This window comes from Pseudomonas sp. IAC-BECa141, assembly GCF_020544405.1.
Lineage (GTDB): Bacteria > Pseudomonadota > Gammaproteobacteria > Pseudomonadales > Pseudomonadaceae > Aquipseudomonas.
Window position 1 is genome coordinate 5,547,501 of sequence record NZ_CP065410.1, and the last position, 115,343, is coordinate 5,662,843.

Sequence of the window (115,343 nt, forward strand, 5' to 3'; positions counted from 1 at the left end):
ATAGACATCTAAAATTCGCCGTCAACCCCTTATTTCAACTTTACTCAGATTTCAGCGTAATCCGTGCAAAAGCTTTCTTGCCCGCCTGACAAACGTGCGTCGCACCCAGTACGTATATAAAGGAACGATCAACCACCTCGCCATCTACACGCACACCACCGGAAGCCAGCAGATCACGAGCAGCCGCCGAGTTCTTCACCAGACCCGCCTTATTAAGAACAGCAGCAATCGGCATATCCTCAACCGCAGTCAACTCGACCTCTGGCAGATCATCCGGCAGCTCGCCATCCTTCATACGGTTACCCGCACCACGGTGAGCATTGGCTGCAGCCTCTTCACCATGGAAGCGCGCAACAATCTCTTCAGCCAGCTTGATCTTGATATCACGCGGATTAGCACCCGCTTCAACATCGGCGCGGAAAGCGTTTATCTCATCCATCGAACGGAAGCTGAGCAATTCGAAGTAGCGCCACATCAACGCATCGGGAATCGAAACCAGCTTGCTGTACATGACACCCGGTGCTTCCTGGATACCGACGTAGTTGCCCAGCGACTTGGACATCTTCTTCACGCCATCCAGACCTTCAAGCAATGGCATCGTCAGAATGCACTGCGCTTCCTGCCCATAACCACGCTGCAGCTCACGCCCCATCAGCAGGTTGAACTTCTGATCGGTACCACCCAGCTCAACGTCAGCGCGCAATGCTACAGAGTCATAACCCTGAACCAGCGGATAGAGGAATTCATGAATGGCGATCGGCTGGTTGGTGGTGTAGCGCTTGTCAAAGTCATCACGCTCGAGCATACGAGCGACGGTGTATTGCGAAGTCAGACGAATAAAGTCCGCAGGCCCCATCTGATCCATCCAGGTGGAGTTGAACGCGACTTCGGTTTTCGCCGGATCAAGAATCTTGAACACCTGAGTCTTGTAGGTCTCGGCGTTTTCCAGAACCTGCTCACGGGTCAACGGAGGACGCGTGGCGCTCTTGCCGCTCGGGTCACCAATCATCCCGGTGAAATCACCAATAAGGAAGATCACCTGATGCCCCAATTCCTGGAACTGGCGCAGCTTATTAATAAGCACAGTGTGACCAAGGTGCAGATCAGGCGCAGTTGGATCGAAGCCGGCCTTGATTCGCAGCGGCTGGCCACGCTTGAGCTTTTCGATAAGCTCGGACTCGACCAACAGTTCTTCCGCACCACGTTTAATCAGCGCTAGCTGCTCTTCAACCGACTTCATAACAGACCCGCAAGGCTCAGATTCAAAGGGAACCAACCATACAAGATCGCGCACCAAATACAAGTTTTGCCCGGCGCACGGACGTCAATCCACAGACAGGGCGTCCGTAGACTTGCTTCAGAGATGATTTGGTTATATTTTATACAGTTATTTCATCTTCATCATGTCATTCATCTTTTCCAATTCATCTTTTTCAAAGTCAAATTACTTATGACCACTGAACCGTCTAAAGCGCCACCGCTTTACCCGAAGACCCACCTGCTCGCCGCAAGTGGGATCGCCGCCCTTCTCAGTCTGGCGCTCCTGGTGTTTCCATCCAGTGATGTCGAAGCCAAAAAGACAACGCTGAGCCTTGAACTGGAAAGTCCTGCTGAACAACTGACACAAGATCAAGACGCTGCCGACGCAGTCCAAGCCACAAATGAGTCCGTAGCTTCCCCTTTCGCTCAGATCGAAAACAGCGCCGAAGAGACGCAGGAAACGGCTCAGGCCGCACCTGCGCCTACGCCGGCCGTCGAAGAAAAGAAGGCTCCAAATCACAGGGAAGTGCTCGTTTCCAAGGGCGATACGCTTTCTACACTGTTCGAGAAAGTCGGCCTTCCGGCCGCGACCGTTCATGAAGTGCTGGCCAGCGATAAACAAGCCAAGCAATTCAGTCAGCTCAAACATGGCCAGAAACTCGAATTCGAATTGAATCCACAGGGCCAACTGACCAACCTGCACACCAAGGTCAGCGACGTTGAAACCATCACCCTGACCAAGAACGACAAGGGTTATGTATTCAACCGCGTTACTGCCAAACCGACTGTCCGCACTGCTTATGTACACGGCGTGATCAACAGCTCGCTGTCGCAGTCCGCCGCCCGCGCAGGTCTGTCCCACAGCCTGACCATGGACATGGCCAGTGTCTTTGGCTACGACGTCGATTTCGCCCAGGATATCCGCCAGGGCGATGAGTTCGATGTGATCTATGAACAGAAAGTGGTCAACGGCAAAGCTGTTGGCAACGGTCCGATCCTGTCCGCCCGCTTCACCAACCGCGGCAAGACTTACACTGCGGTGCGTTACACCAACAAACAGGGCAACAGCAGCTACTACACGGCCGACGGCAACAGCATGCGCAAGGCGTTCATCCGCACACCGGTAGATTTCGCCCGCATCAGCTCGAAATTTTCCATGGGTCGCAAACACCCGATCCTCAACAAGATCCGCGCTCACAAAGGCGTTGACTACGCCGCGCCGCGCGGTACACCAATCAAGGCTGCCGGTGACGGCAAAGTGCTGCTGGCCGGCCGTCGCGGCGGTTACGGCAACACCGTGATCATCCAGCATGGAAACACGTACCGTACGCTGTATGGCCACATGCAGGGTTTCGCCAAGGGCGTGAAGACCGGCGGGACTGTCAAACAAGGCCAGGTGATCGGTTACATCGGCACCACTGGCCTGTCCACCGGTCCGCATCTGCACTATGAGTTCCAGGTCAACGGTGTTCACGTCGATCCATTGGGCCAGAAGCTGCCGATGGCCGACCCGATCGCCAAATCCGAACGCGCTCGCTTCCTGGCGCAGAGCCAGCCATTGATGGCTCGCATGGACCAGGAAAAGGCCACCATGCTGGCTTCGAGCAAACGTTAAGTCATGGCTCTGTATATCGGCGTGATGTCCGGCACCAGTCTCGACGGGCTGGACATCGCCCTGATCGAGCAATCCTCGGCGATCAACCTGGTCGCCACACACTACATACCCATGCCTGACACCCTGCGCGCCGAGCTGCTTGGCTTGTGCGCCAGCGGCCCTGACGAAATTGCCCGCTCGGCAATTGCCCAGCAAAACTGGGTGAAGCTCGCCGCGCAAGGGATCCATACTCTCCTTGAAAAGCAACAGCTCAAGCCTGAAGCCATTCGCGCGATCGGCAGCCACGGCCAGACCATTCGCCACGAACCTGCACGCGGCTTCACTGTGCAGATCGGCAACCCTGCCCTGCTGACCGAGCTGACCGGCATCACCGTCGTCAGCGACTTCCGTAGCCGCGATGTAGCCGCCGGCGGCCAAGGCGCTCCGCTGGTTCCTGCCTTTCATGAAGCGTTGTTCGAAGAGCGTACCGGTAACCGCGCAGTCCTGAATGTCGGCGGTTTCAGCAATCTCAGTCTGATCGAGCCGAACAAGCCTGTAGCCGGTTTCGACTGCGGGCCGGGGAATGTGCTGATGGATGCCTGGATTCATCAGCAACGGGGCGAGAACTACGACTGTAACGGGCAGTGGGCAGCCAGCGGCAAGGTCGAACCGACCCTGCTGAAAGCCCTGCTCAGCGATCCGTTTTTCGTGACCCAAGGCCCGAAGAGCACCGGCCGCGAAGTTTTCAACCTGCCATGGCTGGAGCAGCAACTGTCGCGCCTGCCAGGTTTCGCAGCCGAAAACGTACAGGCAACACTGCTCGAACTGACGGCGCTGACCATCGTCGAATCGCTGCAAAGCGCTCAATCGAATACCGAAGAGCTCCTGGTTTGTGGGGGCGGCGCCCACAACGCCACACTGATGAATCGCCTGGCCGGGCTGCTACCGAACGCCAAAGTCGCCAGCACATCGACCCACGGCGTCGATCCGGACTGGGTCGAGGCCATGGCCTTCGCCTGGCTGGCCCACTGCTGTCTGGAAGGGATCGCCGGCAATCGCCCGAGCGTTACCGGTGCCAAAGGCCTTCGCGTACTCGGCGCCATCTACCCCAACTGACAAAACCCAGACAACAAAACGCCGCAGAACCGTGAGGCTCTGCGGCGTTTTATTGTGTAGGGTGAAACGCTATCAGATCGAGAACGAGGAGCCGCAACCACAAGTAGTGGTGGCATTCGGGTTCTTGATCACGAAACGCGAACCTTCCAGACCTTCCTGGTAATCCACCTCGGCACCCGCCAGGTACTGGAAGCTCATCGGATCGACTACCAGACTGACGCCTTCGCGCTCGACAATGGTATCGTCCTCGGCCACATCTTCATCGAAGGTGAAGCCGTACTGAAACCCTGAACAACCGCCGCCCGTAACGAATACGCGCAGCTTCAAGCGATCATTCCCCTCTTCATCGACCAGGCTCTTCACCTTGTGCGCGGCACCTTGAGTGAATTGCAAAGCCGTGGGGGTGAAGGATTCGACGCTCATGCTGACTATCTCCCGGCGTTACGCCGCCATAATGCGTGATGACGCGCATTATCCGCTTGTCCTAGAAAATCGGTCAACTATTGTTACGGTATATCAATAAACCTGATCAACCGATCAGAATGCAAAAAGGCCCGTCAAACGGGCCTTTTTACCGAGCAAGATCAGCTGTTACGGCAGCATGCCCGCGTGGGACAGACCCAGACGCTCATCCAGCCCGAACAGGATGTTCATGTTCTGCACTGCCTGACCCGACGCACCCTTGACCAGATTGTCGATCACGGAAAGCACCACCACCAGATCGCCATCCTGCGGACGATGAACCGCAATTCGGCAGACATTGGCGCCACGCACGCTGCGGGTTTCCGGGTGGCTACCAGCCGGCATCACGTCGACGAACGGCTCATTGGCATAACGCTTTTCGAACAACGCCTGCAGATCCACCGAACGATCCACCACGGTCGCGTAGAGCGTGGAGTGAATGCCACGGATCATCGGAGTCAGGTGCGGCACAAAGGTCAGACCGACATCCTTGCCTGCGGCACGACGCAGTCCCTGGCGAATTTCCGGCAGGTGGCGGTGACCTTTCACCGCATAAGCCTTCATGCTTTCCGACGTCTCGGAGTACAGCGAGCCTACGGCAGCACCGCGACCGGCACCGCTGACGCCAGACTTGCAGTCGGCGATCAGGTGCGAAGCGTCGGCAATGCCCGCCTCAAGCAACGGCAGGAAACCCAGCTGCGTCGCGGTCGGATAGCAACCCGGCACGGCAATCAGACGCGCCTTCCTGATTTGCTCGCGATTGACTTCCGGCAAGCCGTAAACCGCCTCGTCCAGCAACTCCGGCGCGCCGTGCGGCTGGCCGTACCACTTGGCCCACTCATCGGCGTCCTGCAGACGGAAGTCTGCCGACAGGTCGATGACCTTGGTGCCGGCCGCCAGCAACTCGCCGGCCAGTGCATGGGCAACGCCGTGCGGAGTGGCGAAGAACACCACGTCGCAAGCGCCCAGGGTCTTGATGTCCGGCACGCTGAATGCCAGACCGTCATAGTGACCGCGCAGGTTCGGGTACATATCAGCCACGGCCAGACCGGCCTCGGATCGGGAAGTGATTACCACCACTTCTGCCTGCGGATGCTGTGCCAACAGACGCAGCAATTCGACACCGGTGTAACCCGTGCCGCCGACGATACCGACCTTGACCATAAACCTGCCCTCAACGAACCCACTGGAAAGCCGTCGATAATAGGGGCCGCGCGCCCCTGCGACAACCGCCAAGGTGACGTGCGGACGCTCAAGCCTCTACTATCCGGCCTACCGTGAATTGGGGAATAACCAAAAATGCTCTATCTATGGATCAAAGCGCTTCATATCGTCAGCATCGTGTGCTGGTTTGCCGGCCTCTTCTATCTTCCGCGACTGTTCGTTTATCACGCGCAAAGTGAAGACACGATCAGCAAGGAACGCTTCAGCATCATGGAGCGCAAGCTGTATCGCGGCATCATGGGCCCGGCAATGATCGCCGCGCTGATCTTCGGCGGCTGGCTGATCTACCTGAACCCGGGCATCTTCAGCAGCGGTGGCTGGATCCACGCCAAACTGACCCTGGTCGTGCTGTTGATTGGTTACCACCACATGTGCGGCGCGCAGGTAAAACGTTTTGCCCGTGGCGAGAACACCCGCAGCCATGTCTTTTATCGCTGGTTCAATGAAGTGCCGGTTCTGATATTGCTGGCTATCGTAATTCTGGTCGTGGTCAAGCCGTTCTAACTTCAACAAATACAACTTTCCGGGGTACTTCCGATGTCGCTGCCCACTCTGCTCGAACAACGTCTGCGTCTGCCTGTGGTGGCAGCGCCGATGTTCCTGATCTCCAATCCTGAACTGGTGCTGGCTTGTTGCCGCAACGGCGTGGTTGGCAGCTTCCCGGCGCTGAACCAACGCGAAAGCAGCGGGTTCAAGGCCTGGCTGGAGCAGATCGAAGCGGGACTGGCGACACTCGAGAACCCGGCGCCTTATGCCGTGAATCTGATTGTTCACAAGAGCAATCCACGCCTGGAGGCGGATCTGAACATCTGCGTCGAGCACAAGGTACCTATCGTCATCACCAGCCTCGGCGCGGTGAAGGAAGTGGTAGACGCCGTGCACAGTTACGGCGGCCTGGTCTTCCATGACGTGACGACCCGCCGCCACGCAGAAAAAGCCGCCGAGGCCGGTGTGGATGGTTTGATCGCCGTCGCAGCCGGCGCCGGTGGGCACGCCGGCACCTGGAGCCCGTTCTCGCTGATCGCCGAGATCCGCGAGTTCTTCGACAAGACTCTGTTGCTTGCAGGATGTTTGAACCATGGGCATGAGATTCTCGCCGCACAACTGCTCGGCGCGGATCTGGCCTACCTCGGCACGCGATTTATCGGCACCACTGAAAGTCATGCGCCTGACGCCTACAAGAAGATGCTGCTGACTGCCAAAGCAGCCGACATCATTCATACTCCTGCCGTGTCCGGTGTTCCGGCCAGTTTCATGCGCCAAAGCCTGGAGGCCGCCGGTTTCGACATGGCAGCCCTGCAAGGCAAGGGTGAAGTTAATTTCGGCGACAAGCTCAAGCCGATCAACGACGAAGCCAAGGCCTGGAAAACCGTGTGGTCAGCGGGCCAGGGCGTAGGGCAGATCGATGATCTGCCAGGCGTGGATCAACTGGTGACGCGTCTCGATGCTGAATACCGCCAGGCCCTGGAGCACGCAGCGCAACTGCCGAAACGCTGGCCGCGCTGAATGAAACCCGGCCGGTCGCTGCCTGACCGGCCTCACACTGACTGCCCCCCTTCAATTTATCTCGCGACAAGGATGCCTCGGCCATGAGCGAACCCCGTTACAAGATCGTTTTCGACGGCGCGCTCCAGCCTGGCGTCGACATCACCACGGCCAAGCTCAACCTGGCCAATCTGTTCAAAAGCGATGTCGCCGCCATCGAGCGCCTGTTCAATGGCCGCACCGTCGCGCTCAAGCGTGATCTTTCGCATAGCGATGCGCAGACTTATCTGCAAGCGCTGAGCAAGACCGGGATCGATGCCCGGATCGAAGCGGAAACGCCCATCGAACTGAATCTGTCGGATGTCCACGAGCAAAGCGCTGCCGTCGCGGAGCCTGATTCGCCTTATGCGCCCCCTCGCGCCGCCGTCGGCGAAAACCTGCCGGCATTTGCGCCGCTGAAGCCGTTCGGTGCTGAAGGCAGGATCGGCCGCTTGCGTTATCTGGCATGGTCGATGGTGTTGAGCCTGGTAACCCTGCCAATCGTCAGCGTGTTCGCGCTGATCGGCCTGGGCCTGGTCAGCGCCGACTCGACGACCGGCCTGATCATCGGCGGTCTCCTCGCCTTCTTCCTGTTTCTGGCCTTCGCGATCATTGGCATCCTGTTCAGCATTCAGCGCTTGCACGATATCGGCTGGTCGGGATGGCTGTGGCTGCTGACCCTGGTTCCATTCGTGGGCAGTTTCTTCCCGCTGGTGATCATGGTCGTGCCGGGCAATACCGGCGCCAACCGCTATGGCCCGCCGCCGCCGCCGAACAGCACGGCAGTCAAAGTGCTGTGTTCGCTGTGGATCGTGTTTATCGGGTTGTTCTTTGTGGGTGGCATGCTGGGCGGGATCACTGCCATCCAGCAGGAATATGAAAGCAGCCTTGAAAGCAGCTACGAGAGCGGTTCGGTGAACACCGATGAAATCGATGTCGAAGTCGAGCCCGCCGCGAATTCGGCAGACGATGCAGCCGAAGCCGCCCTCGCCCCTGTAGACTCTGCGAAAGAATGAACAACGCTCCCCGCCGTGACACCTGCGTCCACGGCGCGGCGCTGTTGCGATGGAGATTTGCATGACCCGTTACGCTCTGATCACCGGCGCCTCCAGCGGCATCGGCCTGGCCATGGCCGAAGCCCTGGCGCGCCGTGGCCGCAGCCTGATTCTGGTGGCCCGACAGCGTGATCAGCTGGAAAGCATCGCGATTGAACTGACTCAACGCTTCGGCGTGGAAGTGCTGTTCCGCGCCTGTGATCTCGGTGAGCCGCTGCGCCTGTCCGGTTTTCTGCTGGAGCTCGAAGAAGGCGACCGGCAGATCGATCTATTGGTCAACTGTGCCGGCATCGGTACTTGCGGCCCGTTCCTTGCCCAGGACTGGATGACCGAACAGGACCTGATCGAAGTGAACATCCTCGCCCTTACCCGCCTCTGCCATGCCATCGGCAACAGCATGGCGTTGCAGGGCGGCGGGCAGATTCTCAATGTCGCGTCGGTGGCGGCTTTCAACCCCGGGCCGTGGATGAGCACCTACTACGCCAGCAAGGCGTATGTCCTGCACTTCTCGGAAGCACTTCGAGTGGAACTGAAGAAATGCGCGGTCAAGGTGTCGGTTCTCTGCCCCGGCCCGACTCGCACCGCGTTCTTCAGCACGGCACAACTGAACAACGACAAGCTCAACGCCAGCAAATTGCTGATGAGTCCCGAGGAAGTCGCGCTGTATACCGTGCGCGCCCTGGAGAAAAACCGCGCGATCATCATTCCCGGACGCCGAAACCGCTGGTTCGCCTTTCTGCCCCGGCTCGGTTCGCGCTGGCTCAATCGCACAATTGTCGGCATGGTCAACAAGGCTTACTGCCCGCGCTGAAGGGCCGGCAGGCAAATGACTGGGCGCGGTGTGCCCTCGTGGGTACACTCAGTCCAGCTCAAACAACGGAGAAAACAGCTGTGGATACTCTGTTCACCAAGATCATCAACCGGGAAATCCCGGCGAAGATCATCTACGAGGACGACCAGGTTCTGGCGTTCCACGACATCGCCCCACAGGCACCGGTGCATTTTCTGGTGATCCCGAAGAAACCGGTGCGCACCCTCAACGACCTGACCGAAGACGACAAGGCACTGGCCGGGCACATCCTGTTTACCGCTCAGCGTCTGGCGCTGGAGCTGGGTTGCGAGGAAGGCTTCCGGGTGGTGATGAACTGCAATGAAATGGGCGGGCAGACTGTCTACCACATTCACATGCACGTACTCGGTCAACGCCAGATGAACTGGCCTCCGGGCTGATTGAACCCAAAGATCGGTGGGAGCGCCCTGCTCCCACGTGACCCAGCGCAAACCTTCCCCGGCCGATTCAGTTAAACTGGCCGCCGAGATTCCTCCCGGAGGTCAGCATGACTACCCAACGTCACTACTCGCCCATTGATCGTCTTCTGCTGCAAGCCGATGCCGCGATGCGTACCTTGCTGCCATTCAGCGGCCAGCCGTACCGTCCGTCGCCGGCAATCGTGCAGCCCGATGTGCAGATGAGCGATGAAGACACCCGCCACGTCGCCGGCCTGATGCGCATCAACCACACCGGTGAAGTCTGCGCCCAGGCGCTGTATCAGGGCCAGGCCCTGACCGCCAAGTTGCCGCAGGTGCGCGAGGCCATGGAGCATGCGGCTGAAGAAGAGATCGATCATCTGGTCTGGTGCGAACAGCGCATTCACCAGTTGGGCAGCCACACCAGCGTGCTCAATCCGCTGTTCTATGGCATGTCGTTCGGCATCGGCGCAGTCGCCGGGTTGATCAGCGACAAGGTCAGCCTCGGATTTGTCGCCGCCACCGAGCATCAAGTCTGCAAACATCTGAACGAGCATCTTGAGCAACTGCCGGCCGAGGACGAAAAATCCCGGGCGATTCTGGAGCAGATGCGTATAGATGAAGAACATCATGCGGAGAGTGCACTGGAGGCCGGTGGTTTCCGTTTCCCGGCGCCGGTGAAGTTCGGCATGAGCCTGCTGGCCAAAGTGATGACCAAGAGCACTTACCGGATCTGAAAAACGCCCACAAAAAAGGCGACTGCCGCAAAGCAGTCGCCTTTTTTTGTGCCCGGATTTCTTAGCTCGGCATATTGCGCGCGTAGAAGATTTCCAGCATTTCGTGTTTCACACGCTCGGTCACCTGAGCGCGTTGCTCGGAAGACAGGTTGCTGGTGGCATCACCGAACAGGTAGTTATCCAGTTCGAAGTTCTTCAGCAGCATTTTGGTGTGGAACAGGTTTTCCTGATACACGTTCACGTCGGTCATCTGGTACGCGTCGCGGGTGTCTTCGGAGAGGTAGTTCTGGATCGAGTTGATCTCGTGGTCGATGAAATGCTTGTTGCCTTCAACGTCACGGGTGAAGCCGCGCACACGGTAATCCACGGTCACGATGTCCGAATCGAACTGGTGAATGAGGAAATTGAGTGCTTTGAGCGGTGAAATGACACCACAGGTCGACACGTCGATGTCCACACGGAAAGTCGCGATACCGGCGTCCGGATGGATTTCAGGGTAGGTGTGCACCGTGATGTGGCTCTTGTCGAGGTGGGCCAGGATGATTTCGGGCAACGGGCCCGGGGACTCTTCGATCTGGCTTTCGGTCGGGGTCACCGGCTCTTCCGAGATCAGAATCGTGACGCTGGCACCCTGAGGCTCATAGTTCTGACTCGCAATGTTCAGAATGTTGGCACCAATGATTTCGACAACTTCCGTGAGGATCTGCGTCAGGCGTTCGGCGTTGTACTCTTGATTGATGTACTCGACGTAAGCCTGCTGGTCTTGCGGGGTTTCCGCGTAGCAGATGTCATAGATGTTGAAGCTCAAGGTCTTTGTCAGGTTATTGAACCCGTGGAGCTTGAGTTTGCTTTTCACCGTTAAAAACTCTCTATGTATGCGGCACGGCCGCGTGATCAAGCATGCCCGTCAAGTGCGAACAACGCACCTGCGTAGGACGGTTAACACCTCTTCGCGATGGCGATTTTGGTTATCTGTTCAGGCGGATGACCCGTCGGTTGACTGATCACTGCCCTGAAAAAAGTGGCGCATTATGCAGACGTCAGCGGGGGATCGCCAGAGTCTGCACTGCTTTTATGATAGTTGAGTGTCGGCTCAGCCGAGTTCGACGATTTCGTAGTCGTGGGTGATCGCTACACCGGCCGCGCCGAGCATGATCGAGGCCGAGCAATACTTCTCGGCAGACAGTTCGATAGCGCGCTTGACCTGGGCTTCTTTCAGACCACGCCCCTTGACCACAAAGTGCATGTGGATCTTGGTGAACACTTTCGGATCTTCGGTCGCGCGCTCGGCTTCCAGAAAGGCCTCGCAGCTTTCAACGGCCTGACGGGACTTCTTCAGAATGCTGACCACGTCGAAATTACTGCAACCGCCGACACCCAGCAGGAGCATTTCCATCGGGCGGACACCCAGGTTACGACCACCGGCGTCCGGCGGACCGTCCATGACCACGACATGACCGCTGCCGGATTCGCCGAGGAACATGGCTTCGCCAGCCCATTGGATGCGTGCCTTCATCGCCAAGACTCCACTGTAGAAAAAAGGGTCGCCAGCTTAGCACAGGGCCCTGCCCGGACAGCGAGCAGGTTCCTAGGACAAATGCACCTTTGACGTAGGTGATTTCTCGAAATTTCGACGAAGTGTCTGGTAAGCTGGCGCCAATTCGCTGGCGCCCTAGCCAGACTGTGGAGCGACCGCCTCAGCGCCTCATATAAAAACCAAATATAACCGTGCAGTCTTTTCGGGATACAACCATGGTTGGTATTACCCCCACACCCAAAATCAAGAACCTCGACAAGTTGCTGATGCATTGCCAGCGCCGACGTCATGCGGCCAAGAGCAACATCATCTGCGCCGGGGATCGCTCCGACACGCTGTACTTCATCATCCGCGGCTCGGTCACGATCCTGATCGAGGATGACGACGGCCGCGAGATGATCATCGCGTACCTGAACGCCGGGGACTTCTTCGGTGAGCTGGGCCTGTTCGAAGAAGCCGGCCAGGAACAACAGCGCAGCGCCTGGGTGCGGGCCAAGGTTGAATGCGAAGTCGCGGAAATCAGCTACGCCAAGTTCCGCGAACTGTCGCAACAGGATCCAGACATTCTTTACGTCCTCAGCGGACAAATCGCACAACGCCTGCGTAATACCACGCGCAAGGTCGGCGACCTGGCGTTCTTCGACGTCACCGGCCGTGTCGCTCGCTGTTTGCTCGAGCTGTGCAAACAACCGGACGCCATGACCCACCCCGACGGCATGCAGATCAAGGTGACCCGTCAGGAAATCGGCCGGATTGTCGGTTGCTCGCGAGAGATGGTCGGTCGCGTGCTCAAGGATCTTGAGGAGCGCAACCTGGTGGATGTGAAAGGCAAGACCATGGTGGTCTTCGGCACTCGCTGAGTTCCAAAGCTCAGCCGGCGTAGATCTGCGCCAGCATCAAACGAAAGAGTTCATCGAGACGTGCCAAGGCATGGGGCGCGGGGAATTTTTCATGCAGAGCGATGTGGCTGGCGGCACGTACCCGATGCTCCAGACCACACGCTTCGTTGAAGCGGTTGACCGCCGCGACCATCGACTCACGCTCGTCATCCACCAGCATCGCACCGTGAACCAACCCCACCGGACGCTGACCGCCCTGACTCTGACGCCAGCGCTGGGCGGTGCCGACCATCTTGCGACCGTCGAGATTGACGTTGAAGCGCCCATCGCAGAACGCCCCGTCGATTTCACCCAACGACGAAGTGCCACCCAACTCATCCAGCAACTCGCAGATCGGGTCGCACAACCGCCGATAACCGGTTTCGATGCGGTTCAGATCGCCTTCGCTGCGAGGCGGCGCATAGACCAGTGCAATGTTGATGGTGGAAGCCGATTGCGGAACAGGTTCGCCGCCGGTTTCACGCAACAGCACCGGCCAACCGGCAGCAGCGGAGACTTCGCAGGCGTGATCGAATCCGGGCAAGCGATTCAAACGGCGCGGCATGACCAAAGCACGGTCGCTGGGTTGCCAAAAAAGCAGACCAGATTCGGCATCACCAGCGCAGACCGAGGCCAGAAGATCCTGTTCGGCTTGCAGGCCGGCTTCGATGGTCAGGGAGGTGGGGATCATAAGGTTTCCATAGGACGCTGAGTCTGAGGTGAATCTTATGCCGCCTTCGCGGGCAAGCCCGCTCCATCAAGGGCCGGGCGCCTGCGAAGACTCGATCAGTCGAGGGTCGAACCGCTCACCGGGACGCCGCGTTCCGGGAAGAACAGACGCTGCAGTTCGATGCCCGGGCTTTCGGCGCGCATGAACGCTTCGCCGACCAGGAACGCGTAAACATCGCTGATTTCCATCAGTTCGACATCGGCACGATTGAGGATCCCGCTCTCGGTGACCACCAGCCGATCGCGCGGAATGCGTGGCAGCAGGTCGAGGGTGGTTTCCAGACTGACATCAAAGGTGTGCAGATTGCGGTTGTTGACCCCGACCAGTGGCGTGTCGAGGGTTTTCAACGCGCGCTCCAGCTCGTCGCCGTCGTGCACTTCCACCAACACGTCGAGGCCGACGTCTTTGGCGACTGACGCCAGTTCAGCCATTTTCACGTCATCCAGCGCAGCGACGATCAACAGCACGCAATCGGCGCCAAGGGCACGGGCTTCGACGATCTGATACGGATCGATCATGAAGTCCTTGCGGATCACCGGCAGCGAGCACGCGGCGCGGGCCTGTTGCAGGTAAACATCGGCGCCCTGGAAGTAGTCGATATCGGTCAGCACCGACAGGCAGGTCGCCCCGCCCTTCTCGTAACTTTTGGCGATGTCGGCGGGAACGAAGTCCTCGCGGATCACGCCCTTGCTCGGCGATGCCTTCTTGATTTCGGCAATCACTGCCGGTTGTTTCTTCTTGGCCTGCGCCAGCAATGCCTGGGCAAAACCACGGGGTGCATCGGCCGCCTTGGCCAGACTTTCCAGCTCGCTCAGGCTCACACGGGCGCTACGCTCGGCGACTTCCTGAACCTTGCGGGCCAGAATGTTTTCCAGAACCGTCGGTACACTCATCCCTCATTCTCCACTTTGAATACCGCGGTAAAGGCACCCAACTCCTCGAGTTTTTCCCGAGCAAGACCGGTGTGCAGAGCGTCGTGGGCCAGAGCCACGCCCTCTTTCAGACTTGTCGCCAGATCGGCTGCATACAGCGCCGCACCGGCATTGAGCACGATCATTTCGGCAGCCTTCTGACCGTTCTCGGTCTTGCGCTTGCCCAGTGCATCGCGGATCAGCGCCAGCGAGGCTTCCGGGCCTTCGACCGACAGACCGTGCAGGCTCTGGCTCTTCATGCCCAGATCTTCCGGTTCGACCCAATATTCGGTGATTTGATCGTCCTTCAACTCGGCAACAAAGGTGGGTGCCGCCAGACTGAATTCGTCCAGACCATCCTTCGAATGCACCACCAGCACGTGTTTACTGCCAAGACGCTGCAAGACTTCAGCCAACGGCCGGCACAGCGCAGGCGTGAACACGCCCACCACCTGATGTTTCACACCGGCCGGATTCGTAAGCGGGCCGAGCATGTTGAACAAGGTACGCAGGCCGAGATCGCGACGCGGGCCGGCAGCGTACTTCATGGCTTTGTGGTGAGTCTGGGCAAACATGAAACCGATGCCGACGTTGTCGATACAGCGCGCCACCTGAACCGGGGTCAGGTTGAGGTAGATGCCGGCGGCCTCCAGCAGATCGGCGCTGCCGCTCTTGCCCGACACTGCACGGTTACCGTGTTTGGCCACGGTGCAACCCGCCGCGGCGACCACAAAGGACGATGCGGTCGACACGTTGAAAATGTTCGCGCCGTCACCGCCGGTGCCGACCACGTCGACCACGCGGTCGAGAGTCTGGAGTTCGACCTTGTCCGCCAGCTCGCGCATCACCGACACAGCGCCGACGATTTCGTCGATGCTTTCGCTCTTCATGCGCATGGCCATCATGAACGCGCCGATCTGCGCGTCCGTGCATTGGCCGGTCATGATTTCGCGCATCACGTCGCGCATTTCCTCGGTGCTGAGGTCGAGGTGATCGACGATACGGCTCAGGGCTGTCTTGATATTCATGGAAAGTCCTTAGCGCGTGCCGCCAGTTTGTTTGAGGAAGTTGGCGAACAGTTCATGGCCCTGTTCGGTGAGGATCGATTCCGGGTGGAACTGTACGCCCTCGATGTTCAGGGTTTTGTGACGCAGGCCCATGATTTCGTCGACCGAGCCGTCATCGTGCTGAGTCCACGCGGTCAGCTCCAGGCAATCGGGCAACGTTTCGTGTTTGACGATCAGGGAATGATAGCGGGTGACGGTCAGCGGGCGGTTCAGACCGGCAAACACGCCCTTGTCCTCGTGAAATACCGGGCTAGTCTTACCGTGCATCACCTGTCGGGCGCGGACGACATCCCCGCCAAAGGCCTGGCCGATGGACTGGTGGCCGAGGCAGACGCCCAGGATCGGCAGTTTGCCGGCAAAGTGCTTGATGGCTTCGATGGAAATGCCGGCTTCGGTCGGCGTACACGGGCCTGGGGACACAACGATCCGCTCAGGGTTGAGCGCTTCGATTTCGGCGATGGTCAATTCGTCGTTGCGCACCACTTTGACCTCGGCTCCCAGCTCGCCGAGGTATTGCACAACGTTGTAAGTAAAGGAGTCGTAGTTGTCGATCATCAGCAACATGGCGTTTCGAACCTCTTGAATTCTGACTTGAAAACAGCCTTCGGATGACTTGCCAGAGCGCTGCACACTGGCGGACGCGCAGGTCGCATCGGCACAGCGGCATTTCAAAGGGGCAAGGAAGGCAAAGCGATACAGATCCGGCGGGGCCGGCAGAAAAGATTCAGGCGCGCCAACGCCAGCGGGCGTGTGCCTTGATGACTTGATCCAGAAGTTTGCTGGTGATCAACACGGGGAAGGTCTCGTTCATACGTTTCGGCACAGTAACTTAGCTGGGCGGAGCGTGCAATATGGCCGGGGCCGCGGGGATAAAACAATGGGAGGGTTGACGACCGATGGCAAAACGCCGGAAGTTTTTGGTACTGTCGTTTCGTTCACTACAACAATAAATAAACGGACTGCTCATGATCAAACAGACATTGTTTGTACCGCTCGCCGGATGCCTGCTCGCGATGGCTTGCGCCCAGGCAAACGCCTCACCCAATCCTTATTCGAATTTCGTGGTTTTCGGCGACAGCCTCAGCGACGCGGGAACCTTCACCGACAGCGGCGGCCCGGCCGGATCGGGCAAACGCTTCACCAACCGCACGGGGCCGAACTATCAGGACGGCAGCGGTGAGTTCTATTCGCTCAACGCCACCCAATTGCTCGGCGGCCGCCTCGGCTTCACACCGGACCAGACCGCCGCCTCGTCGTCTACCGTACGTCCCGACCAAGGCTTGCCGGATGGCAATAACTGGGCCGTGGGCGGCTACCGCACCGACCAGATTCTCGACTCGATCACCAGCCAGTCCGCCACTGGCGAACGCACCCGCGCCGGTTACCTGCCGTCGAACGGCTTCCGTGCCGACCCGAATGCCCTGTATTACCTGACCGGGGGCGGCAACGACTTCCTTCAGGGCCGCGTCACCAGTCTTCCTCAGGCGAATGCCGCCGCCGATCGACTGGTCGACAGCGTACGCACACTGCAAGGTGCCGGCGCCCGTTACATCATGGTCTGGCTGTTGCCGGACATCGGCCTGACACCAGCCATCAACGGCTCGCCGCTGCAAGCCTTCACCTCGCAACTCAGCGCCCAGTTCAATACCGAACTGGTCAGCCAGTTGCAGAGCGTCAACGCCAACGTCATTCCGCTGAACGTTCCGGTTCTGCTCAAAGAGGCATTCGCCAATCCGGCGCAGTTCGGCCTGGCCACTGACCAGAACCTGGTCGGCACCTGCTTCAGCGGCAGCGGCTGTACCGAGAACGCCCGATACGGGATCAACAGCGCCACCCCGGACCCGACCAAGCTGATCTACAACGACGCCGTCCACCCGACCGAGGCCGGGCAGCGCCTGATTGCCGATTACGCTTATTCGCTGCTGGCCGCGCCATGGGAAGCAACCCTGTTACCGCAAATGGCTCAAGGCACCTTGCGTTCGCATCAGGACGAATTGCGTAACCAGTGGCTGGCGGATTGGGAAAACTGGCAGGCCGTTGGCCAATGGCGGGCGATTGTCGCCGGTGGCGGCCAGCATCAGGATTTCGATAGCCAGCGCAGCGGCGCCAGCGCCGACGGCAACGGTTACAACCTGAACATCGGCGGCAGCTACCGTCTCAACGACGCGTGGCGCGTGGGCGTGGCGGCGGGTTTCTACAACCAGAAACTGGAGGCCGGCGACAATGATTCGGACTACAAGCTGAACACTTATCTGGGTACCGCGTTCGCCCAGTATCAGCAGAACCGCTGGTGGGGTGATGCCGCAGTGACCGCCGGGCATCTGGATTACGACAGCCTCAAACGCAAATTCCAGCTGGGGGTCAACGAGCGCGGTGAGAAAGGCGATACCGACGGTTATGTTCTGGCCTTCAGCGGACGCGTGGGTTACGACATTGCGCCGCAAGCGAGCAGCCCATGGCATCTGTCGCCGTTCGTCAGTGCCGACTTTGCCAAGGTTGAAGTCGATGGATATTCGGAAAACGGCGCCGACTCCACCGCACTGACGTTCGATGACCAGTCGCGCATTTCCCGGCGTCTCGGCCTCGGGATCCAGGGCAAGTATCAGATCACCTCGCAGACCCAGGTGTTCGGCGAATTCGCCCATGAGCGCGAGTACAACGACGACACCCAGAATGTGACGATGAACCTCAACAGCCTGCCGAACAACCGCTACACCCTGGCCGGCTACGCCCCTCAAACCAACCTGAACCGCCTGAACCTGGGCGTGAGCCACAACCTCACCAAGGACCTGGCATTGCGCGCCAGCTACGACATCCGCAAGGATGACGACTTCACCCAGCAAGGGATCAACGTCGGCGTAGCGCTCGACTTCTGATTCGCAGGCCACAAAAAAACGCGGCGCCCTCACAGGCGCCGCGTTTTTTTGTGGCTGAATCATCAATCACTCAGTCCGGGGTTTGCTCGGCCAGCGCAACAGCGCGGAACATTGCCCGGCGCTTGTTGATGGTTTCTTCCCATTCCAGCGCCGGCACCGAGTCGGCGACGATACCGCCACCGGCCTGCACGTGCAGTTCGCCGTTCTTGATCACGGCGGTGCGGATCGCAATCGCAGTGTCCATGTTGCCGTTCCAGGCGAAGTAGCCGACCGCACCGCCATACACACCACGCTTGACCGGCTCCAGCTCGTCGATGATTTCCATCGCGCGGATCTTCGGTGCGCCGGACAAGGTACCCGCCGGCAGGATCGCCCGCAGCGCGTCCATCGCCGTCAGCCCGGTTTTCAACTGACCGGTCACGTTGGACACGATGTGCATCACGTTGGAATAACGCTCGATGACCATCTTCTCGGTGAGCTTCACCGAACCGATTTCCGAAACGCGACCGGTGTCGTTGCGTCCGAGATCGATCAGCATCAGGTGCTCGGCGATCTCCTTGTCGTCCGACAGCAGGTCTTCTTCCAGCGCCACGTCCGCCTCTTCGGTAGCCCCGCGAGGACGGGTGCCGGCAATCGGGCGTACGGTGATCAGGTTGTCTTCGACCCGCACCAGCACTTCCGGCGAACTGCCGACGACATGGAAATCGCCGAAGTTGAAGAAGTACATGTAGGGGGTCGGGTTGAAGCAACGCAGCGCGCGGTACAGATCGATGGGTGCCGCCTTGAAGTCGATCGACATGCGCTGGGACGGCACGACCTGCATGCAGTCACCGGCGAGGATGTATTCCTTGATGGTGTCGACGGCTTTTTCGTAGTCGTCCTGAGTGAAACTGGAGCGGAACACCGGCTCGGCGGCCTGCTGCTTGCTGAAGTCCAGGCCACGGCGCGGGGTGATCGGCTGACGCAGTTTTTCCAGCAGTTGCTGCAATTGCGCCTGGCCCTGCTCGTAGGCATCGGCCTGCGCCGGATCGGCCAGCACGATCGCGTGCATCTTGCCGGCGAGGTTGTCGAACACCACCACCGCATCGGAAACCATCAGCAGGATGTCCGGCACGCCCAGCGGATCCGGGTTCGGGCATTTGCCGAGGCGCTTCTCTACATAGCGCACGCAGTCGTAACCGAAGTAACCCACAAGGCCACCGTTGAAACGCGGCAGACCGGCGATGGTCGGCACGTTGTAGCGGGCCTTGAAGGTTTCAACGAAAGCCAACGGGTCTTCGACGTCGTGGCTTTCGGTCTCGACGCCATCGACGGTGATGCTGACGTGATGATCGTGAACCCGCAGCACGGTGCGGCACGGCAGGCCGATGATCGAGTAACGGCCCCATTTCTCGCCGCCCTGCACCGATTCGAGCAGGTAGGAGTTGGGCTGGTCGGCCAGTTTCAGGTAGATCGACAGCGGCGTGTCGAAGTCGGCCAGGGTTTCACAGGCCAGCGGGATGCGGTTGTAGCCATCAGCGGCCAGACGCAGGAATTCTTCGCGAATCATAGGGTGCCTCGTGGTGTGAGGTGCAAATCAGTCAGGTGTGCAAACGCGCCGGCAGGCCGGCCAGGAACAAGTCAGGCGCGCCAACGCCAGCGGGCCAGGGCCTTGATGACTTTCATCCAGAGTTTGCGGGTGACCACCACGATGGCGTTTCCAGAAGGGGATTGAGAAGCGTCGGGCAACGTTATCTCAGCGGCCGTATCCAGGCAACCGGGAATTAGCTTGCGCAGATCGTCGATGACCAGCGCCGGGGATTCCTCGGCGATCGGCCGGCCATGGTTGTAGCCGTAACTCAGCGCAACACATTTGACCCCCGCCGCTTTCGCCGCCAGCACGTCGCTGCGCGAATCGCCGACGAACAGCGATTGCGAGGCCGGAATGCCGGACATCTTCATGACAAAGAACAGCGCTGCCGGGTCAGGCTTTTTCTGCGGCAGCGTATCGCCGCCGATGATCCACTTGAAGTAGCGGCCGATCTTCATCTGATCCAGCAGCGGCGCGACGAAGCGCTCCGGCTTGTTGGTGATCAGCGCCATGGCCACGCCCTGCTTGTGCAGCCATTTCAGGGTGTCACGCACGCCGGGATAGACCACGGTCAGTTCATGGCTGGCGCCGTAGGCTTCCATGAATACCTCCAGCGCATGCTCGGCTTCGACGTCATCCACGGCGGAATGATCGATGCCGCCGGCCAAGGCGCGGCGCACCAGCACCGGCGCGCCGTTGCCGACCCACTCGCGCACCGACTCGATACCGGCAGGCTTGCGCCCGAGGGAGAGCAGCATGTTATCCACCGCCGCCGCCAGGTCGGGTACCGAATCGATCAGCGTGCCATCCAGATCGAACATCACCAACCGCGGCAGTTGCCCCGGGAACAGCTGCTCAAAACCGCTCATGGGCGAGCCAGCGCCAGTTCGGAACGCATCTTGTCGATGACTTCCTGATAGTTCGGCGCATTGAAGATCGCCGAGCCGGCCACAAAGGTGTCGGCGCCAGCGGCAGCGATTTCACGGATATTGTTGACGTTGACGCCGCCGTCGATTTCCAGGCGGATGTCACGGCCCGAGGCATCGATGATCGCGCGCGCTTCGCGCAGCTTGTCGAGGGTGCCCGGAATGAATTTCTGCCCGCCGAAGCCCGGGTTGACGCTCATCAACAGGACCATGTCGACTTTGTCGATCACGTACTTGAGCACGTCCAGCGGGGTCGCCGGGTTGAACACCAGGCCGGACTTGCAGCCGCCTTCACGAATCAGTTGCAGCGAACGATCGACGTGCAGCGTGGCTTCCGGGTGGAAGGTGATGTAAGTGGCGCCGGCCTCGATGAAGTCGCCGACGATGCGATCCACCGGGCTGACCATCAGGTGCGCGTCGATCGGCGCGGTAATGCCGTACTTGCGCAGCGCGGCGCAGACCATCGGGCCGATGGTCAGGTTCGGCACATAATGGTTGTCCATGACATCGAAGTGAACGAAGTCGGCACCGGCGGCCAGAACGTTGTCCACTTCCTCGCCGAGGCGGGCGAAGTCGGCGGAGAGAATCGACGGAGCAATAACGAAGGGCTGCATGACGCACCTTTTCTGAGCTAAATCACGATGGCGCGCATTGTATACCTCAAGTTTCCGCGCGCGCACCGTGACCGCGATGATTGGGTTGTGCCATGACCGGCGGCCGGGCGGTTCTCAGTACGCCGCCCGGTAGATCTTCTCGATGTCGGCGGCGCTGAGCTTGCGCGGGTTGTTGCGCATCAGGCGCTCGATCCCCGCGGCCTCTACGGCCATGGCCGGGATCGCCTCTTCGGGCACGCCGAAACTGCGCAGACCCAGCGGAATTTCTACCGCCGCGCACAGTTCGGTCATCGCCGCGACGGCGCTGTCGGCCGCTTCATTGAAACTCAGATGAGCGGTCTTTACCCCCATGGCTTCGGCAATATCCTGCATCCGTTCGACGCAGGCCATCTTGTTCCAGGTCATCACATACGGCAGCAACAGCGCATTACTGACGCCGTGGGCAATGTTGAAGCGCCCGCCCAGCGGATACGCCAGCGCATGCACCGCGCCGACCCCGGCGTTGCCGAACGCCATGCCGGCCATCAGGCTGGCGGTGGCCATGTCTTCCCGGGCCTGCAGGTTGGACGGATTGGCGTAGGCCTTGGGTAAGGAGCGGGCGATCAACCTGATGGCGCCGATGGCCAGCGAATCGGTAATCGGCGAGGCATTCAGCGACAGATAGGACTCGATGGCATGCACCAGCGCATCGACGCCACTGGCGGCGGTGACACTGCGCGGGCAGGTCAGGGTCATCTGCGGGCTGACCAGCGCCACGTCCGGCAACAGGTAGTCGCTGACAATGCCCTTCTTCAACTGAGCGACCTTGTCCGAAAGAATCGCTACGTTGGTCACCTCAGAACCTGTGCCGGCCGTGGTCGGGATGGCGATCAGCGGCGGGCCCTTGCGCGGCACCTGATCGACGCCGAACAGATCCTCCAGCGCACCGTGATAACCGGCATACGCCGCGACACTCTTGGCGATGTCGATGGCACTGCCGCCGCCCAGACCGATCAGCCCGTCATGCCCGCCTTCGCGATAGACGCGCATGCAATCCTCGACGATGGCGATTTCCGGATCCGGCAGCACCCGGTCGAAGATTTCGTACTCGCGCTCGCCGATCTGCGCCAGCGCCAGCTCCACCGTGCCGGACTTGACCAACGCGGCATCGGTGACGATCAGCGGGTTATCGATGTCCAGCCGCGTGAGCTCGGCCGCCAGCTGCTCGATGGCTCCGGCGCCGGTGATCAGTTTGTGAGCGATCTTGAACGAGGAAAGACTCATCGTGCGCAGCCTCTTATAGATGTGGGAGCTGAGCACAAGCGTAGCTGGGGAATCGGGGTTGTCTGTCATTCAGCGCATGAATGACCAGAGCAGCACTTGTGGGAGCGAGCTTGCTCGCGAAGGCGGCGCCACATGCGCAATCTGTATCGCCTGACACATCGCTTTCGCGAGCAAGCTCGCTCCCACAGGTTTTGGTAGCGGACTCTTAGACTTGAGCAGTACGCAATTTCTCACTCCGCCCACGCAACCACTCCAGCGTCAGCAGCAGAATCACCGAGAAGGCGATCAGCAACGTAGCAGCGGCGGCGATGGTCGGGCTCAGGTTCTCGCGAATCCCGCTGAACATCTGCCGAGGCAACGTCGCCTGCTCGGGACCTGCGAGGAACAACGTCACCACCACTTCATCGAACGAAGTCGCAAAGGCAAACAGCGCCCCGGAAATCACCCCCGGCGCAATCAGCGGCAAGGTCACCCGACGGAATGTCACCAGCGGCGAGGCACCGAGACTGGCCGCCGCCCGCACCAGATTGTGGTTGAAGCCCTGCAAGGTCGCCGACACCGTGATGATCACGAACGGCACACCGAGCACCGCGTGCACTACGATCAGCGAGAAGAAACTGTTGCCCAGCCCCAGCGGCGCGAAGAACAGGTAACTGGCCACACCGATGATCACCACCGGCACCACCATCGGCGAAATCACCAGCGCCATCACCAACGGCTTGCCGGGGAAGTCGCCACGGGTCAGGCCGATCGCCGCCAGCGTGCCGAACACCATTGCCAGCACGGTCGCGGCCGGGGCCACGATGATGCTGTTCTTCAGCGAACGCATCCATTCCGCCGAAGCGAAGAAGTCCTGATACCACTGCAGCGAAAAGCCCTGCAGCGGATACACCAGAAAACTGCCCGAGTTGAACGACAGCGGCACGATCACCAGCACCGGCAGGATCAGGAACAACAGGATCAAGCCGCAGAGGATCCGCAAGCTGTAGAACCACACCCGCTCGACGGGCGACATATAAGGACTCAGCATTTCAAATTCCCCTTAGCTCAGGCGCAGGCGACTGGCGCCCACCAGCCAGCTGTAGATCAGATAAAGCACCACGGTCGCCAGCAGCAACAGCCCGCCGAGCGCAGTGGCCATGCCCCAGTTGATGCTGGTGTTGGTGTAGAACGCGACGAAGTAGCTGACCATCTGATCGTTCGGGCTGCCCAGCAGCGCCGGGGTGATGTAGTAGCCGATGGCGAGGATGAACACCAGCAGGCAACCGGCGCCGACACCGGCGTAGGTCTGCGGGAAGTAGACCCGCCAGAAGCTGGCGAACGGATGACAGCCGAGGGAAATCGCGGCACGCATGTAGGTTGGCGAGATGCCTTTCATCACGCTGTAGATCGGCAAGATCATGAACGGCAGCAGGATGTGCACCATCGAGATGTAGACCCCGGTGCGGTTGAACACCAGTTCCAGCGGTTTATCGATGATGCCCATTGCCATCAGCGCGCTGTTGATCAAACCGCCGGATTGCAGCAACACGATCCACGCGGCGACCCGCACCAGAATCGAAGTCCAGAACGGCAGCAGCACCAGAATCATCAGCAGGTTGCTCTGACGCGACGGCAGGTTGGCCAGCAAGTAGGCCAGCGGATAGGCCAGCACCAGGCAGATCACGGTGATAATCAGGCCCATCCAGAACGTCCGGGCGAAGATATCGAGGTAGATCGCCTGATCCGGGGTCGCCGGGGCAATTTCACCGAGGTCGTCGATGCGGTGGTCCACCGCTGCCAACAGATAGAACGGGGTGATGCTGCTGGTGTTGCGCTTCACCGCTTGCCAATAGGCCGGATCGCCCCAACGCTCGTCGAGGCCTTCCAGCGCTTCTTTATAAGAGGCCGGTTCGCTGGCAAATGGCAGCGAGCGGGCAGTTTTGGTCAGCAGGCTGCGATAGCCGGCCAACTCCATGTTCAGGCGCTTGGACAGATCGCCCAGGGTCTGGTTTTTGCGCGCTTCGGCGAGGTCCTCGCTGGCGGCTTTGTAGACCGGTTCTGCGGGCAGGCCTCGGCCGTCCCAGGCAGCAATCGCGGTCACGGTGCGCGGCATGCCGCCGACCACTTCCGGGTTGCCGACGCTTTTATAGAGCAGCGCCACGATCGGCACCAGGAACACCAGCAACAGAAACAGCACCAGCGGCGCGATCAGCGCCTGGGCCTTCCAGCGGTTGACCCGCTCGGCGTGCTTGAGCCGCTGCTTCAAGGTGGGGCTGTTGCCCTCGTTCAGGGGAACGGCGATGGCCATGACGTACTCCGCAAATCTTTGATCGTTACAGAGGCGGTAAACCGTCTCTGTTGTGTTGGAACACCGCAACCTGACTGATCGTTCCCACGCTCTGCGTGGGAATGCCGCCCGGGACGCTCCGCGTCCCTGTGACGCAGAGCGTCACTGGATGCGTTCCCACGCAGAGCGTGGGAACGATCACAGGAGGGCGAGCCCTCTGGTTACTTCGCAGCCCAGGAATTGAAGCGCTGCTCCAGTTGCTCGCCGTTGTCAGCCCAGAAGCTGACGTCGATCTGCACCTGGTTCGCGATGTTTTCCGGGGTGGTCGGCATGTCTTTCAGGATCGCCTTGTCCAGCAACGGCACGGCCTGGGAGTTGGCCGGTCCGTAGGCGATGTTTTCCGAGTAGGTCTTCTGCTGTTGCGGCTGCACCGAGAACGCGATGAATTTCTTCGCCGCTTCGGCGCGCTTGGCGTCCAGACCTTTCGGGATGGCCCAGGCGTCGAAGTCGTAAATGCCGCCGTTCCACACCACTTTCAGGTTGGATTCTTTCTGCACGGCGGCGATACGACCGTTGTAGGCCGAGCTCATGACCACGTCACCGGAGGCGAGGTACTGCGGCGGCTGGGCGCCGGCTTCCCACCACTGAATGTTCGGTTTCAGCTCGTCGAGCTTCTTGAACGCGCGATCCTGACCGCCCTTGCTGGCCAGTTCCTTGTACACGTCTTTAGGCGCAACGCCGTCGGCCATCAGTGCAAATTCGAGGGTGTATTTGGCGCCTTTGCGCAGGCCGCGCTTGCCCGGGAATTTTTTGGTGTCCCAGAAATCCGCCCAGCTGGTCGGTGCGGTTTTCAGCTTGTCGGCGTTGTAGGCCAGCACGGTCGACCACACGAAGAAGCCCACGCCGCATGGCTGGATCGCGCCTTTGACGTAATCTTCGGACTTGCCGAACAGCGCAGGATCCAGTTGCTCGAACATGTCTTCGTCGCAGCCACGGGACAGCTCCGGCGATTCAACCTCTACCAGATCCCAGGACACGCTTTTGGTGTCGACCATGGCTTTGACCTTGGCCATCTCACCGTTGTACTCGCCGGCGACGATCTTGCCGTTGCCCGCCGCTTCCCACGGTGCGTAGAAGGCTTTGACTTGCGCCGCCTTGTTCGCCCCGCCAAACGACACCACGGTCAGATCCGGCCCAGCGGCCATTGCGCTTGCCGCACCCATCAGGCCCAGGGTCAGGGCTGTGAACTTCAGGGATCTCAACATTTATTGTTCTCTCCACGTGCAGGGTTGGTGTTGGTATTGCCGGGGCGCTTAATGCGCCTCTAGAAGAGGATCTAGCGCGCGAACGTGCTCGACCTGCCAGCCAAGCGGAACCACGTCACCGACCGCAAGCGCAGGATCGAGCTCGGCAATCGGTTGTTTCACGAAGAAGTCGGTCTTGCCGCAGACTTCCAGGCGCACCCGGACGTGGTCGCCCAGATAGATGAATTCGGCCACCCGCCCGGAGAAGCGGTTGACGCATTGGTCGCTCGAACCGTTGAGGCTGACGCGCTCCGGACGAATCGACAGGGTGACCGGTTCGCCGGTCTGGCCGATGTTGACCGCCAGTGCCTCGACCTTTTCCCCACGCCCCAGCTCGACCACGCAGCGCTCGCCGTTCTGGCTGAGCAGGCGACCGTTGAGGCGGTTGTTCTCGCCGATGAAGTTGGCGACGAAAGTGTTTTTCGGTTCTTCGTAGAGGGTACGCGGCGGGGCGATCTGCTGGATTTCGCCCTGATGGAATACGGCAACGCGATCGGACATGGTCAGGGCTTCGCCCTGGTCGTGGGTCACGTAGACCACGGTCACGCCGAGGCGCTGGTGCAGGTGTTTGATTTCCATCTGCATGTGTTCGCGCAGTTGTTTATCGAGAGCGCCAAGCGGTTCGTCCATCAGCACCAATTGTGGTTCGAACACCAGCGCGCGGGCCAATGCCACACGCTGTTGCTGACCGCCGGACAGTTGCGCCGGGTAACGCGATGCGAAGGCATCGAGCTGGACCATGCTCAGGACTTTCTTGACCTTGTCGCTGACGTCGCTCTTGTTCAGGCCACGCACGGTCAGCGGGAACGCCAGGTTCTCGGCGACGGTCATGTGCGGAAACAGCGCGTAGTTCTGGAACACCATGCCGATGTCGCGCTTGTGCGGCGGCACGTTGTTGATCGCGCGACCGGCCAGGAGAATTTCACCGGCGGTCGGTGTTTCGAAACCGGCGAGCATCATCAGGCTGGTAGTCTTGCCGGAGCCGGACGGCCCGAGCAGGGTGAGGAATTCGCCCTTGCGGATGTCCAGGTTGAGGTCTTTGACGATCAGGTTCTCGCCGTCGTAGCTCTTCTGCACTCCACGAAAGCTGACCAGCACATCGCTGGCCCCTGCGTTTGATTCGACCTGGCTCATACCCACACCTTTGTTATTGATGACTGCTGTGGGATTAAGCCTAGTGGCTGCTCACAGTCACGCAAATCGGGGCGCAGGAGAGAATCGCCTCAGCCGGATGGAAGGCCGGGGGTAGGGATTGCCCTACAAGGATGGCGTTAATGGATAAAGCAGGGACGAGCGCGGAGCTGCAAGCTTCAATAACAAGCAAAAGCGCGTGTCGCTAACAGATATGCCCAATATCGCAGGATCGATGAAGAAACCTGTGGGAGCACACTCGCTCCCACAGTGGATAGAGGTGTGGTTCAGAGCAGCTTGTGTTCCATCGCGTACTTCACCAGCTCGGCGAGGGAGGTGATATTGAGTTTCTGCATCAGCCGCGCCTTGTGGGTGCTGATGGTCTTGCTGCTCAGGGCCAGTTGCTGGGCGATGTCGTTGACGTTGGCGCCTTGCGCCAGACGTTCGAACACCGAGAACTCGCGCTCGGACAGCAATGAGTGCAGTGGTCGCGCATCGGTCAGGCCGACTTCAAACACCATTCGGTCGGCCAGTTCGGGATCAATGTAGCGCCCACCCGCCGCGACCTTGCGGATCGCCGTCAGCAGCAGCGCCGGATCGCTGTCCTTGGTCGCATACCCGGCGGCACCGACCTTCAGCGCCCGGGCGGCCATCTGCGCTTCGTCGTGCATCGACAGCACCAGAATCGCCGGCGGACTGCTCAGTGCGCGGATCCGTGGAATCGCTTCGAGCCCGTTGACGCCGGGCATCGAGATATCCAGCAACACCACTTCGCAGGGCACATTGCGCAGGGTTTCCAGCAACTGCTCGCCATTGCTCGCCTCCCCCACCACTTGCAGATCCCTGGCCAGGCCGATCAATTGCTTGATGCCTTCGCGAACGATGGTGTGGTCTTCGGCTACCAGTACACGGATCACTTACTTCTCCTCATCCAGTGGCACCCGCACGCTCAGTGTGGTGCCCTCGCCCGGCTCGCTGTCGAGTGACAGCTGCCCGCCCATGATCAACACCCGCTCGCGCATGCCCACCAGTCCAAAGGACGTCGGCCTGCCGGCAGCGGCGACAAATCCTACGCCATCATCGCTGACCGTCAGACACAATTCGTCGCCTTCCTGGGTCAGCGTCAGCTCCACAGTATGCGCCTGGGCATGGCGCATGACGTTGGTTAGCGCCTCCTGAAGAATGCGGAACAGACCGATGGCCTTGGCGTCGCTGAGCGGCGGCAGATTGTCCGGCACCTGCACCAGACAGGGAATGTGCGTGCGCGCCTCGAACCGCCGCGCCTGCCACTCGATCGCCGAGGCGATCCCGGCATCGAGGATCGGTGGGCGCAACGCCGTCGCCACATCGCGCACCAGCTGGAACAACTGGGCGATCAGGCGCTTCATGCTGTTCAGCCGTTCGTTCAGACCCGGGTCGAGTTGCGCGTAGGCCAGTTCGCACATCGACGTCTCCAGTTTCAGCACCGTCAGCATCTGTCCCAGCTCATCGTGAACCTCGCGGGCAATCCGCGCCTTTTCTTCTTCCCGCACGCTTTCCAGATGCGCCGACAACTCGCGCAGTTGCTCGCGGGAGGCCGCCAGCTCCAGTTCGATGCGTTTGCTTTCGGTGATGTCCCAGACGATGCCGTCCCAGACATAGGACCCGCCTTCCAGTTGACGGGTAATCGCCTTGATCTCGGCCCAGCGCTGCTCGCCCTGGCGCGTAAGGATCCGGCCCTGCCACGACCAGTCGCTGTCGGTGTCCAGCGCCTGGTCCTGGGTCTGGTGATAACCGGCCCGGTCATCCGGATGCACCAGACTGCGCAGGCCCATGTCGCGATGGGCGATGGCGGCCGGCGCATAACCGACCAGACTTTCGCTGCCCTCGCTGATGTAGGCAAAGTCGATCTGCCCGGTCACCGGTGCTCGCTCGAGACGAAATACCAGCCCCGGCACGTTGGCCGCGATACCTTGCAGCCGCGCCTCGCTTTCCTGCAACGCAGCCAGGGCACGACGACGCTCGGTGACATCGGTGAGGTAAACCACCAGGTACTCGCCATCGCGAAAACGCAGGAAGCTCAGCGACACGTCGGCCGGCAGCACACTGCCATCGGCCCGAACACAATTGGTTTCAAAACTCAGCGGCCCCTCTTCGCTGGCCCGGGCGCGCTTCCACAGGTTGAGCCAGCGATCCATGTGCAGGCCCGGTTCGAAGTCGATCAACGGCCGGTCGATGATGGCGCCCTGTGGATAACCGAGCATGTTTTCTGCCGCTCGATTGGCGTAACGCACATGGCTGTCCCAGTTGACCCAGAGAATGCCGACGGTGCTCTGATCGATGGAAAACTGGGTCAGGCGCAGGGCTTCTTCGCTTGCGGCGCGCAGGGCGATGTCTTCCCGCGCATCGAGCAGGCGTTGCTCAAGACTGCGTTGCTGGCGGCGTTGCCAGAACACGATGGCCATGCAACTGAGCAGCAGCACCGCGAACAACAGACTCAGGTTCTGCCAAAAGCCCGGCGACTCGGAAAGCCTTGGATACTTGGGTTGCAGCCATTGCGCATGCAGGCGCTCCAGATCCTTGGCCGGGATGGCTCGCAGGGCGCTTTCGACGATTCCGGCCAGCTCTGGCCAGTCGCGGCGGGTGCCGATGCGCAGCAACTGCGGCAAACCGATGTCTCCGACTACCACCAGCCCGGCAAACTCCGGTTCCGCCGACAGCCGCCCGAGTTGCGCCTCATCGACCACCGCGTAGGACGCCTGCTGAGTCAGCAGCAGTTGCAGCGCCTGGCGCTCCATCGGTACGCCTTGCAGATTCAGGTGCGGATAATTGCCGCGCAGGTAATCGGCGGTGACGCCGGGCATGCGCACGGCGACGCGGGTCTGGCTGTCGAGTTTTTCCAGCTCCACGGTCGCGCTGCCCTTCTGGTCGCTGACCACCAATTGCGGCACACGCATGTACGGGTCGGAAAACTGCCACAGACGCAGCCCGCCCGGGGTCTGGGTCAGGCCCGGGGCGATGTCGATTTCGCCATCCCGGGCAGCGGCCTCCAGTTGTGCCAGATCCTGAAAATTGCGCCAGCTCAGCTCGACATTCAGCGCCCTGGCCAATGCCTTCATCACTTCAACGTTGGCCCCCGACAGCCGCTGCAAGCGTCGGTCGTATTGCGCGTATGGCGCCTGCAACACCAGGCCGACGCGCAATTCGTTGTGCTGTGCGAGCCACTGTTGCTCACTCGCCGACAACCGCGCGAGGTGACTCGGTGGCGCAGGCGCCGCCCAACCCATCAAGGGAAACGCCAGACAGCCGATAACCCACAGGCAGCAAAAACGCATCATTGAAGTCTCATACACTGACAAATTCTGACCAACCCATTAGGCTGCCGGGATAACTTCTGGCCTGGAATAACCGATGCCCCCTGTCTATCGCCTGGCAATGCCAGCATTGTGCCTGTCGCTGATCCTGCCTTGCGCATTTTCCGTCGAAGCTGCAGATCCGACGCCCACTCCCGCCGCAGAAAAAGCCGCCGAAGAAAAACCGGTCGAACGCCAGCCACTGCTTGAGCGTAGTCAGGAAGAAGCCGCGGCACTCGAGCGCATGGTTCCGGCCCAGGAACAACAGCAACTGCAAGCCGGCAGCGACACCTTCCTCGCCCTGTGGAAACCGGCCAACACCGCCGAACCCAAAGGCGCGGTGATCCTCATTCCCGGTGCCGGCGAAACCGCTGACTGGCCCCAGGCGATCGGCCCGTTGCGCCGCAAGCTGCCGGATGTCGAGTGGAGCAGCCTGAGTATCACCCTGCCCGATCTGCAAAGCGATACCATCGCACCGCGCGTAGCCGAAGCCCCCGCCGCACCGAAAACCGCCGATCCGGGCAGCAAGGATTCGACCACCGCCGAGCCGATTGAACAAGCCGCCGGCGGCGAAGCCGAGGTGGCCGACAAGGTCGTTGCTGAATCCACCGAGGAACAGTCCAAGGCCGACGCCGAGCGAATCTTCGCTCGCATTGACGCTGCACTGGCCTACGCCGAGCAACAGAGCGCGCGCAGTATCGTCGTCCTCGGTCATGGCACCGGCGCTTATTGGGCCGCACGTTACTTGAGTGAGCGCCAGACCTCACAGGTCGAGAAGCTGGTGCTGGTGGCCGCGCAGACCCCGGTCAAGGCCAAACCGGAACTGGTGGAACTGACACCGACCCTGAAGCTGCCGACAGCGGATATTTTCTACATGGACAAACCGCTGGACCGCAACGCGGCACTGGAGCGCATGCAGGCGAGCAAGCGGCTGAAGACGTCTGCGTTCAGTCAGGTCGCGCTCAAGGCCTTGCCGGACAACAAGGCTGAGCAGGAACAATTGTTCCGTCGAGTGCGTGGCTGGTTGAATCCGCAGAGCCCTGACTAAAAGCCCCGACTGGCAAAACGCAGACAAAAAAAATCGCAGCCCAACGCTGCGATTTTTTTCGCCTAGCGAAAATCCCGCCGTTCGCGAATCAACCTGTAGGCATTGTGCAATTCGCGGGTCCTCTCGGTGGCCTCGCGCACCTGCGCCGGCGTGGCGCCGGTCCCGGCTACCTTGTCCGGGTGATGCCGGCTGAGCAAGCGTCGGTAGGCACGCTTGATCTGCGCCGGTTCGCTGGTGGCCGATACGCCGAGCAGGCGCATCGCCTCCTGATAACTCACCGCGGCGCTGACGATCGGACGCTTGTGCGGCTCATAATCCGCCGCCAACGCCTGGATCTGGTGCGTCGTCCAGCCCAGCCACTTGCCCCACTGCGCCAGCAATTCACGCTCGCTGACACCGGCCCGGCCATCAGCCCAGACCATTCGCCAGCAGGCGCGCAACACGCCTTCAGCCGCATGGGGTTGAGCGCTTAACCGACGCAGATAACCGCGCAGATTGTCGTTGCCGGACTTGCCGCGATTGAACGCGGCAATCGCCCGGCGCTGTGCCGGCTCGCTCATTTCCAGCGAGTGCATCTCCTGACGCGCCTGCTGGATGTGACCGTCCGTGACCCGCCCGTCGCTCTTGGCCAGACGCCCGAGCAACACGAACAACAGTTCGTCGTTGCGCAGCATCGGCCGACCGCCGAGTTTTTCCCGCAAATGCCCCCAGCTCTGCAAATGAAGGCGCCGATCCAGCGCCTGCCCCAACAAAGCACCCAGCATGGCCCCCGGAATGCTGGCGATAGCAAAACCCGCTCCGGCTCCAATCAGAGTCCCTGGCCACAACATATCAGCGACTCGCTTCTATCAAGGCTTCAGCTTCGGCCAAACGCTGGTGCGTTCCGACATCAACCCAGTGACCTTTCAGCCGCTCGCCGGTCACCTGCCCGTCCGCCATGGCTTTACGCAGCAGCGGCGCCAGTTTGAAGGCACCTTCGCTGCAACCGTCGAACAACTGCGGATGCAATACAGCGATGCCGCTGTAGGTCAGGGTTGCCGCATCGGCCTGGCCATCACTCACCTGGCCGTCGGTCAGGGTGAAGTCGCCTGTCGGGTGATGGTCCGGGTTGTCTGCCAGCACCAGATGCGCCAGGCCGGTGATCGGCTGATGCAGCACGCTGAAGTCGTAATCGGTCCAGATGTCACCGTTGACCACCAGGAACGCGTCATCGCCCAACAGCGGCAAGGCACGGAAAATGCCGCCGCCGGTTTCCAGTGGCTCGCCCTCCGGCGAGTACTGGATCGACACGCCGAATCGCGAGCCATCGCCCAAGTGATCTTCGATCTGCTGTCCGAGCCAGGCATGGTTGATCACGATTTCATTGAAACCGGCCGCGGCCAGGGCTCGCAGGTGATATTCAATCAGCGGCACGCCCCCGGCTCGCACCAGCGGCTTGGGAGTGGTCAGGGTCAGCGGGCGCATGCGCTCGCCTTTGCCTGCCGCCAGAATCATTGCCTTCATGCCGTCACTCCACCACGCAGGCTGGCGATCAGTGCCTGCAGATCCGCCAGCTCGGGACGGCGCGCGATGACCGCTTCTATATAAGAGAAGAAACGCGGCACATCACCCAGGTAACGCGGCTTGCCGTCGCGATGGCAGATGCGGGCGAAGATGCCGATGACTTTCAGATGGCGCTGCACGCCCATCAGATCGCTGGCGCGCAGGAACTCTTCGAAGTCCGGCTGCACCGGAATGTTCAGCGCCGACGCCTGCTGCCAGTAGCTTTCCAGCCAGCCGCGCACACGTTCTTCAGGCCAGCTGAGGAATGCGTCCTTGAACAGGCAAGTCACGTCGTAGGTCACCGGACCATACACGGCGTCCTGGAAATCCAGCACGCCGGGATTCAGTTCGCTGAACATCAGGTTGCGCGGCATGTAGTCGCGGTGCACCAGCACTTTCGGCTGGGCCAGGGCGCTGTCGATCAGCAGCTCGCTGACCTTCTGCCACTGCTGCTGTTGGGTGGCATCGAACTCGACGCCCAGCTCGCGCTTCACGTACCACTCGGGGAACAGCTCCAGCTCGCGGCGCAACAACGCGACGTCATAGCTCGGCAGCGGCGCAACCATCGGCAACTGCTGAAAAGCCAGCAGCGCTTGCAAGGCATCGCTGAATAATGCGTCGGCATTTTCACTGTCGATAACGTCCAGATAGGTCTTGTTGCCCAGGTCATTGAGCAAAAGAAACCCGCGTTCGAGGTCTTCGGCATAAATTTTCGGCACGTTGATGCCGGATTTCGCCAGCAAAAAGGCGATATCCACGAACGGTTTGCAGTTTTCCTGCGGCGGCGGTGCGTCCATCACGACGAAGCTGCGACCCGCGCCTTCCCAGCGGAAATAGCGGCGGAAACTCGCGTCGCTGCTGGCCGCGGTCAATGTGGCCGGGGGTACGGCTCCCCAGCCCTGATCTGCGAAAAGGATTGCCAACTGTTCATCGAGCCAAACTTTCAGGTGTTGCAAGCGTACATCTTGATCAGGCATTGCAAGGGTCTCCGACGGCGCTAGCCGTCAAGCGGGTCATGCTTTATTATCCAGCATCTTTTTCAGACCATCGAGAGGCGTGCGGCCCACACCGCGGGCAGATGGCACGCAGGAAGCCCGGACTAATAAGATGGCATTGAAATCCCCCGCGTTTCGTAAAAAATTTCCGTTGTTGGTAACCGGCAGTCTGCTGGCTATGCAACCTCTGGCCAGTTCATTCGTTGTTGCCGCCGAGCAGTATGACTGCGCCGTCTCGGCAACGGGTGGCTGGGCCTGCTCGCCGAAGACACCGGCCGCTGCCTTGCCGCCGCGTCCCGTGCATGACGGCAGTGCCGTCAGCGCCGCCGGCGAAGCACCGGCCGAGAGCGGTTCCACCGCCGAGTCCGGGCCCAAGCCGGTACTGGTTACCGAATCCAAGGGCCGTGGCCTGAAATCCCGTAGCGAAGACTACAGTCACCTCGACTGGGTTCCGCGCGAGAAGCTCACCGCCGCCCAATTGGCCGAGACCGGTCCTTACTGCTCTGGTTCCTATATCGAACCGATTCGTCCTGGCATGAATGACAAGACGAATAAAAGTGACGCGCCGACCTTCATCGGTGCCAAGGCGTCGCGTTATCAGCAGGATTCGCAGGTCGCGAGTCTGGCCGGTGACGTGGTCATGCGTCAGGGCAGCATGCAGGTCGAAGCCGACGAGGCCAACCTGTATCAGGCCGAGAGCCGTGGCGAACTGGCCGGCAACGTGCGCATTCGCGACAACGGCGCGCTGATCGTCGGCGACCACGCCGACGTGCAGCTCGACACCGGTGAAGCCAAGGTCGATAACGCCGAATACGTGATGCACAAGTCGCGCATCCGCGGTAACGCGCTGTACGCCAAGCGTGCCGAAAACGCGATCATCCGTCTGAAGGACGGCACGTACACCACGTGCGAACCGAACAGCAACGCCTGGCAGCTCAAGGGCAACAACATCACCCTGAACCCTGCCACCGGCTTCGGTACCGCGACCAACGTGACGCTGCGGGTCAAGGACATTCCGGTTCTGTACACGCCGTACATCTACTTCCCGATCGACGATCGTCGTCAGTCGGGTTTCCTGCCGCCGACCATCGGCTCCGGCAGCGATACTGGCTTCATGCTGGTGACCCCGTACTACTTCAACCTGGCACCGAACTACGATGCCACGTTGTACCCGCGCTACATGAGCAAGCGCGGCATGCTGATGGAAGGCGAGTTCCGCTATCTGACCAAGTCGAGCGAAGGCCAGTTCGGTGCGGCGTACCTCAACGACGAGGACGACGAACGCAAGGGCCAGACCGACTACGACAAGACTCGCTACATGTACAACTGGCAACACAAGGGTGGTCTGGACTCCCGCGTGTTCACCCAGGTGGATTACACCAAGATCAGCGATCCGTATTACTTCCAGGATCTGCAGACCGACCAGATCGGCGTGAAAAGCGCCGACTACGTGAACCAGCAGGGCTCGGTTACCTACCGTGGCGACAGCTACACCGCCCGCTTGAATGCCCAGGCGTACCAGCTGGCGACCGTATCGAACATCACGCCGTATGACCGCCTGCCGCAGATCACCTTCAATGGTCAGCTGCCGTATCACCCGGAAGGCCTGAATTTCGATTACGAGACCGAGATCGTCCGGTTTGATCGCGATCTGAAAAACGGCGACTTCGTGAATGAAGACGGCACTGTCGAGCCTCGCCTCGACAACAACGTGGTCGGCCTCGCTCGCGCCAATGGCGATCGTCTGAATCTGAAACCAGGTGTCAGCCTGCCGATGAACTGGACTTATGGGTTCTTGAAGCCATCGCTCAAGTACCAATACACCCAGTATCAGCTTGATCTGGATCAGCGAGGTAAAAGTACGTTGCTGGCCGATGAAAAGTTCGGCAGCAGCCAGAGCCGTGGCGTGCCAATTGCCAGTATCGACGGCGGCCTCTACTTCGACCGCAACACCCAATGGTTCGGCAAGGACTACCGTCAGACTCTAGAGCCACGCCTGTTCTATCTCTATGTACCAGAGAAAGACCAGTCGGACATTCCGGTATTCGACACCAGCGAGTACACCTTTAACTACGCCTCGTTGTTCCGCGACAACCGCTTCTCCGGCTCCGACCGTGTCGGCGACGAGAACAAGCTGTCGCTGGGCGTGACCAGTCGCTGGATCGAAGATGACGGCTTCGAACGTCAACGCATCAGCGTCGGCCAGGCGCTGTACTTCAAGGATCGCAAGGTTCAATTGCCAGGCATCGCGTTCAATGATCGCGACGACGCAAAATCCAGCGTTTCCCCGTACGCCCTGGAATACGAATACCGCTGGAACCGCGACTGGCGCACCACGGCCGATTACAACTGGGATCCGGACAGCCGCAGCCCTCGTTCAGGCAGCGCGATGTTCCACTACCAGCCTGAAGACAACCCGAACAAGGTGGTCAACGTCGGCTATCGCTATCGCAACGACCAGGTCCGTTACGACCAGAACACCGGTAAATGGTCGGTGGGTGGTGGTGACTATGGCACTCCGGGCCAGCCTGGCTACGTGAAGGACTACTACAAGATCCAGCAGCATGATTTCTCGGTCATCTGGCCGATCGTTCCGCAGTGGAGCGCGATCAGCCGCTGGCAGTACGACTACAACCGCAATCGCACGCTGGAAGCCTTCGGTGGTTTCGAATATGACAACTGCTGCTGGAAACTGCGCCTGATCAACCGTTACTGGGTCAGCTATGACGAATTCAGTCAGAACGCCCCGGAAAACGAAAAAGGCGACCACGGCGTCTTCCTCCAAATTGTTCTGAAGGGACTCGGCGGCCTCACTGGCGCCAAGGTAGAGAGCTTCCTCGACAAAGGCATCCAAGGTTATCGTCAACGTGAAGACCAAGCTTTCTGATTGTCTGCGCCCGCTGATGCTGGGCGCGCTGTTCCTGGGTACCGCGGCAAACGCCGCGGTACAGCCCATCGACAAAGTGGTGGCCATCGTCGACAACGACGTGGTCATGCAGAGCCAGCTGGACCAGCGTGTCCACGAAGTTCAGCAAACCATCGCCAAGCGTGGCGGCGGCTTGCCGCCTCCGGGCGTACTGGATCAGCAGGTGCTCGAGCGCCTGATTATCGAAAATCTGCAACTGCAGATCGGCGAACGTTCCGGTATTCGCATCACCGATGAAGAGCTGAACCAGGCAGTCGGCACCATTGCCCAGCGCAACAACATGACCCCGGAGCAGTTCCGCGTCGCGCTGTCCCGTGATGGCCTGTCCTATGAGGATGCTCGCGAGCAGATCCGCCGCGAAATGGTCATTAGCCGTGTGCGTCAGCGCCGCGTGGCCGAGCGCATTCAGGTATCGGAACAGGAAGTGAAGAACTTCCTCGCCTCCGACCTGGGCAAGATGCAACTGTCCGAAGAGCTGCACCTGGCCAACATCCTGATCCCGACCCCGGAAAGCGCCAACTCCGAAGCGATTCAGAGTGCAGCACGCAAGGCGATGGAGGTTTACCAGCAGCTCAAGCAAGGTGCTGACTTCGGCCAGATGGCCGTGGCCAACTCCGCCAGTGACAACGCGCTGGAAGGCGGCGATATGGGCTGGCGTAAAGCCGCTCAATTGCCACCGCCGTTCGATCGCGAACTGAGCGCCATGTCGCCGGGCGACATCACTCAACCGGCACGCACTCCAGGTGGTTTCATCATCCTGAAGCTGCTGGAAAAACGCGGCGGTGGAAGCCAGATGCGCGACGAAGTGCATGTGCGCCACATTCTGGTCAAGCCAAGTCCGGTTCGCGACGAAGCCAAGACCAAGGAACTGGCTCAGTCGCTCTATAACCGCATCGAAGCTGGCGAAGACTTCGCTGAACTGGCGAAAAAATATTCGGAAGACCCGGGGTCCGCTCTTAACGGCGGCGACCTGAACTGGATCGACCCGAACGCACTGGTACCGGAATTCCGCGCTGTGATGGCCAAGTCCCCGCAGGGTCAGCTGTCCAAGCCGTTCCAGACCCAGTACGGCTGGCACGTTCTGGAAGTCCTTGGCCGTCGCGCCACCGACAGCACCGAACAGGCCCGCGAGCAGCAGGCGATGACCGTATTGCGTAACCGCAAATACGACGAAGAGCTGCAAACCTGGCTGCGTCAGATCCGTGACGAAGCGTACGTAGAGATCAAACTCCCTGGTGCAGACCAGGCAGCGCAGTGAAACCCAAGCGTTTCGCGCTGACACCCGGCGAACCAGCCGGCATCGGTCCCGACCTGTGCCTGCTGCTCGCCTCGCAAGCCCAGCCACATCCCCTGATTGCCATCAGCAGCCGCGACCTGCTCCAAGAGCGGGCCGCGCAGCTGGGGCTGGCTGTCAGCTTGCTGGAAGTGACACCTGACAACTGGCCGGACGCTCCGGCGCCCGCCAACAGCCTGTACGTCTGGGATACTCCGCTCAGCGCCCCCGTGGTCGCCGGGCAACTGGACAAGGCCAACGCCGCATTCGTCCTCGAAACCCTGACCCGCGCCGGCAATGGTTGCCTGAACGGTGACTTCGCCGGGATGATCACCGCTCCGGTTCACAAGGGTGTAATCAACGAGTCGGGCATCGCGTTTTCCGGTCACACCGAATTTCTCGCCGACCTGACCCACACCGCCCAAGTGGTGATGATGCTCGCCACCCGCGGTTTGCGCGTGGCGCTGGTCACCACTCACCTGCCCTTGCGCGACATCGCCGATGCGATCACGCCGGAGCGGCTGGAACGGGTCACGCGGATTCTGCACGCCGATCTGCAACAAAAATTCGGCATCGCCCAACCGCGCATCCTGGTCTGCGGACTCAACCCGCACGCCGGTGAAGGCGGTCATCTGGGCCATGAAGAAATCGACATCATCGAACCCACATTGGAGCGCCTGCGCGGCGAGGGCATGGACCTTCGTGGCCCGCTGCCTGCCGACACTCTGTTTACCCCCAAATATCTGGAGCACTGCGACGCGGTGCTGGCGATGTACCACGACCAGGGCCTGCCCGTGCTGAAATACAAAGGCTTCGGCGCAGCGGTCAATGTGACCCTGGGCCTGCCGATCATTCGCACGTCGGTCGACCATGGCACTGCCCTGGATCTGGCCGGCAGCGGCAAGATCGACACCGGCAGCCTGCAAGTCGCCCTGGAAACCGCCTACCAGATGGCCGAGACCCGTTTATGACCGAGCAATACCAACACAAGGCGCGCAAACGCTTTGGCCAGAACTTCCTGCACGATGCCGGCGTCATCGACCGCATCCTGCGCTCCATCAGTGCCAAGGCCGGCGACCGCATGCTGGAAATCGGACCGGGCCAGGGCGCATTGACCGCCGGCATCCTCAACTCCGGTGCCCAGCTGGACGTGGTGGAGCTGGACAAGGACCTGATCCCGATCCTCAACCAGCAGTTCGCCGGCAAGAGCAATTTCAACCTGCATCAGGGCGATGCGCTGAAGTTCGACTTCAACAGCCTGAACGCTGCGCCGAACAGCCTGCGCGTGGTCGGCAACCTGCCGTACAACATCTCCACGCCGCTGATTTTCCACCTGCTGAACAACGCCGGCATCATCCGCGACATGCACTTCATGTTGCAGAAGGAAGTGGTCGAACGTCTGGCCGCAGGTCCTGGCGGCGGCGATTGGGGCCGTCTGTCGATCATGGTTCAGTACCACTGCCGGGTCGAACACCTGTTTAACGTCGGCCCGGGCGCATTCAATCCGCCGCCGAAAGTCGACTCGGCGATCGTCCGCCTGGTACCGCACGCGGTGCTGCCGCATCCCGCCAAGGATCATCGCCTGCTCGAGCGCGTGGTACGCGAAGCCTTCAACCAGCGTCGCAAGACCTTGCGCAACACCCTCAAGCAGTTACTGAGCAACGCCGAGATCGAAGCCGCCGGCGTCGATGGCAGCCTGCGCCCCGAGCAACTCGACCTGGCCGCGTTTGTGCGTTTGGCTGACAAGCTCGCCGAACAGCCGGGGAAAGCGCCTGAAGCCGACTGACCGGTAATCATCGCTATCGGGCGGAACCCCGACTCTGGTCTACTGCCCGATACTTGCCTAGACTGAACCCCAATCAGCTACGCCCCGCGTCCCGCTTCGTTTTTAAGGCCTTTTGCATGTCCGATCCTCGCTACCAGGTCGATGTCAGTGTCGTTACCCACTATCTGGCAGACCAATCGCAACCCGAGCACGAGCGCTTTGCCTTCGCCTACACCATCACCGTGCAGAACAATGGCGAGCAACCGGCCCGCCTGATGTCGCGCCATTGGGTCATCACCGATGGCGACGGGCATGTCGAAGAAGTGCGCGGCGCCGGTGTGGTCGGCCAGCAACCGCTGATCGGCGCTGGCAAAAGCCACACCTACAGCAGTGGCACGGTGATGACCACCAAGGTCGGCACCATGCAAGGCAGCTACGAAATGGTCGCCGACGACGGCAAGCATTTCGATGCGATCATCAAGCCCTTTCGCCTCGCCGTTCCCGGAGCGCTGCACTGATGGCGACGTATGCCGTCGGCGACCTTCAAGGCTGCCTCGAACCGCTCAAGTGCCTGCTCAAACAGGTCGCGTTCGACCCGGCCCTGGATCGCCTGTGGCTGGTCGGCGATCTGGTCAACCGCGGCCCGCAGTCACTGGAAACCCTGCGCTTCCTTTATGGCATGCGCGACTCCCTGGTCTGCGTCCTCGGCAATCACGATCTGCACCTGCTTGCAGCGGCGAAGAACATCGAGCGGATGAAAAAATCCGACACGCTGCGTGAAATCCTTGAAGCGCCCGACTGCGCCGACCTGATGGAATGGCTGCGCCAGCAGAAACTCATGCACTACGACGAGCAGCGCGAAGTGGCCATGGTGCACGCGGGCATTGCGCCGCAATGGTCGCTGCGCAAGGCGCTCAAGTACGCTGAAGAAGTCGAGACTGCGCTGCGTGATGACAACCTGCTTCCGCTCTTCCTCGACGGCATGTACGGCAATGAGCCGGCGAAATGGGACAGCGGCCTGAAAGGCGTGACACGCCTGCGAGTCATCACCAATTACTTCACCCGCATGCGTTTCTGCACAGCCGAAGGCAAGCTCGACCTCAAGACCAAGGAAGGCCTCGACACCGCGCCAGCGGGCTACAAACCCTGGTTCCAGCACAAGGAGCGCAAGACCCGCGGCCTGCGGATCATCTTCGGTCACTGGGCGGCGCTGGAAGGCAACGTGCTCGAGCCAGGCATTTCAGCCCTGGACACCGGTTGCGTGTGGGGCGGCAGCCTGACCCTGATGAACGTCGACAGCGGCGAACGCCTGTCATGCAAATGCGACGACCACGGGGCCGTCCTGCCCACCGTCGCGCCACTGATCACCGAATCTTCTCCCGTCAGCGCCCCGCGCTAGACTGCGATTTCAGCCGAGCCACAGGAGCCCGCCATGAGCGAATTCAAACGTATCCCACCGGAACAGGCCCAGGCCCTGCGCGAGCAAGGCGCGGTGGTCGTCGACGTCCGTGACCCGGCAACATTTGCCGCACTGCACATCAGCGGCTCGAAGCATCTGGACAATCATTCCCTCCATGCTTTCATTCAGGGCGCCGACCTCGATGCCCCCACCGTCGTAGTCTGCTACCACGGCAACTCGAGCCAGAGTGCCGCCGCGTATCTTGTGAGCCAGGGCTTCTCCGACGTCTACAGCATGGACGGCGGCTTCGAACTGTGGCGTACGACTTTTCCGTCGGAAACCGCGCAAGGCACCTCCGAATAATTTTTTTGTAACGTGCAAGCCCCGGCTCCCGTGGGCTCGCGCGGTGGCAGACGAACGGTCTGCCACAACTAATTACGTATCTCGCCTTTACCTCCCGAATTCCCAACTATCCTTAAGCCCAGGCCATCCAAAACAGGGGAGAGCCGGTACACCGGCGCACGGGTCATCGGGAGTGACTTTCGCGATTTTCGATCGTGGAAGGGTTCTGGGGGGTAAACAACAGCTGCCATTGCAGCTGCTTGCCAGCATCGACTGAGTGATCCGGCGTCGGCTCCACGTATCGAGCGAGGTGACGTCATGAGTATCTTTAGCCACTTCCAACAACGCTTCGAGTCCACACGCCAGGAAGAATTCTCCCTGCAGGAGTACCTGGAACTGTGCAAAAAGGATCGCAGTGCCTACGTTTCCGCCGCCGAGCGTCTGTTAATGGCCATCGGCGAACCGGAATTGCTCGACACCTCGACCAATTCGAGGCTGTCGCGAATCTTTTCCAACAAGGTGATCCGTCGCTATCCGGCCTTTGAAGACTTCCACGGGATGGAAGAATGCATTGACCAGATCGTGTCGTATTTCCGCCATGCGGCCCAAGGCCTGGAAGAGAAGAAACAGATCCTCTATCTGCTCGGCCCCGTCGGCGGCGGTAAATCGTCCCTGGCCGAGAAGCTGAAACAACTGATGGAAAAAGTGCCCTTCTATGCCATCAAGGGCTCGCCGGTATTCGAATCGCCACTGGGTCTGTTCAACGCCACCGAAGATGGCGCGATCCTCGAAGAGGACTTCGGCATTCCACGGCGCTACCTGAACACCATCATGTCGCCTTGGGCCACCAAGCGTCTGGCCGAATTCGGCGGCGACATCAGCCAGTTCCGCGTGGTCAAGCTGTACCCGTCGATTCTCAACCAGATCGCCGTCGCCAAGACCGAACCGGGTGACGAAAACAACCAGGACATTTCCGCGCTGGTGGGCAAGGTCGATATCCGCAAACTCGAAGAATTCCCGCAGAACGACGCCGACGCCTACAGCTACTCCGGTGCGCTGTGCCGGGCCAACCAGGGCCTGATGGAATTCGTCGAAATGTTCAAGGCACCGATCAAGGTGCTCCATCCATTGCTGACCGCCACGCAAGAAGGCAACTACAACAGTACCGAAGGCCTCGGCGCGATTCCGTTCACCGGGATTCTGCTAGCCCACTCCAACGAATCGGAGTGGCACACCTTCCGCAACAACAAGAACAACGAAGCCTTCATCGACCGGATCTACATCGTCAAGGTGCCGTACTGCCTGCGGGTCAGTGACGAGGTGAAGATCTACGACAAGCTGCTGTTCAACAGCTCACTGTCCAAGGCGCATTGCGCGCCGGATACCCTGAAGATGCTCGCGCAGTTCACCGTACTGTCGCGCCTGAAAGAGCCGGAAAACTCCAACATCTACTCCAAGATGCGCGTGTATGACGGCGAAAACCTCAAGGACACCGATCCGAAGGCCAAGTCGATCCAGGAATACCGCGATGCAGCGGGCGTCGATGAAGGCATGAACGGTCTGTCGACCCGGTTTGCGTTCAAGATCCTGTCCAAGGTATTCAACTTCGATCCGCATGAAATCGCTGCCAACCCGGTACACCTGCTCTATGTGCTGGAACAGCAGATCGAACAGGAACAGTTCCAGGCCGAAACCCGCGAACGCTATCTGCGCTACCTGAAAGAGTACCTGGCGCCGCGTTATATCGAATTTATCGGCAAGGAGATCCAGACCGCCTACCTCGAGTCCTACAGCGAGTACGGCCAGAACATCTTCGACCGCTACGTGCTGTATGCGGACTTCTGGATTCAGGATCAGGAATACCGCGATCCGGAAACCGGCGAGATCCTCAACCGCGTCGCCCTCAACGAGGAGCTGGAAAAAATCGAGAAACCGGCCGGTATCAGCAATCCGAAGGATTTCCGCAACGAAATCGTCAACTTCGTATTGCGCGCCCGGGCCAACAACAACGGCAAGAACCCGACCTGGCTCAGCTACGAAAAACTGCGGGTGGTTATCGAGAAGAAAATGTTCTCGAACACCGAGGACCTGCTGCCAGTCATCAGCTTCAATGCCAAGGCCAGCAAAGAGGATCAACAGAAACACAACGACTTCGTTACACGAATGGTCGAACGCGGCTACACCGACAAACAGGTACGACTGCTTTCCGAGTGGTATCTGCGGGTCAGAAAGTCACAGTAAACCGCGGCCGGTCAGACCGGTTGTCGTCAGCCCGAGGCCTGTGCCCGCATTTTCTGCTACACAGGCCTCTGGAAGGTGTTCGAAAGGCGGTAGCGAGGTTCAGGCAGCACCCAAAGCGCTTGGGGGAGCGTGTACGTCCCTTGGCATTCGGTTCAATGCTGCATGACCGCTCGCCCCTTTGCAGGACAGCTTCTAAGGAGCAGTCATGAGCTATGTGATCGACCGACGTCTCAATGGCAAGAACAAGAGCACGGTGAACCGTCAGCGGTTCCTGCGGCGTTACCGTGACCACATCAAGAAGGCTGTCGAAGAGGCGGTCAGCCGGCGTTCCATTACCGATATGGAGCACGGCGAGCAAATCAGCATTCCCGGTCGCGATATCGACGAACCGGTGCTTCACCATGGTCGCGGCGGCAAGCAGACCGTGGTTCACCCCGGCAACAAGGAATTTACCGCTGGCGAACACATCGCCCGTCCGCCCGGAGGCGGAGGTGGCCGTGGGCCGGGCAAGGCCGGTAACTCTGGCGAAGGCATGGACGAGTTCGTCTTCCAGATCACCCAGGAAGAATTCCTCGAATTCATGTTCGAGGATCTCGAACTGCCGAACCTGGTCAAGCGCAACCTGACCGGTACCGACACCTTCAAGACCGTACGCGCAGGGATCAGTAACGAAGGCAATCCGTCGCGGATCAACATTATTCGCACCCTGCGTTCTGCTCATGCGCGGCGCATTGCCCTGTCGGGCAGCAGCCGCGCCAAACTGCGTGAAGTCAAAGAGGAACTGGCGCGACTCAAACGCGAAGAGCCGGATAACTTCGGCGATATTCAGGATCTCGAGGCGGAAATCGAAAAACTCAGCGCGCGCATCCACCGCGTGCCATTCCTCGATACTTTCGACCTCAAGTACAACCTGTTGATCAAGCAGCCAAACCCCAGTTCGAAAGCCGTGATGTTCTGCCTGATGGACGTTTCCGGCTCCATGACCCAGGCGACCAAGGACATCGCCAAACGGTTTTTCATTCTGTTGTACCTGTTCCTCAAGCGGAACTACGACAAGATCGACGTGGTGTTCATCCGCCACCACACTAGCGCACGTGAAGTGGATGAAGAGGAGTTTTTCTACTCCCGCGAAACCGGCGGCACCATCGTCTCCAGTGCCCTGAAACTGATGCAGGAGATCATGGCCGAGCGCTATCCGAGCAACGAGTGGAACATCTACGCCGCCCAGGCTTCCGACGGCGATAACTGGAACGATGACTCGCCGATCTGCCGCGACATCCTGATCAACCAGATCATGCCGTTCGTGCAGTACTACACTTACGTGGAGATCACCCCGCGCGAACATCAGGCCTTGTGGTACGAGTACGAACGCATCGCCGAAGCCTTTTCCGACACTTTTGCCCAGCAACAACTGGTCTCGGCCGGGGATATCTATCCGGTCTTCCGTGAACTCTTCCAGCGCAGGTTAGTGACATGACCGCCAAGACCGCCAAAGAGCAGAAGCGCCAACCCATATCCACCGGCTCGGAATGGACCTTCGAGCTGATCCAGGCGTACGACCGCGAAATCGCCCGCATCGCGGCCGGCTACGCCCTGGATACCTACCCTAACCAGATAGAAGTGATCACCGCCGAACAGATGATGGACGCCTACGCTTCGGTCGGCATGCCGCTTGGCTATCACCATTGGTCCTATGGCAAGCATTTCCTCAGCACCGAGAAATCCTACAGTCGCGGGCAGATGGGGCTGGCGTACGAGATCGTGATCAACTCGGACCCGTGCATCGCTTACCTGATGGAAGAAAACACCATCTGCATGCAGGCACTGGTGGTTGCGCATGCCTGCTACGGCCACAACAGTTTCTTCAAGGGCAACTATCTGTTCCGCACCTGGACCGATGCCAGTTCGATCATCGATTACCTGGTGTTCGCCAAGCAGTACATCATGCAGTGCGAGGAGCGCCACGGGATCGACGCCGTGGAGGATCTGCTCGACTCCTGCCACGCCCTGATGAACTACGGTGTCGACCGCTACAAACGTCCGTATCCGATTTCCGCCGAGGAAGAACGGCGTCGGCAGAAGGATCGCGAAGAGCATCTGCAGAAGCAGATCAACGACCTGTGGCGCACCATCCCCAAAGGCGCGGACAAGTACAGCGACAAGGACAACGCACGCTTCCCGGCCGAACCGCAGGAAAACATTCTGTATTTCATCGAGAAACACGCCCCGCTGCTGGAGCCCTGGCAACGCGAGATCGTGCGGATCGTGCGCAAGATCGCTCAGTATTTCTATCCACAGCGCCAGACCCAGGTGATGAACGAAGGCTGGGCGACGTTCTGGCACTACACGCTGATGAATGACCTGTATGACGAGGGCTTGGTGACGGACGGCTTCATGATGGAGTTCTTGACGTCCCACACCAGCGTGGTATTCCAGCCTGGGTTCGACAGCCCTTATTACAACGGCATCAACCCGTATGCGCTGGGGTTTGCGATGTATCGCGACATCCGTCGCATGTGCGAAGAGCCCACGGAAGAAGACCGTCGCTGGTTCCCGGAAATCGCCGGCAGCGACTGGCTGTCGACCATCAAGTTCGCCATGAGCAGCTTCAAGGATGAGAGCTTCATCCTGCAGTACCTGTCACCCAAGGTGATCCGCGACCTTAAGCTGTTCAGCATTCTCGATGACGATCAGAAAGACGACTTGCTGGTGCCCGCCATTCATGACGAGGGCGGTTACCGGATCATTCGCGAGACCCTGGCCGCGCAATACAACCTGGGCAACCGCGAACCGAACGTGCAGATCTACAGCATCGACCGCCGCGGCGACCGCTCGCTGACCCTGCGCCACCAGCAGCACGACCGCAAACCGCTGGGTGATTCCACTGAGGAGGTCCTGAAACACCTGCATCGGCTGTGGGGCTTCGACATTCATCTGGAAACCCTGCAGGGCGACCAGATCATGAAGACCCATCACGTTCCACCCCGCAGCGAACATAGCGAGGGGGATTACGGTCGCCTCGACCTGGCCGTCATTCATCTTTGATCCCGTTCAGGCCTCCGAAAGTCCGGCGCAAGGGTTATCCTGTCGGGCCAAAGGAGGTTTTTTATGCAGATTTACAAGGTCGGCGGTGCGGTTCGTGATCGCCTGCTGGGCAAACCGGTCACGGATATCGATTGGGTGGTGGTCGGCGCGACGACAGAAGAAATGCTTGCCAAGGGGTTTCGCCCGGTCGGCGCGGACTTCCCGGTTTTCCTTCATCCGAAAAGCGGCGAGGAGTACGCCCTCGCCCGCACCGAGCGCAAGAGCGGTCGCGGTTATGGTGGTTTCACCTTTCACGCCAGCCCCGAAGTCACGCTTGAAGAAGACCTGATCCGCCGCGACCTGACGATCAACGCCATGGCCGAAGACGATCAGCAAAACCTGACTGATCCCTATCACGGCCAGCGCGATCTCGAAGAGCGGATTTTGCGCCACGTTTCCCCCGCATTTGCCGAAGATCCGCTCAGGGTTCTGCGCGTTGCGCGCTTTGCCGCCCGTTACGCGGCGCTCGGCTTCAAGGTCGCGCCCGAAACCCTGGAGCTGATGCGTCAGCTCAGCGAATCGGGTGAACTGGAAGCCCTTACGGCCGAACGCAGCTGGAAAGAGATTTCCCGCGCACTGATGGAAGATCAACCCCAAGTGTTCATTCAGGTGTTGCGCGATTGCGGCGCCTTGAAGGTACTGATGCCGGAGGTCGATGCCTTGTTCGGCGTACCGCAGCCGCAAGCCCATCACCCGGAAATCGACAGCGGCATTCACACCCTCAGCGTGCTTGAGCAGTCAGCCTTGCACAAACAGCCGCTGACCGTGCGCTGGGCCTGCCTGCTGCACGATCTCGGCAAAGGTCTGACCCCGCAAGAAGAATGGCCACGGCATATCGCCCATGAGCACAAAGGCCTGAAGTTGATCAAAGCGGTCAACGAGCGCTTCAAGGCACCGAAAGACTGTCAGGAACTGGCCTTGTTGGTCGGCCAATATCACACCCATGGGCATCGTGCCCTGGAATTGAAGGCTTCGACCTTGCTTGAGTTGCTGCAAAGCTTTGACGTTTACCGTCGACCACAGCGGTTCGAAGAATTCATCAGCGCGTGCGAAATGGATGCCCGAGGCCGCAAAGGGCTTGAACAGCGTAGTTATCCACAAGCGGATTACCTGCGCGGCGCGGCCAATGTGGCGCGCGGCGTGGCAGTGCAGCCGTTGCTGGAGAAGGGATTCAAGGGCCCGGAACTGGGCGAGGCACTCAAGCGCGAACGGCTCAAGGCATTGAAGGCTTACAAGGAGTCGGCGTCGTCCTGAAAACATTTGATCCGCCCCCCCCGAGGGCGGATCAAAATGTTCAAGACAAGTGTGAAGGCGTGAGTTGAGTACCACGCCACTCAAATCCGACCGGCGCCAGCACCTGATCGATCTGCGCTTCGGCCCACAATGTGGCGAAGCTTTTTCCCACACCCGGATGTACCCGATCCGGCGCAATCAAAGACAGCGGCCACAGCACAAAGGCATTTTTAAGAATTTCCGCACGGGGAAGAATCAGCCCGTCGAAGTTGCCCGTCAAATCGCCGTACAGCAATACGTCAATATCCAGCGGCAAGCCCTTGCGATCCGGCGCATAGCGACCGTTGTCCGCTTCTATGAATTTCAAGCGGCGATCCAGCTCGATCAACGGCAGATCGGTGAACGCCGATACCACGAAGTTGAAGAACGGCCCGCTCTTGATTCCCACCGGCTGGCTTTCGAATACAGGCGAGCAGCGGATATCCACCAGAAACGTGGACAAGGCATCCAGACCGGCCTGCAAATGGGTTTCGCGCTCGATATTGCTACCGAGCCCGAGGTAGACCTGGGTCAGCGGCATCCGCGCTCGATCTCCACTCCCACACCACCCTTGGCGGCCGGCACGGCGCCGGGCTTGGTCAGTTTGAGGCGCACCCAGGTGATCTTGAATTCGTTCATCAGCACTTCGACCAGACGCTCGGCGAAGGTCTCGACCAGTTGATACCGGGACTGCTCGGCAAAGGCCTGGATCCGCGTAGACACACTGGCGTAATCGAGCGCCAGGGTCAGGTCGTCACCGGCAGCGGCCGGGCGATTGTCCCAGGCGAAGCTCAAATCAAGACGCAGGCACTGTCGGATGCCGCGCTCCCAGTCGTAGGCACCGATAACGGTGTCGACTTCCAGGCCCTCGATAAACACTCTGTCCAAGCACTTCTCTCCGCTGCACGACAAGGGCGCAATGCGCCGTTAGAATCAGGGCGTCCTCGCCCGGAATAGTTAGCATGTTTTGGTTACTGGCGATCCTCGCCTACCTGCTCGGCTCTCTGTCCTTCGCCATTTTGCTCAGCCGCCTGACCGGAAATCCGGATCCGCGAATGAGTGGCTCGGGTAATGCCGGCGCCACCAACATGCTGCGCCTGGCCGGACGCAAACTCGCAATCCTGACCCTGCTGGGTGACCTGTGCAAAGGCCTGTTGCCGGTGCTGATTGCCTCGGCTGTGGGCCTTTCGCTGCAGGATCAGGCGTGGATCGGCGTCTGCGCCGTGATCGGTCACCTGTTCCCGCTGTACTTCCGCTTTCGCGGTGGCAAGGGCGTTGCCACGGCAGCCGGCATGCTGCTGGCCCTGTATCCACCCGCCGCGCTGCTGGCCGTATGCACCTGGCTGCTGACGTTCTACCTGACCCGCACCAGCTCGCTGGCGGCGCTGATCGCCACTCCGCTGACCCTGCCGTTGCTGGCCTGGCAGGAACCGGCAGCGCTATTGCCGATGAGCACGCTGACTCTGCTGATCGTCTGGCGCCACCGGGGCAATCTACGCGACCTGTTCGCCGGGCGCGAACGGCATTTTTAAATACCGCAAGTGAGCACCGCTCATCACAGCGCCGACAGCTGCTCCATCGGCCAGCGCGCCTGCACACTGATCGCCAGGCTTTCCTGCTGACCGGCCTGCAAACGCTGGCAACCGGCAAACGCGATCATCGCGCCGTTATCGGTGCAAAACTGGGGACGGGCATAGAACACATCGCCCTTCATGTCGCCGAGCATTTTCTCCAGCGAAACACGCAACGCCTTGTTGGCACTGACGCCGCCGGCGATCACCAGGCGCTTCATGCCGGCCTGCTTAAGGGCACGCTTGCACTTGATGGTCAAAGTCTCCACCACGGCCTGCTGGAACGCCAGCGCGATGTCGCAACGGGCTTGCTCGCTGTCGTCCCCGGCGCTGACGCACTGCTGCCAGGTGTTGAGGGCGAAGGTCTTCAGGCCGCTGAAGCTGAAATCCAGACCCGGGCGATCACACATCGGACGCGGAAAGGTGAAACGTCCTGCGACGCCCTTCTCTGCCAGCTTGGCGATTTCCGGTCCGCCCGGATAATTCAGGCCCATCATTTTTGCGGTCTTGTCGAACGCTTCGCCCGCCGCATCGTCCAGCGTCTCGCCAAGCAGGCTGTATTGGCCGATACCATCGACCTGAACCAACTGCGTATGACCACCGGAGACCAACAAAGCGACGAACGGGAACTCCGGCGGCTTTGGTTCAAGCATCGGCGCCAGCAAGTGGCCTTCCATGTGGTGCACGCCGAGCGCCGGAATGCCCCAGGCAAAAGCCAGCGCCTGGGCGCAGGAAGCCCCCACCAGCAACGCCCCGACCAGGCCGGGACCCGCAGTGTAGGCGATGGCGTCGATCTCGGTCGGTACGCAATCGGACTCGGCCAGCACCTGACGAATCAGGGGCAGCATGCGCTTGACGTGATCGCGCGAAGCCAGCTCCGGCACGACGCCGCCATAGACGCGATGCAGGTCGATCTGACTGAACAGCGCGTCGGCCAGCAGGCCGCGCTCGCTGTCGTACAAAGCGACGCCGGTTTCGTCGCAGGAAGTTTCTAATCCCAGTACTAGCATGGGTTTGCGCCTTGTTTAGGCTGAATTCGAAGGCGCGCATAATAGTCGCCGCGTGATGCCCCGACCAGCGGTTTTCGATCAGAGGCTTTGCATTCCGAGCGATGAGGGGTTAACATCCGCAACCCTTAAAAACCGACGTCTTCAAGTGCTCTTTTGCCGCGAGGATGTTGACCCCGGTAATGAATGAAGGTAGCTCTGGATGCCAGCCGTCAAAGTTAAAGAGAACGAACCCTTCGACGTAGCTCTGCGTCGTTTCAAGCGCTCCTGCGAAAAAGCCGGTGTACTGGCTGAAGTTCGTAGCCGCGAATTTTACGAGAAGCCAACTTCTGAGCGTAAGCGCAAGGCAGCTGCTGCTGTTAAGCGTCACGCCAAGAAAGTTCAGCGCGAACAGCGCCGCGCCGTTCGTCTGTACTAATACACAGACGATCGTAGCAAGCTTCTGCCAAGCCCGGCCCTCAGCCGGGCTAATGGCATTTGCGTAAAACGCTTGATGCTTCACCGTCGAAGCCGCAGATGCGACCGAGACAAACCCGCTTCACCGCGTCAGGCCTGGCTCTTTTGCCAGCGGTGCACGTCTTTTCTGACGAGCCTTTCAAGGCTACTGACGAGCACACCCACTGATTCCTCTTACGACGATCAGCCCAAGGCACCTGCTGCGTGCCCGCTTCATGAGCTATCCGAGGCCGATTACAGGCCGTCAGCGGATTCAGCGCAACATTTTCGAATAGTCGAAGACTGATGAGTACTAACGTCAGTGAATTTTCGGCAGATACACTTCCCGACAGCGATTACGCAAACGACACCGGTCGAGCCGCCCCATGTGCGCGCATCACTCAATGACCCGCGTCCGGCGCCCTTTCGCATCGGACCCTTTACAGCGCAGACGAGAACGCCATGGCCGGGCTGATTCCCCAGAGCTTCATTGACGACCTTCTGAACCGCACCGACATCGTCGATGTGGTCAGCTCGCGCGTGCAATTGAAGAAGGCCGGCAAGAACTACACCGCCTGCTGCCCGTTCCATAAAGAGAAAACCCCGTCGTTCAGCGTCAGCCCCGACAAGCAGTTCTATTACTGCTTTGGCTGCGGCGCCGGCGGCAACGCCCTCGGCTTTCTCATGGATCACGACAACCTGGACTTCCCCCAGGCCGTCGAGGATCTGGCCAAAGCCGCCGGCATGGAAGTCCCGCGTGAAGAAGGCGGCCGCTCGAACAAACCGCGCCAACCGACCGACTCTCCGCTGTACCCGCTACTCACCGCCGCGGCCGACTTTTACCGGCAGGCTCTAAAGAGCCATCCGGCACGCAAGGCGGCGGTGGATTACCTCAAGGGACGCGGCCTGACCGGCGAGATCGCCCGAGACTTCGGCCTCGGATTTGCACCGCCGGGCTGGGACAACCTGCTCAAACACTTGAGCAGCGACACCTTGCAGCAGAAGGCCATGATCGAAGCCGGCCTGCTGATCGAGAATGCCGAAACCGGCAAACGCTATGACCGCTTCCGCGATCGCGTGATGTTCCCGATACGCGACACCCGCGGGCGGATCATCGCTTTCGGCGGCCGGGTGCTCGGCGACGACAAACCCAAATACCTGAACTCGCCGGAAACTCCGGTTTTCCATAAAGGCCAGGAACTCTACGGCCTTTACGAAGCCCGCAAAAACAATCGCAACCTTGACGAAATCATCGTCGTCGAGGGCTATATGGACGTCATCGCCCTCGCCCAGCAAGGCCTGCGCAATGCTGTGGCGACACTGGGCACCGCGACCAGCGAAGAACACCTCAAACGCCTGTTTCGCGTCGTGCCGAACGTGCTGTTTTGCTTTGACGGCGACCAGGCCGGCCGCAACGCCGCCTGGCGTGCGCTGGAAGCAACACTGTCCAGCCTGCAGGACGGGCGTCGTGCACGCTTTCTGTTTCTGCCTGAAGGCGAAGACCCGGATACGTTGATTCGTGCCGAGGGCACTGATGCCTTCCGCGCCCGGATCAATCAGCATGCTCAGCCGCTGGCGGACTACTTTTTCCAACAACTGACCGAAGAAGCCGACCCGCGCTCGCTGGAGGGCAAGGCCCACATGGCCACGCTCGCAGCACCGTTGATCGACAAGATCCCCGGCGCCAACCTGCGCATCCTGATGCGCCAGCGCCTGACCGAGATCACCGGCCTGAGCAGCGAAAGCGTCAGCCAGTTGGCCCAGAGCGCTCCGCAGGAAGCGCCGCCGGCCTACGACCCCGGCATCGATTACGACGCCATGCCGGACTACAGCGACTACCATCAGCCGCAGGCACAGGACATGTATGTGCCGCAGCAGGAATGGACGCCGAAGAAACCCGGCGCCGGCGGCAAGAAATGGGACAAGAAGCCATGGGACAAAAATGGCAAGCGTGGCGGTGATCGTGATCAACCACGTGCCCCACGCGTGCCGGCCGCCGTCGAACCACCGACACTGGCCGCCCTGAGAACCTTGCTGCATCACCCGCAACTGGCGGAAAAAGTCGAGAATGCCGGGCACTTCGCGGACGAGAACCAGACCAACGCACAACTTCTGGTGGCACTGCTTGAAGCCGTACAGAAGAATCCCAAGCTAAACTCATTTCAGTTGATCGCGCGATGGCACGGAACCGAACAGGGCCGCCTGCTCAAGGCGCTGGCGGAAAAGGAATGGTTGATTGACGGAGACAACCTTGAACAACAGTTTTTCGACACCATTACTAGCTTGTCAGCCCGCCAACGCGAGCGAAATCTGGAACAACTGCTCAGGAAAGCGCGTCAAAGCGAACTGAGCACTGATGAGAAAAATCAACTGCGCGACCTTTTAAGTCGCAATGTTTCCGCATCAAACCCGACCTCAACTGGCGCGTGAGGTCATAGCTCAGGTATAATCCTCGGCTTGTTTTTTGCCCGCCAAGACCTTCAGTGGATAGGGTGTTATGTCCGGAAAAGCGCAACAGCAGTCTCGTATTATTGAGTTGATCAAACTGGGTCGTGAGCAGAAGTATCTGACTTACGCCGAGGTCAACGACCACCTGCCCGAGGATATTTCAGATCCGGAGCAGGTGGAAGACATCATCCGCATGATTAACGACATGGGGATCCCCGTACACGAGAGTGCTCCGGATGCGGACGCCCTTATGCTGGCCGACGCCGATACCGACGAGGCCGCTGCGGAAGAAGCAGCCGCTGCGTTGGCGGCGGTGGAGACCGATATCGGTCGCACCACAGACCCGGTGCGCATGTACATGCGTGAAATGGGTACGGTCGAGCTTCTGACTCGTGAAGGCGAAATCGAAATCGCCAAGCGTATCGAAGAAGGCATCCGCGAAGTGATGAGCGCCATCGCGCACTTCCCTGGCACGGTTGACCATATTCTCTCCGAGTACACTCGCGTTACCACCGAAGGTGGTCGCCTGTCCGACGTTCTGAGCGGCTACATCGACCCGGACGACGGCATTACGCCGCCTGCCGCCGAAGTACCGCCGCCGATCGACGCGAAAGCGGCGAAAGCGGAAGAGTCCGACGACGATGACGATACCGAAGCTTCCGATGACGAAGAAGAAGCCGAAAGCGGTCCGGATCCGGTCATTGCTGCCCAGCGTTTCGGCGCCGTGGCCGACCAGATGGAAATCACCCGCAAGGCCCTGAAAAAGCACGGTCGTCACAACAAGGCGGCGATTGCTGAACTGTTGGCCCTGGCCGATCTGTTCATGCCGATCAAACTGGTGCCGAAGCAATTCGAAGCCCTGGTCGAGCGTGTTCGCAGTGCCCTGGATCGTCTGCGTCAGCAAGAGCGCGCGATCATGCAGCTGTGCGTACGTGATGCACGTATGCCGCGTGCCGACTTCCTGCGCCAGTTCCCGGGCAACGAAGTCGACGAAAGCTGGTCCGATGCCCTGGCCAAAGGCAAAAGCAAGTACGCCGAAGCCATCGCTCGCGTGCAACCGGACATCATCCGTTGCCAGCAGAAGCTGACCGCGTTGGAAACCGAGACCGGCCTGACCATCGCCGAGATCAAGGACATCAACCGCCGCATGTCGATCGGTGAGGCGAAAGCCCGCCGCGCGAAGAAAGAGATGGTTGAAGCGAACTTGCGTCTGGTGATCTCGATTGCCAAGAAGTACACCAACCGTGGCCTGCAATTCCTCGATCTGATCCAGGAAGGCAACATCGGTCTGATGAAAGCGGTGGACAAGTTCGAATACCGTCGTGGTTACAAGTTCTCGACTTATGCCACCTGGTGGATCCGTCAGGCGATCACTCGCTCGATCGCCGACCAGGCCCGCACCATCCGTATTCCGGTGCACATGATCGAGACGATCAACAAGCTCAACCGCATTTCCCGTCAGATGCTGCAGGAAATGGGTCGCGAACCGACCCCGGAAGAGCTGGGTGAACGCATGGAAATGCCTGAGGACAAGATCCGCAAGGTATTGAAGATCGCCAAAGAGCCGATCTCCATGGAAACCCCGATCGGTGATGACGAAGACTCCCATCTGGGTGACTTCATCGAAGACTCGACCATGCAGTCGCCAATCGATGTCGCCACTGTTGAGAGCCTGAAAGAAGCGACCCGCGAAGTGCTGTCCGGCCTTACTGCCCGTGAAGCCAAGGTACTGCGCATGCGTTTCGGTATCGACATGAACACCGACCATACGCTCGAAGAAGTCGGCAAACAGTTTGACGTGACCCGTGAGCGGATCCGTCAGATCGAAGCCAAGGCGCTGCGCAAGCTGCGCCACCCGACGCGAAGCGAGCATCTGCGCTCCTTCCTCGACGAGTGACACCATAACCCCCGGCCCAGGCCGGGGGTTTTGTTTATATGGCAGATTAAATACCCAGCTCCGCCCTCCCCCCGCGCACAGCCCGTCTACACTCGAAACATTCCCCCGAGCCATAACGAGACCGTTATGCCCAGACTGGCGTCCGTGCTTTTTTTGCTGTCACTGATGATCTGGACCGCAACGGCTGACGCGCTGACTCTGACCGATGAAGAACGTAGCTGGCTGGCGGCTCACCCGGACTTGCGACTGGGTGTCGATGCGTCGTGGCCGCCCTTCGAGTTTCGCGACGACCAGAACCGCTATCAGGGCCTGGCGGCGGACTATATCGATGTGATTCGCCAACGCCTGGCGGTCAAACTTACCCCCATCGAGCCGGTGAGCTGGACAGTCGTGCTCGAACAGGCGAAAAACGGCACGATCGACCTGCTGCCGGGCATCATGTCCACCCCGGAGCGCCAGAGCTACCTGTCTTTCACTCGCCCCTATCTCGACTTTCCGATCGTCATCCTCGCCCATGTCGGCGGCCCGCAACCGCGCAAGCTCGAGGAGCTTTACGGTTTGAAAATCGCCGTGGTCGAGAACTACGCGCCCCATGAGCTGCTGCGCACACATCATCCCGACCTGAATCTGGTGGCGATGCCCAACGTCAGCTCCGCGTTGCAGGCCTTGGCCACCGATGAAGTGGACGCGGTGGTCGGCGATCTGGCCTCCAGCGTCTGGAGCCTGCGTCAGCTCAAACTGGATGGTTTGTATGTCAGCGGCGAAACCCCTTACCGCTATCAACTGGCGATGGGCGTCCCGCGTGACAACAAGGTGCTGGTGGGGATTCTGGACAAGGTGCTGGCCGACATGTCCCCGGAGGAAATCAGCAGCATTCAGGAACATTGGGTCGGCAACGTCCTCGATCACCGGACATTCTGGTCGGATCTGCTGGTTTACGGTTTACCGGGGCTATTGCTTCTGGTCATCGTCCTGGCGATGGTGATCCGCATCAACCGTCGCCTGAGTTCGGAGATCGCCCGACGTATCGATCTCGAACAGGAACTGCGCAGCAGCGAATACCACTATCGCGGACTGGTTGAGAGTCTTTCGGCCATCGCCTGGGAAGCGCGGATCAGTGACTTCACCTACAGCTATGTTTCGCCCCACGCCGAGGATCTGCTCGGCTATCCGCTGTCCCATTGGCTGATTCCAGGCTTCTGGCGCAACATCATTCACCCCGCCGATCTGACTCGCGCCCAGAGCTTCTGTGATCACGAAGTGCTGGCCGGGCGCGATCACAGTCTCGATTACCGGGTGATCACCGCTGACGGCCGTTGTTTGTGGGTGCGTGACATTGTCAGCCTGATCGAACATGGCCACGAACCGGTGATGCGCGGCCTGATGATCGACATCAGCGAAACCAAGCGCACCGAAGAGGCGTTGCGCCTGTCGGAACAGAAATTCGCTTCGGTATTCCAGCAATGCCCGGACATTCTGGTCATCGCCCGGCTATCCGACGGCTGCCTGCTGGAGGTCAACGAAGCCTTCGAAGAACAGATCGGGCTGAAGGCCGAAGAGGTGATTGGCCAGACCGCTACCGAACTCAACATCTGGGGCATTCCCGGAGTCGGCCCGGGCCTGCTTCAGCGGCTGCAGGCCGGCAGCATTCGCAATCTGGAGATGCCCTTTCGCCGCAACAATGGCCAGGTGTTCACCGGGCTGATTTCCGCCGAACCCTTCGAGCTCGACACCACTCCCGCGCTGGTTGTGGTGGTCCGCGACATTACCCAGCTCAAGGAAACCCAACAGCAACTGCAAACTTCCGAAGAGAAGTTCGCCAAGGCCTTCCACGCCTCGCCAGACGGTCTGCTGCTGTCGCGCCAGAGCGATGGTCTGCTGCTGGAAGTCAACGAAGGTTTCAGTCGTATCACCGGTTTCAACAGCGCCATGTCGGTGGATCGCTCGACGCTGGACCTGGGAATCTGGGTCAACCTTAACGAACGCAAGCAAATGCTCGACCTGCTTCACCGCGACGGGTTCGTTCGCGACTTCAGCTGCCATATCCGCCGCAGCGACGGGCAGATCCGCCTCTGCGAGGTATCCAGCCGTCCGCTGCCGATCGGCGATGAAGATTGCATGCTGACCATCGCCCGGGACATTACCGAACGCCACCTGATGCAGGAAAAACTGCAACAGGCCGCGACCGTGTTCGAAAGCACTGCCGAGGGCGTGCTGATCACCGACACCCAGCAACACATCAGCGCGGTGAACCGGGCCTTCACCGAAATCACCGGCTACAGCGAAAGCGAAGCGCTCGGTCACACTCCGCGCCTGCTTGCATCTGGCCTGCACGACAGCGCGTTCTACGCGGCGATGTGGCATCAATTGACTGCCGAAGGTCATTGGCAGGGCGAAATCTCCAACCGGCGCAAGAACGGCGAGCTGTACCCGAGCTGGCTGACCATCAGCGCCGTGCGCAACCGCGACAAATTCATCACCCACTTCGTTGCTGTGTTCGCCGATATCTCCAGCCTCAAGCACGCCCAGGCCAAACTCGACTATCAGGCGCATCACGACCCGCTGACCGGCCTGCCGAACCGCACGCTGTTCGAAAGTCGCCTGTTGATGGCTCTCAATAGCCAGCAGGAAAACGGTGGTCAAGGTGCGGTGCTGTTTCTCGACCTCGACCGCTTCAAGCACATCAACGACAGCCTCGGTCACCCGGTCGGCGATCTGCTGCTCAAGGGGATCGCCGTGCGCCTGAAGGAGCAGCTGCGTGATATCGACACCGTCGCGCGCCTGGGGGGCGATGAATTCATCATTCTGTTGCCCGGCCTGCAACAGCCCGGCGATGCCGACAACATCGCCACCAAACTACTGAACTGCTTTGGCGCACCCTTCCAGGCCGGCGAGCATGAGTTCTTCATCAGCGCCAGCATCGGCACCAGCCTCTATCCGCGCGACGGCTGCGATGTTGCGACCCTGATCAAGAACGCGGACGCGGCGATGTATCGCTCCAAGGCCAAGGGCCGCAACCGGGTCGAAAGCTACACCCGCGATCTCACCGCCCAGGCCAGCGAGCGTGTGGCGCTGGAGCACGAACTTCGCCGAGCCATCGAGCGCGAGGAGTTGTACCTCTATTACCAACCGAAAATCAGCCTCGACGATCACAGTCTGGTCGGCGCCGAAGCCCTGATCCGCTGGCGCCACCCGAACTTCGGCGAAGTGCCGCCAGAGCACTTCATCCCGCTGGCGGAAGAGAACGGGATGATCCTGCAAATCGGCGACTGGGTGCTGGAAACCGCCTGCCGGCAGATGTTCGAGTGGGGCCAGATCTATGAATCTCTCGGCCCGCTGTCGGTGAACCTCGCCGGCGCGCAACTGCGACAGCCAAACCTGCTGGGACGCATCGAGCAACTGCTCAAGGACAACCGCCTGCGGCCGGAATTACTGCAACTGGAAATTACCGAAAACTTCATCATGAGCCAGGCCGAAGAAGCGCTGGCGGTGTTGCACCAGCTCAAACACCTGGGCGTGCAACTGGCCATCGACGACTTCGGCACCGGCTATTCTTCACTGAGTTATCTCAAACGCCTGCCACTGGACATCCTCAAGATCGACCAGTCTTTCGTCCGCGGCCTGCCCGACGACCCGCACGACGCGGCAATCGTGCGCGCAATCATCGCCCTGGGCCGCAGCATGCAATTCACCGTGATCGCCGAAGGCGTGGAAACCCAGGCCCAGCAACAATTCCTCACCGCCGAAGGCTGCGAACAGATCCAGGGCTACATCGTCAGCCTGCCGCTGCCACCTGAAGAGTTCGCCGCGACGTTTCTTCGTATAGCCGTATCAGATTTTTCGGATAGCACAGCCGAGAAACCGTCGCTATAATCCGCGGCCTACTGAGGGCCTATAGCTCAGTTGGTTAGAGCAGAGGACTCATAATCCTTTGGTCCACGGTTCAAGTCCGTGTGGGCCCACCAAACATGAAAAAGCCGCGCACTCGCGCGGCTTTTTTTCGCCAGTCGGTTGGCGTTTACGTTCTTCCCAAACGCAATGTTCGGAAGACTACCGCAAAGTCTGTAGGTTATTTCCCAAGCTGTGTTTTCACTCAGTTTTCGGCCTTGTTGGCCTTTTCTCCGAGCGAGTAATCTCCGGGCGCCGCTGTTCGCCAAGGATTACTTTCATGCTCGTGAATGCTGCGCCGCTGATAAAAGAATCTAGTGGCCAACAAACATGGATCGACTTAGCTCTGCCCGACCTGCGTACGCTGGCCAGGGAGCTTCGCTCAGCCGCAATTGATGAAGTGAAAAGGGCAGACGATGCGCAAGGAGCCCTCAGAATTCTCCTGGTTCACTTCGGATTCATCGATGAAGCGTTGCTCGCAGTTACCATCCTCACCCCGATCGGAAACGTTGCGGTCATGAGGGACAAACTTGCCCACATCGTCGAAAAACGCGCTGACTCACGAGAGCGCTACGTTCGGCATGCGATTGATACGCTGACGGGACCGTTTGAAATATGGAGAGTGCTGTACGACAACGGCGGATACCGCATGGCCTTCATCAATGCCTACGAGGCAAAGAATGACATGCTCGTCGTGGTGGATGTCAGGCACGGACATGTCCTGTGGAACTTCATGCATGCCCCGGCTAGAGCGATGAACAAGCACCGCCAAGGCGAGCTTCTCTACAAGAGATACGTTCTTCAGGACAAACAAAAAGGGGAGCCTGTTGGCTCCCCTTGAATATTTGAATCCTGATATTGGCATCCTCAGGAAATGGGATGAAGAGGTCTCACCTTACACCGATGTTGCAGCATCGCTGAGGTACCTACGTCTGCTGAAGCCCTGCAAGGCAGCAGATTTCGCGCTCTTGAGGCCATTTTTGATAAAGGCAGCAGGCAAGTCAAATCATTTGTCTGTTCTTTTGTTTCGGTAAAATCCCCCGATCCGATGACTGCCTAATCCCCCGCCGCTCAATCAGCGCTTACAAGCGCCTCGCGTGACGAGCCTGTAACATGCAGCCCCATTGATCCATACCGCTGGAGCCTGCCCTTGCCCGACATCCGCCCACCCGTGCTCGATGAAATCGACCGCCAGCTGATCGCCGCCCTGCAAATCAATGCCCGTGAGAGCGTGGCGATGCTGGCCCGGCAATTGGGGATCGCCCGTACCACCGTGACTTCGCGACTGGCGAGGCTGGAAAAGGCCAAGGTCATCACAGGTTATGGCGTGCGTCTGGGCCAACGCGTGGTGGATGGCGGTTTGCAGGCCTACGTCGGGATCAAGGTGCAGCCACGCTCCGGCAAAGAGGTACTGCGCCGCTTGAGCGCAATGGCTCAGGTACAGCAATTGTGCGCAGTGAGTGGCGAATTCGATTACGTGGCGTGGCTGCGTACTGATTCACCGGAACAGCTCGATCAGCTTCTGGATCAGATCGGCAGTGTAGACGGGGTAGAGAAGACCACGACGTCGATCATCCTCAGCAGCAAGATTGATCGCGGACATCCAGTCTGATCACTGCCTTCGTCATATTGCAGCATCAATGCTCAAAACGACGACACATTGCGTCTTATTAACGTGTTCTACGCTCCCTAGAATGGCTGGCATCTTTTCCTATACTCAGACGCGCATCCAGCGTCGGGTCGCCAGCAAGGTCAGCCATGAACAAGAACAATCGCCATCCTGCAGACGGTAAGAAACCAGTCACCATTTTTGGCCCGGACTTCCCTTTCGCCTTCGACGACTGGATTGAACACCCGGCCGGCCTCGGCAGCATTCCCGAGCACAATCACGGTGCCGAAGTGGCAATCGTCGGGGCCGGTATCGCCGGTCTGGTGGCGGCTTATGAGCTGATGAAACTCGGCTTGAAACCCGTCGTGTATGAGGCCTCGAAGCTCGGCGGCCGTCTGCGTTCGCAAGCGTTCAATGGCACCGATGGCATCGTCGCCGAACTCGGCGGCATGCGTTTTCCGGTGTCGTCCACCGCGTTCTATCACTACGTCGACAAACTCGGTCTGGAAACCAAGCCCTTCCCCAACCCGCTGACGGCGGCGTCCGGCAGTACCGTGATCGACCTGGAAGGCAAAACTCATTACGCACAAAGCCTGAAGGATCTTCCTGCACTGTTCCAGGAAGTTGCCGATGCCTGGGCTGACGCTCTGGAGGCCGGCTCGCAGTTTTCGGATATCCAGCAAGCGATTCGTGACCGTGACGTGCCACGCCTCAAAGAATTGTGGAACACCCTGGTGCCGCTATGGGACGACCGCACGTTCTACGACTTCGTCGCCACCTCCAAAGCTTTCGCCAAATTGTCGTTCCATCACCGCGAAGTGTTCGGCCAGGTCGGTTTCGGCACCGGCGGCTGGGATTCGGACTTCCCCAACTCGATGCTGGAAATTTTCCGCGTGGTGATGACCAACTGCGACGATCACCAACATCTGGTGGTCGGCGGTGTGGAACAAGTGCCACAGGGTATCTGGCGTCATGCGCCGGAGCGCTGCGTCCACTGGCCACAGGGCACCAGCCTGAAATCGCTGCACCACGGCGCACCGCGCTCCGGGGTAAAGAAAATTGCTCACGCACCCGACGGGCGTTTCGCAGTCACCGACAACAACGGCGACACCCGCGAATATGCGGCCGTACTGACCACCTGCCAGAGCTGGCTGCTGACCACCCAGATCGAATGCGACGAAACCCTGTTCTCGCAAAAGATGTGGATGGCACTGGACCGCACGCGCTACATGCAATCGTCGAAAACGTTCGTGATGGTCGACCGCCCGTTCTGGAAGGACAAGGATCCGGAAACCGGTCGCGATCTGATGAGCATGACCCTCACCGATCGCCTGACCCGTGGTACTTACCTGTTCGACAACGGCGACGATAAACCGGGCGTGATCTGCCTGTCGTACTCGTGGATGAGCGATGCGCTGAAGATGCTCCCGCACCCGGTGGAAAAACGCGTGAAGCTGGCGCTGGATGCGTTGAAGAAGATCTACCCGAAAGTCGACATCGCCGCGCGAATCATCGGCGATCCGATCACCGTATCGTGGGAAGCCGATCCGCACTTCCTCGGCGCGTTCAAGGGCGCCCTGCCCGGCCACTATCGCTACAACCAGCGCATGTACGCACACTTCATGCAGGACGACATGCCGCCGGAGCAGCGCGGGATTTTCATCGCCGGCGACGACGTGTCGTGGACGCCAGCGTGGGTCGAGGGCGCGGTGCAGACTTCGCTCAACGCGGTATGGGGAATCATGAAGCACTTCGGCGGGTCCACACATAAAGAGAACCCCGGCCCGGGAGATGTGTTCAACGACATCGGCCCGATCGCCCTGCCCGAGTAAGAGGAATCCCTGATGCGTGTAGCCCTTTACCAATGTCCACCGCTGCCACTGGAACCTGCTGCCAACCTCCAGCGCCTGCATCAACTGGCGATGGAGGCCAAAGGCGCCGATCTGCTGGTGGTGCCGGAAATGTTCCTGACCGGCTACAACATCGGCAAGGAGGCGGTTGCGACATTGGCCGAGGTCCACAACGGTGAATGGGCGCAGCAGATTGGACGAATCGCCAAGGCTGCCGGTCTGGCAATTCTTTACGGTTACCCGGAGCGAACCGCCGAAGGACAGATCTATAACGCCGTGCAACTGATCGACTCGAACGGTGAGCGCCTGTGCAATTACCGCAAGACGCATCTGTTCGGTGATCTGGACCGTTCGATGTTCAGCCCCGGCGATGGCGACTTTCCCATCGTCGAGCTCAACGGCTGGAAGCTCGGTTTTCTGATCTGCTACGACCTGGAATTCCCGGAAAACGCCCGGCGCCTGGCCCTCGAAGGCGCCGAGCTGATTCTGGTACCGACAGCCAACATGATTCCTTTCGACTTCATTGCCGATGTTTCCGTCCGCTCCCGCGCCTTTGAAAACCAGTGCTACGTGGCTTACGCCAACTACTGCGGCCACGAAGGCGACATCCATTACTGCGGACAAAGCAGCATTGCCGCGCCGGATGGCAGCCGCATCGCAAAGGCCGGACTGGACGAAGCACTGATCGTCGGCGAGCTGGATCGCCAGTTGATGGCCGACTCCCGTAGCGCCAACCGCTACTTCAACGACCGCCGCCCCGAACTTTACGACGCGCTCAGCAAGCGCTAATCCGCTAGCATTGGCACTTCACTGTTCTGGAAGTGCCCATGCCTGCGCCGACTCACCCCCGCCCCCACACCGAAACCCTGGCCAACGGCTTGCGCGTGACCCTGCGTCACGTGCCCGGCCTGAAGCGCAGCGCCGCTGCGTTGCGGGTGGCTGCCGGCAGTCATGACGTGCCATTGGCGTGGCCGGGGCTGGCGCATTTCCTTGAGCATTTGCTGTTCCTCGGCACCGAGCGCTTTCCTGCACAGCAAGGGCTGATGGCCTATGTACAAGGTCACGGCGGCCAGGTGAATGCCAGCACCCGCGAGCGCACCACCGATTTCTTCTTTGAGTTGCCGCCAGCGTCCTTCAGCGGTGGGCTGGAGCGCCTGTCAGACATGCTCGCCCATCCGCGTATGAATCCGGACGATCAGTTGCGGGAACGGGAAGTATTGCAGGCAGAGTTTATTGCGTGGTCGCAGGATGCGGCGGCTCAGCAGAAAGAGGCGCTGTTCGAGGGGCTGGCGGCAGCACATCCTTTGCGCGGCTTTCATGCCGGAAACCGCGAAAGCCTGCCGGTAGATCAAGCGGATTTTCAGCAGGCGTTGAAAGACTTTCATCAGCAGTTTTACCGCACCGGGCAGATGAGCCTGAGCCTGGTCGGGCCGCAGAGTGTTGAAGAACTGCGAGCGCTGGCCGAACAGTTTGCCGCCATGCTGACGCCAGGGGATAAAACTGCCCAGGCAGCGCCCGTTCGCTTGATGAATAATCCACAGGCAAGTTATCAACAGGCCGGCGATTGGCACGGCAACCTGCTGTTTGCGTTGGAGGAGTTGCCGGAGTCGTCGGCCGAAGCGCTGGCGTTTCTCTGTCACTGGTTGAACAGCGCCAAACCCGGCGGGTTGCTCGCGCATTTGCAGCAGATGGGGCTTGCGGAAGATTTACAGGCCTGTGTGCTGTATCAGTTTGCTGAGCAGGCGTTGCTGCATCTTCAATTCACGGCGGCATCCGGATCACTCGACGCCATCCAGGCACAGTTTCTCGACGGGCTGAGCTTCTTCGCTGCGCAGCAAGACTGGCCGGCACTTCGCGAGGAATATTCGGCACAGCATCAACGCCAGCAGCAGGTCAGCGGTGCATTGCAGCTTGCGCGACTAGACAGCGAACAACTCGAAAGAGGGCTTTCTGAATCAGCCGTTGCGGCGCTCAATGTGATTCTCGGCAAAATCGGCACTGTGGATAACTTCAGCAATCACTGGCACCTGCCCGCTGCCAACCCGTTTCTGCGCGCAGCCGAGCCGCTGGCCAACGCCGGACTTATCCGCGGCCAGACCAGCGCCCACCGAGGCCTGCGCACGTTTGCTCAGGATCGCTCGCGCAACCGCCGCGAACGTTCGCCGATGCAATTCAGCCAGGCGCTGCCGGACAACAGCGACGAAGGGGCGGTGTATGTGCGCTGGCAGACAGAGGCGGCGGCCACGGCCGAGCTGCAGGCGAAGCTGCAACGCAGTCTGCGGGAGGTTTCCGACGACGCACGTCTGGCCGGAGTCGAGTTGTCCTTCAGCGCCACAGGTAATCAGTGGCTGTTGAGACTCAACGGCCTGCAGGACACGCTGCCTGTTGTGCTGGAACACGCGCTGAAATCTCTGACACAAGTGGGCGTCGATTGCGCAAAAGGCGAACCGAAAACGGCGCTGATACCGATCCGCCAGCTGCTCAAAGTACTGCCCGAACTGTACCTGCCAGCGGTAGGCGAATCCGATGACGCCGCGCACCTGTGGGCAACTTCTCGCTGGGACGGTCTGGCTTTGGGGCTAAACCCACAGACCCAGTCAGCCATGGGCCTGGCCCTGAGCCGCATCCCGGGCATCCCGGACAATCAAATCCCCTCACCGTCGGCAATCCATAACGGATACCGGTGGAGTCAGATCGACAGCGCGTCCAGCGAACACGCCTTGCTGCTGTTCTGTCCGACCGCCAGCCGTGAAATCGACGACGAAGCCGCGTGGCGCCTGCTCGCCCACCTGTGCCAGACACCGTTTTACCAACGCCTGAGAGTCGAACTGCAATTGGGTTATGCGGTGTTCAGCGGCCTGCATCAGCTACACGGCCAGACCGGATTACTGTTCGGTGTGCAATCGCCCTCGGCCACCGCCGCGCAATTGCTCGAGCACATTCAGCAGTTTCTCGAAGGACTGCCAGCCCTTGTCGAACAACTCGACGACGCCGGCCTCGCCCGGCAACGCCAGACACTTTCCGATCAATTCGATGACAGCGTCCTGTCCGGCAAAGATGCGGCCGAGATCCTGTGGCAGGCTCGACTCGCCGGCCACTCGTCGGATTATCGGGTGCAATTGCGCAGCGCCATCGCTCGACTGGATCGCCCGGCATTGCTGAACGCCGCACAACGTCTGATCCGCGCCGAAGGCGGCTGGCACGGTCTGGCCAACGGCCCTGCGCCAGGCGCGCCATGGCAATCGGCAAAATGATCATTACCGGGGCTGCAAGGAGCTTTCTCAAAGATTCACGGGCCAACCTTCTGAAATTTTGAGTAACATAGCCACCTAACTATTTGGAACATCCCTGCGCTGCCGTGGACTATACCTATGGATAGCGCTATCTCACCCACCTGAAAAAGGAGTCACCCGATGGCCTGGACCAAACCTGCTTACACCGACCTGCGCATCGGCTTCGAAGTCACCATGTACTTCGCCAGCCGCTGAGTCCTGCCTCAAGCAGAACACTGCAGTGCAACGCCTCGGCTCGCCGGGGCGTTTTATTTTCAGCGTTGAAATGATGGAGCGTTCATGTTCGTCCAGATTCTGGGTTCGGCCGCCGGTGGCGGTTTTCCGCAGTGGAACTGCAACTGCGTCAATTGCGCCGGTTTTCGCGACGGCAGCCTGAATGCCCAGGCCCGTACCCAATCGTCCATCGCGATTTCCGATGACGGCGTGAATTGGGTGCTGTGCAATGCCTCGCCGGACATCCGCGCGCAGCTCCAGAGCTTCGCCCCGATGCAACCGGGCCGTGCCCTGCGTGACACCGGCATCAGCGCGATCATCTTGATGGACAGCCAGATCGACCACACCACCGGCCTGCTCAGCCTGCGCGAAGGCTGCCCGCATCAGGTCTGGTGCACGGACATGGTTCACGAAGACCTGAGCACCGGTTTCCCGCTGTTCACCATGCTCAAGCACTGGAACGGCGGGCTCGACTGGAACCGCATCGAACTCGACCAAAGCTTCACCGTCGCCGCCTGCCCGAACCTGCGCTTCACCCCGCTGCCGCTGCGCAGCGCCGCGCCGCCCTACTCGCCGCACCGCTTCGACCCGCACCCGGGCGACAACATCGGCCTGATCGTCGAAGACCTCAGCACCGGCGGCAAACTGTTCTATGCGCCAGGCCTGGGCAAGGTCGACGCGCCGCTGCTGGAAATCATGGCCGGCAGCGATTGCGTACTGGTGGACGGGACGATGTGGGACGACGATGAAATGCAGCGCCGTGGTGTCGGCACCCGCACCGGCCGCGAAATGGGCCACCTGGCGCAGAACGGCCCCGGCGGCATGCTCGAAGTGCTGGAACAGCTTCCCGAGCAGCGCAAGGTGCTTATCCACATCAACAACACCAACCCGATTCTCGACGAGGACTCCCCGGAACGCGCGGAGCTGGTTCGGCGCAATGTTGAAGTGGCGTATGACGGCATGAGTATTGTGCTGTAGCTGAGGGCCTCATCGCTGGCCAGTCGAAGGCGTCCTGACAGACACCAAAGAATCCAATGGTTGTTCCCGGAGAACAGACATGACTGACACTCCAATGTCCCCCGCCGAATTCGAAGCGGCCCTGCGCGCCAAGGGCGCCTATTACCACATTCATCACCCGTATCACGTGGCGATGTATGAAGGCCGCGCCACCCGTGAGCAGATCCAGGGTTGGGTCGCCAACCGCTTCTACTATCAGGTGAACATTCCCCTGAAAGACGCAGCGATCCTCGCCAACTGCCCGGATCGCGAGATCCGCCGCGAGTGGATCCAGCGGCTGCTCGACCACGACGGCGCTCCCGGTGAAGACGGCGGCATCGAAGCCTGGCTGCGACTGGGCCAGGCCGTCGGTCTCGATCCGGCTCAATTGCGCTCCCAGGAACTGGTGCTGCCCGGCGTTCGGTTCGCCGTCGATGCCTACGTCAACTTCGCCCGCCGTGCCAGTTGGCAGGAAGCCGCCAGCAGCTCGTTGACCGAACTGTTCGCGCCGCAGATTCACCAGTCGCGGCTCGACAGCTGGCCGCAGCATTACCCGTGGATCGACCCGGCCGGCTACGAATATTTCCGCACCCGTCTCGGTCAGGCCCGACGCGATGTCGAGCATGGTCTGGCGATCACGCTGGAGCACTACAAGACTCGCGAAGGCCAGGAACGCATGCTGGAAATTCTCCAGTTCAAACTGGACATCCTTTGGAGCATGCTCGATGCCATGAGCATGGCCTACGAACTGAACCGCCCGCCGTATCACAGCGTCACCGATCAACGGGTCTGGCATAAAGGAATCGCCTTATGAGTTTCGACCGCAGCAAGACCCCGAACTGGCGTCCCGGCTACCGTTTCCAGTACGAACCGGCCCAGAAAGGCCATGTGCTGCTGTACCCGGAGGGCATGATCAAGCTCAACGAAAGTGCCGCGCTGATCGGCGGCCTGATCGACGGTGAGCGGGATGTCGCGGCGATCATCGCCGAACTCGACAAACAGTTTCCCGGCGTACCCGAGCTCGGTGACGACATCGAGCAATTCATGGAGGTTGCCCGTGCGCAGCACTGGATCGAACTTGCCTGAGTCCTCGGTGCAAGTCCCGGCCAAACCGGAAATCGGCCTGCCGCTATGGCTGCTCGCCGAGCTGACTTATCGCTGCCCGCTGCAATGCCCGTACTGCTCCAATCCGCTGGATTTTGCCGGGCAGGGCAAAGAGCTGAGCACCGAGCAGTGGATCAAGGTGTTCCGTGAAGCGCGGGAGATGGGTGCGGCGCAACTGGGCTTTTCCGGCGGTGAACCGCTGGTGCGCCAGGACCTTGCCGAGCTGATCCGTGAAGCGCGCCAGTTGGGTTTCTACACCAACCTGATCACCTCCGGCATCGGCCTGACCGAGCAGAAGATCAGCGACTTCAAGAAGGCCGGGCTCGATCACATCCAGATCAGTTTCCAGGCCAGCGACGAGCAAGTGAACAACCTGCTCGCCGGCTCGAAAAAAGCCTTCGCGCAGAAACTGGAAATGGCCCGCGCCGTGAAAGCCCACGGCTATCCGATGGTGCTGAACTTCGTCACTCATCGGCACAACATCGACAAGATCGACCGCATCATCGAGCTGTGCATCGCGCTGGAAGCGGACTTCGTCGAACTCGCCACGTGCCAGTTCTACGGCTGGGCGCAGCTCAATCGTGTCGGCCTGTTGCCGACCAGGGAACAACTGGTCCGCGCCGAACGCATCACCAACGAATACCGCGCCAAGCTGGAGGCCGAAGGGCATCCGTGCAAACTGATTTTCGTCACCCCGGACTATTACGAAGAGCGCCCGAAAGCCTGCATGAACGGCTGGGGCAGTCTGTTTCTGACGGTCACACCGGACGGCACCGCCCTGCCCTGTCATGGCGCCCGACAGCTGCCGGTGCAATTTCCCAATGTGCGCGACCACAGCATGCAGCACATCTGGTACGACTCGTTCGGCTTCAACCGTTTCCGCGGCTACGATTGGATGCCCGAGCCGTGCCGCTCCTGCGATGAAAAGGAACAGGATTTCGGCGGCTGCCGCTGCCAGGCCTTCATGCTCACCGGCGATGCCAGCAATGCCGATCCGGTGTGCAGCAAGTCCGAACATCACGGTGTGATTCTCAAGGCCCGCGAAGAAGCCGAGCACGCCACCCAGACCATCGAACAACTGGCCTTTCGCAATGAACGAAACTCGCGCCTCATCGCCAAAGGCTGAGCCTTTCAGCGCCACTGCCGCCGTTGCTGCCGGTGTGGATTTCGCCGAACTGCAGCTCGGCGCCCATGGTTTGTTCTGGAACGAATACCGGCCGGCAGACGCCGCGTGCCGGATCTGGCACTGGCGCGATGGCTCGGCGAAATGTCTGACACCCGCGGGTTTCAGCGTGCGCAGTCGGGTGTACGAATATGGCGGTGGGGCGTTTTGTCTGACGCCTGAGGGAGTGGTTTTCGTCAACGAGGCGGACCAGCAGTTGTACCGACAGGCGCTGGACGGCGAACCCGTAGCATTGACGTCCGGGGAATGCCGATATGGTGATCTGCATTTTGCCAACGGGCAGGTGCTGGCTGTTGAAGAGAACGGTGATCGGCATCGGCTGGTGGCTATTGATCTGGCGAGTGGCGAACGCCACAGGCTGGTTGATGGCGCGGATTTTTACGCGTCGCCCATTATCAGCCCGGACGGCCAACGCCTTGCATGGATCGAGTGGAGCCGCCCGCATCAGCCATGGACCTCCACCCGACTGATGCTCGCCGAACGCTCGGACAACGAATTTTCCGCGCCGCGTTGCGTGGCCGGTGAAGCACTTGAAGAGTCGATCCAGCAACCGCGTTTCGATGCCAACGGCCGACTGGGCTGTCTGACCGATCGTGGTGGTTATTGGCAACCGTGGGTCGAGTCGACAGACGGCTTGCAGCCGTTAACCAGCGCCGAAGCCGATCACGCGCCAGCCCCATGGCAACTCGGCGGCTGCACCTGGCTGCCCACCGACGACAGCTTTATGGCGAGTTGGAGCGAAGGTGGTTTCGGGCGTCTGGCACTCAACGGTGAAGACTTCACCGGCAACTACAGCCGTTTCCGTCATCTGGCTGTCGATGATCAATTCATTTACTGCATTGCCGCCTCACCGATCAGCCCTTCAGCGGTGATCGCCATTGACCGCGATTCGCGCAGAGTGAACATCCTGGCCGGCGGTGTCGCACCGCTGCCCGCCGAGCACATCAGCCGCCCGCAAACCCTGCGCTACCCCAGCGGTTCGGGTGAAGCGCACGGTTTCTTTTACCCGGCCACGAATGGTGATGTGAAACCGCCGCTGGTGGTCTTCATCCACGGCGGCCCGACGTCGGCGTGCTACCCGATGCTCGACCCGCGCATCCAGTACTGGACGCAACGCGGCTTCGCCGTCGCGGACCTCAATTACCGAGGCAGCAGCGGCTATGGCCGGGAGTATCGACAGGCGCTGCATCTGAGTTGGGGGGCGGTGGATGTCGAGGACGCCTGTGCGGTGGTGGCCTACCTGAATGATCGCGGCATGATCGATGGCGACCGTGCATTCATCCGTGGCGGCAGCGCCGGTGGTTACACGACGCTATGTGCCCTGGCGTTCCATCAGGTATTCCGCGCCGGTGCCAGCCTTTATGGCGTCAGTGACCCGGTTGCTCTCGGTCGCGCGACACACAAGTTCGAAGGCGATTACCTGGACTGGCTGATCGGCGATCCGGAGCAGGACGCCGAGCGCTACGCCGCCCGCACGCCATTGCTGCACGCCGGCAACATTCGCGTGCCGATGATTTTCTTTCAGGGCGAACTGGATGCCGTCGTCGTACCGCAACAGACCCGCGACATGGTCGCGGCCCTGGAGCAAAACGGCATTGAGGTAGAAGCGCATTACTACGCCGATGAGCGCCACGGCTTCCGCCAGGCCGCCAATCAGGCCCATGCGCTGGAGCAGGAATGGCGGTTCTATCGGCGAGTAATGGGTTTGACGGTCTGAGACTCAGCGCTTGGCGATGATGTACACCGCGTGCACGATCCCCGGGATATAACCGCACAGCGTCAGCAGAATGTTCAGCCAGAACGCGCCGCCGAACCCGACTTGCAGAAACACGCCCAGTGGCGGCAACAGAATGGCGATGATGATGCGGATAAAGTCCATGGGGCAGCTCCTGATTGGGGGTTGGCTCACCTGAGCCATACAAGCTAATCGACCTGTGCCGTTTGTCAGGGTTCAGTGCAACCCGCGATCTCGCCATTTGAATGCCATTACCCGGCTACAAAAAAACGCCCCACGCCAAAAGAATCAGGCGTGGGGCGTGCGTTATACCGCGAGACGGTTCTTGAATTCGGGTGGGAAGCTTCAGGTCAAACGGCAATTCCTTTGCGGCATTGCAGTTGCGCCGTGCGTACCCGGGAGAAGGCGCGGGCCAGGCGCAGGAGCATTTCGTCGATGTTGGCCTTGCTGACGTTGAGCGCCGGGGTGAAGCGCAGGCAGTCGGCTTGTGGGGCGTTGAGCAGTAAGCCTTCGTGAAGCGCGGCTTTTACCACGGCTTCGGCGGAGTCTTCCGACAGGGTCAGTCCCCAGAACAACCCTTGTCCACGCAACTCGCCATGTTCATAACGATGGGCCAGACGGGCGAGCCCTTCGCGCAGGTGCTGGCCGTTGTCCCGGATTTGTTCGAGGAATGCGCGGTCCTGCACGCTGTCGAGCACCACCAGCCCTGCGGCGGTCATTAACGCGTTGCCGTGATGAGTGCCGCCCAACTCGCCGGAATCGAAACAGCAGGCCTTGCCTCGCGCCAGCAACGCCGCCAAGGGAACACCACCGCCAAGGCCTTTGCCGAGCACGACGATATCGGCGCGCACGCCGTAGGATTGTTCGGCGAGCAAGGTGCCGCAGCGGCCGATGCCGGTCTGAACCTCGTCCAGGATCAGCAAAATCCCCAGCTCACGGCACAGACGCTCGACACCCTTGAGGTAATGCTCGGTGGCAGGAATCACACCGGCATCGCTCTGGATCGGTTCGAGCATGATTGCCACGGTCTGCGCATCGACTGCGGCATGCAGCGCCGGCAGATCGTTGAACGGCACCAGATCGAAACCCGGCAGCAACGGTGCGAAGCGGTTGTGCAGGTTGCAACTGTCCGACGCCGAAATCGTCGCCAGACTACGTCCGTGACAGCCTTGTCTGGCGACAATGATCCGCGAGGCGCCGCCGCGATGCAGTTGGCCCCATTTGCGCGCCAGTTTGATTGCCGCTTCACAAGCTTCACTGCCACTGTTGAGCAGATAAGCTTGATCGCTGGCAGTGCTGGCACACAGGCGTTCGGCCAGGCTGAGCATGCCGCGGTTATGCAGATTGAAACCGGGATTGATTAACGCTTGAGCCTGGTTGGCGATCGCCTTGACCAGCGCCGAAGGGCTGTGGCCTAGGCTGTTGGCACCACCAGCCTGGGAAAAGTCCAGGTAGGCGCGATCATTGCTGTCCCACAGCCAGGAGCCCTGACCACGAACGAATACCTGCTGCGGGCGCTCGACGCTGGGCATCAGGCGCTCGGCACTCAAGCCATCAGCGGCGTCCGATTCCCGGGTTTCAAAAGACAGGTCATCGAGGCTCGGCGTCTGGCGCCGCAAACTGAACAGATTCATTGAAAAAAACCTCGATCGAGGTTTTTTGAACTGCCTATGTAAACACTTTCAAAACAAACGCTGGTCATTGCGCTTTCCGGCCCTGCAAGCCTTGTGAATGCGGTTAGACTAGGCCCGTTTACGGCGTCGAGCCATTTCGATTTCCCAGCATTTTCAATAAGTGTTACTTATGGATTTCAAACAACTGCGTTATTTCGTCGCGGTCTACGAAGAAGGTCATGTCGGACGCGCCGCCGAGCGCCTGTCGATCTCTCAACCCGCGTTGTCCCAGCAGATTCGCCACCTGGAACAAAACCTCGACGTCACCCTGTTCGAACGCAGCAGCAAACGCCTGTTGCCGACGCTCGCCGCCCACACCTTGTACAACCACGCCCTGCCGCTGCTCGACGGCATGCAGCGGGCGCGTGAGGCGCTGGGCAACTTCAAGGGTCAGGCATTGCGGACACTGGCGATCGGCGTTCTGCAGACCGTGCACACCAGCCTGGTGCCGCAAATGCTCGAGCGCGTGCGCAAGGCCCAGCCGCATCTGGTGGTGCAGATTTATGAATTGACGGGGCTGGAGATCGAACGGCGTCTGCTCAATGGCCTGCTGGATATCGGCATCAGCTATCTGCCGCCACGGCAGCCCGGTCTGCACGGCGTAATGTTGTACGAAGATGAACTGACACTGGTCATTCCAGCGGATCATCCGCTGCGGGAATTCAAGAAAGTCTCGATGAGTCAGGCGGCCGAATTACCGATGTTGCTATTGGGTGAAGAGTTTCAGATCCGCCAGATCTGGCAGGCGCAATTGGCCAATCTCGGACGACGCCCGCAAGTGCAGGCGGAACTGAACAATATGGTGGGGATTCTCGACAGCCTGCCGCACACACGTCTGGCGACGGTGCTGCCCGGTCGTTCGCAAAAGGAGTACGACGATCAGGATCTGCTGTGGAAACCGTTGAGTGAGCCGCGTGTGCCGTTGAAGGTCGGGCTGGTGTGTCGCGATGTGCAGCGCCAACAGGCACCATTGGCCTTGCTGCGAACGTTGCTGGAAGAGGTGATGCAGCGTGAGGACAAACCGCTGAAAGGTACGCCGCCACTGGATGCGCTGAACTGAAAACTTTTTTGCGGGCATAAGAAAACCCCGCCGAAGCGGGGCTTTGCAGACTGTTTCCCTGACATCCATTTCACTCCGCCACCCTGGCAGAATCCTACGTGTCCGTGTTGTTACTTTGCGCTTCCTGCGCGACGTCCATGGAAAGTAGATTAGCTCTGGATCCAATCTTCGCCTATGGGAGAACAGCAGCACGTCATGTAAGAGATCGCTTACATGACGTTACATCATCAAAACTGCGCAGCGTCCAGCAGGAACAGCGACTCGCTGCCGGCCTTGACCGACGCGTTCAGCGAGTGAATCCGCGGCAGCAGACGGGCGAAATAGAACCGCGCCGTACCGAGTTTGCTCGCGTAGAAATCGTCCTGCGCTTCTTTGCCCAGCGATGCCTTGGCCATCAGCGCCCACATGTAGGCGTAAGCGGTGTAGCCGAACACCTGCAGGTACTCGACCGACGCCGCGCCGATTTCGTTCGGGTTGGTTTTCGCCCGGTCCAGCAGCCACGAGGTCAGCTCGTCGAGGATGTCGACGGCATCATTCAGCGGTTTGGTGAACTCGCCCAGATCGGCACTGGCAGTCGCGGTGAAATGGCGGATCTCGTCGGCGAACAGCTTGTAGAACGCGCCGCCGCTGCCGACGATCTTGCGACCCACCAGGTCCAGCGCCTGAATGCCGTTGGTGCCTTCATAGATCTGGGTGATGCGCACGTCACGCACCAGTTGTTCCTGACCCCACTCGCGGATGTAGCCGTGGCCGCCGAAAATCTGCTGGCCGTGGACGGTGGTTTCCAGACCCAGATCCGTCAGGAACGCCTTGGCCACTGGCGTCAGCAAGGCCACCAGATCTTCCGCACGTTTGCGGGTGGCGGCGTCTTCGCTGAACTTGGCGGTATCGAGTTGCATCGCCACGTAGGTGGAGAACGCACGACCGCCTTCGTTCGAGGCTTTCATGGTCAGCAACATGCGACGCACGTCCGGGTGGACGATGATCGGGTCAGCAACCTTGTCCTTGTTCTGCGCGCCGGTCGGCGAACGGCTTTGCAGACGGTCACGAGCGTATTCGATGGCGTTCTGGTACGAACGCTCGCCGGTGGCCAGACCCTGGATGCCGACGCCCAGACGCTCGTAGTTCATCATGGTGAACATCGCGGCCAGGCCTTTGTTCGGCTCGCCGACCAGATAACCCACGGCTTCGTCGAAGTTCATCACGCAGGTGGCGGACGCCTGAATACCCATCTTGTGTTCGATCGAACCGCAGTTCGCCGGGTTGCGCGCACCCAGGCTGCCATCGGCATTGACCATGAACTTCGGCACCAGGAACAGCGATATGCCTTTCGGCCCAGCCGGAGCGTCCGGCAGTTTGGCCAGCACCAGGTGGATGATGTTTTCGGTCAGATCGTGCTCACCGCCGGTGATGAAGATCTTGGTGCCGCTGACCTTGTAGGAACCGTCGGCCTGAGGCTCGGCTTTGGTGCGGATAATGCCCAGGTCGGTACCGGCGTGCGGTTCGGTCAGGCACATGGAACCGGCCCAGACACCGGCGTACATGTTCGGCAGGTAAGCGGCTTTCAGCTCTTCGCTGGCGTGGGCGTTGATCGACAGGCAGGCGCCGGCGGTCAGCATCGGGTACAGGCCGAAAGCCAGACTGGCGGAGTTGACCATTTCTTCGACCTGAGCCGACACGGCTTTTGGCATGCCCATGCCGCCGTAGGCCGGATCACCGCCCACACCGACCCAGCCACCTTCGGCATAAGTCTGATAGGCCTGTGGGAAACCGGCCGGCGTGGTGACGGCACCGTCGGCCCAGTGGCAGCCTTCTTCGTCGGCGGCACGGCTCAGGGGCGCGATGCTTTTGCTGGTGACCTTGCCGGCCTCTTCGAGAATGGCTTCAACGGTTTCCGCGTCCACGGATTCGGCCAGGGCCGGCAGTTCGGCCCAGAGTTTGGCGACTTCGAACACTTCATTGAGGACGAAGCGCATATCGCGCAGCGGCGCTTTGTAGTCAGCCATGGCAAACCTCGCAAAGATCTAAACAGGTGATTCGTGGAAGGGTGTTTTCGTTGAGCTGGAGTGTAACCCAACAACTTTTGCGACACATAGGGTCAGGCAGTGACTGTTTTGTTATTTTTAGTCACCAGCGATCAACCATAAAGAAGCCCGCAATCAGCGGGCTCTTTTGTTTAACAGGGGCGTGTTACAGCGAGAACAACTGGGCCGGCAGTTTCATCAAGCAATCGCTGCCCGCCTCGATCGCCGAACGATGCGCCTCCGTACGCGGCAACAGACGCTTGAAGTAGAACTCGCACGTCGCCAGTTTGCCCTGGCAGAAATCGCCATCACCCTCGCCCGACTCCAGCTGCGCCTGGGCGACCAGGGCCATGCGCAGCCACAGGTAGCCCAGAACGATGTAACCGCTGTACATCAGGTAGTCCACCGACGCGGCGCCAACTTCATCGGGATTTTTCATCGCGGCCATGCCGACCTTCATGGTCAGTTCGCCCCACTGCTGATTGAGGCCATCGAGCTGCGCGACAAACCCGCCCAATTGCGCGTGCCCGGCGTTGGCGGCGCAGAACTTGTGGACGATTTTGGTGAAGTTGCGCAGCAGCTTGCCCTGGCTGCCCAGCACCTTGCGTCCGAGCAGATCCAGCGCCTGAATGCCGTTGGTGCCCTCGTAGATCGGCGCGATCCGGCAATCACGAACCAGTTGCTCCATGCCCCACTCGCGGATAAATCCGTGGCCGCCGAACACCTGCATGCCGTGGTTAGTCACCTCCAGCCCGGTATCGGTCATGAAGGCTTTGCAGATCGGAGTCAGGAACGCCAGAAGGTCTTCGGCCTCCTGACGCGCCTCGGCGTCCGAGCTCAGATGCGCGACATCGAGCATTTGCGCGGTGAAATAGGTCAGCGCACGGTTGCCTTCGTTAAAGGCCTTCATGGTCAGCAGCATGCGTCGCACGTCCGGGTGGACGATGATCGGGTCGGCCGGTTTGTCCGGGGCTTTGGCGCCGGTCAGGGCACGCATCTGCAGACGGTCGTTGGCGTATTTGATGGCGCCCTGGAAACTTGACTCGCCCAGACACAGGCCCTGCATCCCGGTACCGAGACGCGCATGGTTCATCATGGTGAACATGCAGTTCAGGCCCTTGTTCGGCTCGCCGATCAGGAAGCCTTTGGCGTCGTCGAAGTTCAGCACGCAGGTGGCCGAGGCCTTGATACCCATTTTGTGTTCGATCGAACCGCAGGAAACGCCGTTGCGCTCGCCGGCCTCACCGGAGGCGTCCGGAAGGAATTTCGGCACGATGAACAGTGAGATGCCTTTGGTCCCCGCTGGCGCGTCCGGCAATTTGGCCAACACCAGATGAATGATGTTGTCGCTCATGTCGTGCTCGCCGGCGGAGATGAAAATCTTGCTGCCGGTCACTGCATAACTGCCGTCGGCCTGAGGCACGGCACGGGTCTTGATGATGCCCAGATCAGTCCCGCAATGGGCTTCGGTCAGGCACATGGTGCCGGTCCACTGGCCAGCGGTGAGTTTGCGCAGATAGGTGTTTTTCTGTTCGTCGGTGCCGTGGGCGTGGATCGCCGACATGGCGCCGTGAGTCAGGCCCGGGTACATGCCCCACGACGTGTTGCTGGAGGCGACCATTTCGCTGATCACCAGCCCCAGCGAACTCGGCAGGCCCTGGCCGCCGTAGGTCGGATCTGCCGCCAGACCGTGCCAGCCACCTTCCACGTATTGTGCGAAGGCCTGCTTGAAACCTGTAGGCGTTGTCACCACGCCATTGTCGAAATGGCAGCCCTCTTCGTCACCGCTGCGATTGAGCGGTGCCAGAACGTTCTCACAGAACTTCGCACCTTCGTCGAGGATCGCGTTGATCATGTCCGGGCTGGCGTCGTGGGCGCCGAGGGCCGCGTACTGAGTGTGGAAGTCAAAGACGTGGTCGATCAGAAAGCGCATGTCGCGCAGGGGAGCTTTGTACTCGGGCATGGTGGCTTCTCCTTCAGCAGATTGCTTCAACCTACTGCTGGCCACCCTGCCCCACAATCACTGTCCAGACGCTGAATGCGCCGTCATCACTCAACCTGCGGCGCTGTCCATGCGCACCGCGCCACGGCGGTTCTGACCGAACGCCATCACACAGTTTCGCCCTGCGCCCTTGGCGCTGTAGAGCGCCTGGTCGGCGGATTTCAGCACTTCCTCCGGGGTGCGCTGTTCCAGACGTTCGGCTACGCCGATACTGACCGTGACCGACACGCTGGACGCGCCCGAACCCGAGCGACGCTGACGCCCCTGCTGATCATCCTGCGGGCGGCTTTCCTGATTACGTAACTGGATGTTGTAGGACGCAATCGACTCGCGGATGACCTCAAGGTGCGGCATGCACTCCTCGAGGGTCTTGCCCGCAAACACCAGAGCAAATTCCTCACCGCCATAGCGATAAGCCCTACCGCCGCCGCTGATTTTGGACAGCTTGCTGGCGACCAGGCGCAAGACCTGATCCCCCACGTCGTGGCCGTGGGTGTCGTTGAATTTCTTGAAGTGATCGACGTCGCTCATCGCCAGCACATAGTTGCGCCCCAGACGCTGCATGCGCTCGTTGAGTGCGCGGCGCCCGGGCAGGCCGGTGAGCTCGTCGCGGAAGGCCATTTGATAAGCCTCGTGCGCCACCGCCGCGGCAATCATCAACATCACCTGGCTGCACATGATGTTCAGGGTGAACGGCAGGATGAAGGTTTTCGGCAGCATCCAGAACACACCGAGCAACCCCACCAGTTGCGCCGCATGCAGCGGACGCGGGTTGCGCCAGTATTGCCAGGCCAGCAGCAGGAACGCCGAGATGAACACCGGATACGACAACTGGATCAGGCTCATCCACGCGCCGTGCAGCGCCGGCCAGCGGATTTCGGAAAGCCACATCAGCAACGCCTGCGGATAACTTTGCTCAAGCCCCAGCGCCACGCTGCCAAAGGCCAGCAGCACGGCGAAGCGCGCGACCATGTCCTGAAACAGGTGCGTGCGCTCTTGCCACGCGGCGAACAGACCGAACAGCAGCGGCAACAGCAGACAGACCAGATGGAACACCACGGCCGCGTCGTCGCGGACCTTGCCGTTGTCGCGGTAATAGTCGGTCTGGGTATCGAGCAGGAAGTAGGCGATGTAGACCGTGACCATCAGAAACAGCTCGCGCTGACGTCGGTAAACCGCACAGTACGAACCGCCCAACAGCAGCACCAAGGTCGGCAACACGTTGAACAGCGAAGTGAAGAACACGTTGAGGTCTTTGACGTACGCAGCCGCCAACCCCGCGAGCAACAACAGCAGTGAAGGTAGGAAATGACTGAAACGTACAGCTGAAGAACGCGGCAAGGGTAAAGCTCCGACCCGTCATGGCAAAGAGATGGCATTGTGCCTGCAATATGGCCAGTTAAGCACACACAATGTGATCCAGATCACAGGCTGTCTCTTTAACGGCCGAAATCGTCGGTAGCTGAGGGATTCAGTAAGGTTTTTTGCGGAATGGCCGCTAGACGGCCACCATGGCCATCATTCTTGATGGCCATGGTCTGTTTTTCTTTCAGAGATCGTTGTAGAACGGCTGTAATGGCCCTTCGGACGCGGGCCTGCCTTCAGCACCGTAAGGCTTGAGATTGAGCGATGCGTCCATCGCCTGACGGGTGGTGACTTTCGGACTGGCCGGGCGCTGGGTCACGGCATTTTCATCGCCGATATGGCCTTGCGGGATCACCAGCGACGGATGATCGAACGGTGCTCGCTCCCAGGCCACGCGCGGATCGGTCAAGCCGACTTCCATGAATTTCACCAGCGCATCGATTTCATCGGGCGTCAGGTTCAGCGCCGTCATGTCCGGGTCGAGGTTGGAAGTGTTGTGCTGGTTCACCGCCGGATGCTCGAAGCCGCTGGTGTTGTTGGCGTCTTCCCCGCGCCGGTCCCCGCCACGGTTGTAGAACTCCATCACCTGTTTGAGCGTCGAGCGGCTGCCGTTGTGGAAGTACGGCCCGGTCAGCGCGATGTTGCGCAGAGTCGGGGTCTTGAACGCGCCGTCGACCGAATCGCGGAAACCGACATTCGGCTTGAGCGTGGCATCGCATGGAATGGCCGCGCTCAACGGCGCCTCGAACGTGCAGACATCGACGTCCAGCGGATCGGCCGATTTTCCGCCCTGCAACACCGTGTTGTACTGCCGAGTGAACGACCACGGGTTGCCCCACGCATCCGCGCCCCCGAGGGCCAGGTCTTCCGAGGTCGGACGCACGCCGGTGTTGTAGAAGCCGTTGTCGTAGAGAGTGGTCAGGTTGTCGGCCATCACCATCCGTTCGATGCGTTCGCGCGGATGCATCAGCAGGCGGCTGGCGGCGTTGGTCAGCTCCGGACCGCCGTGGCAATTGACGCATTTACCCTTGCCGAGAAACAGATTCATGCCCTCGACCTGTTGCGCGTTCATCGCGGTGTGATCGCCTTGCAGGTAGGCGTCGATCGGCGCCTGATCGGACACCAGCGTCGCCTCATACATCTGGATCGCCAGGCCGAAGAACAGCGGGAAGTTGGCCTCCATCTGGGTGTACGGCGCACCGCCCACCAGAACGTTTTGCGTGGCGTTCCACAGCCGGGGCTGGAAGGCGTTCTTGATCAGCTCGCGATAGGTCGGCCGTCGTGCGCCGGACACAGGACCCAGTACCGAATCGGTGGATGAGATCCGTTGCTGCTTGAGCATCAACGTGTCGAGCATCCTGCGGCCGATGTCGGCAAAGGTGCGACCGCCGCAGGACATTTCCACCGGGCTACCGGGCGGGCCGACCGCTTGCGAGGCGGCTGACGCATCGTTGAGCGCCAGCCGCACTTTGGTCGCGATTGTGCTGCGCTCGCTGGTCACGTAGATCCCGGCATCCGGATCGCGATTGCCGAACGGCGAGAAGCCGTTGAACACGTTGTTGGCCCGACCGTCCCAGAAGTTGCGCACGTTGAACGCGGCATTGATCACCGACGGCGCATTGCGCCCGGTGCTGCGGCGAACGTTGATGCCACCGACCTGGAAAATACCGTCCGGCTGCTGAGTGCATTTGTCGAAACGCGCCTGATTGGGTTTGACGAAGTTGGCGTCGAACACGCCTTGCGAGCCGACCACATCGTCCGTCGAGTACACGATGGGCGAGTTGCGCTCCAGCGGATTGCTCAGCACGTGAGTCGGGAAGTCGGTTTTCTTCAGCGTGTAGTTCGGGCCACCCTTGCCGCCGGACAACGTTGCGTAGGACGCCACGTCACCCGGAATGTCCGAGGCCACAAACGGCTTGTTGAAGATCGACGCGACGTTGGCGTTGGTGTGTGCCTGGCCGGGGTTGAGCTGGTTGGTGATGCGGTGATCGACGCCGGCGTGGTAGTGGCAGGAGGCGCAGGCGGTGGCGCCATCGCTGCCGATCTCCATGTCCCAGAACAGCGCCTTGCCCAGCAGGATCGCGGCCTGGCGATTGAGCACGTAGTCGGTCATCAGGTCGACCTTGCGTCCGCCCTCGGTCCCGGACGGATCGGGGGGCACCATTCCGCGCAACGATTGCAGCGAGGGAACCTCCGGCACGGGAGGATCGACTTCGGCGGGGTCGGCGGCCCATGCGCTGTGGACTGCCAGCGCGACGGGTAACCAAAAGGTCAAACGAGCGAGTCGACTGATGTTCATAGGCTTCACCCTGACTGTTGTTGTTAAGTGCCGGGCGTCTTGCTTCTTTGAGCAGGCAGTTCTGATAAGCACCGGTAAATCGGGCGGTGCAATTAATTGGCCACTCTTCTGGAAACATTTTGAATCAATAAGCGCAAGGGTTCGGCTGAGCAGCGCCCTTATCCATGCTGGGGAATGAGCCCCGGGATTGGGGAAATCCGGGTACAAAAAAAACCGCTGCCCCCGAAGGAGCAGCGGTTTTTTGAAGGACTGCGTTAAGGCTTAGTAGCCCAGTGCGAAGTCTTCTTCTTTCATGTCCATCAGGTTGTTGGCGCCCGACAGCATGGTGGCCACGTGTGTACGGGTACGCGGCAGGATGCGCTGGAAGTAGAAGCGCGCGGTTTGCAGCTTGGCGGTGTAGAACGCCTCGTCGGTGGTACCGGCAGCCAGTTTTTCAGCAGCCAGACGCGCCATGTCAGCCCAGAAGTAGGCCAGGCAGGCGTAACCGGAGTACATCAGGTAGTCCACGGAGGCCGCGCCGACTTCTTCGCGATCTTTCATGGCGGCCATACCGACCTTCATGGTCAGCTCGCCCCACTCTTTGTTCAGTGCAGCCAACGGTGCGACGAATTCTTTGACGGCTTCGTTGCCTTCGTTGTTCTGGCAGAACTTGTGGACGATCTTGGTGAAGCCCTTCAAAGCCTCGCCCTGAGTCATCAGCACCTTACGGCCCAGCAGGTCGAGTGCCTGGATGCCGGTGGTGCCTTCGTACAGCATCGAAATGCGGCTGTCGCGAACGTTCTGCTCCATGCCCCACTCGGCGATGAAGCCGTGGCCGCCGTAGATCTGTACGCCGTGGTTGGCGGATTCGAAACCGACTTCGGTCATGAACGCTTTGGCGATCGGAGTCATGAAGGCCAGCAGTGCGTCGGCTTTCTTCTTCTCTTCTTCGTCCACGCCGTATTTGACGATGTCGACCTGTTTGGCGGTGAAGTACACCATCGCACGGTTGCCTTCGGCGAATGCCTTCATGGTCAACAGCATGCGGCGTACGTCCGGGTGAACGATGATCGGGTCAGCCGCTTTGTCCGGCGCTTTCGGGCCAGTCAGGGAACGCATTTGCAGACGATCGCGAGCGTATTTCAAGCCGCCCTGGAAGCCGATTTCGGCGTGGGCCAGACCTTGCAGCGCGGTACCCAGACGTGCGGTGTTCATGAAGGTGAACATGCAGTTCAGGCCTTTGTTCGCCGGGCCGATCAGGAAACCGGTCGCGCCGTCGAAGTTCATCACGCAGGTCGCATTGCCGTGGATGCCCATCTTGTGTTCGATCGAACCGCAGGTCACAGCATTGCGTGCACCGACGGTGCCGTCGGCGTTCGGCAGGAACTTGGGAACGATGAACAGCGAGATGCCTTTGGTGCCGGCCGGTGCGTCCGGCAGGCGGGCCAGCACGATGTGGACGATGTTGTCGGCCATGTCGTGTTCACCGGCCGAGATGAAGATCTTGGTACCGGAGACTTTGTAGGAACCGTCGGCCTGAGGTTCGGCCTTGGTGCGCAGCATGCCCAGGTCTGTGCCGCAGTGCGGTTCGGTCAGGCACATGGTGCCGGTCCATTCGCCGGAGACCAGTTTGGTCAGATAGGCTTCTTGCTGCTCTGGGGTGCCGTGTTCGGAGATGGTGTTCATCGCGCCATGCGACAGGCCAGGGTACATGCCCCACGACCAGTTGGCTTCGCCGACCATCTCGCTGACGGCCAGACCCAACGACTCAGGCAGGCCCTGACCGCCGTGCTCGACGTCATGGGCCAGGCTTGGCCAGCCACCTTCCACGAATTGCTTGTAGGCCTCTTTGAAGCCGGTCGGGGTTTTCACGCCAGACTCGCTCCAGGTGCAGCCTTCGGTGTCACCCACGCGGTTCAGCGGTGCCAGCACCTGCTCACAAAACTTGGCGCCCTCTTCGAGAATGGCGTCAACCATGTCCGGCGTTGCTTCTGCGCACGCTGGAAGGCTCTGATAGTGCGCTTCGTAGCCGAGCAGTTCGTCACGAACGAAGCGAATATCACGCAAGGGGGCCTTGTAGTCAGGCATAGCGATAAACCTCTGCTGATGTAACCGGGAATGAACGACCGCGTTGATTTGTTGTGACGGTCAAACAGTTGTTTGAAACATACGTTTACGCCGAAATCTTGTCAAGCGTCGTTCTTTTGCCATTCGTCATCACATTTTCCAAACGCCGGACAGAGCAATACGACATGCGCCCGACCGAGGCATGTGCACTGAAAAAAGATTAGTTGAGGGAGAAGGACTTACAACGAAAAACGCCGCGAACAGTCGCGGCGTCTGGCAAAGCGCAGGTCAGAAAATCAGGCGAAGGTATCGATGATCGTACCGAGCACTTCGTCGGAAGCCTTGGCGACTTTCACACCCAGTTCCGCTTGAAACTTGCCTTGGGCCATCTCGACCATGTTGCTGGCCAGGTCCGATTGCTGGGCGCGGTCCACAGAACGCAGACGATCGACCTGCACCTCCGAAGACTGACTGGTGACCGAACGCTCGATGGTGCTGCTGGCGATCTGGCTGGCGGCCTGGTCGACGCGGTTCTGTCCGGTCTGAATGGTGCTCAGACCTGCATAAAAAGCTGTGTTTCCAGAGATTTCCATGGGAGCTCTCATCCTTGGGAAGGATCAATGGGTGCCATTGAACCAGAGGCGCCAGAAAAACACCCGTCAAAAACACTAATGGCACAGTGCCTTGCCATAGCCAAAATCAGTCGAGCAGATCCAGTTGCAAGTGATCGGCAACCGCTTCGGCGCTGACCGCCTTGAGTTTCGGCACTCGCCCCAGGCACGGCGCCGGAATTCGCTCGGCGAGTGTCGCGAGGTTTTCTTCAAGCCGCGACGTCTTCGGATCAATGATGTTCGCCACCCAACCGGCCAGTTGCAGGCCGTCCCGGGCAATCGCCTCGGCAGTCAGCAATGCATGGCTGATGCATCCCAGACGCACACCGACCACCAGAATCACCGGCAGCTTCAGCGCGATGGCCAGATCCGAGAGATTGTCCTGATCCGCCAACGGCACCCGCCAACCGCCCGCGCCTTCGATCAGCGTGAAGTCGGCGTTCATAGCCAGAATCTCGCGCATCGGCGCCAGCAACGATTGCACGGTCAGCGCCACACCGGCCTCACGCGCTGCCAGATGCGGCGCGATCGCCGGCTCGAACGCCACCGGGTTGACCTGTTGATACGTCAGCGGCAACGAGCATTCGGCCTGCAACGCCAGCGCATCGGAGTTGCGCAAACCTTTGGGCGTCACTACACAACCGGACGCCACCGGTTTGCCCGCCGCCGTACTCAGCCCCGCCGACCGCGCAGCGTGCAGCAACCCGGCGGCCACGGTGGTCTTGCCAACGTCGGTGTCGGTTCCGGTGATGAAATAGGCTGCGCTCATAAGGGTTTCTCCAACACGGCGTAGACCACCTGATAGGTCGCCGGCAGTCCCGCAGGCTGGCGGAACTGCTCGTAAGCCTCGACCAAGCCCAGAATCCGCGCCCGCCCGGTCAATCCGCCCGGCCGACCGGGGTTCAGGTTATGCGCGCCCAAGGCCTTGAGTTCATGAGTCAGGCTGCGCACATCCAGGTAATGCAGCACATGCGGCCGGTTCTCCAGACAAACACTGCGCAAGCCACTGGCCGCGCACAATTGCTCATAACGTGCGAACTCGCGGAAACGGTTGACGTGCACCAGGCCGTCAACCTGACGCCAACTGTCGCGCAGTTCGTACAGCGTCCCTGCACAAAGACTAGCAAACGCGAAAATCCCCCCAGGTTTCAGCACTCGAAACGCTTCGCCGAGCACCGCTTCAAAGTCCGCGCACCATTGCACGGCGAGGCTGGAGAAGATCAGATCACACGTTGAATCCTGCAACGGCAAACGCTCGGCATCGCCAGCGATGAAGTGCGTGGCGCCGCCCAACGGCCGGGCGTGATTGAGCATGCCCTCAGCGATATCCAGCGCCAGCCCCTCACCAAATCGCTCGGCCAGCGCCCGTGTGAAATACCCTGTGCCACAGCCGAGATCCAGCCAGCGTGACGACCGAAAACACACCGGCAAGCGATTTATCAACTGTGTACCGACATCGCGCTGCAACTCGGCGACGCTGTCATAGCTGGCTGCCGCGCGAGAAAAAGAAGCCGCGACCTGGCGCTTGTCAGGCAAGCCGCCGGGCAACGCAGCAACAGACAAATCAGTCATCACCACACTCACTTAAAAACGCCTGGATCGCACCCGCCACACCGTGGGGGTCCTCCAGAAGAAACGCATGGCTGGCCTGCTCGATCAGACCCACTTCGACATCCGCCAGCAACGCGAACAACTCGCCCGCAGACTCCGCCGGCACCAACCCGTCCAGCCCACCAAACAAATGCAGTTGCGGGCCACGAAACGCCTGCAAGGCTTCCCGCGTATCGATCTGCGCCAACAATTCCAGACCCGCCATCAAAGCGGCCGGCGAGGTATTCGGCGCGCCGCCGAGCAACAACCGCGACAAGCCGCGCGCATCTTGCGCGCCTTGGGCGCAGAGCAAAGAGAATCGCTTCAGGGTCGTCCGCGGATCAGCGCTGCAACCGGCAAGAAACGCATCGAAGGTCTCGCCGGACATCGCACAAGGCCACTGTTCATGAGCGACAAACGAAGGATTACTCGCCAGGGTCAGCAAGCCGCAGCAATGTTCGCCACGCCGCGCCGCCAGCTCCGAAGCGAGCATGCCGCCCAGCGACCAGCCGCCGAGCCAGGCATCTTCGGGGATGCGCTCATCGAGTTCGTCGAGCCAGTCTTGCAGATCGCTGGAATCCAGCTCCGGCAACGGTTCGATGTCGACCTGCAGGTGTTCATCGAGTCCACGCAACGCAGCGGCCAGCGGCTCCAGCGGCGAAACGCCGAGCCCCCAACCCGGTAGCAGAATCAGACGATCACGCATAGCTTGGCTCCGACTTGAGTTTGGCAAAGCAATCGGCCAGTCCTTCCAACAATAGCTGCACCTGCGCCTCGCTGTGGGCCGCGGTCAGCGTCACCCGCAACCGCGCACTGCCGGCGGGCACGGTCGGCGGGCGGATCGCAGTGACCATCAGCCCACGCTCGCGCAGCATCTGCGACAGACGCACGGCGCGACCGGCATCGCCGATCAGGATCGGCTGGATCGGCGTGAAGCTGTCCATCAGTTCCAGACCAATCTGCTCGGCGCCGTGGCGGAACTGGCGGATCAGCGTGCGCAGATGCTCGCGACGCCAGTGTTCGCTGCGCAGCAGTTCCAGACTTTTCAATGTTGCACAGGCCAGCGCCGGCGGCTGGCTGGTGGTGTAGATGTACGGACGGGCGAACTGGATCAGGCTTTCGATCAGCTCTTCACTGCCCGCGACGAACGCACCCGCCGTGCCGAACGCTTTGCCAAGAGTCCCGACCAATACCGGCACATCCTCCTGGCTCAAACCGAAATGCTCGACGATCCCGCCACCATTCGCGCCCAAAGGACCGAAGCCGTGGGCGTCATCGACCATCAACCACGCGCCTTTGGCCTTGGTTTCCCGGGCCAGGGCCGGCAGATCGGCAAGGTCGCCGTCCATGCTGAACACGCCGTCAGTGACCACCAGCGTATTGCCGGTGGCTTTCTCCAGACGCTTGGCCAGACTGTCGGCGTCGTTGTGCAGATAACGATTGAAGCGCGCGCCGGACAACAATCCGGCATCCAGCAACGAGGCATGATTGAGCCGGTCTTCCAGCACCGTATCGCCCTGCCCGACCAATGCGGTGACCGCGCCGAGGTTGGCCATGTAACCGGTGGTGAACAACAGCGCGCGAGGCCGTCCGGTGAGGTCGGCGAGAGCTTCTTCCAAAGCGTGATGCGGGCCGCTGTGGCCAATCACCAGATGCGATGCGCCGCCGCCGACACCCCAGCGCTCAGCACCGGCGCGCCAGGCTTCGATCACTTGCGGGTGATTGGCCAGGCCCAGGTAATCGTTGTTGCAGAACGCCAGCAACGGCTGACCGTCGACCACCACTTGCGGCCCTTGTGGGCTTTCAAGCAATGGGCGCTGGCGATAAAGATTTTCGGCACGACGGGCAGCAAGGCGTGCGGCGAGATCGAAAGACATGCAGGCCTCGACATTCAAGTGACACAGATCCCCTTGTGGGAGCGGGCCTGCTCGCGAGGAGGCCTTCACATCCGACATCAATGTCGACTGAAGCACCGCTATCGCGAGCAAGCTCGCTCCCACAGGGGTTTGCATTCCTTCAGAGGAATCCGCGCAGGTTTTTACACCGCCGCGTTATAGAACTGCTCGCTGCTCTTCTGCTCCACCAGCGCCTGCTCGATGGCGGCCTGATGCACTTCGTCGGCATGCTCTTCGCGGGCTTCCGGCTGAATGCCCAGACGCGCAAACAGCTGCATGTCCTTGTCGGCCTGCGGGTTGGCGGTGGTCAGCAGTTTGTCGCCGTAGAAGATCGAGTTGGCGCCGGCGAAAAACGCCAGGGCCTGCATCTGCTCGTTCATTGCTTCGCGGCCGGCGGACAGGCGCACGTGAGATTGCGGCATCAGGATGCGCGCCACGGCGAGCATGCGGATGAAATCGAACGGATCGACGTCGTCGGCGTTTTCCAGCGGCGTGCCGGCGACTTTCACCAGCATGTTGATCGGCACCGATTCCGGGTGCTCCGGCAGGTTGGCCAACTGGATCAGCAGGTTCGCGCGGTCATCGAGGGACTCGCCCATGCCGAGAATGCCGCCGGAGCAGATCTTCATCCCCGCATCGCGCACGTACGCCAGGGTTTGCAGGCGCTCGCTGTAAGTGCGGGTGGTGATGATGCTGCCGTAGAACTCCGGCGAGGTGTCGAGGTTGTGGTTGTAGTAGTCGAGCCCGGCCTTGGCCAGCGCTTCGGTCTGATCCTGATCGAGACGACCGAGGGTCATGCAGGTTTCCAGGCCCATGGCCTTCACGCCTTCGACCATCTTCAGTACGTAAGGCATGTCCTTGGCCGACGGGTGTTTCCACGCCGCGCCCATGCAGAAGCGGGTTGAGCCGATAGCTTTGGCGCGGGCAGCCTCTTCGAGGACTTTCTGCACTTCCATCAACTTTTCTTTTTCCAGCCCGGTGTTGTAGTGACCGGACTGCGGACAATATTTGCAATCTTCCGGACAGGCGCCGGTCTTGATCGACAACAGGGTGGAAACCTGGACGCGGTTGGCGTCGAAATGCGCGCGGTGCACCGTCTGCGCCTGGAACAGCAAGTCGTTGAATGGCTGAACGAAGAGTGCTTTGACTTCGGCCAAAGTCCAGTCGTGACGCAGGGTGGCAGTGGTGCTGGCGCTCATGGGCGTTTCCTTGGTTATGCTTGGCTGGCGCCTGGGGAAACGGAATACCCACAGGCACGACACGGATGTTCGGCATATTTAAGGAAGAGTCATGCACTGTCAACCACACTACAAAAGGCCGGTTTACATCTGGTTAAAAAACAAACAACACTGTTTATTGTGTGACGAACCGGCAGACGGGCAAATCCCGATCTGCACTGCCTGTGAAACCGATCTGCCGTGGCTGGGCGATCAATGCGTGACCTGCGCCCTGCCCCTCGCCGCCAGCCTGACCTGTGGTGCCTGCCTGCAGGATCCACCGGCCTTTGAACAAGTCGCCGTGCCATGGACTTACAGCTTTCCCATGGACACGCTGATCACCCGCTTCAAGCACAACGGCAAATGGCCGCTTGGCCACTTGCTCGCCGACGTTCTCGGCGAGTTCCTGCAACATCGCTTCGAGGAAGACCTGCCTCGCCCGGACGCCCTGCTGCCGGTGCCGCTGGCACCGAAACGCCTGCGCCAGCGCGGCTTCAATCAAGCGGCGATGCTGGCGCAGTGGCTGGGCAAGTCACTCGACCTGCCTTGCGAGGAGCACAACCTTTTGCGCGTGCAGGATACCGACGCCCAGCAAGCCCTCAATGCCAAGGCACGTAAAAGCAATCTGCGACACGCCTTCGCCCTCAGTCCCGATGCCCAGGTGAAAGGCCGGCACCTGGCCCTGGTCGACGACGTGCTGACCACTGGCGCCACCGCCCAGGCGCTGGCCCGTTTGCTGATGAACGCCGGCGCCGCGCGGGTGGATGTGTACTGCCTGGCCCGCACGCCAAAACCCGGCGACCCGGCTTGACGGATACGCCTCGAGCCGCCAACGTCCTCCCTCAACCCTTCAGCAAAGCGTCCGCCATGTCCTTGCCCACCCTGTTGTCCCAGCACATCGTCCGCCGTCCGCAGCGCATCGCCTTGCTGCAACACATCGCCGAGCAGGGTTCGATCACCCGCGCCGCGAAAAGCGCCGGCCTGAGTTACAAGGCGGCGTGGGATGCCATCGATGAGCTGAACAACCTCGCGCAAAAGCCTCTGGTCGAGCGCGCGGTCGGCGGCAAGGGCGGAGGTGGCGCCAAACTGTCGAGCGAGGGCGAGCGAGTGCTGCGCCTCTATCAGAAGCTGCAAGCCTTGCAGGCCCAGGTACTTGAAGCCGCCGAGGATGCCAGCGATCTGGACCTGCTCGGTCGGCTGATGCTCAGGACCAGCGCGCGCAATCAACTGCACGGCAAAGTCGTGCAGATCGAAGGTCAGGGCCGCAACGATCTGATCCGCCTTGAGCTGGCCGAAGGTCTGTCGATCGACGCGCAGATCACCCACGACAGCACTGTGCACCTGGAGCTGCAACCGGGCACGGAAGTGGTGGCGCTGATCAAGGCCGGCTGGCTCGAACTGCTCGCGCCCGAGGCCACGCCTGCCGTCGGACACAACCTTTTGAACGGTCGGATCGAGGCGATTCTCGACGCCGAAGACGGCCCCAGCGAAGTACGCATCGCCCTGCCCAATGGCCAGACCCTTTGCGCGCTGGCCGAACCGCTGGACTTGCGCAGCCGTGGTCTGAAGCTCGAGCAACCGGTGCAGGTGCAGTTTTCTCCGTCGAATGTGCTGCTGGGCACACCGCTCTGACAGCGCTGCAACGAAAGCGTCATCGACCCGCATTAAGGTGGCTGCCAAAACCATGCAGGGAGCCTGATGTGAGCCTATTAGAAGAAAACCAATCCACAGACCTGGAAAAAATGGTCGGCCTGAGCCGTCGCGGTTTCATCAGCGCTGGCGCGCTGTGTGGCGCGGCGATGTTCCTCGGCGGCAACCTGCTGAGTCGCAGCGTACTGGCCGCCAGTGTCAGCGCCGGCAACAGCCGTTTGCTCGGTTTCGACAGCATTCCGGCCGCCACCACCGACACTATCAGCCTGCCCAAGGGCTACAAGTCGTCGGTGCTGATCAGCTGGGGCCAGCCACTGCACAAGAACGGCCCGGCCTTCGACCCGAGCGGCAATGGCACCGCGGCTGCGCAGGAAGTGCAGTTCGGCGACAACAACGACGGCATGAGCCTGTTCGAATTCCCGGGCGAGAAAAACCGCGCGTTGATGGCGATCAACAATGAATACACCAACTACCGCTACCTCTATCCGCACGGCGGCCTGCCGCAATCGGCCGAGGACGTGCGCAAGGCCCTGGCCTGCGAAGGTGTGTCGGTAATCGAAGTCCAGCGCAAGAACGGCCAATGGCAGTTCGTTCAGGGCTCGCGCTACAACCGGCGGATTCACGGTAACTCGCCGCTGCGGATCAGCGGCCCGGCCGCCGGCCACGAGCTGATGAAAACCAGCGCCGACAAGCATGGCAAGAAAGTCCTCGGCACCTTCCAGAACTGCGCCAACGGCAAGACGCCGTGGGGCACTTACCTGACCTGCGAAGAGAACTTCACCGACTGCTTCGGCAGCAGCAACGCCCAGCAGCAGTTCGACCCGGCGCAGAAACGCTACGGTGTGACAGCCGCCAGCCGCGAGATCAACTGGCATCCATTCGATCCGCGCTTCGACCTGGCGAAGAACCCGAACGAGCTGAACCGTCACGGCTGGGTCGTGGAAATCGACCCGTTCGACCCGCAATCGACCCCGGTCAAACGCACCGCCCTCGGTCGCTTCAAACATGAAAACGCCGCACTGGCCGAGACCGACGACGGTCGCGCCGTGGTCTACATGGGCGACGACGAACGCGGCGAGTTCATCTACAAATTCGTCAGCCGCGACAAGATCAATCATCGCAACGCCAAGGCCAACCGCGACATCCTCGATCACGGCACGCTGTATGTGGCCAGGTTCGATGCCGGCGACGGCAATCCGGATCACCCGAAAGGCCAGGGCCAGTGGATCGAGCTGACCCACGGCAAGAACGGCATCGACGCCAGCAGCGGTTTCGCCGATCAGGCCGAAGTGCTGATTCACGCGCGTCTCGCCGCCAGCGTGGTCGGCGCCACGCGCATGGACCGTCCGGAATGGATCGTGGTCAGCCCGAAAGACGGCCAGGTTTATTGCACCCTGACCAACAACGCCAAACGCGGCGAGGACGGGCAACCGGTGGGCGGGCCGAACCCGCGCGAGAAGAACGTCTATGGGCAGATCCTGCGCTGGCGCACCGACCGCGACGATCACGGTTCGAAAACCTTCGCCTGGGATCTGTTCGTGGTGGCCGGCAACCCGAGCGTGCACGCCGGTACACCGAAGGGCGGCTCGTCGAATATCACTCCGCAAAACATGTTCAACAGCCCCGACGGTCTCGGTTTCGACAAGGCTGGCCGACTGTGGATTCTTACCGACGGCGACTCGAGCAACACCGGTGATTTCGCCGGGATGGGCAACAACCAGATGCTCTGCGCCGATCCTGCGACCGGTGAGATTCGCCGGTTCATGGTCGGACCGATCGGTTGCGAAGTCACCGGGATCAGCTTCTCGCCGGATCAGAAAACCCTGTTCGTCGGGATTCAGCACCCGGGCGAGAACGGCGGTTCGACCTTCCCCGAGCATTTGCCGAACGGCAAGCCGCGCTCGTCGGTGATGGCAATTACCCGTGAGGATGGCGGGATCGTCGGCGCCTGATCGGGCGACGTTCTGATCGTTCCCGTGCGCTGCACGGGAACGATCCCACTCAAGACAGCCCGTCTGCGCTACCATGCCGAGCCGGACGCAGCAGCCTGCTGCGCGCAGGAGTCAGCATGGCCCACCCGTTTGAAACCCTCACCCCAGACCTCGTGCTCGATGCCGTCGAAAGCATCGGTTTCCTGAGCGACGCGCGCATTCTGGCGCTCAACAGTTACGAAAACCGCGTCTATCAGGTCGGCATCGAAGACTCCGAACCGCTGATCGCCAAGTTCTATCGCCCGCAGCGCTGGACCAACGAAGCGATTCTGGAAGAGCACCAGTTCACCTTCGAACTGGCCGATGTAGAAATCCCGGTGGTGGCGCCATTGATCCATAACGGTAAAACCCTGCACGAACACGCCGGCTTTCGTTTTACCCTGTTTCCCCGTCGCGGCGGCCGGGCGCCGGAGCCGGGCAATCTCGATCAGCTGTATCGCCTCGGCCAGTTGCTCGGGCGCATGCACGCAGTCGGCGGGACCCAACCGTTCGAGTACCGCGAAGCGTTGGCCGTGCAGAACTTCGGCCATGACTCGCTGACCACGTTGCTGGAAGGCAACTTCATCCCCAGGAGTCTGCTGCCGGCCTACGAGTCCGTCGCCCGCGACCTGCTCAAGCGTGTGGAGGACGTCTACGCCAACACCCCGCACCGGAACATCCGCATGCATGGCGACTGCCACCCCGGCAACATGATGTGCCGCGACGAGATATTCCACATCGTCGACCTTGACGACTGCCGCATGGGCCCGGCGGTGCAGGACATCTGGATGATGCTCGCCGGCGATCGTCAGGATTGTCTGGGACAGTTGTCGGAATTGATGGACGGCTACAACGAATTTCATGACTTCGACCCGCGCGAACTGGCGCTGATCGAACCGCTGCGCGCCTTGCGCCTGATGCATTACAGCGCCTGGCTGGCACGGCGCTGGGACGATCCGGCGTTCCCTCGCAGCTTTCCATGGTTCGGCAGCGAGCGGTATTGGGGCGATCAGGTATTGGCGTTGCGTGAGCAACTGTCGGCGCTGAACGAGGAGCCGTTGAAGCTTTTCTGACACGACACGTCTATACAACTGCCCGTACAATCGCTGCTTTGTTAGCTGCCTAAGCAAGGACTCTGCATGCAAGCCGCCAACCCGCGTCGCGGGTACATTCTGGGCCTCAGTGCCTACATCATCTGGGGATTGTTCCCGCTCTACTTCAAAGCCATCGCCGAAGTGCCGGCAGTGGAAATCATCATTCACCGGGTGCTGTGGTCGGCGCTGTTCGGCGCGCTGCTGTTGATGGTGTGGAAGCATCCCGGCTGGTGGCAGGAACTGCGCGACAACCCGAAACGCCTGGCGATTCTCGCGCTCAGCGGCACCTTGATCGCGGCCAACTGGCTGACCTACGTCTGGTCGGTGAACAACGGCCGGATGCTGGAAGCGAGCCTCGGTTACTACATCAACCCGCTGGTGAATGTGTTGCTGGGCATGCTGATTCTGGGCGAACGCCTGCGGCGCATGCAGTGGCTGGCGGTCGGTCTGGCAACGGTCGGCGTGGCTCAGCAGGTCTGGCAGGTGGGAAGTCTGCCGTGGGTGTCGCTGGTGCTGGCGCTGACTTTTGGTTTCTATGGGCTGATCCGCAAGCAGGCACCGGTCAAGGCGCTGCCGGGGCTGGTGGTCGAAACCTGGATGCTGGTGCCGATCGCCCTCGCGTGGCTGCTGTTCAACCCGACCGCAACCAGCGCCCAGGCCGAGTTCTGGACTACATCCGAAGCCTGGTGGCTGGTGGCGGCCGGCCCGGTGACGCTGGTGCCGCTGGTGTGCTTCAACGCAGCGGCACGGCACCTGCCCTACACCACCCTCGGTTTCCTGCAATACCTGGCGCCGACGTTGGTACTGCTGCAAGCCGTATTGCTGTTCGGCGAACACCTGTCGTCCAGCACGCTGATCGCCTTCATGTTTATCTGGGCCGGCCTTGCGGTGTACAGCGTCGATGCGTGGATGAGCCTGCGCCGGCGCAGCTGATCAAAAAACGTACAAACCTCCACAGGCCACGGTTCTCGTGGCCTGTATCGTTCCTTCCCAAGGTTATCCACAGCGTGATCCCCGCCGTTTGTGCGCAAGTCACTGAATGTTGGCGGTTTTTTGATCAGTCCTCGCCAAGCCACGGCTGACGTGGCCTGACGCGCGGTCTCTACAGGTTATCCACAGGCAGGTGCACGCTAAAACTGGATAACCCTTCCCGCGCTCACGGATCGGTGCGCAGCACCAGTTCCACCATCAAGTCATCGGCCAGGGTTTCCAGCCGCGATTGCAGAACATCCAGCGACAGGGTCAGCGGCACCGCGAGAATCGCCTCGGCGTGGAACAGCGGTTCGCTGCTCATCGGCGCCGGGCGCACTTCAGTCACCAGTCGTTCGAGGTTGACGCCCTGCTCGCTCAGCAACCGGGTAATGTCGCGCACGATGCCCGGACGATCATTGCCCACCAGTTCCATGGCGATCGGTTTCCAGGTGCAGGCCTGCTCGATACCGCTTTCGGCCACCAGCACGCGAATGCCCTGCGCCGACAAAGCTTGTAGGGCATCGACTAATTCGTCGTAAGCCTCTGCCGGCACTCCCACCCGCAGAATCCCGGCGAACTGCCCGGCCATCCGCGACATGCGGCTTTCCAGCCAGTTACCGCCGTGTTCGGCGATGCATTGGGCGATGCGCTCGACCTGCCCGGGCTTGTCCGGTGCGAAAACGGTGAGTACGAGGTGATCCATGGCGCAGCCCTCTGTCATGACTTTTGTTATAGAAAAGCAAGTATAGGCAAGCGTTCGACAGACGCCTCAGACGCTCGAAATCACAAATCGTGTACAACTTTTTATATTTAGCTGGAACAATCCATTGGTTTTTTGAGAACATCCCGTTCCGCGCCGTGACCGCAATGCGTCATGGGGTCGCAGAACGACGTAATTAGTCTGATTTTCACAACCGCAACTCATCATGTAGTATGCCGCAGCGCGCACTACATAACGCTGGATCGATGTCTGCCCAAGGCACGTTCGCAACCCTGAAAGCCCCGTCAGCAAGGCCCCAAGCCGTTGATTGGTCCCAACCCAGCCGCCAGCGATGGCATGTACTGGTCGAGGGGTTTGTGGTTTAAATGGCCAGAGGCTTCATTGTTAAATTGAAGAGCTGAAAAGCGAAATAGCTGAGCAGAGTGAGGCAAGCAATGACTGAACACGTTCAAGTCGGTGGCCTGCAGGTCGCCAAAGTCCTGTTCGACTTCGTGAACAACGAAGCCATTCCCGGTACCGGCCTCACCGCCGAAAAATTCTGGGAAGGTGCCGACAAGGTCATTCACGACCTGGCGCCGAAGAACAAAGCCCTACTCGCCAAACGCGATGACTTCCAGGCTCGTATCGATGGCTGGCACCAGAGCCGTGCCGGTCAGCCGCACGACGCCGTGGCCTATAAAGCCTTCCTCCAAGAGATCGGTTATCTGCTGCCAGAAGCGGCTGATTTCCAGGCAACGACGCAAAACGTCGATGACGAAATCGCCCGTACCGCCGGCCCGCAACTCGTGGTTCCGGTGATGAACGCCCGCTTCGCCCTCAACGCCTCGAACGCCCGCTGGGGTTCGCTGTACGACGCCCTGTATGGCACCGACGCCATCAGCGAAGCCGGCGGCGCGGAAAAAGGCAAAGGCTACAACAAGGTGCGTGGCGACAAAGTCATCGCCTTCGCCCGTGCGTTCCTCGACGAAGCCGCGCCACTGGCGACCGGCTCCCACGTCGACTCCACCGGCTACAAGATCGCTGACGGCAAACTGGTCGTCACCCTCAAGGGCGGCAGCACCAGCGGCCTGCGCAACGACGCACAGCTGATCGGCTTCCAGGGCGACGCCAATGCGCCGATCGCGATCCTGCTGAAGAACAATGGCCTGCATTTCGAAATCCAGATCGATGCCAGCACCCCGGTCGGCCAGACCGATGCCGCCGGCGTCAAAGACATCCTGATGGAAGCGGCACTGACCACCATCATGGACTGCGAAGACTCCGTGGCTGCCGTCGATGCCGACGACAAGGTGGTGATCTACCGCAACTGGCTGGGCCTGATGAAGGGCGACCTGGCGGAATCCGTCACCAAGGGCGGCCAGACCTTCACCCGCACCATGAACCCGGATCGCACCTACACCAAGGTCGACGGCAGCGAACTGACCCTGCACGGCCGCTCGCTGTTGTTCGTGCGCAACGTCGGCCACCTGATGACCATCGACGCGATCCTCGACAAGCACGGCAACGAAGTGCCGGAAGGCATCCTCGACGGTCTGGTGACTTGCCTGGCGGCGATGCACAACCTCAATGGCAACACTTCGCGCAAGAACACCCGCACCGGTTCGGTCTACATCGTTAAACCGAAGATGCACGGCCCGGAAGAAGCGGCGTTCACCAACGAGCTGTTCGGTCGCATCGAAGACGTGCTGGGCCTCAAGCGCAACACCCTGAAAGTCGGGATCATGGACGAGGAACGCCGCACCACGGTCAACCTCAAGGCCTGCATCCAGGCGGCCAGCGAGCGTGTGGTGTTCATCAATACCGGTTTCCTCGACCGCACCGGCGACGAAATCCACACCTCCATGGAAGCCGGCCCGATGGTGCGCAAGGCTGACATGAAGGCCGAGAAGTGGATCGGCGCCTACGAGAACTGGAACGTCGATATCGGTCTGAGCACCGGCCTGCAAGGTCGTGCACAAATCGGTAAAGGCATGTGGGCGATGCCCGATCTGATGGCAGCGATGCTGGAACAGAAAATCGCTCACCCGATGGCCGGCGCCAACACTGCCTGGGTTCCATCGCCGACCGCCGCTGCGCTGCACGCGCTGCACTACCACAAAGTCGACGTGTTCGCCCGTCAGGCCGAGCTGGCCAAACGTGCCCGCGCTTCGGTCGATGACATCCTGACCATTCCGCTGGCGGTCAACCCGAACTGGACTCCGGAGCAGATCAAGAACGAACTGGACAACAACGCCCAGGGCATTCTCGGTTACGTGGTGCGCTGGATCGACCAGGGCGTGGGTTGCTCGAAAGTGCCGGACATCAACGACGTCGGCCTGATGGAAGACCGTGCGACGCTGCGTATCTCCAGCCAGCACATTGCCAACTGGCTGCGCCACGGCATCGTGACCGAAGCGCAAGTGATGGAAAGCCTCAAGCGCATGGCGCCGGTGGTGGACCGTCAGAACGCCAACGACCCGCTGTACCGTCCGCTGGCCCCGAACTTCGACAGCAACATCGCCTTCCAGGCGGCGGTCGAACTGGTGATCGAGGGCACCAAACAGCCGAACGGCTACACCGAGCCGGTCCTGCACCGTCGTCGTCGCGAGTTCAAGGCTGCCAACGGCCTGTAACCTGCGCTGATGCCGGAAATGAAAAAGCCCTGATCTTTCGATCAGGGCTTTTTTGTTTGCGCCGCACTGGCTAAGGCTCGATGCCCAGCTCATGCCTGACCAGTCCAAGCAACTTGGCCGTATCGATCGGCTTGAGCAGAAAGTCCACCACGCTCAAATGCATCGCCGCAATCGCATCCTTCACGTCCGCATCGCCCGAGACGATGATGATCGGCATCGCTGCCCGTACCGATTCACGCACTTGCCGAATCAAGTCCAGCCCACCGACATTGCCCATCCGCAGATCAGTGATTACCAGGCCAATGGAAGGTTTTTCTTCAAGCATCTTCAGTGCGGACTCGCCGCTGGCCGCAGTCAGGCAGCGAATGCCATCCAGTGCCAGGATCTCCGACAACAACTCGCGGGCATCCTTGTCGTCGTCGACGATCAGTACCCGCTGCGGCGGCAGATCGGGTTCCAGCATGACGGCGCTGAGTGCTTCGCGCTCGGCGTCGCTCAAAATATCGTGGTCGGACATGGCGTTCTCTACGTTTTCAAAATCGATCCCCTGGCACAGTGGTCAGACATCGCTGGGCAGAGCTTAAATGTGCACTTCGTCGGATTTTTTTCCAAGGGGCGAACCGAAGAATTTCCGACTGATTTTGTAGGGCATATCCGAAAACTCCCCAATGGCATGCCAAACCTAGACTTACGTCCAATGGGCACCCCGCGCGATGGGGTCGACCATGGCTGCAACGATCCGACAACAACAATTCGAAAAAGACTGCGGTAATGGTTATGAGTAAAGCGGACGCCTTCACCCAGGCAGGGAAAACCGCGGTGTTGCAGAACATTCAGGGCACTTTGCAATTTCTCCAGCGCTTCCCCCCATTCAATCAAATGGAACATGCCCACCTGGCCTACCTGGTGGAGCAATGTCAGCTGCGCTTCTACGGTCAGGGCGAGAGCATCATCAAACCTGCCGACGGACCGGTCGAACACTTCTACATCGTCAAGCAGGGCCGGGTGGTCGGCGAGCGTCCGCATACGGCCAAGGGCGGCACCGAAACCACGTTTGAAATCACTACCGGCGAGTGTTTTCCCCTCGCCGCGCTGCTCGGCGAACGGGCGACCCGCACCGAACACCTGGCCGGCGAAGACACCTTCTGCCTGCAACTGAACAAACTGGCATTCATCAAACTGTTCGCCCTCTCCGGCACCTTCCGTGATTTCGCCCTGCGCGGGGTCAGCAGCCTGCTCGATCAGGTCAATCAGCAAGTCCAGCAAAAAGCCGTGGAAACCCTCGGCACCCAATACTCGCTGAACACCCGTCTCGGCGAATTGGCCATGCGCCATCCGGTGATTTGCAGCCCTGCCACCCCACTGCGCGAAGCAGTGAAGCTGATGCACGAACAACAGGTCGGCAGCATCGTCGCGGTGGACGAACACAAGGCGCCGCTGGGGATTTTCACCCTGCGCGACCTGCGGCATGTCGTGGCTGAAGGGGTTGGCGATTTCAGCGAGCCGATCGAACGGCACATGACCCGCTCGCCGTTCTATCTGTCGCCGGATCACAGCGCCTTCGACGCGGCAATTGCCATGACCGAAAGGCACATCGCTCACGTATGTCTGGTCAAGGATCGACGTCTGTGCGGCGTGGTTTCCGAGCGGGACCTGTTCTCGCTGCAACGGGTCGATCTGGTGCACCTGGCACGGACCATTCGCAGCGCCCAACGGGTTGAACAACTGGTGACCCTGCGCGGCGAAATCGGCCAACTGGTGGAGCGCATGCTCGCTCACGGCGCATCTTCCACCCAGATCACCCACATCATCACCCTGCTCAACGATCACACCGTGAGCCGGGTTATCGAACTGACCCTAGCCGAAAAAGGCGATCCCGGCGTGCCATTCAGTTGGCTGTGCTTCGGCAGCGAAGGCCGGCGCGAGCAGACCCTGCACACCGATCAGGACAACGGCATTCTGTTCGACGCGCGGGATGCAGCCCATGCGGCGGAGATTCGCGGCAAGTTGCTGCCGATCGCCCAGCAGATCAATAACAGCCTGGCGCAATGCGGCTTCACCCTGTGCAAAGGCAATGTCATGGCCGGCAATCCGCAGCTGTGCCTGTCCCGCGCCGAATGGGCCCGACGCTTTGCCGCGTTCATTCGCGAGGCGACGCCGGAGAACCTGCTGGGCTCCAGCATTTATTTCGACCTGCGGGTGGTCTGGGGTGACGAACAGGGCTGCGAGCAATTGCGCCGGGGAATTCTCGATCAGGTTGGCGACAACCGGCTGTTCCAGCGGATGATGGCCGAGAACGCCTTGCGCAACCGTCCGCCGGTCGGCCGCTTCCGTGAGTTCGTGCTGACGAAAAAGAACGGCGAGAAAGCCACGCTGGACCTGAAAATCCAGGGCCTGACCCCCTTTGTCGACGGTGCCCGTCTGCTGGCGCTGGCCCATGGCATCGACGCCAACAACACCCTCGAACGCTTCCGCCAGCTGGTGGATAAACAAGTCATCGACCGGCTGGATGGCGCCGCGTACGAAGAGGCCTACCATTTCATCCAGCAAACGCGCATGCAGCAGCATCAACTGCAGAGCCGGGAAAACCTGCCGTACTCGAACCGGGTCGATCCCGACAGCCTCAATCATCTGGACCGGCGCATCCTGCGTGAATCCCTGCGCCAGGCCCAGCGCCTGCAAAGCAGCCTGACCTTGCGGTATCAGCTATGAGCCTGTTTTCGTGGATGCGCCCGGCCAGCCCCGTTGTGCCGGTCGACTTGCAACAACGCCTGACGAAACTCCCGGCCATCGGCGAACTGCGCGAATGCAGCCTGCGCGAACAGCGCTGGGTGGTACTGGATCTGGAAACCACCGGGCTGAACCTGAACAAGGATCGGGTGCTGTCGATCGGCGCGGTGGTGATCGAGGACGGTGCGATCGACTTCAGCCAGCAGTTCGAACGCACCCTGCAATGTCGCGAGCTGAAACTCGGCCCGAGCGTGTTGATTCACGGCCTGGCCCCGAGCGCGATTGCCGCCGGCAGCGAGCCCTCCGAAGCTCTGGTCGAGTTGCTGGAGTTTATCGGCGACAGTCCGGTGCTGGCGTTTCACGCCTCGTTTGACCAGCACATGCTCGGCCGCGCATTGAAGGAACATCTGGGGCACAAGTTGCAGACGGTGTTCCTCGATGTGGCGCAGATCGCTCCGCTGCTATGCCCGCAGGCACACATTCGCGAGGCGGGGCTGGACGAGTGGATCGACTGGTTCAAGCTCGAAGTGTTCGAGCGTCACCATGCAAGTGCCGATGCGCTGGCCACGGCGGAACTGGCGCTGATCCTGTTCAGCCGGGCACGCCAGCAGCAGATCCATAGCCCGCTGAATCTGCAGCAACGCCTGAGTCAGTGGAAACGCCGCCAACAGACTCATTCGTTCTGAATCCGGGTTGTCGCCCGACAACCCGACCGGTGGCCAATTGCTAACCATTCCCACCTCTGCCACAATCGCGAACAATTCTCGTTAGTTAACACTTCCCAGTCGGTGTCGTCGTGTCTTCAGCCCAAAGCCCTCACAGTGAGCTCGTCGGTGCGTTGTATCGCGACCACCGCGGCTGGCTGCTGGCCTGGCTGCGCCGCAACGTGGCTTGCCCGCAACGCGCCGAAGACCTGAGCCAGGACACCTTCGTGCGCCTGCTCGGCCGCGACGAGTTGCTGACGCCCCGCGAGCCCCGCGCGTTTCTAGTGGCAATCGCCAAAGGCCTGCTGTTCGACTACTTCCGCCGTGCAGCGTTGGAACAGGCGTATCTGGCCGAACTGATGCTGATCCCCGAGGGCGAACAGCCCTCTGTCGAAGAACAGCAACTGATCCTCGAAGACCTCAAGGCCATTGACCGCATGCTTGGCAAGCTGTCGACCAAGGCCCGCGCCGCTTTCCTCTATAACCGTATCGATGGCCTGACTCATGCCGAGATCGCCGACAAACTCGGCGTGTCGGTCCCGCGCGTGCGCCAGTACCTGGCCCAGGGCATCCGCCAGTGCTACATCGCGCTGTACGGTGAGCCGACATGAGCCCGGCCAGTTCCCGACCGGTTCCGGCCCATGTGCTGGACGCGGCGATTGCCTGGCAATTGACCCTCGATTCCAGCACGCCACTGGAGCGCGAAGAGTTCGCCAAATGGCACGCGGCCAACGAAGAACACGCACGCGCCTGGCGCCAGCTGGGCATGCTCGACCAGCGTTTGAGCGTGGCCAATGGCCCGGCGCGCAGCGCATTGCTGCAATCGCGCGAAGGCATTCGCCGTCGGGTGCGCAAGCTGGGCAGCGGGCTGGCCAGTGTTGTCGCGGTGATCGGTCTGGCGTTGTTTGCCGGCGAACGTTATCTGCCGCTGGATTACTGGCTCGCCGACCAACGCACCGCCACCGGCGAACAGCGCACCGTGCGCCTGGCCGACGGCACCGTGCTCAACCTGAATACCCACAGCGCGGTGGATGTCCGCTTCAATGAAAAGCAGCGGCTGATCGTGTTGCAGGAAGGCGAAATCCTCGTCGAAACCGGGCACGGCGATGCGCGGCCGTTCATCGTTGAAACCGCCGAGGGCAGCATGCGCGCCCTGGGCACGCGGTTCCTGGTCAAGCGCGAAGACGCCGGCACCCGTCTGAGCGTGCTGCAATCAGCGGTCGCGGCGCATCCGCAATCCGATCCGAAGGAACAGATCCTGCGCGAAGGCCAGCAAGTGCTGATCCGCCACAACGGTCTGGATTCGGTGCTGGCGCTCAACCCCGGCGCCGATGCCTGGACCCGCGGCATGCTGGTGGTGGACAACGCGCGCCTGGAAGACCTGGTGCATGAACTCGGTCGTTATCGTCGCGGCCATCTGGGTATTGCGCCGGACGTTGCCGACCTGCGCATCACCGGCAGCTTCCCCCTGCACGACACCGACAAGGCGCTGAACGCCTTGCTGCCGAGCCTGCCGGTGCAGATCGAGCAGCACACACCGTGGTGGGTGACCGTGGCCAAGGCTGATCCGAAGCCCTGACACCACCGCGTTGCCTGCTCGCCCCCATGAAAACGGACTTTCTGCTGACTCGCGCAGCGATGCCGTTCGTTAATCGAAATTATTTTCATCCAGCCCTATCACTTTTCGAATCTCGTCCGGCACACAGGCAATTGAGAAATATTTCCATTCAGGAGCCGCCGTATGTCCCGTTCGCTAGACACCTTGTTGCGCCCCAGTTTGCTGGCGGTCGCCATCGCCCTTTGCACCCCGCTGGCCAGCAGCCAACTGATCGCCGCTGAACAGGCGTCGAGCGTGCGCGCCTACAACCTGCCGGCGGCACCGCTGTCGACCACCCTGAACCAGATCGCCAGCCAGGGCGGCCTCACCCTGTCGCTGAACCCCTCGCTGGCGGCGGGCAAGACCTCGGCGCCAGTCAATGGCCAATATGACGCGGCCGGCGCCCTGCGCGCGGCCCTGCGTGGCACCGGTCTGCAACTGGAACAGAGCAGCGCCGGTACTTACACCCTGGTCGCCGTGCCGGAAGGCGTGATGGCTCTGCCGGAAACCTCGGTGATCGGCGTGGAAAACTATGAAAGCGCCTGGGGCCCGGTCGAAGGCTACACCGCCACTCGCACCGCCGCCGGCACCAAGACCGACACCGCGCTGGTCGAGGCGCCGCGTTCGATTTCGGTCGCCACTCGCCAGCAAATGGAAGACCGTGGCGTGCACAGCCTCGATGACGCCGTGCGCTACATGCCGGGCATCACCGCCAGCAGCTACGGCAGCGACACCCGGATCGACTGGCTGCGCGTGCGCGGTTTCGAACCGACCCAATTCCTCGACGGCCTGCCGCTGCCTCGCGGCATTTATGCCAACCCGAAACCGGAAACCTGGAACCTCGACCGCCTCGCCCTGCTGCGCGGCCCGGCTTCTTCGGTATACGGCCAGACTCCGCCGGGCGGTCTGCTGGACATGGTCAGCCGTCGTCCAAGCGATGTGCAAAGCAGCGAAATCCAGTTGCAGTACGGCAGCGACAACCACCGTCAGATCAACTTCGCCAGCACCGGCAAGATCGACGACGCCGGTCAGTTCCTGTATGGCATCAGCGGCGTGGTGCGTGACAGCGACACACAGATCGACCACATCGAAAACAAGCGCTACAACATCGCCCCGAGCCTGACCTGGAACATCGACGAAGACACCAGGCTGACCTTGCTCTCGCAGTTCACCCGCGACGATACCGGCGTCACCAGCCAGTTCTACCCGATCCAGGGCACCAAGATCGACATGCCGTTCGGCAAGATCTCCCATCACAAGAACCTGGGCGATCCTGACTACGACTTCTACGACCGCACTTACTACGCGCTCGGCTATGCCTTCGAACACCGCATCAACGACGTTTGGCAGTTCAAACAGAATCTGCGTTACACCAAGTCCGACCTGTCGTTCCAGACGGTGACCGTCAACAGCTACAACCCATCCTTCGCCGGCTTCACCGTCGACGATCAGGGCAATGTCGGTCGCGGTACCACCAACGTCGATGAGGACATCAGCCAGTTCGCCGTGGACAACAACTTCCAGGCGGACTTCGCCACCGGCGATATCCGTCACACCTTGCTGCTCGGTCTCGACCATCAGCGCAGCAACGACAACTACACCTCGATCTTCGGCTCCGCACCGGACATCAACGTCAACAACCCGGTCTACGGCCAGACGATCATTCGTCCACCGCGCTCCTCGGCGTTCTATGACTACAACCAGAAAACCTACCAGAGCGGCCTCTACGTGCAGGACCAGATGGCCCTGGACCAGTGGCGCCTGACCTTGGGTGGCCGCGAAGACTGGGTGCACACCAGCACCAGGTTCTTCAACAAGGGCGACGCCACCAACACCCAGCGTGACAAGGCGTTCAGCGGTAACGCGGCGATCAGCTATGTGTTCGACTCGGGTTTCGTGCCGTACCTGTCGTACGCCGAATCCTTCCAGCCAACCAGCGGCGCCGATGCCACTGCCACCGACTCGTTCAAGCCGACCGAGGGCAAGCAGTGGGAACTGGGTATCAAGTACCAGCCACCGGGCAGCAAGACTCTGCTCAGCGCAGCGGTGTATGACCTGACCCAGAAGAACGTCTCGGTCAACTCAATCGTCAACAACGTGACCATCACCAGCCAGACCGGTGAAGTGAAAGTCAAAGGCCTGGAGCTGGAAGCCGTCTCCGACGTTACCGATAACCTGAAAGTCATCGCCGCCTACACCCTGGCCAAATCCGAAGTGCAGAAAGGTGTCGACAAGGGCAACCGTCTGCAACTGATGCCGAACCAGCAAGCCTCGCTGTGGACCGACTACACCTGGCACAGCGGCGTGCTCGACGGCTTCGGCATCGGCGGCGGTGTGCGCTACACCGGCAACACCTACGGCGACAAGGCCAACACCTGGCTGGGCAAGGCGGACGCCTACACCGTGTTCGACGCCGCTGTGCATTACGACCTCGGCCGTCTGGACAACAGCCTCAAAGGCGCGTCGCTGGCACTCAACGCGACCAACCTGTTCGACAAGGACTACATCTCCACCTGCGACGGCTTCTATTGCTACTACGGTGACCAGCGCAGCGTCATCGCCAGCGCCACCTACAAGTGGTAAGCGCCTGAGCTGAAACAGGCCCTGCAACCAGGCCGTTCCTCGTGGACGGCCTGGGTGTTTTTGAAGGTCATGAAATGAAAAGTAAAACAATCCGTCGCTGGTCCTTCGTCCACACCTGGACCAGCCTCATTTGCACCGTGTTTTTGCTGCTGTTGGCCCTGACCGGCCTGCCGCTGATTTTCCATCACGAAATCGACCACCTGTTGGGCGATGCGCCCGAGTTGCGGGTGATGCCGGCGGGAACGCCGCATCTGAACCTGGCGCAACTGGTCGAAGCGGCGGAGAAGCATCGGCCCGGTGAAGTCGTACAGTATTTCGGCTTCGAAGACGACGAGCCGAATGCAGTGCTGACCATCATGGCCAAGACCGCCGGCACCGAGCCCAACGCCTCGCACACCTTCATGCTCGATGCGCGTACCGGCGAAGCGCTGGAGATGCCATCGGCCAACGGGGGGTTGATGCTGTTCATCCTGCGTCTGCACGTCGACATGTTCGCCGGGCTGCCGGGCAAGCTGCTGCTGGCGTTCATGGGCTTGCTGTTCGTAGTTGCGATCGTGTCCGGAACGGTGTTGTACCTGCCGTTCATGCGCCGTTTGAAGTTCGGCACGGTGCGCCAGGACAAATCCACCCGCCTGCGCTGGCTCGACCTGCACAACCTGATCGGCGTGGTGACCCTGACCTGGGCGCTGGTGGTGGGTGTGACCGGCGTGATCAGCGCTTGCGCCGATCTGCTGATCGCCGCATGGCGTGCCGATGCGCTGACCACCCTGATCGCGCCCTACCGCGATGCCCCGCCGCTGACGCAACTGGCCCCGGCCACCCGGGTGCTGGACATCGCCGCAAGCGTCACACCGGAGATGAAGCCGGACTTCATCGCATTCCCCGGCACCCGCTTCTCCAGCGAGCACCATTACTCGGTGTTCATGAAAGGCGGCACTCACCTGACCTCGCACCTGCTGACCCCGGTACTGATCGACGCCAGCACCCTGCAAGTCACGGCGGTGGCAGAACGACCGTGGTACATGGACGCCATGGGCATGTCGCAGCCGCTGCACTTCGGTGACTACGGTGGCATGCCGATGAAAATCCTCTGGGCCACGCTGGACGTGCTGACCATCATCGTCCTCGCCAGTGGCGTGTATTTGTGGGTGGTACGGCGCAAGGCTGCGAAACCGGTACTGGAAGCGGCGGAGGCCTCTGCATGAAGCCGCGTCAGTCGAATTTCTGGAAGGTCTTCAGCACGCCGCTGGTGATCGCGCTGCTGAGTGCGGCGGGCCTGTTCGCGGCGCTGCTGGGCGACGGGATCTGGGATGGCTTGAGCTGGATTGGCCTGGGCGTTCCGGCCGCCATTGCCCTGCGCGGATTGCTGCAACGTCGCTGAACGGCTTGAGCCTGACGGGCAACGCGCTATGCTGCCCGTCATTGCCCCTGACCGAGACCCTGCCGATGTCCGCTCCCAGCATGACCCTGTTCCACAACACCCTGTCCCCGTTCGTGCGCAAAGTCATGGTGCTGCTGCACGAGACCGGCCAGCAGGATCGCGTCGCGCTGCAGGACTGCGTGCTCAGCCCTGTCAGCCCGGACGCCACCCTCAACGAAGACAACCCGCTGGGCAAGATCCCGGCCCTGCGCCTGGCCGACGGCAACGTCATCCATGACAGTCGGGTGATCCTCGATTACCTCGACCACCAGCACGTCGGCAACCCGTTGATCCCCCGCGACGGCTCGGCCCGCTGGCGGCGCCTGACCCTGGCCTCGATGGCCGACGGGATCATGGACGCCTCGGTCATGGTGCGTTACGAGCAAGCGCTGCGTGCCCCGGAAAAACACTGGGACGAATGGCTCGAGGCCCAGCGCGAGAAAATCCGCCGCGCCCTCGCCCTGCTGGAGCGCGACGCGATTGCCGAGCTGACCTGCCACTTCGACGTCGCCTCGATCAGCGTGGCCTGTGCACTGGGTTATCTGGATCTGCGCTTCCCGGATCTGGGCTGGCGTGAAGCCAACCCGCAACTGGCCAACTGGTTCTTTGAAGTGAGCCAGCGGCCGTCGATGATTGCGACCATGCCGAAAGTCTAGGCCGACTGTTCCGACCCCTTCGCGAGCAAGCTCGCTCCCACACTGGTCCTGGATGCGACGGAGCAATCTGAAGCACCACCCTTCCTGTGGGAGCGAGCTTGCTCGCGAATGCACCAGCGCGGTCCAACTGGCAGAAACCCGATAATCCGCGTCATCAACACCTCGGCCTCCCGCTGCTCCTCACGCAAGCCCACAAACCGGCTCATTGCACCGCTCCGATATCGAATTCCAGCGGTTTGGCCGGTTTCTGCCCGATCCCGTACCAGTCCAGATTACGGGTCAGCACCATGAACACACCGAGCAGACCAAACAGCAGCAACGAGCCCATCAGCAGCGCGTAATCCTCGGCACTCAGCAGGCCATAGAGCAAGCCGTACAACGCCGCCAACCCCGCCGAAAAACTCAAGCCATGCCGCACGCTGCGCAGTACGTGGCAGACATAGAAGCCGATCAACAACACACAACCGCTGGCTGACAACAGATACGCCAGGGCAAATCCGATGTGCTCGGACAACGACAGCAACAACAGATAAAAGAACGCCAGCGCTACACCTACCAACGCGTACTGCACCGGGTGCACCGCCAGGCTTTTCAGCACTTCGAACAGGAAGAAACCGGCGAACGTCAGGACGATGAACAGCAACGCATATTTGATCGCCCGGTCACTCTTCAGATATTGATCCACCGGATCGATGAAGCTCACGCCGAAACTGCGCCCGTTGAACGCCTCGCAATCATTGCCCGACACGCAACGGCTCATCGCTTCTTGCAAGTTGGTGGAGAAAAACGAGGTCTGCCAATCGGCGGTGAACCCCTGATCCGTGATCTCGCGCCTGGCCGGGAGGAAGTTGCCGATGAAGCTTGGGTGCGGCCAGTTGGCAGCGAGGTTAACCCGGCTGGTCTTGCCCACCGGCAGCACCTGCAACGAGCCGGTGCCTTGCAGGCGCAGGTCGAAACCGAAGGCCAGTTCCGTGGTCTTGCCGGTGTCCAGCGCCGGCAGCGTCACTTGCACCCCCTCGCCCAGCCAGCCGACCTGAGTGCCGGGCACGAAGTCCAGGCGTTGCGCACCCAGTTCCAGCTTCAGCGCGTTTTCGATCCCGCGAATGTCGCTGATACCGACCGCCAGGAATGGCGCATCGAAGGTGTAATCGACGAAGTCTTCCTTGATCCCCAACTGCGCCGGCAGCGAGAAATGCCCGCTGATACGGTTGTCGGCATGGAACAGCCGCGCTTCGTAAATGCCCCGGGCGCGCAGTTCGGTCTGCACCTGGCCGTCGAGCTCAAAACGCTCCGGCAGGAAATACAGGCGCCCACGTTCTTCGCCGATTTCCTGGTATCGCTCGTCGCTCTTCTCTTTGGTCTTCCAGGTGCGCACCACTTTGCGATACGGCACAACCATCACCGGCCCGCTGAGTTGCTGGCTGTAGCTCGAGCTTCTGGCGATGTCTTCCAGCACACCGTCACGCAGTTGCTGGCGATCATCGATGATGCCGTCGATCATCAGCAGCGGCACCAGCAACACCAGGATCAGCAGGGCAATGGCCCCGAGTTTTATCGTCAGACTTTTGTTCATGGGACTCTCCCTGTTTCGATGGGCAGAGTCTGCAAAGGGGATGTGGGGGTTTTGTGGGAGGAATGTGGAGTTTGTGTGGAGACTACAACTGCAGAACGACTTCCACCCCGCCTTCAACGTTGCCGATGCGCAGCGAACCACCGTGCAACTTGACCACCTCTTCGACGAAGTTGAGCCCGAGACCGGTGCTTTTACGTCCGCTGTCCGGACGGGGCAAAGAGTAGAAGCGCTCGCTCAAGCGGGGTAAGGCATAGTCGGGAATCGGCGTGGTTTCGTTGAACAGTCGAAGCACGACCTGCTCGCCAACCCGCTCGGCACTGAAGCGCAGCGAACCGTTTTGCGGCGTGAAATCCAGCGCGTTTTTCAGCAGATTGGCCAGCGCCTGACGCAGCAGAAACGGCTCGCCGATCAACGCCAGATCCGGCGCGATGGTTTGCTCGATCCGCAGTTGCCGGCCTTCGATACGCGCCATTTGTGCCTGTAGCAACTCATTCACCAGCGCCGCCAACGGCACGGCGACGCGCTCCTCAAGGCCCTGCCGCTGCTCGACCTGGGCAAGGTTCAGCAGGCGTTCAATCAACTGCTGCATGCGGGCACTTTCACTGTCGATATTGCCGACGAAACGCAGGCGCTGATCCGTCGGCATCTCGCCCTGCAACAACTCGGCGGCACCGCGAATCGCCGCCAGCGGGCTCTTCAATTCATGGGTCAGGGTGTGCACATAGCGTTCGACGTAGGCCTTGCCTTCGAGCTGGGTGCGCATCTGTTCCACGGCGGTCGCCAACTGCTCCAGCTCGCCACCGCGATAGTGCGGCACCGCCACCCGACGGCCCTCGCTCACCGCCTGGGCGTACACGGTCAAGCGGTGCAGCGCGCGGCTCAGCCACCACGACAGCCCGGCACCCAACAGCAGGCCGAGGCCGATCAACCCAGCGCCGTAACCGAGCAAACGCCGTTCCGTGCGATCGACATAGGGTTGCAGTGAACTGTTGGGTTTGGCCACGGTGACCACACCGATGATCGCGCCGTTGTCGCGGATCGGTGCGCCGACGTGCATCACCGAAGAGTTCGGGTCATTCGGGTCGCTGCGGCTGGAGCGTGCGCCGTACTCGCCGCGCAGGGTCAGGTAGACGTCGTTCCAGCGCGAGTAGTCCTGACCGACGGCCAGACCACTGGAGTCCAGCACCACAATGCCCTTGGCGTCGGTGACGTAGATGCGGTGGTTGACCTGGTTCTTCGCCAGGCCCCAGATTGTCGCCTTCGGTTGGCGCTCACCATAGGCGCGGAGCAATTCGGGCCAGCGGTTCTGATTGAGCGTGCCGGCCTTGAAATCGTCCCGCAGGATTTCCGCCATCAGGTTGGCGGTATCGACCAGGGTTTCTTCGGTGGACTGGCGCACGCCGGGGCGGATTTCTTCCATCACGGTGTTGAGCACGAAATACCCGATCAGGCCGATGAACAGCACGTACACCAGGAAAATCCGCAGCCCCAGCGACATCAGCTGTGCCCCGGGCTGTAGCTGTAACCGAGGCCGCGATGGGTCTGGATCGGCTCGGCCTCGGCGCGCACCAGACGCAATTTGGCGCGCACGCTTTTTATATGGCTGTCGATGCTGCGCTCGTAACCGGCATCCGCCGCCACGCCCAGCGCATCAAGCAGTTGCTCGCGGCTGAACACCCGCTCGGGCTGTTCGAGCAGGCATTGCAGCAGGCGGAATTCGTGGCGGGTCAGGCTCAGGGGTTGGCCGCGATAGCTGATCTGTACGCGCTCGGGATCGATGCGAAACACTCCCGACCAGGCATCAGCTGGCGGACGTGGCGCCATGCGTTTGAGAATCGCCCGGACCCGGGCCGCCACTTCACGGGGGCTGAACGGCTTGACCACGTAATCGTCGGCACCGATCTCCAGCCCCACCACGCGATCGATTTCGGCGTTGCGCGCGCTGAGGAACAGCACCGGCACTTCACTGAAACGACGCAACTGCTTGCAGGTTTCAAAGCCGCTGATGTCCGGCAGACCGATGTCGAGGATGATCAGATCCGCCGGGGTCTGGCGCTGATGCTCCAGCGCCGCCGCACCCAGATTCAGCCAGGTCGTGGTGAAGCCCTCGCCCTGCAAGGCAAAAATCAGCGTGTCGGCAATCGCCGCTTCGTCTTCGACAATCAGGATATGAGGCATGGCGTCCGAGCCTGTGGGTTAAGTGCGCGAACGGTGCCCCAAGCCCGGCGTTACGTCAATGAGACCACCAGCGTCGCGTCTCACAAATGCGTTCCTTTTTTGACGAGTGGCTGTTGTCGTCAGGCAAGGCGCCACGACGAGTCATAGCCCGCTATGGCGAGGAGCGGCAACGCAGCATGACGGCAACAGACACCGTCAAAAAGGAACAGCATTTGCGAGACACGACGCTCGATCAGCAATCAGGTTTGTCCGCCGTGAAGCGCCGCGCCGGGTTCACCGCCGCGCCAAACTCACGCAGAGCCTTGGCGCCGATCAGCAACGGGTAGTTGAAGTTGCTGCGGTCGGTCAGGTTGACCTCCACGGTACGCTTGACGTCGCCCAGGCACAGCTCCAGATCGACCACCGGGCGCTTGGCCACTTCGGTGCTTTCGCCCTCGTCTTCTTCATCCGAGCGGCTCTTGATCTTGCTGATCCGCGCGACCTTGTGTTCGTACACCTTGTTGCTCGCGTCCTTGGTGGCCAGGCGGAAACGCACCCAGTCTTCGCCGTCGCGTTTGAACGTCTCGATGTCCTTGGCCGACAGCGAGGCGGTCAGCGCGCCGGTGTCCATCTTGGCCTTGAGCACTTCACCGCCGATTTCCGGCAGCGCGATGTATTCGTAACGACCGTACAGGGTCGGCTCGGCGGCGAGAACCGGCAGGGCTACGAGGGAAAGCAATGCAAGGAGGGATTTCACGTAAGGGGCTTCCTTGGGAAATGGGGGCGTCAGACGCGAGATTTTAGACCGTTGTTTACTTGATCGTTCCCACGCTCCGCGTGGGAATGCATCAGGTGACGCTCCGCGTCACAGGGACGCAGAGCGTGGGGACGATCAGGCTAACGCGCCAAAGGTGAAACATTCGTCACCGGACGATTTGGCCTGCTGGCCGAAGCCACTTATCATGGCGCGCCCATCCGTTTTCCAAGAGTTGCTTATGCGCCGCTTGCTCACCGGCTGTCTCGTCACCCTGCTGCTGTTGTCCAACACCCTCGTGCTCTTCGGCCCGCTGATGGTGTTCGCCCTGCTCAAGCTGGTCCTGCCGGGGCGCTTTCGCGACTACGCCTCGTGGGCGGTGATGTGGATCGCCGAAACCTGGGCAGAAATCGACAAGCTGATCTTTCGCCTGTGCATCCCCACCCAATGGGACATTCGCGGCGGCGAAGACCTGCGCAGCGACACTTCCTACCTGGTGATCAGCAACCATCAGTCCTGGGTCGATATTCCGGCGCTGATCCAGACCCTCAACCGGCGCACGCCGTTCTTCAAGTTCTTCCTCAAGAAAGAACTGATCTGGGTACCGTTCCTGGGCCTGGCCTGGTGGGCGCTGGATTACCCGTTCATGAAGCGCTACACCAAGGCGTTCCTGGCGAAGAACCCGGAGCTGGCCGGCAAGGATCTGGAAATCACCAAGGCTGCGTGCGAGCTGTTCAAGCGCCAGCCGGTGACGGTGGTGAATTATCTGGAAGGCACGCGTTACACGGCTGCCAAAAGCACTCAGCAGCAGTCACCGTTCAGCCACCTGCTCAAGCCCAAGGCGGGCGGCGTGGCGTTCGTACTGGCGGCGATGGGCGAACAGCTGGACGCGATTCTCGATGTGACCGTGGTTTATCCACAGCAGAAGATTCCGGGGTTCTGGGACCTGATCAGCGGCAACGTGCCGCGCGTGATCATCGACATCCAGACCCGCGAGCTGGATCCGGCCTTGTGGCAGGGCGATTACGAAAACGATCCGGTGTTTCGCGAGAAGGTCCAGAACTGGGTCAATCAGCTCTGGACCCTCAAGGATCAGCGCATCAACGAACTCAAGGACGAGCGCCGCTGAGTCAACCGTTGGTGCCGGTGCCCCAGATGCTGCCCAGGCTTTGCAGCAACGAACCACCGACACCCTGCTGACCAAGGTATTGCAGGAGGATCGGGGCAAACTGGCCGACCATCCCGCTGTCCATGCCCAACGCACCGAAGGCGTTGTTCAGGTCATTGGTGTCTTTGACGTTGCCCAGCGCATTTTCCAGCCCGGCTGACTTGCCGGACGAGCCGAGCAAGCCGCTCAACGCCGCCAGACTGCCAGCGCCGCCCGACAATTGGTCGATACCGGGCACTTCCTTGGCCAGTTCGGAATAATCAGTGCTGCTCAATTGGTTCTTCGCCAGGCCCAACATGGCACTGGTGCCACCCACGGCTTGTTGGGGCGTCAGGTCCAGCGCGCTCAGCGCACTCAACAAGCCAGCGGTTTCCGAGGTCGGCGCTGCGGTTGCAGCCTTGTCCCCGCCCTGCATGCCCGATACCACGCCGGCCACGTCGTTCAAACTGAAACCGGCAAACACCGGTCCTGCCGCCAGGGTCAGGAGCGATGCCAGGGCAAAACCGCGTGAAATCTTCATTCAGACATCCTCTTGTGGCGTGAAGATCGCCCGGATACTGGCGATCAAACTGCCGGTTTGACCGGGTAGGCGGCAGCATGTTCCGGCGTGCAACTGGATATTCACATCCTGTTTGTGAAGGAAGCGTGACGCGCTTTCAGCCGAAGGACCGACCCTTTATTTCTCACCTTCATAAAAAGGCGGGCGTTGATGCCGAAAGGATTTCTTTACCTGTCAGATATGACAGTTACCGAGTCATCGGAACTGGAATACGGTGAAGTGGCATCAATGATTCGGAAACAGCGAGGGTCAGGCGCCAGCCATTTGAATGGGAGATACGGCGATGGAAAAGCAATGCGTAGAGCGCAATGAAATACCAGACTCAAAAGTCTCGCCGATCATCTTCTGCATCGACCGGGGCCATCCGGACTTCAAACATATCAAAGCGGGGCGAAAGGTCACTTATGACCTTGTGCAAAGTGATAAAGGCCAGTTTTATGCAATCAACATCCGACTGGCTCAAGACGAGGACGTAGCCAGACCGGCTCGGTTCTCTAAGCTTTTGTAACGCGTCAATCAATCAAACGAAGCGGGAAGCACGAACATGTCAGATGAAAGAGTGAAAGGAACCGTCAAATGGTTCAATGATGAAAAAGGGTTCGGATTCATTACCCCACAAGGTGGAGGCGATGACCTTTTTGTCCATTTCAAAGCGATCCAGAGTGACGGCTTCAAAAGCCTTAAAGAAGGGCAGTCCGTGAGTTTCGTTGCAAGAAAAGGACAGAAGGGAATGCAGGCAGAAGAGGTTCGGCCGGAATAAAACACCCGAAGCTTTTCGTCTTCCAATAAAAAACGGCGACCCGAGGTCGCCGTTTTTTTATTGCCTCATCGCTTACGCCGCACTGAACAACTTGTGCGGATCAATCACAAACTTCTTCGGCACACCGGCATCGAACT

Annotated in this window: 101 protein-coding genes and 1 tRNA gene (1 of these 102 only partly in view); 56 read left to right on the top strand and 46 right to left on the bottom strand. The window is 60.5% G+C overall.

Features of this window, described 5'->3' with window-relative positions; translation table 11 throughout:
- Positions 1–40: 40 nt before the first annotated feature.
- Positions 41–1,240, bottom strand: a complete 1,200-nt coding sequence (gene tyrS, locus I5961_RS25500; RefSeq protein WP_227233693.1) for a tyrosine--tRNA ligase — start codon at positions 1,238–1,240, stop codon at positions 41–43.
- Between the two features lie 210 nt (positions 1,241–1,450).
- On the opposite strand from tyrS, the gene I5961_RS25505 reads away from it, so the two are divergent.
- Both I5961_RS25505 and I5961_RS25510 read left to right on the top strand, forming a co-directional pair.
- Positions 1,451–2,875, top strand: coding sequence for a peptidoglycan DD-metalloendopeptidase family protein (locus I5961_RS25505; protein ID WP_227233694.1), 1,425 nt, complete (start codon positions 1,451–1,453; stop codon positions 2,873–2,875).
- A 3-nt stretch (positions 2,876–2,878) separates the two neighbouring features.
- Positions 2,879–3,970, top strand: a complete 1,092-nt coding sequence (locus I5961_RS25510) for an anhydro-N-acetylmuramic acid kinase (RefSeq protein WP_085705408.1) — start codon at positions 2,879–2,881, stop codon at positions 3,968–3,970.
- Between the two features lie 72 nt (positions 3,971–4,042).
- On the opposite strand, the gene erpA is transcribed toward I5961_RS25510, so the two are convergent.
- Both erpA and argC read right to left on the bottom strand, forming a co-directional pair.
- Positions 4,043–4,393: an iron-sulfur cluster insertion protein ErpA gene (gene erpA / locus I5961_RS25515; protein WP_003228776.1), complete on the bottom strand. Its 351-nt coding sequence runs from the start codon at positions 4,391–4,393 to the stop codon at positions 4,043–4,045.
- Positions 4,394–4,561: 168 nt separating this feature from the next.
- Positions 4,562–5,596, bottom strand: coding sequence for an N-acetyl-gamma-glutamyl-phosphate reductase (gene argC, locus I5961_RS25520; RefSeq protein ID WP_011336183.1), 1,035 nt, complete (start codon positions 5,594–5,596; stop codon positions 4,562–4,564).
- Between the two features lie 135 nt (positions 5,597–5,731).
- Between argC and hemJ the strand changes: the two genes are divergently transcribed.
- The 6 genes from hemJ (at position 5,732) to coq7 (ending at position 10,220) form a co-directional block, all read left to right on the top strand.
- Complete coding sequence (gene hemJ / locus I5961_RS25525) at positions 5,732–6,160, top strand: protoporphyrinogen oxidase HemJ (RefSeq protein WP_085688426.1); 429 nt, start codon at positions 5,732–5,734, stop codon at positions 6,158–6,160.
- 33 nt (positions 6,161–6,193) lie between these two features.
- Entirely contained in the window at positions 6,194–7,162 is a 969-nt protein-coding gene (locus I5961_RS25530; RefSeq protein ID WP_085705406.1) for an NAD(P)H-dependent flavin oxidoreductase, read from the top strand.
- 83 nt (positions 7,163–7,245) lie between these two features.
- Positions 7,246–8,196 carry a DUF805 domain-containing protein gene (locus tag I5961_RS25535; RefSeq protein WP_085697696.1) on the top strand — a complete coding sequence of 317 codons (951 nt, stop codon included), beginning with the start codon at positions 7,246–7,248 and terminating at the stop codon, positions 8,194–8,196.
- Positions 8,197–8,257: 61 nt separating this feature from the next.
- Positions 8,258–9,046 carry an SDR family NAD(P)-dependent oxidoreductase gene (locus I5961_RS25540; protein WP_085697697.1) on the top strand — a complete coding sequence of 263 codons (789 nt, stop codon included), beginning with the start codon at positions 8,258–8,260 and terminating at the stop codon, positions 9,044–9,046.
- 80 nt (positions 9,047–9,126) lie between these two features.
- Positions 9,127–9,465, top strand: a complete 339-nt coding sequence (locus tag I5961_RS25545; RefSeq protein ID WP_007956318.1) for a histidine triad nucleotide-binding protein — start codon at positions 9,127–9,129, stop codon at positions 9,463–9,465.
- Positions 9,466–9,572: 107 nt separating this feature from the next.
- Entirely contained in the window at positions 9,573–10,220 is a 648-nt protein-coding gene (coq7, locus tag I5961_RS25550; RefSeq protein WP_007956317.1) for a 2-polyprenyl-3-methyl-6-methoxy-1,4-benzoquinone monooxygenase, read from the top strand.
- A gap of 61 nt (positions 10,221–10,281) precedes the next feature.
- Here the strand turns inward: coq7 and speD are convergent, their stop codons facing one another.
- A complete protein-coding gene (speD, locus tag I5961_RS25555) occupies positions 10,282–11,076 on the bottom strand; it encodes an adenosylmethionine decarboxylase (RefSeq protein ID WP_007956315.1) in 795 nt (264 codons plus the stop codon).
- 237 nt (positions 11,077–11,313) lie between these two features.
- Positions 11,314–11,736, bottom strand: coding sequence for an OsmC family protein (locus I5961_RS25560; protein ID WP_003228794.1), 423 nt, complete (start codon positions 11,734–11,736; stop codon positions 11,314–11,316).
- Positions 11,737–11,972: 236 nt separating this feature from the next.
- Here I5961_RS25560 and crp point away from each other — a divergent pair, with 236 nt between their 5' ends.
- Positions 11,973–12,617 carry a cAMP-activated global transcriptional regulator CRP gene (gene crp, locus I5961_RS25565; protein ID WP_011336190.1) on the top strand — a complete coding sequence of 215 codons (645 nt, stop codon included), beginning with the start codon at positions 11,973–11,975 and terminating at the stop codon, positions 12,615–12,617.
- A 10-nt stretch (positions 12,618–12,627) separates the two neighbouring features.
- Here crp and I5961_RS25570 read toward each other — a convergent pair whose 3' ends face one another.
- The 4 genes from I5961_RS25570 to I5961_RS25585 form a co-directional block, all read right to left on the bottom strand.
- Complete coding sequence (locus I5961_RS25570) at positions 12,628–13,326, bottom strand: biotin/lipoate A/B protein ligase family protein (protein ID WP_085697698.1); 699 nt, start codon at positions 13,324–13,326, stop codon at positions 12,628–12,630.
- Between the two features lie 95 nt (positions 13,327–13,421).
- Positions 13,422–14,258, bottom strand: a complete 837-nt coding sequence (gene trpC, locus I5961_RS25575; RefSeq protein WP_085697699.1) for an indole-3-glycerol phosphate synthase TrpC — start codon at positions 14,256–14,258, stop codon at positions 13,422–13,424.
- On the bottom strand, positions 14,255–15,304 hold the full coding sequence (gene trpD, locus I5961_RS25580) for an anthranilate phosphoribosyltransferase (protein WP_085697700.1): 1,050 nt from the start codon (positions 15,302–15,304) through the stop codon (positions 14,255–14,257). Before trpD ends, trpC begins: the two co-directional genes overlap by 4 nt.
- A gap of 9 nt (positions 15,305–15,313) precedes the next feature.
- Positions 15,314–15,907, bottom strand: coding sequence for an aminodeoxychorismate/anthranilate synthase component II (locus tag I5961_RS25585; RefSeq protein WP_007956309.1), 594 nt, complete (start codon positions 15,905–15,907; stop codon positions 15,314–15,316).
- A gap of 401 nt (positions 15,908–16,308) precedes the next feature.
- On the opposite strand from I5961_RS25585, the gene estP reads away from it, so the two are divergent.
- The gene (estP, locus tag I5961_RS25590; RefSeq protein WP_085702824.1) at positions 16,309–18,219 is read left to right on the top strand and encodes an esterase EstP; all 1,911 of its coding nucleotides are present in this window, start codon (positions 16,309–16,311) and stop codon (positions 18,217–18,219) included.
- 70 nt (positions 18,220–18,289) lie between these two features.
- Here estP and trpE read toward each other — a convergent pair whose 3' ends face one another.
- The 10 genes from trpE to I5961_RS25640 all read right to left on the bottom strand — a co-directional run bounded on the left by trpE (position 18,290) and on the right by I5961_RS25640 (position 30,613).
- Positions 18,290–19,768 (bottom strand): anthranilate synthase component I, encoded by a 1,479-nt coding sequence (gene trpE / locus I5961_RS25595; RefSeq protein ID WP_085688441.1) that lies wholly within the window; start codon positions 19,766–19,768, stop codon positions 18,290–18,292.
- A 71-nt stretch (positions 19,769–19,839) separates the two neighbouring features.
- Positions 19,840–20,658, bottom strand: coding sequence for a phosphoglycolate phosphatase (locus tag I5961_RS25600; RefSeq protein WP_085688443.1), 819 nt, complete (start codon positions 20,656–20,658; stop codon positions 19,840–19,842).
- Positions 20,655–21,329 (bottom strand): ribulose-phosphate 3-epimerase, encoded by a 675-nt coding sequence (rpe, locus tag I5961_RS25605; protein WP_003228808.1) that lies wholly within the window; start codon positions 21,327–21,329, stop codon positions 20,655–20,657. Before rpe ends, I5961_RS25600 begins: the two co-directional genes overlap by 4 nt.
- Positions 21,330–21,443: 114 nt before the next feature.
- A complete protein-coding gene (locus I5961_RS25610) occupies positions 21,444–22,592 on the bottom strand; it encodes an iron-containing alcohol dehydrogenase (protein WP_227233696.1) in 1,149 nt (382 codons plus the stop codon).
- Between the two features lie 205 nt (positions 22,593–22,797).
- The gene (locus I5961_RS25615) at positions 22,798–23,622 is read right to left on the bottom strand and encodes an ABC transporter permease (protein WP_085702826.1); all 825 of its coding nucleotides are present in this window, start codon (positions 23,620–23,622) and stop codon (positions 22,798–22,800) included.
- A gap of 12 nt (positions 23,623–23,634) precedes the next feature.
- Positions 23,635–24,882 carry an ABC transporter permease gene (locus I5961_RS25620; protein WP_007959935.1) on the bottom strand — a complete coding sequence of 416 codons (1,248 nt, stop codon included), beginning with the start codon at positions 24,880–24,882 and terminating at the stop codon, positions 23,635–23,637.
- A gap of 200 nt (positions 24,883–25,082) precedes the next feature.
- Positions 25,083–26,126, bottom strand: coding sequence for an ABC transporter substrate-binding protein (locus I5961_RS25625; protein WP_007959933.1), 1,044 nt, complete (start codon positions 26,124–26,126; stop codon positions 25,083–25,085).
- Between the two features lie 48 nt (positions 26,127–26,174).
- Positions 26,175–27,299 (bottom strand): ABC transporter ATP-binding protein, encoded by a 1,125-nt coding sequence (locus tag I5961_RS25630; protein WP_007959931.1) that lies wholly within the window; start codon positions 27,297–27,299, stop codon positions 26,175–26,177.
- Between the two features lie 284 nt (positions 27,300–27,583).
- A complete protein-coding gene (locus I5961_RS25635; protein ID WP_085697706.1) occupies positions 27,584–28,213 on the bottom strand; it encodes a response regulator transcription factor in 630 nt (209 codons plus the stop codon).
- A complete protein-coding gene (locus tag I5961_RS25640; RefSeq protein WP_227233697.1) occupies positions 28,214–30,613 on the bottom strand; it encodes a PAS domain S-box protein in 2,400 nt (799 codons plus the stop codon).
- Between the two features lie 73 nt (positions 30,614–30,686).
- Here I5961_RS25640 and I5961_RS25645 point away from each other — a divergent pair, with 73 nt between their 5' ends.
- Positions 30,687–31,676, top strand: coding sequence for an alpha/beta hydrolase family protein (locus I5961_RS25645; RefSeq protein ID WP_227233698.1), 990 nt, complete (start codon positions 30,687–30,689; stop codon positions 31,674–31,676).
- A 62-nt stretch (positions 31,677–31,738) separates the two neighbouring features.
- Here I5961_RS25645 and I5961_RS25650 read toward each other — a convergent pair whose 3' ends face one another.
- The 3 genes from I5961_RS25650 to I5961_RS25660 are packed head-to-tail and all read right to left on the bottom strand — an operon-like array spanning position 31,739 to position 34,195.
- Positions 31,739–32,506: a TerB family tellurite resistance protein gene (locus I5961_RS25650; protein WP_227233699.1), complete on the bottom strand. Its 768-nt coding sequence runs from the start codon at positions 32,504–32,506 to the stop codon at positions 31,739–31,741.
- A 1-nt stretch (position 32,507) separates the two neighbouring features.
- Positions 32,508–33,179 carry an N-acetylmuramate alpha-1-phosphate uridylyltransferase MurU gene (murU, locus tag I5961_RS25655; protein WP_227233700.1) on the bottom strand — a complete coding sequence of 224 codons (672 nt, stop codon included), beginning with the start codon at positions 33,177–33,179 and terminating at the stop codon, positions 32,508–32,510.
- The gene (locus tag I5961_RS25660; protein WP_227233701.1) at positions 33,176–34,195 is read right to left on the bottom strand and encodes an aminoglycoside phosphotransferase family protein; all 1,020 of its coding nucleotides are present in this window, start codon (positions 34,193–34,195) and stop codon (positions 33,176–33,178) included. Before I5961_RS25660 ends, murU begins: the two co-directional genes overlap by 4 nt.
- A gap of 130 nt (positions 34,196–34,325) precedes the next feature.
- On the opposite strand from I5961_RS25660, the gene I5961_RS25665 reads away from it, so the two are divergent.
- The 11 genes from I5961_RS25665 (at position 34,326) to I5961_RS25715 (ending at position 48,497) form a co-directional block, all read left to right on the top strand.
- The gene (locus tag I5961_RS25665; RefSeq protein ID WP_085697712.1) at positions 34,326–37,100 is read left to right on the top strand and encodes an LPS-assembly protein LptD; all 2,775 of its coding nucleotides are present in this window, start codon (positions 34,326–34,328) and stop codon (positions 37,098–37,100) included.
- Entirely contained in the window at positions 37,081–38,397 is a 1,317-nt protein-coding gene (locus I5961_RS25670) for a peptidylprolyl isomerase (protein WP_139832581.1), read from the top strand. Before I5961_RS25665 ends, I5961_RS25670 begins: the two co-directional genes overlap by 20 nt.
- The gene (gene pdxA / locus I5961_RS25675; RefSeq protein ID WP_085702831.1) at positions 38,394–39,383 is read left to right on the top strand and encodes a 4-hydroxythreonine-4-phosphate dehydrogenase PdxA; all 990 of its coding nucleotides are present in this window, start codon (positions 38,394–38,396) and stop codon (positions 39,381–39,383) included. Before I5961_RS25670 ends, pdxA begins: the two co-directional genes overlap by 4 nt.
- On the top strand, positions 39,380–40,198 hold the full coding sequence (rsmA, locus tag I5961_RS25680; protein WP_085702832.1) for a 16S rRNA (adenine(1518)-N(6)/adenine(1519)-N(6))-dimethyltransferase RsmA: 819 nt from the start codon (positions 39,380–39,382) through the stop codon (positions 40,196–40,198). The genes pdxA and rsmA overlap by 4 nt, the downstream gene beginning before the upstream one ends.
- A 116-nt stretch (positions 40,199–40,314) precedes the next feature.
- The gene (gene apaG, locus I5961_RS25685) at positions 40,315–40,695 is read left to right on the top strand and encodes a Co2+/Mg2+ efflux protein ApaG (RefSeq protein ID WP_011336209.1); all 381 of its coding nucleotides are present in this window, start codon (positions 40,315–40,317) and stop codon (positions 40,693–40,695) included.
- Positions 40,695–41,576, top strand: coding sequence for a symmetrical bis(5'-nucleosyl)-tetraphosphatase (locus I5961_RS25690; protein WP_085697715.1), 882 nt, complete (start codon positions 40,695–40,697; stop codon positions 41,574–41,576). The genes apaG and I5961_RS25690 overlap by 1 nt, the downstream gene beginning before the upstream one ends.
- Positions 41,577–41,609: 33 nt before the next feature.
- Complete coding sequence (gene glpE / locus I5961_RS25695) at positions 41,610–41,939, top strand: thiosulfate sulfurtransferase GlpE (protein ID WP_085702833.1); 330 nt, start codon at positions 41,610–41,612, stop codon at positions 41,937–41,939.
- A 297-nt stretch (positions 41,940–42,236) separates the two neighbouring features.
- Positions 42,237–44,159 carry a PrkA family serine protein kinase gene (locus tag I5961_RS25700; RefSeq protein WP_064599839.1) on the top strand — a complete coding sequence of 641 codons (1,923 nt, stop codon included), beginning with the start codon at positions 42,237–42,239 and terminating at the stop codon, positions 44,157–44,159.
- 205 nt (positions 44,160–44,364) lie between these two features.
- The gene (locus I5961_RS25705) at positions 44,365–45,636 is read left to right on the top strand and encodes a YeaH/YhbH family protein (protein WP_007959907.1); all 1,272 of its coding nucleotides are present in this window, start codon (positions 44,365–44,367) and stop codon (positions 45,634–45,636) included.
- Complete coding sequence (locus I5961_RS25710) at positions 45,633–47,204, top strand: SpoVR family protein (protein WP_085688468.1); 1,572 nt, start codon at positions 45,633–45,635, stop codon at positions 47,202–47,204. Before I5961_RS25705 ends, I5961_RS25710 begins: the two co-directional genes overlap by 4 nt.
- A 63-nt stretch (positions 47,205–47,267) precedes the next feature.
- Positions 47,268–48,497: a multifunctional CCA addition/repair protein gene (locus I5961_RS25715; protein WP_085697717.1), complete on the top strand. Its 1,230-nt coding sequence runs from the start codon at positions 47,268–47,270 to the stop codon at positions 48,495–48,497.
- Between the two features lie 40 nt (positions 48,498–48,537).
- Here I5961_RS25715 and folK read toward each other — a convergent pair whose 3' ends face one another.
- Both folK and folB read right to left on the bottom strand, forming a co-directional pair.
- Entirely contained in the window at positions 48,538–49,056 is a 519-nt protein-coding gene (gene folK / locus I5961_RS25720) for a 2-amino-4-hydroxy-6-hydroxymethyldihydropteridine diphosphokinase (protein ID WP_085697718.1), read from the bottom strand.
- A complete protein-coding gene (gene folB, locus I5961_RS25725) occupies positions 49,047–49,403 on the bottom strand; it encodes a dihydroneopterin aldolase (protein ID WP_085697719.1) in 357 nt (118 codons plus the stop codon). Before folB ends, folK begins: the two co-directional genes overlap by 10 nt.
- Positions 49,404–49,477: 74 nt before the next feature.
- Here folB and plsY point away from each other — a divergent pair, with 74 nt between their 5' ends.
- Positions 49,478–50,047, top strand: a complete 570-nt coding sequence (plsY, locus tag I5961_RS25730) for a glycerol-3-phosphate 1-O-acyltransferase PlsY (RefSeq protein WP_085697720.1) — start codon at positions 49,478–49,480, stop codon at positions 50,045–50,047.
- A 23-nt stretch (positions 50,048–50,070) separates the two neighbouring features.
- On the opposite strand, the gene tsaD is transcribed toward plsY, so the two are convergent.
- Positions 50,071–51,096 carry a tRNA (adenosine(37)-N6)-threonylcarbamoyltransferase complex transferase subunit TsaD gene (gene tsaD / locus I5961_RS25735; RefSeq protein WP_085697721.1) on the bottom strand — a complete coding sequence of 342 codons (1,026 nt, stop codon included), beginning with the start codon at positions 51,094–51,096 and terminating at the stop codon, positions 50,071–50,073.
- A 199-nt stretch (positions 51,097–51,295) separates the two neighbouring features.
- Here tsaD and rpsU point away from each other — a divergent pair, with 199 nt between their 5' ends.
- From rpsU to I5961_RS25815, 16 genes are all read left to right on the top strand, one after another.
- On the top strand, positions 51,296–51,511 hold the full coding sequence (gene rpsU / locus I5961_RS25740) for a 30S ribosomal protein S21 (RefSeq protein WP_002551877.1): 216 nt from the start codon (positions 51,296–51,298) through the stop codon (positions 51,509–51,511).
- Positions 51,512–51,990: 479 nt separating this feature from the next.
- A complete protein-coding gene (gene dnaG, locus I5961_RS25745) occupies positions 51,991–53,958 on the top strand; it encodes a DNA primase (protein WP_085702834.1) in 1,968 nt (655 codons plus the stop codon).
- A gap of 67 nt (positions 53,959–54,025) precedes the next feature.
- Positions 54,026–55,873 carry an RNA polymerase sigma factor RpoD gene (gene rpoD, locus I5961_RS25750; protein WP_085697723.1) on the top strand — a complete coding sequence of 616 codons (1,848 nt, stop codon included), beginning with the start codon at positions 54,026–54,028 and terminating at the stop codon, positions 55,871–55,873.
- A 126-nt stretch (positions 55,874–55,999) separates the two neighbouring features.
- Complete coding sequence (locus tag I5961_RS25755) at positions 56,000–59,746, top strand: bifunctional diguanylate cyclase/phosphodiesterase (protein WP_085697724.1); 3,747 nt, start codon at positions 56,000–56,002, stop codon at positions 59,744–59,746.
- Between the two features lie 15 nt (positions 59,747–59,761).
- Positions 59,762–59,838: transfer RNA gene (locus tag I5961_RS25760), tRNA-Ile, on the top strand.
- 203 nt (positions 59,839–60,041) lie between these two features.
- Positions 60,042–60,602 carry a PBECR2 nuclease fold domain-containing protein gene (locus I5961_RS25765; protein WP_085702835.1) on the top strand — a complete coding sequence of 187 codons (561 nt, stop codon included), beginning with the start codon at positions 60,042–60,044 and terminating at the stop codon, positions 60,600–60,602.
- 309 nt (positions 60,603–60,911) lie between these two features.
- Positions 60,912–61,373, top strand: a complete 462-nt coding sequence (locus I5961_RS25770) for an Lrp/AsnC family transcriptional regulator (protein ID WP_007959884.1) — start codon at positions 60,912–60,914, stop codon at positions 61,371–61,373.
- A 146-nt stretch (positions 61,374–61,519) separates the two neighbouring features.
- Complete coding sequence (locus I5961_RS25775) at positions 61,520–63,202, top strand: flavin monoamine oxidase family protein (RefSeq protein WP_085702836.1); 1,683 nt, start codon at positions 61,520–61,522, stop codon at positions 63,200–63,202.
- A 12-nt stretch (positions 63,203–63,214) separates the two neighbouring features.
- Positions 63,215–64,009, top strand: coding sequence for a carbon-nitrogen hydrolase family protein (locus I5961_RS25780; RefSeq protein ID WP_085702837.1), 795 nt, complete (start codon positions 63,215–63,217; stop codon positions 64,007–64,009).
- Between the two features lie 38 nt (positions 64,010–64,047).
- The gene (pqqF, locus tag I5961_RS25785) at positions 64,048–66,474 is read left to right on the top strand and encodes a pyrroloquinoline quinone biosynthesis protein PqqF (RefSeq protein WP_227233702.1); all 2,427 of its coding nucleotides are present in this window, start codon (positions 64,048–64,050) and stop codon (positions 66,472–66,474) included.
- A gap of 159 nt (positions 66,475–66,633) precedes the next feature.
- Positions 66,634–66,708, top strand: coding sequence for a pyrroloquinoline quinone precursor peptide PqqA (gene pqqA, locus I5961_RS25790; protein WP_003444522.1), 75 nt, complete (start codon positions 66,634–66,636; stop codon positions 66,706–66,708).
- 84 nt (positions 66,709–66,792) lie between these two features.
- Positions 66,793–67,704, top strand: coding sequence for a pyrroloquinoline quinone biosynthesis protein PqqB (pqqB, locus tag I5961_RS25795; protein ID WP_007959878.1), 912 nt, complete (start codon positions 66,793–66,795; stop codon positions 67,702–67,704).
- Between the two features lie 79 nt (positions 67,705–67,783).
- Positions 67,784–68,536 (top strand): pyrroloquinoline-quinone synthase PqqC, encoded by a 753-nt coding sequence (pqqC, locus tag I5961_RS25800; protein ID WP_085702840.1) that lies wholly within the window; start codon positions 67,784–67,786, stop codon positions 68,534–68,536.
- A complete protein-coding gene (pqqD, locus tag I5961_RS25805) occupies positions 68,533–68,808 on the top strand; it encodes a pyrroloquinoline quinone biosynthesis peptide chaperone PqqD (RefSeq protein ID WP_085688496.1) in 276 nt (91 codons plus the stop codon). The genes pqqC and pqqD overlap by 4 nt, the downstream gene beginning before the upstream one ends.
- Before the next feature lie 7 nt (positions 68,809–68,815).
- Positions 68,816–69,952 (top strand): pyrroloquinoline quinone biosynthesis protein PqqE, encoded by a 1,137-nt coding sequence (pqqE, locus tag I5961_RS25810; RefSeq protein ID WP_371918973.1) that lies wholly within the window; start codon positions 68,816–68,818, stop codon positions 69,950–69,952.
- Positions 69,918–71,726, top strand: a complete 1,809-nt coding sequence (locus I5961_RS25815) for a S9 family peptidase (protein ID WP_227233703.1) — start codon at positions 69,918–69,920, stop codon at positions 71,724–71,726. The genes pqqE and I5961_RS25815 overlap by 35 nt, the downstream gene beginning before the upstream one ends.
- A 3-nt stretch (positions 71,727–71,729) precedes the next feature.
- Here I5961_RS25815 and I5961_RS25820 read toward each other — a convergent pair whose 3' ends face one another.
- Both I5961_RS25820 and I5961_RS25825 read right to left on the bottom strand, forming a co-directional pair.
- The gene (locus I5961_RS25820; protein ID WP_003228885.1) at positions 71,730–71,888 is read right to left on the bottom strand and encodes a YqaE/Pmp3 family membrane protein; all 159 of its coding nucleotides are present in this window, start codon (positions 71,886–71,888) and stop codon (positions 71,730–71,732) included.
- 206 nt (positions 71,889–72,094) lie between these two features.
- Positions 72,095–73,378 (bottom strand): aspartate aminotransferase family protein, encoded by a 1,284-nt coding sequence (locus tag I5961_RS25825; protein WP_227233705.1) that lies wholly within the window; start codon positions 73,376–73,378, stop codon positions 72,095–72,097.
- Positions 73,379–73,547: 169 nt separating this feature from the next.
- Here I5961_RS25825 and I5961_RS25830 point away from each other — a divergent pair, with 169 nt between their 5' ends.
- The gene (locus tag I5961_RS25830; protein WP_085697732.1) at positions 73,548–74,477 is read left to right on the top strand and encodes a LysR family transcriptional regulator; all 930 of its coding nucleotides are present in this window, start codon (positions 73,548–73,550) and stop codon (positions 74,475–74,477) included.
- 227 nt (positions 74,478–74,704) lie between these two features.
- Here the strand turns inward: I5961_RS25830 and I5961_RS25835 are convergent, their stop codons facing one another.
- The 11 genes from I5961_RS25835 to bioB all read right to left on the bottom strand — a co-directional run bounded on the left by I5961_RS25835 (position 74,705) and on the right by bioB (position 89,508).
- Positions 74,705–76,483, bottom strand: a complete 1,779-nt coding sequence (locus I5961_RS25835) for an acyl-CoA dehydrogenase C-terminal domain-containing protein (RefSeq protein WP_085697733.1) — start codon at positions 76,481–76,483, stop codon at positions 74,705–74,707.
- A 184-nt stretch (positions 76,484–76,667) separates the two neighbouring features.
- Positions 76,668–78,464: an acyl-CoA dehydrogenase C-terminal domain-containing protein gene (locus I5961_RS25840; protein WP_227233707.1), complete on the bottom strand. Its 1,797-nt coding sequence runs from the start codon at positions 78,462–78,464 to the stop codon at positions 76,668–76,670.
- 90 nt (positions 78,465–78,554) lie between these two features.
- The gene (locus tag I5961_RS25845) at positions 78,555–79,844 is read right to left on the bottom strand and encodes a GGDEF domain-containing protein (protein WP_085697735.1); all 1,290 of its coding nucleotides are present in this window, start codon (positions 79,842–79,844) and stop codon (positions 78,555–78,557) included.
- A gap of 208 nt (positions 79,845–80,052) precedes the next feature.
- Positions 80,053–82,167, bottom strand: a complete 2,115-nt coding sequence (locus I5961_RS25850; protein WP_085702846.1) for a cytochrome-c peroxidase — start codon at positions 82,165–82,167, stop codon at positions 80,053–80,055.
- A gap of 261 nt (positions 82,168–82,428) precedes the next feature.
- Complete coding sequence (locus tag I5961_RS25855) at positions 82,429–84,234, bottom strand: phenylacyl-CoA dehydrogenase (protein ID WP_074692190.1); 1,806 nt, start codon at positions 84,232–84,234, stop codon at positions 82,429–82,431.
- Between the two features lie 275 nt (positions 84,235–84,509).
- Positions 84,510–84,806 (bottom strand): pyrroloquinoline quinone biosynthesis protein PqqE, encoded by a 297-nt coding sequence (locus I5961_RS25860; RefSeq protein ID WP_085697737.1) that lies wholly within the window; start codon positions 84,804–84,806, stop codon positions 84,510–84,512.
- Between the two features lie 106 nt (positions 84,807–84,912).
- Positions 84,913–85,593: a dethiobiotin synthase gene (gene bioD / locus I5961_RS25865; protein ID WP_085697738.1), complete on the bottom strand. Its 681-nt coding sequence runs from the start codon at positions 85,591–85,593 to the stop codon at positions 84,913–84,915.
- Positions 85,590–86,396: a malonyl-ACP O-methyltransferase BioC gene (gene bioC, locus I5961_RS25870; RefSeq protein WP_227233708.1), complete on the bottom strand. Its 807-nt coding sequence runs from the start codon at positions 86,394–86,396 to the stop codon at positions 85,590–85,592. The genes bioD and bioC overlap by 4 nt, the downstream gene beginning before the upstream one ends.
- On the bottom strand, positions 86,389–87,120 hold the full coding sequence (locus I5961_RS25875; RefSeq protein WP_227233710.1) for an alpha/beta fold hydrolase: 732 nt from the start codon (positions 87,118–87,120) through the stop codon (positions 86,389–86,391). Before I5961_RS25875 ends, bioC begins: the two co-directional genes overlap by 8 nt.
- Positions 87,113–88,291 (bottom strand): 8-amino-7-oxononanoate synthase, encoded by a 1,179-nt coding sequence (gene bioF / locus I5961_RS25880; RefSeq protein WP_227233711.1) that lies wholly within the window; start codon positions 88,289–88,291, stop codon positions 87,113–87,115. Before bioF ends, I5961_RS25875 begins: the two co-directional genes overlap by 8 nt.
- 161 nt (positions 88,292–88,452) lie before the next feature.
- On the bottom strand, positions 88,453–89,508 hold the full coding sequence (gene bioB, locus I5961_RS25885) for a biotin synthase BioB (protein ID WP_007959840.1): 1,056 nt from the start codon (positions 89,506–89,508) through the stop codon (positions 88,453–88,455).
- A 91-nt stretch (positions 89,509–89,599) separates the two neighbouring features.
- Between bioB and I5961_RS25890 the strand changes: the two genes are divergently transcribed.
- From I5961_RS25890 to rarD, 5 genes are all read left to right on the top strand, one after another.
- The gene (locus I5961_RS25890) at positions 89,600–90,337 is read left to right on the top strand and encodes a ComF family protein (RefSeq protein ID WP_227233713.1); all 738 of its coding nucleotides are present in this window, start codon (positions 89,600–89,602) and stop codon (positions 90,335–90,337) included.
- A 56-nt stretch (positions 90,338–90,393) separates the two neighbouring features.
- Positions 90,394–91,158, top strand: coding sequence for a TOBE domain-containing protein (locus tag I5961_RS25895; RefSeq protein ID WP_085697743.1), 765 nt, complete (start codon positions 90,394–90,396; stop codon positions 91,156–91,158).
- 68 nt (positions 91,159–91,226) lie between these two features.
- A complete protein-coding gene (locus I5961_RS25900) occupies positions 91,227–93,128 on the top strand; it encodes a PhoX family protein (RefSeq protein ID WP_085697744.1) in 1,902 nt (633 codons plus the stop codon).
- A 116-nt stretch (positions 93,129–93,244) separates the two neighbouring features.
- Positions 93,245–94,219, top strand: a complete 975-nt coding sequence (locus I5961_RS25905) for a serine/threonine protein kinase (protein WP_227233715.1) — start codon at positions 93,245–93,247, stop codon at positions 94,217–94,219.
- 66 nt (positions 94,220–94,285) lie between these two features.
- On the top strand, positions 94,286–95,173 hold the full coding sequence (gene rarD, locus I5961_RS25910; RefSeq protein ID WP_085697746.1) for an EamA family transporter RarD: 888 nt from the start codon (positions 94,286–94,288) through the stop codon (positions 95,171–95,173).
- Between the two features lie 223 nt (positions 95,174–95,396).
- Here the strand turns inward: rarD and I5961_RS25915 are convergent, their stop codons facing one another.
- Entirely contained in the window at positions 95,397–95,915 is a 519-nt protein-coding gene (locus tag I5961_RS25915; protein ID WP_007959830.1) for a glycine cleavage system protein R, read from the bottom strand.
- Positions 95,916–96,367: 452 nt separating this feature from the next.
- Here I5961_RS25915 and I5961_RS25920 point away from each other — a divergent pair, with 452 nt between their 5' ends.
- The gene (locus tag I5961_RS25920) at positions 96,368–98,545 is read left to right on the top strand and encodes a malate synthase G (protein WP_227233716.1); all 2,178 of its coding nucleotides are present in this window, start codon (positions 96,368–96,370) and stop codon (positions 98,543–98,545) included.
- Positions 98,546–98,615: 70 nt separating this feature from the next.
- Here the strand turns inward: I5961_RS25920 and I5961_RS25925 are convergent, their stop codons facing one another.
- Positions 98,616–99,062: a response regulator gene (locus I5961_RS25925; protein WP_085609066.1), complete on the bottom strand. Its 447-nt coding sequence runs from the start codon at positions 99,060–99,062 to the stop codon at positions 98,616–98,618.
- A 254-nt stretch (positions 99,063–99,316) separates the two neighbouring features.
- Between I5961_RS25925 and I5961_RS25930 the strand changes: the two genes are divergently transcribed.
- The 8 genes from I5961_RS25930 to I5961_RS25965 all read left to right on the top strand — a co-directional run bounded on the left by I5961_RS25930 (position 99,317) and on the right by I5961_RS25965 (position 108,235).
- On the top strand, positions 99,317–101,257 hold the full coding sequence (locus I5961_RS25930; RefSeq protein ID WP_085702853.1) for a putative nucleotidyltransferase substrate binding domain-containing protein: 1,941 nt from the start codon (positions 99,317–99,319) through the stop codon (positions 101,255–101,257).
- Positions 101,254–101,961, top strand: coding sequence for a PolC-type DNA polymerase III (locus tag I5961_RS25935; RefSeq protein ID WP_085697749.1), 708 nt, complete (start codon positions 101,254–101,256; stop codon positions 101,959–101,961). Before I5961_RS25930 ends, I5961_RS25935 begins: the two co-directional genes overlap by 4 nt.
- Before the next feature lie 110 nt (positions 101,962–102,071).
- Complete coding sequence (locus I5961_RS25940; RefSeq protein ID WP_085702854.1) at positions 102,072–102,590, top strand: RNA polymerase sigma factor; 519 nt, start codon at positions 102,072–102,074, stop codon at positions 102,588–102,590.
- Positions 102,587–103,558, top strand: a complete 972-nt coding sequence (locus I5961_RS25945; protein WP_085702855.1) for a FecR family protein — start codon at positions 102,587–102,589, stop codon at positions 103,556–103,558. Before I5961_RS25940 ends, I5961_RS25945 begins: the two co-directional genes overlap by 4 nt.
- Before the next feature lie 162 nt (positions 103,559–103,720).
- Positions 103,721–106,159 carry a TonB-dependent siderophore receptor gene (locus I5961_RS25950; RefSeq protein ID WP_085702856.1) on the top strand — a complete coding sequence of 813 codons (2,439 nt, stop codon included), beginning with the start codon at positions 103,721–103,723 and terminating at the stop codon, positions 106,157–106,159.
- Positions 106,160–106,233: 74 nt separating this feature from the next.
- Positions 106,234–107,364: a PepSY-associated TM helix domain-containing protein gene (locus I5961_RS25955; RefSeq protein ID WP_227233718.1), complete on the top strand. Its 1,131-nt coding sequence runs from the start codon at positions 106,234–106,236 to the stop codon at positions 107,362–107,364.
- A complete protein-coding gene (locus I5961_RS25960; RefSeq protein WP_085697754.1) occupies positions 107,361–107,540 on the top strand; it encodes a hypothetical protein in 180 nt (59 codons plus the stop codon). The genes I5961_RS25955 and I5961_RS25960 overlap by 4 nt, the downstream gene beginning before the upstream one ends.
- Positions 107,541–107,605: 65 nt before the next feature.
- Entirely contained in the window at positions 107,606–108,235 is a 630-nt protein-coding gene (locus I5961_RS25965; protein WP_227233719.1) for a glutathione S-transferase, read from the top strand.
- Positions 108,236–108,437: 202 nt separating this feature from the next.
- On the opposite strand, the gene creD is transcribed toward I5961_RS25965, so the two are convergent.
- The 4 genes from creD to I5961_RS25985 all read right to left on the bottom strand — a co-directional run bounded on the left by creD (position 108,438) and on the right by I5961_RS25985 (position 112,722).
- The gene (gene creD, locus I5961_RS25970) at positions 108,438–109,808 is read right to left on the bottom strand and encodes a cell envelope integrity protein CreD (RefSeq protein WP_227233721.1); all 1,371 of its coding nucleotides are present in this window, start codon (positions 109,806–109,808) and stop codon (positions 108,438–108,440) included.
- A gap of 82 nt (positions 109,809–109,890) precedes the next feature.
- Positions 109,891–111,306: a two-component system sensor histidine kinase CreC gene (gene creC, locus I5961_RS25975; RefSeq protein ID WP_227233722.1), complete on the bottom strand. Its 1,416-nt coding sequence runs from the start codon at positions 111,304–111,306 to the stop codon at positions 109,891–109,893.
- Complete coding sequence (gene creB / locus I5961_RS25980) at positions 111,306–111,986, bottom strand: two-component system response regulator CreB (RefSeq protein WP_085702861.1); 681 nt, start codon at positions 111,984–111,986, stop codon at positions 111,306–111,308. The genes creC and creB overlap by 1 nt, the downstream gene beginning before the upstream one ends.
- A 232-nt stretch (positions 111,987–112,218) precedes the next feature.
- On the bottom strand, positions 112,219–112,722 hold the full coding sequence (locus tag I5961_RS25985) for an ATP-dependent zinc protease (RefSeq protein ID WP_007959815.1): 504 nt from the start codon (positions 112,720–112,722) through the stop codon (positions 112,219–112,221).
- Between the two features lie 238 nt (positions 112,723–112,960).
- Between I5961_RS25985 and I5961_RS25990 the strand changes: the two genes are divergently transcribed.
- Positions 112,961–113,848, top strand: a complete 888-nt coding sequence (locus tag I5961_RS25990) for an acyltransferase (RefSeq protein WP_085697760.1) — start codon at positions 112,961–112,963, stop codon at positions 113,846–113,848.
- A gap of 1 nt (position 113,849) precedes the next feature.
- On the opposite strand, the gene I5961_RS25995 is transcribed toward I5961_RS25990, so the two are convergent.
- Positions 113,850–114,407: a DUF2780 domain-containing protein gene (locus I5961_RS25995; protein WP_039768021.1), complete on the bottom strand. Its 558-nt coding sequence runs from the start codon at positions 114,405–114,407 to the stop codon at positions 113,850–113,852.
- Between the two features lie 583 nt (positions 114,408–114,990).
- On the opposite strand from I5961_RS25995, the gene I5961_RS26000 reads away from it, so the two are divergent.
- Entirely contained in the window at positions 114,991–115,206 is a 216-nt protein-coding gene (locus I5961_RS26000; protein WP_085688552.1) for a cold-shock protein, read from the top strand.
- Between the two features lie 72 nt (positions 115,207–115,278).
- Here the strand turns inward: I5961_RS26000 and fdhA are convergent, their stop codons facing one another.
- Positions 115,279–115,343, bottom strand: the end of a protein-coding gene (gene fdhA / locus I5961_RS26005; protein WP_085688554.1) for a formaldehyde dehydrogenase, glutathione-independent. 1,135 nt of this gene lie beyond the right edge of the window; 65 of the gene's 1,200 nt are visible here — the last part of the coding sequence; its start codon lies off the right edge, out of view; its stop codon occupies positions 115,279–115,281.

Bases quoted from the DNA above. Each gene is read 5' to 3' on its own strand.
- tyrS (WP_227233693.1), bottom strand. From the start codon at position 1,240: ATGAAGTCGGTTGAAGAGCAGCTAGCGCTGATTAAACGTGGTGCGGAA.
- I5961_RS25505 (WP_227233694.1), top strand. From the start codon at position 1,451: ATGACCACTGAACCGTCTAAAGCGCCACCGCTTTACCCGAAGACCCAC.
- I5961_RS25510 (WP_085705408.1), top strand. From the start codon at position 2,879: ATGGCTCTGTATATCGGCGTGATGTCCGGCACCAGTCTCGACGGGCTG.
- erpA (WP_003228776.1), bottom strand. From the start codon at position 4,393: ATGAGCGTCGAATCCTTCACCCCCACGGCTTTGCAATTCACTCAAGGT.
- argC (WP_011336183.1), bottom strand. From the start codon at position 5,596: ATGGTCAAGGTCGGTATCGTCGGCGGCACGGGTTACACCGGTGTCGAA.
- hemJ (WP_085688426.1), top strand. From the start codon at position 5,732: ATGCTCTATCTATGGATCAAAGCGCTTCATATCGTCAGCATCGTGTGC.
- I5961_RS25530 (WP_085705406.1), top strand. From the start codon at position 6,194: ATGTCGCTGCCCACTCTGCTCGAACAACGTCTGCGTCTGCCTGTGGTG.
- I5961_RS25535 (WP_085697696.1), top strand. From the start codon at position 7,246: ATGAGCGAACCCCGTTACAAGATCGTTTTCGACGGCGCGCTCCAGCCT.
- I5961_RS25540 (WP_085697697.1), top strand. From the start codon at position 8,258: ATGACCCGTTACGCTCTGATCACCGGCGCCTCCAGCGGCATCGGCCTG.
- coq7 (WP_007956317.1), top strand. From the start codon at position 9,573: ATGACTACCCAACGTCACTACTCGCCCATTGATCGTCTTCTGCTGCAA.
- I5961_RS25560 (WP_003228794.1), bottom strand. From the start codon at position 11,736: ATGAAGGCACGCATCCAATGGGCTGGCGAAGCCATGTTCCTCGGCGAA.
- crp (WP_011336190.1), top strand. From the start codon at position 11,973: ATGGTTGGTATTACCCCCACACCCAAAATCAAGAACCTCGACAAGTTG.
- I5961_RS25570 (WP_085697698.1), bottom strand. From the start codon at position 13,326: ATGATCCCCACCTCCCTGACCATCGAAGCCGGCCTGCAAGCCGAACAG.
- trpC (WP_085697699.1), bottom strand. From the start codon at position 14,258: ATGAGTGTACCGACGGTTCTGGAAAACATTCTGGCCCGCAAGGTTCAG.
- trpD (WP_085697700.1), bottom strand. From the start codon at position 15,304: ATGAATATCAAGACAGCCCTGAGCCGTATCGTCGATCACCTCGACCTC.
- I5961_RS25585 (WP_007956309.1), bottom strand. From the start codon at position 15,907: ATGTTGCTGATGATCGACAACTACGACTCCTTTACTTACAACGTTGTG.
- estP (WP_085702824.1), top strand. From the start codon at position 16,309: ATGATCAAACAGACATTGTTTGTACCGCTCGCCGGATGCCTGCTCGCG.
- trpE (WP_085688441.1), bottom strand. From the start codon at position 19,768: ATGATTCGCGAAGAATTCCTGCGTCTGGCCGCTGATGGCTACAACCGC.
- I5961_RS25600 (WP_085688443.1), bottom strand. From the start codon at position 20,658: ATGAGCGGTTTTGAGCAGCTGTTCCCGGGGCAACTGCCGCGGTTGGTG.
- rpe (WP_003228808.1), bottom strand. From the start codon at position 21,329: ATGCAGCCCTTCGTTATTGCTCCGTCGATTCTCTCCGCCGACTTCGCC.
- I5961_RS25610 (WP_227233696.1), bottom strand. From the start codon at position 22,592: ATGAGTCTTTCCTCGTTCAAGATCGCTCACAAACTGATCACCGGCGCC.
- I5961_RS25615 (WP_085702826.1), bottom strand. From the start codon at position 23,622: ATGCTGAGTCCTTATATGTCGCCCGTCGAGCGGGTGTGGTTCTACAGC.
- I5961_RS25620 (WP_007959935.1), bottom strand. From the start codon at position 24,882: ATGGCCATCGCCGTTCCCCTGAACGAGGGCAACAGCCCCACCTTGAAG.
- I5961_RS25625 (WP_007959933.1), bottom strand. From the start codon at position 26,126: ATGTTGAGATCCCTGAAGTTCACAGCCCTGACCCTGGGCCTGATGGGT.
- I5961_RS25630 (WP_007959931.1), bottom strand. From the start codon at position 27,299: ATGAGCCAGGTCGAATCAAACGCAGGGGCCAGCGATGTGCTGGTCAGC.
- I5961_RS25640 (WP_227233697.1), bottom strand. From the start codon at position 30,613: ATGATGCGTTTTTGCTGCCTGTGGGTTATCGGCTGTCTGGCGTTTCCC.
- I5961_RS25645 (WP_227233698.1), top strand. From the start codon at position 30,687: ATGCCCCCTGTCTATCGCCTGGCAATGCCAGCATTGTGCCTGTCGCTG.
- I5961_RS25650 (WP_227233699.1), bottom strand. From the start codon at position 32,506: ATGTTGTGGCCAGGGACTCTGATTGGAGCCGGAGCGGGTTTTGCTATC.
- murU (WP_227233700.1), bottom strand. From the start codon at position 33,179: ATGAAGGCAATGATTCTGGCGGCAGGCAAAGGCGAGCGCATGCGCCCG.
- I5961_RS25660 (WP_227233701.1), bottom strand. From the start codon at position 34,195: ATGCCTGATCAAGATGTACGCTTGCAACACCTGAAAGTTTGGCTCGAT.
- I5961_RS25665 (WP_085697712.1), top strand. From the start codon at position 34,326: ATGGCATTGAAATCCCCCGCGTTTCGTAAAAAATTTCCGTTGTTGGTA.
- rsmA (WP_085702832.1), top strand. From the start codon at position 39,380: ATGACCGAGCAATACCAACACAAGGCGCGCAAACGCTTTGGCCAGAAC.
- apaG (WP_011336209.1), top strand. From the start codon at position 40,315: ATGTCCGATCCTCGCTACCAGGTCGATGTCAGTGTCGTTACCCACTAT.
- I5961_RS25690 (WP_085697715.1), top strand. From the start codon at position 40,695: ATGGCGACGTATGCCGTCGGCGACCTTCAAGGCTGCCTCGAACCGCTC.
- glpE (WP_085702833.1), top strand. From the start codon at position 41,610: ATGAGCGAATTCAAACGTATCCCACCGGAACAGGCCCAGGCCCTGCGC.
- I5961_RS25700 (WP_064599839.1), top strand. From the start codon at position 42,237: ATGAGTATCTTTAGCCACTTCCAACAACGCTTCGAGTCCACACGCCAG.
- I5961_RS25705 (WP_007959907.1), top strand. From the start codon at position 44,365: ATGAGCTATGTGATCGACCGACGTCTCAATGGCAAGAACAAGAGCACG.
- I5961_RS25710 (WP_085688468.1), top strand. From the start codon at position 45,633: ATGACCGCCAAGACCGCCAAAGAGCAGAAGCGCCAACCCATATCCACC.
- I5961_RS25715 (WP_085697717.1), top strand. From the start codon at position 47,268: ATGCAGATTTACAAGGTCGGCGGTGCGGTTCGTGATCGCCTGCTGGGC.
- folK (WP_085697718.1), bottom strand. From the start codon at position 49,056: ATGCCGCTGACCCAGGTCTACCTCGGGCTCGGTAGCAATATCGAGCGC.
- plsY (WP_085697720.1), top strand. From the start codon at position 49,478: ATGTTTTGGTTACTGGCGATCCTCGCCTACCTGCTCGGCTCTCTGTCC.
- tsaD (WP_085697721.1), bottom strand. From the start codon at position 51,096: ATGCTAGTACTGGGATTAGAAACTTCCTGCGACGAAACCGGCGTCGCT.
- rpsU (WP_002551877.1), top strand. From the start codon at position 51,296: ATGCCAGCCGTCAAAGTTAAAGAGAACGAACCCTTCGACGTAGCTCTG.
- dnaG (WP_085702834.1), top strand. From the start codon at position 51,991: ATGGCCGGGCTGATTCCCCAGAGCTTCATTGACGACCTTCTGAACCGC.
- rpoD (WP_085697723.1), top strand. From the start codon at position 54,026: ATGTCCGGAAAAGCGCAACAGCAGTCTCGTATTATTGAGTTGATCAAA.
- I5961_RS25755 (WP_085697724.1), top strand. From the start codon at position 56,000: ATGCCCAGACTGGCGTCCGTGCTTTTTTTGCTGTCACTGATGATCTGG.
- I5961_RS25765 (WP_085702835.1), top strand. From the start codon at position 60,042: ATGCTCGTGAATGCTGCGCCGCTGATAAAAGAATCTAGTGGCCAACAA.
- I5961_RS25775 (WP_085702836.1), top strand. From the start codon at position 61,520: ATGAACAAGAACAATCGCCATCCTGCAGACGGTAAGAAACCAGTCACC.
- I5961_RS25780 (WP_085702837.1), top strand. From the start codon at position 63,215: ATGCGTGTAGCCCTTTACCAATGTCCACCGCTGCCACTGGAACCTGCT.
- pqqF (WP_227233702.1), top strand. From the start codon at position 64,048: ATGCCTGCGCCGACTCACCCCCGCCCCCACACCGAAACCCTGGCCAAC.
- pqqB (WP_007959878.1), top strand. From the start codon at position 66,793: ATGTTCGTCCAGATTCTGGGTTCGGCCGCCGGTGGCGGTTTTCCGCAG.
- pqqC (WP_085702840.1), top strand. From the start codon at position 67,784: ATGACTGACACTCCAATGTCCCCCGCCGAATTCGAAGCGGCCCTGCGC.
- pqqD (WP_085688496.1), top strand. From the start codon at position 68,533: ATGAGTTTCGACCGCAGCAAGACCCCGAACTGGCGTCCCGGCTACCGT.
- I5961_RS25815 (WP_227233703.1), top strand. From the start codon at position 69,918: ATGAACGAAACTCGCGCCTCATCGCCAAAGGCTGAGCCTTTCAGCGCC.
- I5961_RS25820 (WP_003228885.1), bottom strand. From the start codon at position 71,888: ATGGACTTTATCCGCATCATCATCGCCATTCTGTTGCCGCCACTGGGC.
- I5961_RS25825 (WP_227233705.1), bottom strand. From the start codon at position 73,378: ATGAATCTGTTCAGTTTGCGGCGCCAGACGCCGAGCCTCGATGACCTG.
- I5961_RS25830 (WP_085697732.1), top strand. From the start codon at position 73,548: ATGGATTTCAAACAACTGCGTTATTTCGTCGCGGTCTACGAAGAAGGT.
- I5961_RS25835 (WP_085697733.1), bottom strand. From the start codon at position 76,483: ATGGCTGACTACAAAGCGCCGCTGCGCGATATGCGCTTCGTCCTCAAT.
- I5961_RS25840 (WP_227233707.1), bottom strand. From the start codon at position 78,464: ATGCCCGAGTACAAAGCTCCCCTGCGCGACATGCGCTTTCTGATCGAC.
- I5961_RS25850 (WP_085702846.1), bottom strand. From the start codon at position 82,167: ATGAACATCAGTCGACTCGCTCGTTTGACCTTTTGGTTACCCGTCGCG.
- I5961_RS25855 (WP_074692190.1), bottom strand. From the start codon at position 84,234: ATGCCTGACTACAAGGCCCCCTTGCGTGATATTCGCTTCGTTCGTGAC.
- I5961_RS25860 (WP_085697737.1), bottom strand. From the start codon at position 84,806: ATGGAAATCTCTGGAAACACAGCTTTTTATGCAGGTCTGAGCACCATT.
- bioD (WP_085697738.1), bottom strand. From the start codon at position 85,593: ATGAGCGCAGCCTATTTCATCACCGGAACCGACACCGACGTTGGCAAG.
- bioC (WP_227233708.1), bottom strand. From the start codon at position 86,396: ATGACTGATTTGTCTGTTGCTGCGTTGCCCGGCGGCTTGCCTGACAAG.
- I5961_RS25875 (WP_227233710.1), bottom strand. From the start codon at position 87,120: ATGCGTGATCGTCTGATTCTGCTACCGGGTTGGGGGCTCGGCGTTTCG.
- bioF (WP_227233711.1), bottom strand. From the start codon at position 88,291: ATGTCTTTCGATCTCGCCGCACGCCTTGCTGCCCGTCGTGCCGAAAAT.
- bioB (WP_007959840.1), bottom strand. From the start codon at position 89,508: ATGAGCGCCAGCACCACTGCCACCCTGCGTCACGACTGGACTTTGGCC.
- I5961_RS25890 (WP_227233713.1), top strand. From the start codon at position 89,600: ATGCACTGTCAACCACACTACAAAAGGCCGGTTTACATCTGGTTAAAA.
- I5961_RS25895 (WP_085697743.1), top strand. From the start codon at position 90,394: ATGTCCTTGCCCACCCTGTTGTCCCAGCACATCGTCCGCCGTCCGCAG.
- I5961_RS25905 (WP_227233715.1), top strand. From the start codon at position 93,245: ATGGCCCACCCGTTTGAAACCCTCACCCCAGACCTCGTGCTCGATGCC.
- rarD (WP_085697746.1), top strand. From the start codon at position 94,286: ATGCAAGCCGCCAACCCGCGTCGCGGGTACATTCTGGGCCTCAGTGCC.
- I5961_RS25915 (WP_007959830.1), bottom strand. From the start codon at position 95,915: ATGGATCACCTCGTACTCACCGTTTTCGCACCGGACAAGCCCGGGCAG.
- I5961_RS25920 (WP_227233716.1), top strand. From the start codon at position 96,368: ATGACTGAACACGTTCAAGTCGGTGGCCTGCAGGTCGCCAAAGTCCTG.
- I5961_RS25925 (WP_085609066.1), bottom strand. From the start codon at position 99,062: ATGTCCGACCACGATATTTTGAGCGACGCCGAGCGCGAAGCACTCAGC.
- I5961_RS25930 (WP_085702853.1), top strand. From the start codon at position 99,317: ATGGTTATGAGTAAAGCGGACGCCTTCACCCAGGCAGGGAAAACCGCG.
- I5961_RS25935 (WP_085697749.1), top strand. From the start codon at position 101,254: ATGAGCCTGTTTTCGTGGATGCGCCCGGCCAGCCCCGTTGTGCCGGTC.
- I5961_RS25945 (WP_085702855.1), top strand. From the start codon at position 102,587: ATGAGCCCGGCCAGTTCCCGACCGGTTCCGGCCCATGTGCTGGACGCG.
- I5961_RS25950 (WP_085702856.1), top strand. From the start codon at position 103,721: ATGTCCCGTTCGCTAGACACCTTGTTGCGCCCCAGTTTGCTGGCGGTC.
- I5961_RS25955 (WP_227233718.1), top strand. From the start codon at position 106,234: ATGAAAAGTAAAACAATCCGTCGCTGGTCCTTCGTCCACACCTGGACC.
- I5961_RS25960 (WP_085697754.1), top strand. From the start codon at position 107,361: ATGAAGCCGCGTCAGTCGAATTTCTGGAAGGTCTTCAGCACGCCGCTG.
- I5961_RS25965 (WP_227233719.1), top strand. From the start codon at position 107,606: ATGTCCGCTCCCAGCATGACCCTGTTCCACAACACCCTGTCCCCGTTC.
- creD (WP_227233721.1), bottom strand. From the start codon at position 109,808: ATGAACAAAAGTCTGACGATAAAACTCGGGGCCATTGCCCTGCTGATC.
- creC (WP_227233722.1), bottom strand. From the start codon at position 111,306: ATGTCGCTGGGGCTGCGGATTTTCCTGGTGTACGTGCTGTTCATCGGC.
- creB (WP_085702861.1), bottom strand. From the start codon at position 111,986: ATGCCTCATATCCTGATTGTCGAAGACGAAGCGGCGATTGCCGACACG.
- I5961_RS25990 (WP_085697760.1), top strand. From the start codon at position 112,961: ATGCGCCGCTTGCTCACCGGCTGTCTCGTCACCCTGCTGCTGTTGTCC.
- I5961_RS25995 (WP_039768021.1), bottom strand. From the start codon at position 114,407: ATGAAGATTTCACGCGGTTTTGCCCTGGCATCGCTCCTGACCCTGGCG.
- I5961_RS26000 (WP_085688552.1), top strand. From the start codon at position 114,991: ATGTCAGATGAAAGAGTGAAAGGAACCGTCAAATGGTTCAATGATGAA.